Below are 115,343 nucleotides of genomic sequence, written 5' to 3'. Positions count from 1 at the left end.
TACAAATTGTTTAAACATGGCGCTTAGTTATTAGCGGTTTTAGTTACTTTAATATCAGTACCCAGGCGTTGCAGATAGGCTATCAGGGCCACTATCTCGCGGTCGCTTTGTACCTTGATCTTGTCTTTGGCCAGGTTATCGGCAATGCCTTTGGCCTGTTTATCCAGCTCGGTATTGGCCAGCTTGTCATAACCGGCGGCGTACGGCACACCCAGGGTGCGCATGGCGTTTATTTTTGATGCCGTGGTGGTGGTATCCAGCTTTTGGTTGATGAGCCAGTCGTAATTCGGCATGATACTGCCCGGCGACATCAGCCTTGGATCGAGTAGGTGGTTATAGTGCCAGGCGTTGCTGTACTTGCCCCCTTCGCGTTGCAGATCGGGTCCGGTACGTTTTGATCCCCACAGGAAAGGGTGATCGTACACAAACTCACCGGCCTTGCTGTACTCGCCGTAACGCTCCGTTTCAGACCGGAAAGGCCTTACCGTTTGTGAGTGGCAGTTAACGCAACCCTCGCGGATGTATATATCACGCCCCTGCAACTCCAGCGGGGTATAAGGTTTTACGCTGGCAATGGTAGGTACGTTTGAAGAGATGGTCATGGTTGGGATCAGCTCAATGATACTGCCTATCAGTATCACCAGTAATGAAAGTACCATGAGTTGTATCGGCTTACGCTCCAGCACCCGGTGCCAGAAGTTGTCGCCCTCGTTATGGGCTACAAAAACTTTTTCCAACGGCATCGCCTCGGCAGGCTCCTGCGCTACCAGCTTGCCTATGGCCATGGTGTGTGCCAGGTTATAAGCCATTACAATTACACCAACCAAATACAGCCCCCCGCCAACAGCACGCATAACATGCATCGGGATGATGCGCAGCGTGGTTTCTAAAAAGGTCGGGTATTTCAGGATGCCTTCGGGAGTAAACTCTTTAAGCATCAGCCCTTGTGTAAAACCGGCCCAATACATCGGCACGGCATAGAACAAAATACCCAGCGTACCTATCCAAAAGTGGAACGAGGCCAGTTTGGTTGAGTAAAGCTGTGTGCGGTAAATTCTCGGTATCAGCCAGTACAGTATGGCAAAGGTTAAAAAGCCGTTCCATCCTAAAGCACCAACGTGTACATGGGCTACTATCCAATCGGTAAAGTGGCCAATGGCGTTTACCTGCTTTAATGAAAGCAGCGGGCCTTCAAAAGTAGCCATACCATACGCAGTTAAACCAACCACCATAAATTTAAGTACCACATCATCGCGCACCTTATCCCACGCGCCACGCAGGGTAAGCAACCCGTTGATCATGCCGCCCCAGCTTGGCGCTATCAGCATAATAGAAAATACGATGCCCAGTGATTGTGCCCAGCCTGGTAGGGTAGTATACAACAGGTGGTGCGGCCCCGCCCATATATAAATAAATATCAGCGCCCAAAAGTGCAGGATACTCAGCTTGTATGAATACACCGGGCGGTTGGCCATCTTAGGCAAAAAGTAATACATCATGCCCAGGTATGGTGTGGTTAAAAAGAAAGCCACCGCGTTATGCCCGTACCACCATTGCACCAGCGCATCCTGCACGCCGGCATACAGGTAGTAACTTTTTAAACCTGATATAGGCAGCTCGAAAGAGTTAACGATATGCAGCACCGCTATGGTTACAAAGGTGGCAATGTAAAACCATATGGCTACATACAGGTGGCGCTCGCGGCGTTTAATGATAGTACCGAACATGTTGATGCCAAATACCACCCAGATCAGCGTAATGGCGATGTCAATAGGCCATTCCAGTTCAGCATACTCGTGCGAGGTGGTGAAACCCAGCGGTAGCGTAATAACTGCTGATACGATGATGAGCTGCCATCCCCAAAAATGGATCTTGCTAAGGGCATCGCTAAACATACGGGCCTTTAACAGGCGTTGCAGCGAGTAGTAAACGCCCATAAAAATGGCGTTGCCCACAAACGCGAAGATAACCGCGTTGGTGTGCAGCGGGCGTATGCGGCCAAAGGTGGTGTACTGGTTGCCCATATTCATGCCGGGTTTAAACAACTGCATGGCTACCAGTAGCCCTACCGTCATCCCTATAATTCCCCAAGCAATGGTGGCAATTCCAAAATTTCGTACAATCTTGTTATCGTAGTAAAATTTTTCGGGTTGCATAATATTGCGGTTAGTTCAAATAAATTAATGGTCTAAAATTACCTGGACTGCCCTGTCCGGCACGTGATGCCCGTTAGCCAAAAACATGATACAGATCATTTTTCGGCTTCGCCGGAGGTGTCATCATCCAGCAGGATGCGTACGGATGGGGTGTAAAGATCATCGTGCTGACCTTTGCGCTGCGCCCAAAAAAAGGCACATAAAAAGCCCAGGGCCAGCAGTATGCTGCACCCTATCAAAAAATAAATTATGCTCATAACAACTGGCGCTTTTTGGCTGCCACATGGGTGGCAATACTGGTGAATGATATGATGGTGGCCGTGCTCAGCGGCATCAGGATGGCCGCGGTTAGCGGTGATAGTTTGCCCGTTACCGCGAAACTTAAACCAATGAGGTTATAGGTAAGCGATATAAAAAAGGATATATGGATCACCTTCACGGTATCCTTAGCGAATTTTAAAAACCGCGGAAAACTTTTTAATGACCGACCATCCAGAATGGCATCGCTGCCCGGCGAAAAGTTATTCACGTTATCGGTAATGGCAATGCCCAGGTCGCTTTGCTTTAACGCCCCGGCATCATTAAGCCCATCGCCCAGCATACTTACTTTTTTGCCCCGGCTTTGCAGTTCTTTTACAAAATCCAGCTTTTGCTGCGGCGATTGCCTAAACAGCATGTCGGTATTATTAAAGTAAGGCAGCAACTCCCGGCGCTCGTGATCCTGGTCGCCGGATAAAAGGTAGAGATTGTAATCAGGCGATAAGGCGGCCACATCCCGCAAACCATCTCGGTATTGATGGTTAAAGCTGTAATAACCCTGGTATATCTCATCAATAACTACATGTACCATGGTGGTGTTGCCTAACTCATAACCGCCGCTTACTACAAATTCGCTGCTGCCAATGGCCACCAGACGATCGCCTATTACGGCACGGATACCCTTGCCCGGCACTTCGTTATAACCCGATACCGGCGAAACTGCACCCGCACCTAAATAAGCGCAGATCTGCCTGCTGAGGGGATGCCCCGAGTTGATACACACGCTTTGCACCAACTGCCTTTGCGCGGCCGAAAGCGTGGTATGGTCGGTAAGTATTTTATTATTGTTGCTGGTGATGGTTCCGGTTTTATCAAACACCAGGGTATTGATGCGGGCTAACTGCTCAACCACTGCGGTATTTTTGAGGTAAAAAAAGTTACGGTCGAACACGCTCAGCGCGGCCGACATGGTGAACGGCGTGCTCAGCGCCAAAGCGCAGGGGCAGGCCACGATCAGCACGGCGGTAAATGCCGATAGACCCCGCTGCCAATCAAACGGCAACCAAAACAACAGCGAACCAAAAGCGATAACCAGCAGCACGATGGTAAAATGCTTGCTCACCCGCTCGTTAAAGGTTTGCATGCGGTTATCCTGCCGGCGGGTAAAGGCCTCGTTGTTCCATAGCTGGGTAAGGTAACTTTGTGATACGGGTTTTACGATCTCCATTTCCAAAGCCTCGCCCATTTGGCGGCCTCCGGCATAAATAATTTCGCCCAAAGTTTTATTTACCGGTGCCGATTCGCCTGTTACAAAGCTAAAATCGATCATGGCGTTGCCTTTTAATAAGATAGCATCGGCAGGAATGATCTCGTTGTTACGAATACGGATTCGCTGACCCACTTTCAGATCGCTCAATGGAAGGGGCTTCTCCCCTTCATCAGCTATTACCTGCACCGCCACCGGGAAGAATGAACGGTAATCGCGCTCAAAAGAGATATGATAGTAAGTTTTACGCTGAACAAATTTGCCTACCAGCAGAAAGAACACCAACCCGCAAAGCGTATCTGCAAAGCCAGGTCCAGTATGGGTGAGTATCTCGGCAACGGTGCGTATAAATAGTACGGCAATACCCAGCGCCAGCGGGAAATCAATATTCAGCACCTTATTTTTAAGATTGTGATAAGCCGAGATAAAGTATTCGGTGCCGCTGTAAAACACTACCGGCAGCGATAACACAATATTAAGCCAGCCAAAAAACCGGCGGAAACTTTCTTCTTGTCCCGAAAGGCCTAAATATTCCGGGAAGCTCAACAGCATTACGTTGCCAAAGCAAAAACCGGCAACGGCTATCTTACGCACCAGGTTATCTTTTTGTCCGGCAGATTGTTTTTTGACCACATCCTGCAGGTTAATAAGCGGTTCGTAGCCAATATCAAACAGCAGTTCAACCACCTGGCGCAGGGTTATCTTACTATTATCAAAACGGATGTTCACCTGTTTTTTCAGGAAATCAATACGGCTGTAATAAACAGCGGGGTTAAGCCGGTGCAACTGCTCCAGCAACCAGATGCACGAGCTGCAATGGATGTAAGGAATATAAAAAGTAACGATGGTAATGCCGCCATCCGTAAAATCAACCAGGTCGCTGATGATCCTGGGTTCATCCAGGTATTCAAAGCGTTTATCGGTACGGGCACGGTTAGCGCCGGGGTGCTCGTTGTAATTATAATAATTACACAACCCGCTTTGCGATAGCACCTGGTACACCCCCCGGCAGCCTACGCAGCAAAACTCCTTTTCGTCAAACTGGTAGGTGGTTTCCTCACAATCCTGCCCGCAGTGGTAACATGTTGATTTTGCAGTGGTATTAACTAACATAATGCTCGCTTTAGTTAATACAAAAATGTGATAATCACCCCACCTGTTAAATGATGCAAAGAGGCCTTAAAAGTGACGTGCGTCACATTTTAAGTAGCTTGGTGTTGATACATCTGACCTAAATTAAATTAGGAAATTTTAATGTAATTGGATTGTGATGAGGAGCAGGTTTAAGGGAGTATTTTCGGACTCCATAATTAATAAGATTTTGTATATTCATAGTAATCCGTTTTATTATAATTGAGTCGATGAAAAAATCTGTAATAATCTGTATTTTATCACTATTGCCTATCTTTTTAGCTTTAGAGGGATTCTCGCAGAATGGAATCAGAAATGAAGAAATTACTGAATTTAAAAACCAAGGCGAACAAGAAGATTATTGGGCTAAAAAATTCTTTCAAAGAGAATACAAGGAATTTAAGTATGAAACCTTTGCAGGTAAAATCACCAACTCCAATAACGTATTCATTTTTGAAAAAGATACTATAACTGTATCTAATTCTGACGATGAAATGTGGTTAATATTTGCAAAGGGGCTGCTATATCCTGAAATAATAGGCGGTAACCTTGAAGTAATATCGAGCAGATCAGCTTCATAACGACCTCTCCACAAAAAAGAATATTCAGGTTTTTACTTTATACAAAGGGGCTTGTTAATCCTACAATATGTTTTTTTGAGTTAACCAGTGCCAAGGCAAATGAAAAGACTGAAATAAATAAATTTATTCAACATTCCACTTTAACATTTTTTAAACGAGGCTGGATAATGATTTGAGTTTGTCATGCTGAGCCTGTCGAAGCACTAACCAACGTTTTAATCCCCTATGCACGCACCCTTCGACAAGCTCAGGGTGACAGGCCCCACTCTTATTTGCGTGCTTTGTCATGCTGAGCCTGTCGAAGCACTAACCATCGTTTCAATACATCGCACGTACTCTACGACATGCTCAATACAACAAGCTAAATCCTTTATTCTCCATTTTACACCCATTCTTCTATATTTGGCTTCATGCTATCTAACCAATTAAATGCTAAACCCCATTATCCTATTTTAGACGGCCTGCGCGGTGTGGCGGCCATTATTGTGGTAACCTTTCACCTGGCCGAGCCTTTGGGCACCGGGCATCTGGATATTATTGTTAACCACGGTTACCTCGCGGTCGATTTTTTCTTTTTGCTATCCGGTTTCGTTATCGGCTACGCGTATGATGACCGCTGGCCTAAAATGACCGTCGGTAATTTTTTTAAGCGCCGTATTGAACGCCTGCAACCCATGGTTGTTTTGGGCATGACGCTCGGCGCTATCGGCTTTTATTATACCGATTCAACACTATGGCCGCTTATCCATAACGTTCCGCTATGGAAGATGCTGCTGGTGCTGCTAATCGGCTATACCGTACTGCCCATCCCCCTTTCAATGGATATACGCGGCTGGGAGGAAATGCACCCGCTGAACAGCGTAGGCTGGTCGCTATTTTTTGAATACATTGCCAACATACTTTACGCTGTATGGATCAGGAAGTTCTCAAACACCGCATTAAGCATCCTGGTAATAATTGCTGCTGTTGCATTGGCTCACCTGGCCATTACCAACGGCGATGTTAGCGGCGGCTGGACACTGAACACGGAGCAGGTACGCGTGGGTATAACCCGTACCATCTACCCATTCTTTGCCGGTTTGCTGCTATCGCGCATAGCAAAGCCAACCCAAATTAAAAACGCTTTTTTGTGGTGCAGTCTTTTGGTTGCCGCCGTATTGTATATGCCCCGTATTGGTGGTGCCGAACATTTGTGGATGAACGGCCTTTACGAATCGGTTTGCATTATCGTTGTTTTCCCGCTGATAGTTTACCTGGGTGCCAGCGGCGTATTGCAAACCCAACGTGAGAACAGGATATGTAAGTTCCTGGGCGATATATCGTACCCGCTTTACCTGGTGCATTACCCGATAGTGTATTTCTACGTGGCCTGGATAAGCAATAACAAAGGCGTAACCATTGTACAGGCCTGGCCTTACGCCTTGCTGATATTGATAGGTGCTATAGTTTTGGCTTATGCCGCCTTAAAACTATACGATGAGCCGGTGCGGAGGTGGTTGCGAAGAAAGCTGGCTTAGGCATTTGTCATGCTGAGTTTGTCGAAGCATTAAAAAGCTGTTTTGGCCTCCCCACGCACCCTTCGACAGGCTCAGGGTGACAGCCCTTTTTGTTCGCGCATCACGCTGTCATGCTGAGCTTGTCGAAGCATTAACTATTATCCAACTCATTATTATAATTTTGGCTCCATGCAATCTAACCCATTACAAGCTAAACCCCATTACCAGATACTCGACGGACTGCGCGGTGTAGCAGCACTAATGGTGGTCATCTTTCATATTTGCGAGGCACATGCTACCAGTAAGTTTGATATGATGATCAATCACGGTTACTTGGCGGTTGATTTCTTTTTCCTGCTTTCCGGCTATGTTATCGGTTACGCGTATGACGACCGCTGGGGTACGCTCACCATAGGCGGCTTTTTCAGGCGGAGGCTGGCACGCCTGCATCCCATGGTTATTATGGGTATGGTGGTAGGTGCCATCTGCTTTTATTATTCCGATTCGCCCATGTGGCCCGAAATTCATAACGTACCGGTTTGGAAATTGCTGATAGTGATGCTTGTAGGTTTTACGCTGATACCCATACCTGCATCCTGGGATATTCGCGGCTGGCAGGAGATGCACCCGTTAGACGGGCCGGGCTGGTCGCTGTACTTTGAATACATCGCTAATATTTTATATGCCCTTGGTTTACGTAAGCTGCCTAAATGGGCATTATGGGTTTTGGTGATAGCCTCGGCGGCGGCGCTGATGCATTACCTGGTAACAGGCCCTAACGGAGATGTTATCGGCGGGTGGACCCCCAACCTTGAACATACACGCATTGGCTTTACCCGTATGATGTTCCCCTTCTTTGGTGGCTTGCTGCTATCGCGTATTACTAAGCCTACCTTTATTAACAATGCTTTTTTATGGTGCAGCCTGCTGCTTATCATCGCGCTGGCCATCCCGCGTATTGGCGGCCTTGCAAATGTATGGACAAACGGATTGTACGAATCGTTCATCATCATCCTGGTATTTCCGCTTATTGTATACATGGGTGCCAGCGGGCAGATCAATAATGATACAGGCAAGCGCGTCAGCAAGTTTTTGGGCGATCTGTCGTACCCTTTATACATTACCCACTACCCTTTTATCTACATCTATACCGGCTGGGTTGCCCGCGATAAGGGGATGAGCTTTGGCCATGCCATACCGTATGCACTGCTCACATTTTTCGGATCGGTAACGCTGGCATATCTGGCATTAAAGTGGTATGATGAACCGGTAAGAGCCTGGTTAAAGCGACGGGCGCAAAAAATTTAGCGCAATTAATTTTTTAGCTGACTAACAGAGTCCGTTTCGTTAACAATGGTACGGATCATGCTGTCCAACTCCTTAACCGATTCCTGCAGGTAATGCCATTCGGTTGTTTGAGGCCTGTTTTTGTCTGCATTAATTAGCTCCATTAAACCCAATATGGATGCCACCGGCCTGCGAAACTCGTGCGATTGTATGTAAGCGATGTTTTGCAGCGATTGCTTTTGCACCTTTACCATTTCCTCGTTTTTGATGCGCCGGGTTACATCCACAATATTTACTGATACTCCAATTATCTCGCCATCCGTATCAAAAGCCGGTTCAAACTTAACTAAAAACCAGGCATCCTCGCCATTGCTTTTTAGCTTGCGCTCATCAAAAACGGCGGTACCACGCAGGGCAGTGTTATAATCGCGGTAAAATTGGGCTAAATGGTCGGGGTGAATGTAGTCGGTCATTTTTTTACCGCGTTCCAAACTCCGGCCATAGGCTGATTGTACATGGCTGTTCCATGCTTTATTAAAAGCCAGTATTTCAAAATTAGTGTTTAAAAGCAAATGCTGTTCAATCGAGCTCTCAAAAAACGAACGGAGTTCAATTTCCACCCGGCGCGCTTCGGCAGTTTGCGCGTTGAGCAATATCACACTGGCCTCAAACTCCAGCAGTTTAATTACCTGTGCTGCCAGTATATTCAGCATTTCGGCCTGGCCGGGCAATAATTCGCCGGGTTGCTGGCCTATTACGCAAAGGCTACCCAGGTCATACCCGTCATGCGTGGTAAGCGGGGCACCGGCATAAAACCTGATATAAGGGTCGCCCAAAACCAGCGGATTATCAGCAAACCTTTCATCAATCATGGCATCGTCTATCACCAAAACCCCTTTTTTGCCTATAACGTGATCGCAAAAGGCATCACACCTGCGGGTTTCGTTATATTTAAAATTGTGTTTTACCTTGATGTGCTGAATATCCTCATCAATAAAAGTTATTAAGGCGGTAGGCTGCCCGCATAAGTGCGCGGCAAGGCGGGTAATTTCCTGCAACTGCTGCTCATAATCCATTGGCAGTTGCAAAAAACGCCTTACTGTTTGCAAACGTTCAAATTCTCTTCTTGGCATAACATTTTGTTTGAAACGTTAAACCAGTAGTTGAACAAACTGCCTTTTCGCCTCAATTATAAATATTTTTAATACGAGATATGGCCACTTTCGGTTATAAAAATCTTAATACTTTTTACGAATAGAATAAATAATACAGATGCCTGTCAAAAGCTAAAATTCAGGAAGCCGGTTTAAAATAATTTGTTTTGTTTTGCGCATTACTAAATACACTTCAACATGGAGATCAACCTATTTGAAAAGCAGGTTTATACTAACCGCCGGGAGATTTTAAAGGAACGTTTTGGCGCTGATGGCATTTTGCTGTTTATGGGTAATGAGGAAAGCAGCATGAACTATAAGGACAATACGTACCTTTTTCGTCAGGATAGCAGCTTTCTGTATTACTTCGGGCTTGATGTGCCCTCGCTGGTTGCTACCATTGATACCGAAAGCGGCGAAGAGATCATTTACGGTAATGAGCTTACCATTGATGATATTGTATGGACCGGCACCTTGCCTACCGTTAGCGAAATGGCCGCAATGGTAAGCATCAGCAACACCAGGCCTTACCATAACGTTGCCGATTATATACAAAACGCCATCAGCAAAGGGCGCAAGGTGCATATACTACCGCCTTACCGGCCGGAGAATGTAATTAGGCTGGCCTCATGGTTTGGTATGAATACGGCAGAAGTAAAAAGCCTCGTATCTGATAAACTGATCCGCACGGTGGTTGGGCAGCGGGTTATAAAATCGCCGCTGGAGGTTACAGAGTTGGAGAAAGCCGTAAACATCAGCATTGATATGGAGCTGGCGGTTATAAAAAACGCACAGCCGGGCGTAAAATGCTATGAGCTGGTTTCACATGCGCACCAGGTGGCTATCGCCAATAATTCAAGACTGGGCTACCCCGCGATCATTACCACGCAAGGGCAAACCCTGCATACCCACTATTATGGCCATGAGCTAAAAGAAGGCGATATGGTATTGAGTGATATTGGTGCCGAAAACGCCATGCACTACGGCGGTGACCTTACCCGTACCTTCCCGGCCGGTAAGAAGTTCACAACAAAACAGGCCGAGCTATATAATACCGTAATAAATTCCATGGATCATGCCATCAGCATGCTTAAACCGGGGGTTAAGTACCTTGATATTCACCTTGCGGCCTGCCAAAAACTGGTTGAAGGCCTGGCAAGCGTTGGTATTATGAAAGGCGATCCTGCCGAGGCTGTAGCCGCGGGGGCACATACTATGTTCTTTCAGTGCGGTTTAGGGCACATGCTGGGTATGGATACCCACGATATGGAAGACCTTGGCGAACAATACGTGGGTTATACCGATGAGCTTAAAAAGGAAACCAGCATTTTCGGTTTAAAATCATTACGCCTGGGGCGCGAACTGCAAGCCGGCTTTGTGCTTACCGTTGAGCCGGGCATCTACATTATACCTGAACTGATTGACCGCTGGCAGGCCGAGAAAAAATACACCAACTTTATTAATTATGATGTGCTGAACACTTACCGCGATTTTGGCGGCATACGTGTTGAAGACAATTTTTTAATAACCGATACCGGGCACCAGCTATTAGGTAAATACCTGCCCAAAACCCTGCACGAAATTGAGGGGTTAAAATAGACCTGTACGATTTAAGGCTGCTTAATTAATAGGCAGCCTTAATATACGCTCTAACTCCGGTGCTACTTTGTTGTTATAATATACACTTGCTGATGCCGTATGGCTTAACTGCGACGTAGCCTTATTTTCGGCATAATTACAGGCCGACTGGTAGAGGTATTTGAATGAGATGAACCTGATATGCACATTACTGTTTTGCAGTGAGCCCTGCTCAAAATGATCATAGATGGGGTTGAGCAGGTTTATTAGTTCAACCCTGAATTCCTGCGCCTGAAATATAGAGGGCGAACGCAGGTAACGGCATATTACACTGGCCTTATCAGCATTGTGGGTATTAAAAGCCACCAGCAAATTCCAAAAATCTTCGGTTTTATGTTCACGGTAATCGTTACGGTAGGCACGCAGCGAGAAAAACAGCGCCAGGCTATCCAGGCTTGATTGCAGGCAAACCTGCATCAAATTATTCAGGCTACCGTATTTAGCCACTATGGCATAACGTTTGGCGTTGGCGGCTACCCCAACCTGATCGAGCGTTAGTTGCTCAAACCCATATTTGCTGATGAGCCTGATTGCGCTGTCAACTATCTGCTCCTTACTTTTTGAGGTTTGCCTTTGTGCGGTTCTTGCTATCATGATGGTTGATTATAATTGTGAAGGAGGATTGTTACTATTAAAGTCAATGATTATTGTTCACATGTACATATAGCGTATTTGTGTCGAAAAAATATCAAAAAATTTTACGTTAGCCCCTTATGTAAGATCTGCGCTAACCAGTTTATTTTTTCTTCAAAATTCTGCAGCCTGTTATAAAATATTATTTCCTGCTCAAAACTTTTAAAGGCTGTAACAAATATTTCTGAAAGGAATACACTATCATCACTACTTAACTGGGCCAACTCTTTATTTGCCTGCCCCCATTGTATAATGTTGTTAAGTATCGCTATCTCATGGATTTGTAAATGATGTGTTTTTGAGGCCAGTAGCGATGGGTCCTGCTTAAAGTCTTCAGTAACCAGTGAATAGGATGACACCAGTTTTTTCAAGTTACGAAGCTTTACAGTGTAGTAGCACTCAATATTTTCAACAAACGTAGCATCCGGACTAATTACCTTTTGGCATTCTTTTAACAACTGGCTAAAAAGCCGGTGCGATACGGCATCAAACACTTCCATCTTATTACGGAAGTAATAATACAGCGTACTTCTACCCTTTCCGCTCGCTTTTGAAATATCCTGCATGCTTACCCGCAGGTAACCATACTTTTTAAATACCTCATCCGCCGCGGTAACTATCTCCTCACGTACACTATCTATGGCTTCCGCTTTTATCATTAGACAATTATACGAAATATGTCGAACTGTACAAATAGTTTTTTTTATTTTTTTTAGAATTACCTAATTGGCATGAACGTATAACTTGACGTTAATTGCTCAAATACTTGTTAATAAAATCAAGCATGTACGCTTTTATCATTTCGCGTACGGTTTTAAACTGCTGCATAATCTCCTCCTCCGTACCTATCGCTTTAGCAGGGTCAGGAAAATTGTGGTGCAAGCGCTGCACATTACCTGCAAAAAAGGGACATACTTCATTGGCATTATCGCACACGGTTATTACATAATCAAAATTCACGTCCTTATATTCATCCACATGATTTGAGGTATGGCCTGCTATATCAACACCATCATCGGCCATTATTTTAACAGCCCTTGGGTTAACGCCGTGGGTTTCAATACCGGCACTGTATATATTAGCTTTATCATCAGCAAAAAATGCCAGATAACCATGCGCGATCTGGCTGCGGCAACTGTTGCCCGTACACAGCACTAATACATTCTTCATAAATAAATTCGTTAACAGCAGCCCGAGCCCGGTGCACATACCGAGGTGCTAACCAGATTTTGTAAGCTCACCTTTTGTTTACTTTCATCAGTAGCCGGGGTACCGCAATTGCCACCCCGCTCTATAGCCTTGCATTGTACCGTGTCGGGTTTAAGGTCAACTATTAAATTATCATCGGCAATAATAAAGCCCTTGGGTATTAGCTGCCGGGTATCAAACTGCTGGTTACCAAACTCTATTTTCACTATGCCGGCCGGGTGTAACGGCATCGCCTTTTCAACCATATTAATTATCGAGAGCGCTTTATCTACCTTCATAGCTTCGCGGCTATCTTCGCTTACAGGTTCCCACAATTGTATAATAACTTCCGTCCATGTGTTCATCACGCCGCCGCAATCAACCGAGGTTACCGGAGCCTGTTTTATTTCGGTTATATGATAAGCGGCATCAACCCATTGCCCTTCGGCGTATTGAAATTGAAGTGTTAAATGTGGGTTGGCCATTAGCTGCTCTTTAAAAGCTTGCCATTTTAGTGTTTCCATACTTATTATTTATTGTAATATTACGATGATTAAATCCAAATTTTTTAACAACAGGTTTTAAGGTCTTGGTATGAGGCAAAGAAGCTGCTTAGCTCACTTTGCAGCATTTTCCAGGCCGATGGTTCAATACAATAACAAACGCTGGCACCTTCAATGCTGCCCTGTATCAGCCCAGCATTTTTCAACTCCTTTAAATGCTGGGATATGGTTGCCTGGGCTAACCCTAACTCGTCCACCAGGTCGCCACATATACAGGCGTTGGCTTTAATAAGGTGTTGCAATATGGCAATGCGCGCCGGATGTGCAATAGCCTTTAAAAGCACAGCCAGTTTGTTCTGCTCTACGGTAAAAATTTCTGTTTTAGTAATTCCCATACAAATCGCAATATTACGATTAATATTTATAAAAGCAAATTATACAAAAAAAGGCCCGTAACAAATACGGGCCTCTTGATATATATGGAGTTGAGATTTTTAAAAATCGAACTTCACAAAAAATCTTAATCCGTTTTTGGCAATGCCCGGATGATCGAGGTAGGAGAAACGTTTAACGTAATCGATCCTCAAAACCTTAAATATGTTGGATATACCAACACTACCCTCCATGTAAGGGCCATTGTTTAATGAGTATGTTATCGGCGCGCCTGTTTCGGTACTTACCGGAAAGTTCAATAATTCCGGGTGTAATGATGGGTTGTTCTCATTACGGATACCGCCCCAAAGGCTCTTGAAGTCAATCACCTCACGCCATTTTAATTTTTGCAGCAGCGGGATCTTGTTAAAAAAGAAGCCGTTAAAGCTATGGTCAATATTAATAGCGGCGTAATGGTCACTCACAAACTCCAAAAAGTTCATCAGGTTGTATGATTGAAACTGGAACGCGTACGACTGGTTGGCCCTGTGGATATCCAGCAACGGAAATGGGGCCTGCCCAAACAGGTTATTAGCCTCGGTAGATATATCGGTATAACCAAACTGCGACCAGTAAAAGCGCTTGGTAATATTGGCCGTAATGCTTTGGTAGTTGTAATCGCCGCCAAACAGGTCTCTCACACCCTGGTTATATTGCAGGGTAAATATCGGGTACTTATCAGGTATCGGGGTGCGGTAAAGCTTGCCCTGGTAAAATTTTTCGTAAGGGGCATAACGCAACTGTAATGATAGTTCGGTTGTGTTTAGCTTGCGCACATTGTTTACCTGCCCGTCAAGCGTATTTTGGAAATACAATGATCCGGCCGGGCTTTGCGACCATGTTTTAAAACCTAAATTGTACGAGAAGTGGTTACGAAACTCATGCACATAATCTAACCTGAATATATCGTTATACAACCACATATCATTGTTACCGCGCTTAAATGATAGCAGGAAGCTACTCTCCTGCACAAACTGCAGCTCCTGACCCGGGATTTTGGTATCGTGCTGAAAGCTCGCCCTTACATAGTTTTGCGGAAACCGGTATATCGACTTATCGTTAAGCGAATAAGTAGCACTTAAAAAGTACTTGAACTTTTCGTCTTTAAAACCATAAGCACCGTAAGTTTCAAAGTAATAACGCTCGCTTAGCGCAGTGGTGGTACGGCCGCCTAAGCGCAGCCTGAAACCTTCAACCGGGTTAAAGCTGTAAAAGGTATTAACCGGCCCTACCTCAAATGGCCCAAAGTTTTTATAACCCGCTATAAACAGGGTTATTAGATCCATGGTGCGTTTAAAGGAAGGTATGGTTTGCAGGCTATCAATATTTTTATAAATATCGCGCTGCTGTACTGAAAGCGTATCCAGCCGGTTCAATTGCCAAAAGTCGTCGTTCTTATCCTCCGAATCTTTGGCTATTACCACTGCCGGGCCATCATAAGTTTCCTTAGGTTTTGGCTGGCCGATGGTGAAATTTTGTATAGTTACCGTGCGCTGGCCAAATATACCCCCGCCTTTATTTTTGTTTAAACCGAAGTCCATCTTCAGGTCGCTGCCACTCAGGTGGTAACGGCCATCAGGGTTCTTCTCAAAAGTAAGCGTGGCCATCATCTGGCGCACAAAGTTAAGGTTGATATTTTTGTTTACCGTAAGCACCGCGTTCTCAACCGCGTAGTTACCATCAAGGGTAATATACAGGCGGCCCTCAAACAGCATGTCGGTAGTGTTACGCGGTGTAAAGCTTAACTCTACCAACTGCGGGCTTTGATCCTTAAGGGTATCGGTAATAAAGAATTTATAGAACGCGGGCGCTGAGCCTGCTATCGGACTCAGAATTTGATTACTCAGCAACGAGATATTGTTATCATAGATCTCAATATCCTGGTACATGCGGTTAAAGTACTGCTGCAAGCCCTCGTTATCAATAAAGTTCTCATCAAACTTAACCTGCTTGTGAGCGGTGATGATCTGCTTTTTCTTTTCAGGATCTTTACGGTAAAAATTATCCGACAGCTTTTCTTCCATATACATAGGCAGCAGGTTTTTGCCCCCTATAGCGGTCGAATCCTGCTCCTGGAAAAGGAACTGGTAGTTACGGAACATTTTACGGTTCTTAAACTTGTCGGACAGGTTACTTAATGAAAAGAACATCTTTTCGTATTGCCTGTACTGCGTATAATCGTAAGCCTCTGAGCGGTTTTTGTCCTTATTGGCAATAACCTTACGGATCAGCTCAACCGCCGGGTTGTTCTTGTTGGTATACTTTTTCTTTTTACCTGATTTTACCACTACTTCGGTAAGTAACTTGGCATCGTTTCCAAGTAATACGTCAACCGTTTGCTCGCGGCCGGGCAATATGTTTTTCACAACTGTTTTGTATCCTACGTATGATACTTGTAATTGGGTGTAGGTACCATTTACAGTGATTTTGTAGTGGCCGTTCATATCGGTATTAGCCCCTTGCGATGTACCCACCACCGCTACCGAAACATAAGGCAGTGTTTCTTTGGTTTTGGCATCGCGTATGGTACCCTGCACAATGGTGTTTTGTGCAAAAGCCATCACTGTCAGCAACATAGCTATTGCCAACAAACTTAATTTCCTATTGATATTTCTTGTGATATTCATTTTATTTCCACTCAATTTACCTCCCGGCAAAATGGTGCCCAAAGATAATTACAATACCGCATGGTTATTTACCACACGGTATTGCAGACGAACATGGCTTTGCAATATTTTAAACGAATGTTAAATATTGTTGTCATTTTGACAATGCCATGTTTTTATTTCCAGCCACCACCTAACGAGCGGTAGAGGTTAACAATAGCCTGTAATTGCTGCAACTTATCGCTCACGCTGCTTAGTTGTGCTGATAGCAAACTTTGTTCTGATGTTAATACATCAGTATAATTTGTTGCCGAGCTATAGCGCAGCAACTCCTTCGTAAAATCAACTGATTTTTGCAGGGCCTCTAACTGTTTGCCGCGTGAGGTTTGCTTTTCAACCGCGGTTTGATAAGCATACAAGGCGTTTGATACCTCTGAGCCTGCCGTTAACAGCGATTGCTGAAAGGCATAGTAAGCCTGTCCCTGGTTGGCTTTAGCGGTACGTAACCTTGCACGGTTTTCTCCCTGAGAAAATATGGGTTGAGTTAAACCGCCAATAATGTTGTAAAATATGGAGTTATCAAACAGGTTTTTGATTTTTAATGATGACACACCGCCCTGCGCTGTAATGGTTAAAGCCGGGTAAAAGTAAGTGCGTGCCACATTGGTATTCTCAAACGCGCTGCGGAATGCAAACTCGGCCTGCTGTACATCCGGCCTGTTTTTCAACAGTTGCGATGGCACACCCACCTGCATATCGGTATAAGGCTTTTGGTCATCAAGCGAGGTGCGTTTAATAGCACCCGGCGCACGGGCAAGCAATATGCTTAAAGCATTCTCGGTTTCGCGGATGCTTCGCTTCAGATCGGGTATGGTAACCTCTGCGGCATAACGGTTAGCCTCGCTTTGCACAACGGCTGCCCCGGTAACTATAGCGCTTTCTTTCAGGGCTTTCATAGTTTCCACATCACTTATGCGGACTTTAAGCGTTTGCTCGGTAATGGCTAACTGCTTATCCAATGCCAGTAAGCTATAGTAGTTGTTGGCAATATCAGCTATCAACTGGGTTTGCACGGCACGCTTAGCAGCATCAGTAGCGAAAAAGTTGGCCAGTGCCGAGCGTTTTGAACTGCTCAGTTTACCCCATACATCCGCCTCCCAACTGGTACTTAAACCTAACTGGTGCGATGTTGTGGTAAGCACAAATGAGTTAGCAATTTCGGGCGGAAAGTTTAGTCCGGCTGCGGATTGCTTGGTACGTGTTATTTGTGCATTGCCTGATAAACTCGGGAAAAAAGCTGCCTTGGTTTGCTGCACGGTAGCATAAGCCGAATTGATACGCTGCACGGCGGTTTTAAGGTCGAGGTTGTTTTGGATGCCCTCTTTTAAAAGCCCCTGCAAAACCGTATCGGCAAATAGCTGCTCAACAGGCACACTGGCAATGGTGGTGGTATCGGTAACCGTAGTATCACGATATAGCTTGTCCGTTTGCGCGTTAAGTTTTGGCTGCTGGTACTTTTTGGTAACACACGATGATACGATCATCGTTGCGGCAAGTGCCGCCAGTACCGGCCATTTATATCTCTTGATCATTGTTGTGATAATTATCTTTAATACATTAATTACAATACCGGTTGTTTAACCTCGTCGGTATCATCATCTTCATCGTCCGTTTCGGCTGTTGGTTTGCCGCTTATGCGTTCCTGTAAAGTCTGGAAGATTACGAACAGCGCCGGTATAACAAATACACCGAACACCGTACCTATAAGCATACCACCTACCGCGCCGGTACCGATTGAACGGTTACCCTCGGCACCCGCGCCTGATGCCAGCATCAGCGGAACCAGGCCCAGGATGAACGCGAATGAGGTCATCAAGATCGGACGTAAACGTGCTACGGCACCGTCAATAGCAGCCTCTACAATACTCAAGCCTGCACGGCGGCGCATTACCGCAAACTCTACGATCAGGATGGCGTTTTTAGCCAACAAACCGATGAGCATGATGAGTGTGATTTGTAGGTAGATGTTGTTTTGAACACCGAATATTTTGGCGAACAAGAAAGCACCTGCCAAACCCACCGGCAGCGAGAACAATACCGCGAAAGGCAATATATAACTCTCGTACTGCGCACTTAGCAGGAAGTACACGAACACCAAACACAGCGCGAAAATAAACACCGTTTGGCTACCACTTGAGATCTCCTCACGGCTCAGGCCGGAGAATTCGTAGCCGTAACCAGTAGGTAGGGTTTGCGCGGCTACTTCCTGCACCGCCTTAATGGCATCACCTGTACTAAAACCAGGCTTAGGCGCACCGGTGATTGATATAGAGGTAAATAGGTTGAAACGGCTGATAGATTCCGGCCCGTATACTTTTTTCAGGGTTACAAACTCTGATATGGGTGCCATCACATTATCATTGGTACGCACAAATATTTTGGTCATACTCTCCGGGCTGGCACGGAAACCGGCATCAGCCTGAATCATTACCCGGTATTGCTTACCAAACTCGTTAAAGTTTGAGGCGTATAAACCACCAAAGTAGCCTTGTAATGTACCCAATACGGCATCAACACCAATATTGGCATCTTTACATTTAGCTACATTTACATCAACCTCATATTGCGGGAAGTTGGTATTAAAGAAGGTAGCACCGTACTGAATTTCGGGACGCTGATTTAAGGCACCCAGGAATTTACCGTTCACCGCCATAAAGTCAGCTATACTGCCGCCCGTACGATCCTGCAATTGCAGCTCAAAACCACTGCTGTTACCAAAACCTTGTAACGATGGTGGGGCGAAGAAGATGATCTTGGCGGCTTTAATACCCGCCGTCATACCAAACATCTTACCGGTAACTGCTTTTACGCTGTGCTCGGCACCTTCACGTTTCGACCAGTCTTTCAGCTTGATGAACAAGATACTGTATGAACCACCCGCGCCGCTTAATAAACCGGTACCCGCAACACGCGTAACCGATTCAACCTCGGGCAGTGATTGCACCATTTTACCTACCTGGTTTGATACCTCGATGCTGCGCTCCAGCGATGCTGCCGGTGGCAAGCTGATATCAGCCATAATAAAGCTTTGATCCTCATCAGGCACAAAACCGCTTGGCGTAGTTTTTAGCAGGAACCAGAATAATACCGCGAATACCGCGATACCTGCCACCGCTATCCATTTTTTAACAGACAGGAAGCCTACCGAACGTTTATACTTATCGGTAACAGCATCAAAGCCGGCGTTAAATGCGGCATAAAAGCGGTTAAGTAAACCTGTTTTATGATGCTCACCTTCCGGATGCGGTTTCAATAATAAAGCGCACAAGGCAGGGCTCAGCGTTAACGCGTTAACCGCCGATATAATGATGGCTATAGCCAGTGTTAAACCAAATTGCTTATAAAATACACCCGATGAACCCGTGATGAAGGTTACCGGTATAAATACCGCCGCCATTACCAGGGTGATGGAGATTACGGCCCCGCTGATCTCGTTCATGGCGGTAATGGTGGCCTTTTTGGCTGATTTAGCGCCGTTATCCAGCTTGGCGTGCACCGCCTCAACTACTACGATGGCATCATCCACCACAATACCGATAGCAAGTACCAACGCGAACAAGGTTAACAAGTTGATGGTAAAGCCAAAGAGTTGCAGAAAGAAGAAGGTACCCACAATAGCTACCGGCACGGCAATAGCCGGGATAAGGGTAGAACGGAAATCCTGCAGGAAAACAAATACTACGATGAACACGAGGATAAATGCCTCGATAAGCGTATGGATCACCTTTTCGATAGATACATCCAGAAAGTCGTTAGCACTGAAGATATGTGTTACCGTTACGCCTTGCGGGAATGTTTTTGCGGCCTGCGCCAATGTTTCATCAATCTGCTGAATCATCTCGTGCGCGTTTGATCCGGCGGCCTGGTACACAGCCAGGGCTATGGATGGCTCGCCATTGGTTTCGGTAGTAACGCTGTAGCTTAAGGCGCCCAGTTCAACACGGGCGATATCTTTCAGGCGTAAAAACTGACCGTTACCGGCTGAGCGGATCACGATATTTTCAAACTCGGCCGGCTTTTTTAAGCGGCCTTTGTATTTTAGTACATACTCGAATGATTGGTTGCTGTTTTCACCAACCTTACCCGGCGCGGCTTCAATATTCTGCTCGGCAAGGGCGGCGTTAACATCGGCAGGTATCAGGCCATAAGTAGCCATTACATCCGGCTTCAGCCAAATACGCATCGAATAATCCTGCGAACCGAAAGAGATAGCATCACCCACACCATTGATACGCTTTACCTGCGGCAACACGTTAATAGCGGCATAATTTTGCAAAAATGTCTGGTCGAATGATTTATTAGAGCTTTGCAGCGCGAACACCATCACCATACTGCTTTGCTGCTTGCTGGTGGTAACACCGGCCTTGGTAACCTCGGCAGGTAATAACGGGGTAGCTTTTGATACCCTGTTCTGCACGTTAACCGCGGCCAGATCCGGGTCGGTACCCAGTTTAAAATAAACGGTTATGGTTGCTGTACCATCATTACTGGCCTTGGAGGTCATGTAGGTCATGTTCTCCACACCGTTGATCTGCTCTTCAAGCGGTACAATAACACTGTTCATCACCACCTCGGCATTCGCGCCGGTGTATGATGCCGATACCTGCACCGTTGGCGGCGCGATATCGGGGTATTGAGATATTGGCAGCGTGGTTAGCCCCAATATACCCAGTATAACTATGATGACCGATATAACGGTAGAGAGTACCGGCCTTTCAATAAATTTGCGTAACATAATTGTTTGTGCTGAGGTTGCAAGGGCACGTTATGCCCTTTAAAAATTCGTTATTACTTTACGTCCTTATAAGCGGCTTCGCCACCTTTGGTATCAGGCTGAATGGTCATGCCCTCCTGCAGGCTGGCAACACCATCAAACACTACGGTTTCGCCATCCTTTAACCCTTCGGTAACTACAAAGTACTGGCCTGCCGGAGCCTCAACAGTGGTGATCTCGGTGCTTTTTACCTTGCCTGCTTTATCAACCACATATACAAAGCGTTTGCCCTGCAACTCAAAAGTTGATTTTTGCGGAACCAGCACACCATTGGTTATAGTTTGCGGTATGCTGATGGTTGCACTGCCGCCACTGCGTATCAACCCAACCGGGTTAGGGAAGGTAGCCCTGAGTTGTGACGAACCTGTTGAGGTATTGATCAAACCGTTAGCGGTTTCCACCTTACCTTTTTCAGGGTATTCGGTGCCGTCAGCCAGGGTTAAGGTTACAGGCGGCAATTGCTTTAATTTATCATCAAGCGTTTTGCCTTTGTTGTGGCGGGCTAAATCAAGCAGTTGTTTTTCATTCAATGAAAAATAGGCGTATACCTTGCCAATATTTGATACCGTGGTTAACGGCTCGGCTGTGGTGCTGGTTATCAGGCTTCCTAACTTGTAAGGAATAGCGCCTACCACCCCATTCACCGGGCTGGTAACCGTAGTATAACCTAAGTTGGTACGCGCGTTTGAAAGACTGGCTTTCGCCTGCTTTAACGCGGCCTGGCGAGATTGCAGGGTAAGCTCGGCTGTCTCCAGTTCAAATTTACTGATGATGCCTTTTTCAACCAGCGGACGGGTTTTATTAACCTGTAGCTTAGCTGCGTTAACATCAGCTTCGGCACTTGCAATAGCGGCCGCGGCAGTATTTACCTCCTGGGCGTATTGCGGCGCGTTAATGCGAAAAAGCAACTGGCCTTTTTTAACCACGCTGCCTTCGTCAATATAGATCTGCTCAATGTAACCATCGATTTTTGGACGTATCTCAATATTTTGCTGCCCTTCAAGGGTAGCGGGGTAAGTGGCATTGATCACCGTATTTTGCGGGGTGACTTTAAATACCGGGAAACTTTGCGGCGGTTGAGCTGCACCGGCTGCTGCCTGCCCCTGCTCCTGGCCACCTCCACATGCTGTTAATAACAGCGCTGCCGAACTTAAACCGGCAACTATAAACGCTTTGGCCCTCATGGTAATGTTTGAAAATTGATATATGTGCATGATATTTAGTGACTTTATTATTTGATTAGTTTGGTTGATTTTTTTAGTATTACATTTTAAAGAGCATGTTACAGGTAATCTCTTTTCGCTCAAGCATCAGTTTGTTAAACTGGTCTTCATCAAGGTTATAAAACTGTTTGTACATGGGTTTCATAATCAGCGGATAGATCAGCATCGAAAACATATTAATAGCAAAATGTACCGGGTTCATCGGTTCAAGCCTGCCTGCATCCATCTCTGCCTGTATCTGCCTCGAAAAATTCTCCACCTTTTCGCTCATGTTATCTTTATGATAAAGGTTGCCATGGGTAATCATCTCCGTAATCAAAAAAGTTTCCTGGTAAGGATACTCCATCGAGTCGGCCATAAATACATCTATAAATTCTTCCACCTTTTCTTTAAAGGGTTTATCCGTTTCCATAACCTGCATTAGCCTTGCGCTCAGGTCATTCATCCCTTCTTCATATACCTGCTTTATCAAAGCATCTTTTGAGCGGAAATAATAATTTACCAGTGTACGGTTTACACCTGCTGCATCGGCTATATCCTGCGTAGTGGCATGTAAGCGGCCTTCGGCAAAAAACACACGCTTGGCGGTGTCCTTTATAAGTTGTTCTGTTCCTGTATCTCGTGCTGCCATAAATGTTTAACAAAAGTGTTAAACATTTTTATCAAACAGAAATTATAGATAGAAATAACAAGATTCTTGACAAGTTAATGATATTTGACACCCCTGTTAACGTAATAATTACAAGAAGGTTAGCTATACTTGCCAGCTATACAACATATATTGATATGCCTGTTACCACTGAAGAAAAACGCATAGCCGAAAACTACGAAGGGAAAACCAACTGGCTCAAATGGGGGCCCTATCTGTCTGAAAGGCAGTGGGGAACCGTGCGTGAAGATTACAGCGCGAATGGAGATGCATGGAATTACGTTACCCACGATATGGCCCGCAGCAAAGCCTACCGTTGGGGTGAGGAAGGTATAGCCGGAATAAGCGACGATAAACAGCATATATGCCTTAGCCTGGCGCTTTGGAACGGAAAGGATGCAATAATAAAGGAGCGTTTATTTGGATTGACCAATCATGAAGGCAATCATGGAGAGGATGTAAAGGAATTATACTACTATCTGGATAATACGCCCGCGCATACTTACATGAAAATGCTGTATAAGTACCCGCAGCAGGCATACCCCTATGATCTGCTGGTACAAAAAAACGCGGCGGCAGGCAAGGATAAGCCCGAATATGAACTGATTGATACCGGTATTTTTGACGATAACGTTTACTTTGACGTTTTTACAGAATATGCTAAAGCCGATACCGACGACATACTGGTACAATACACCATTTACAATCGCGGCGCCCAAAAAAGTGATATTGATGTGTTGCCACAGGTATGGTTTCGTAAAATATGGCTGGGCGGCGAAGAGAAACCGGTTATCAGGCAGAGCGGGAAAAACGCTTTCGAACTAACATCATCCAAAACAGGCACCTATTATCTCTACTTTGAACAACCTGCCGATACACTTTTCACCAACAACGAAACCAACCGCAAGCGTTTATACAAAACTGATAATGAAACGGCTTATGTTAAAGATGGCTTTAACGACTATATTGTAAAAGGCAACACTAACGCGGTAAACCCTGATAAAACCGGAACTAAAGCCGCCGTTTGGCATCATGTAGAGATAGATGGCGGCGGCAAGGCCATTGTGCGTTTAAGGTTGAGCCGGGTGGCTACCAATACTCCCTTTACCACCTTTAATGAAACCATGGCCCAACGCCTGGCCGAAGCTGATGAGTTTTACGCAGCCAAACAAGCCGGCGTTAAAACCCCCGACGAGCGGTTGGTGCAGCGCCAAGCCTGGGCCGGGCTCCTCTGGAGCAAGCAGTATTATAAATTTAACGTAAAACGCTGGCTTGATGGCGATGCCGGCAAACCGGTGCCGCCTGCCAGCAGGCGCAAAGGCCGCAACGCCAACTGGAAACATTTTGTAGCCGAGGATATTTTGCTGATGCCCGATAAATGGGAATACCCCTGGTTTGCCGCCTGGGACCACGCCTTTCATTGTATTGCCGTTGCCCCGATTGATACCGGGTTGGCCAAGGCCCAGCTACAGATACTGATCGGTGTTAACCACATGCACCCGAACGGACAAATACCGGCCTATGAGTGGGATTTTAATGACACTAACCCGCCTGTACAGGCCGTTGCCACCCTGCAGGTTTATGAAATGGATAAGGCGGCAACAGGCAAAGGCGATCAGCTTTTCCTGGAAACCGTTTTTCAAAAACTGCTGCTCAACTTTACCTGGTGGGTTAACCGTAAGGATAGCGAGGGCAATAACATTTTTGAGGGCGGTTTTTTGGGGCTGGATAACATCGGCATATTTAACCGGAGCGCGCCGGTACCGGGCGGCGGCTTTTTAGAGCAGGCCGACGGCACCAGTTGGATGGCCATGTACGCCCTCAACATGATGCGCATGGCTATGGAACTGGCCCTAAACAACAAGGCTTACGAGAGCATGGCCATTAAATTCGCCGAACACTTTATGTACATAGCGGGCTCCATTGCCAATATGGGCGAGGAAACTGAAGGGTTGTGGGATGATGAGGATGGCTTTTATTATGACCTGCTCAAAAAACCTAATTGCAGTTGGGAGCGGTTAAAGCTACGGTCAATCGTCGGGTTGATACCGCTGTTTGCCGTGAGTGTATTTAAGGAGAACCAGTGGCAGCAACTGCCCGAACTGATCCACAGGTTAGAATGGTTTAAGGAGCAGCGCCCCGACCTGGTAGCCCTGGTGAGCCGCTGGCGCGATGTGAATGGCGATCAGCATTTATTTTCATTACTTCGGGGCCACCGCATGAAACTGCTGCTGAAACGAATGCTTGACCCGGAGGAGTTTTTATCAGATTACGGCATCCGGTCACTATCAAAAAAATACGATCAACAGCCTTATAAATACATGCTTAACGGTGCCGATTATTCGGTAAAATACATTCCGGGCGAAAGTGACTCGAACATGTTTGGCGGTAACAGCAACTGGCGCGGGCCGGTATGGTTCCCGTTAAACTACCTGATCATTTGCTCATTAAGAAGTTTCCACGAATACTATACGGATGATTTTAAGGTAGAATATCCAACAGGATCTGGCGATTACTTTACGCTCTCGCAAATAGCGGATGAGTTGAGCAAGCGCTTGCAGAATTTATTCCTGATAAATGGAAAGGGAGAGCGCCCGGCAAACGGCGGCCGTGATAAGTTTAACGCCGACGAACACTTTAAATCTTATATTCCGTTTTATGAATATTTTAACCCGGAAACGGGCGAAGGTTTAGGTGCCAGCCATCAAACAGGATGGACTGCCCTGGTAGCCTTACTTTTTTGAACCAGCGAGCTTGCGCCTAAAATAGCGGCATCCGCTTCTTTTAAATCACTTAAAAGGAACTTAACCCGCCCCCTGAAAGCAGGGAGCAGGTTAAGTTCCATATACTTTTTAGCAGGTTTCAATAAATAATCGCCCGCCTTTATAACGCCGCCAAACAGCACAATGGCCTGCGGCGATGAAAACATTACAAAGTTGGCCAGAGCCTCACCCAATATGCGTCCGGTGATCTGGTATACCTTTTGGGCTAGCTTATCGCCTTGCAGGGCACACTCGTTTATTACTTTGGCAGTAATATCATCAACCTTTACCTGGCGTAATTTACTGTCAGGATAGGCTTTCTTGTGCAACTGCTCCTTAGCAGTGATCACGATACCTGTTGCAGAGCAATAGGCTTCAACCGAACCACGGGAGCCGGTTGACCAGTGTTTACGCCCGCCCGGCCTGATAATGGTATGCCCTAGCTCACCGGCGATACCGTTGCAGCCATAAAGTAAACTGCCATTAACCACAATACCACTGCCTACACCTGTACCAAGCGTAATCTCGATAAAGTGCTGCATGCCTTTGGCTATGCCATACTGCATTTCTCCCGCGGCGGCGGCATTGGCATCGTTGGTCAATATACAGGGCAGATCAAATTTATCCGTCATCAGCTTGGCCAGCGGCACTTCATCCTTGCCCCAGGGCAGGTTTGGCGCATGGTCAATACAGCCGGTGTAAAAGTTAGCGTTGGGCGCACCCATACCAATACCTTTTACGGTTTTACCTGTATGTTTTTTTATCAGCGGACTTATATTTTCATACAATGCGTCAACAAACAATTCAACTGTAGTGTAATCGGTAGTTTTTATCCGGCCTTCGTCAAGTATATTACCTGAGCTATCAACCAAACCAAATTTTGTGTTTGTACCGCCAACATCTATCCCTATAACTATCTCGTTGCTGCTTGCTGCCATTTGTATAAATTACCGTTTTTATTTGGATGCCTTTGCTTCGTCAGTAAGTTTTGAGGCCGCGCCTTCGTCAACCATCCACATCAGTTTACCACTTGCCGGGGCAAGCAGTTGCGATGGATATTGCTTAAAATTATGCTCGCCTTCTAAAACCTCATGCAACGCCGATGCCTTGTTGGCACCAAATACCAATACCGCTACCTTTTGCGCCTTATTAATAAACGGCTCGGTAAGGGTTATACGGTACATTTGCTGCGGCTCCAGGTAATAGGCATCCACCCATTTGGTACGCTCGTGCAGCACCTCGGTATGCGGAAATAATGATGCGGTGTGCCCATCCTCGCCCATGCCTAATATCAGCAGGTCAAAGTTGGCTTCATCTTCACCGAAAAAGCCCTTTAATATTTGCTCATAATCGGCAGCGTAAGCCTTGGCATCCTTATCATCGCTCCACATCGGGAAGATGTTTTGCTTTGGGATAGGCACATGGTTAAGTAGCGTTTCAAAAGCCATTTTAGCGTTGCTCTTTTCGTCTGTTAACGGCACCCAGCGCTCATCGCCCCAAAATACAAATACCTTGCTCCAGTCAAGCTGTTCCTGGTATTCGGGCTGAGCCAGTATTTTGTGCAGCGTTACGGGTGATGAACCACCGGTAAGCGCCACGGTAAAACGGCCGTTTTTAGCGATTGCCGATGTACCGGTGCTGATAAACAGATCGGCAAGGGCGGTGCAAAGCTCTACGTTATCTTTAAATATACTTATCATGTTAGCAGTCTTTTTTACGGTCGTTACCATGTATGTTAAACGCCCAGATATGGCCTTCTCGGGCAATAAGCGCCTCTGAGGTTTCAGGGCCCCATGATCCGGCAGCATAGTTCGCGAAATCCAGGGATTCCCTTGATTCCCATACTTCCAATATCGGTGTAATTACGTCCCACGCTTCCTCTACCTGGTCAGATCGCATAAACAGAGTAGCATCTCCCCTCATGGCATCAAGCAACAAGGTTTCGTATGCTTCAGGCGTTTGGGTTGAGCAGGTATCGTAATCAAAGATCATATCGGCAGGGTTCAGCTCCATTTCAAGACCGGTTTTTTTGGCCATAAAACGTAGGCGGATATCCATCTGCGGCTGAATATTGATAGTTAAACGGTTAGCCATCAGGTTGTCCGACTGGCGCTCGTGGAAGGTTGAGTGCGGCACCGGTTTAAACTGTATGGTGATGGATGAGGTTTTCTCCTGCATACGTTTGCCGGTACGCAGATAAAACGGCACATCCTGCCAGCGCCAGTTATCAATAAAGAATTTGATAGCGGCAAAAGTTTCGGTATTTGAATGCGGGTCAACACCTTGCTCCTGGCGGTAGCCCGGTACTTTTTTGCCTTGTAGCCAACCTTCGCCATACTGGCCGCGTACGGCATATTTATTCACCTCATCATGCTTCATGCGGCGAACGGCGCGCATCACATCAACCTTACGGTTACGTACTTCCTCTGCCTTGAAAGATGCCGGTGGTTCCATTGCCACCATACACAGTATCTGCAACAGGTGGTTCTGGATCATATCGCGCAAAGCGCCCGAACCTTCGTAGTAACCACCACGATCTTCAACACCTACCTGCTCCGCCACGGTTATCTGCACGTAATCAATATAATTACGGTTCCAAAGTGGTTCAAACAGGGTATTGGCAAAGCGGAAAGCAAGAATATTCTGTACCGTTTCTTTACCCAGATAATGATCGATACGGTAAATCTGCTCCTCGTTAAAGGTGCGGGTAAGCAGCTTGTTCAGTTCGATAGCGGTTTCCTTGTTATGGCCGAAAGGTTTTTCAATCACCATGCGGTCGCGCTCAATATCAGCGGCTAAACCTGCTTTTTTAATATTCACGGTAACCGCCTCAATAAATTGCGGCGCTACTGACAGGTAGAACAACCTATTGGCACGTACGCCCCAGGCATTGCTCTGTTCTTCCATCTTGGTATTCAAATCAATATATGATTGTTCATCATTGATATTGGATTGAAAATATGAGATGGATTCCTTAAAAACATTCCACTTTTCCGGGTCAGGGGCTCCGCTGCGCGAAAACTCACCTAAACCCTCGTGCAGACGCTCCCTGAACTGGTCGTCCGTTAGTTCGGTACGGCCCAGGCCAATGATGGCAAAATTATCTGGCAGCCAGTTTTCGAGGTATAAATTATATAATGCCGGTATCAGCTTACGTTTGGCAAGGTCACCTGTACCGCCAAATATCACCATAATTACCGGATGGTCATTTTTAACCGTTTTCATTTTTTGCGATTGTTTGGTATGAATTTGTTATCGTACTATTTCCACTCGGTGTGGAATACACCTTCGCGGTCTGTACGTTCGTACTGGTGCGCGCCAAAATAATCGCGCTGTGCCTGTACCAAATTAGTTGGCAGGGTTGCACTGCGGTAACCATCAAAATAGCTTAATGAGGCCATAAATGCCGGTAGTGGAATACCCTTATCAACAGCTATCTTAATAATATCACGGGTGTCGCCCTGTTTTGCCAGCAAGGTAGCGCCAATCTCTTCATCCAACAGGATGTTTGGCAGATCAGGCTGCTTTTGGAATGCCTTGCGGAAATCCTCCAAACATAACGCGCGGATAATACAGCCACCACGCCAGATCTTAGCTACTTCCTCAAGTTTAAGCTCGTAGTTATATTCCTTTGAAGCTACGAATAATTGAGCCAAACCTTGCGCATAAGTATTGATCATGGCAAAGTAGTAAGCATTTTTTAGCTGTGCTACAAATTTTTGCTTATCAACAGCGCCAGTTTCGGTTGGGGCTACTTTTAACAGTTCGGCGGCTTTTACGCGTTCGGTTTTGTAGGCCGATAAGTCGCGCATGGTAACGGCGGCATCAATAACCGGAACCGGAACCTGCAGGTTCATGGCATCCTGCGATGTCCATTTACCGGTACCTTTTGAACGGGCGCGGTCAGATACAAAGTTTACCAGAAGCTCATCACTACCTTCATCTTTTTTCTTCAGGATATCTGAGGTGATCTCGATCAGGAATGATTTAAGTTCCGTATTATTCCACTCCTCAAAAATGGGCTGCAATTCAGCATCCTCAAAACCCAGACCGCGTTTTAGCAGGTCATAGCTTTCAGATATCAGTTGCATCAGCGCGTACTCGATACCGTTGTGCGCCATTTTTACATAGTTACCGGCCGAGCCGTTACCCAGGTAAGCCACACATGGCTCGCCATCAACTTTTGCGGCAATGGCTTCAAACACAGGGCGCAGGCGCTCGTAAGCGTTTTTATCGCCACCCGGCATCATACTTGGGCCAAAACGGGCACCTTTTTCACCACCTGATATACCCATGCCGAAAAAGTGGATGCCTTTTTCTTCCAATTCAGCCACGCGGCGATCGGTATCAGGGAAATAGCTGTTACCACCATCAATTACGATATCGCCTTTTTCAAGAAAGGGTAACAGGGTTTGTATAGCGGCATCAACCGGTTTGCCGGCAGGCACCAGCAGCATTATCGCTCTTGGCGTTTTTATTGAACCAGCAAATTCCTCGGCAGATGTGGTACCTTTAACCTGCTGACCTTCTTTAGCAGCCTTTTCAAAAGCGCTTGCTTTTTCAGCGTCAACGTCCAAGCCTGCGGCGGCAAAGCCATGGTCGGCAACGTTAAGCAGCAAATTTCTGCCCATTACGCCTAAACCAACAATGCCAAAATCATATTGAGCCATAGTTTTTTGTTTTATTATATTGTGTTTCAGATTATAGTGTTTCAGTTAAGCCAAAGCCGGCAAGCGCCTGCCTGGTAGCATCAACATTTACATGATGAATGCCTTTGATACCCTGTGCCGCGGCAGCTTCCGTAAAAACCTTGCGGTCGTCAATGTATACTACCTCTTCCGCTTTTACCTGCGACAGATCAATCGCGGAAAGATAAATATCTTTATCCGGTTTGCGGGTATGCACAAAGCACGACGAAGCAAAAATATCGATCCAATCCGTAAGACCAAATTTATGTATGCGGTATTCGTTCAATTCTCGCCCTTCATTGTTGACGGCCACCGTTCTGAGGTTATATTTTTTCTTTATACGACAAACCAAGTCGATCATTTCCTGATACGGGGCTGACTCGTTGTACATAAAGTTGGTAAAATCATCCGGGGTAAAGCTACGCTCCTGGTGAAAAACCAGCAGGTTAACATACTCGGCAAGCGTCATTTTACCTGCCTCGTACGCATCAAAAATAATCCGGTGGCGCTCGTTCATATCGGCAAAATCGAGGTTAAAAACCTCGGCGGCTTTTTGTCTGGAATTGCGGTCCCAACCATTGGTCAGGAACACGCCGCCGAGGTCAAGAAAGAGTGCCTTTACAACGGGCTGGCTCATGCAGAAACCTCCCCCTTTTTATCGGCTATGGTTTTCATCAGGCTATCAAAAGGCTTAATGAATTTTTGGATGCCCTCATCCTCTAATTTCTGGGTAACTTCAGGCAGGCTGATCTCTACCACATCTTCCAGTTGGTAAAGCACATAACGCGCTTCCTCGTAAGTACCATCCAGGCGAGATGCCGGGTCGCCATGATCGCGGTAAGCGTTCAGGGTATCAACAGGCACCGTATTTACAGTTTCAGGCCCGATCAATGATTCCACATAAATAATATCGCTGAATGCCGGGTTTTTAGCGCTGGTACTTGCCCACAATAAACGCTGCGGTTTGGCACCTTTTGCCTCAAGTGCTTTAAAGCGGTCACTTTTAAATATGTCCTTATAAATTTGATAAGCAGCCTGCGCGCTTGAAATGGCCACCTTGCCTAATACCTTGCGTGCCGGGCCCGCTTTATCCGGGTTATCCTTGATAATGGCTTCCAGCATCGGGTCAACCAGGCTATCGATACGGCTTAAAAAGAAACTGGCCACTGAGGCTACCTTATCAACCGGCTCGCCATTGGCTAAACGCTTTTCGATACCGGCTACATAAGCCTCGGCCACCTCGCGGTAACGGTCCAGACTGAACAGCAGGGTAACGTTAACGTTGATGCCTTCGCTAATTAATTGCTCAATAACCGGTAAACCCTCTTTAGTTCCCGGTACTTTGATCATCACATTCTTGCGATCAAGCAATTCCCATGACGAACGCGCTTCAGTAATGGTACCTTCGGTATTCAGCGCAAGGCTTGGTGATACTTCCAGGCTTACATAACCGTCAAGGCCATTGGTTTCCTGGTAAACACCCTGAAACAAATCCGCAGCAGCGCGGACATCTTCAACCGCTATTGATAAAAATATTTCTTCGGGCGTTTTGCCTTGTTTGGTTAACTCGGAGATCGACTCGTTATAGTCATCGCTTTTGGCAATGGCTTCTTCAAAAATAGCCGGATTTGAGGTTAAGCCTTTCAGCTCGCCATCGTCAATTAATTTTTTCAGTTCGCCTGATTGTACAAACTTTCTTCTGATATAGTCAAGCCAGATGCTCTGGCCGTAATCTGATACTCTTTGCAGTGGATTTTTCATAATCTTCAATTTTTTTCTAATGCGAGAACTTTATCTAAACGGCGCTGAAAACGCTCGCCACCATCATACTTCGCGTTAATAAACGCGTGCGCCAGTTCAGTTATAAGGGATGCGCCTAATACACGGCCGCCAATGCACATCAGGTTCATATCGTCGTGCTCAACGCCCTGGTGTGCCGAATAGCTTTCGGTAATTAATGCCGCACGAATGCCCTTTATTTTATTGGCCGCTACCGATACGCCTACACCGCTGCCACATACTGCAATGCCCTTTTTTACCTCACCATTTACAATGGCTTTGGCCAGGGGTACCACAATATCCGGATAATCATCAACAGCGTCATACTCGTGAGCGCCATAGTCAACTATTTCATAGCCTTCGCTTTGCAGTTGTTTTACCAGCGATTGCTTTTGATCAAAACCGGCGTGATCGGCCGCTATTCCAATTTTCATAGTTATTATTTATTAAGGAGTGCTTTTGCCCTGTTGTATACATTATCAATGGTAAAGCCAAAGTGTGCCAGTACTTCCTCACCCGGGCCCGATTCGCCAAAGCGGTCTAAACCGATCACATCGCCCTCGGCGGTAATGTATTTGTACCAGCCTAAAGTTACACCAGCCTCAACGGCTAAACGCGCATGTACCGATGGCGGCAATACGCTATCGCGATAAGCCTGATCCTGTTTATCAAACAACTCCCATGATGGCATACTTACCACACGTGCGTTGACACCCTCGGCAACCAGTTTCTCGTAAGCGCCGACAACCAACTGTACCTCTGAGCCGGTAGCCATCAGGATAACCTCCGGCGTATCTGATGTGCTGGCCAGTACATAAGCACCATTTTCCACATTGCTGGCAGGGGCGTATTTGGCGGTATCAATAACCGGCAGTTTTTGCCTTGACAGGATTAATGCTACCGGGCCATGCAGCCTTTGTATGGCTATGCGCCACGCGGCCACGGTTTCGTTAGCATCAGCCGGACGGATAACCGTTAAGTTTGGCGTGGTACGCAATGAGGTTACCTGCTCAACCGATTGGTGGGTAGGGCCATCCTCGCCTAAGGCGACGCTATCGTGGGTGAAAATATAGGTTACCGGCGCTTCAGTAAGCGCTGCCAGGCGGATAGAACCTAGCATGTAATCACTAAAAGTTAAGAAGGTAGCGCCATAAGTACGGATACCACCGTATGATGCCAGTCCGTTTAAGGCTGAACCCATACCGTGCTCACGTACACCGAACCAGATGTTGGCATCCTGGTAACGGCCCGGCTGGAAACTTAACGCGCCATCTTTTGGCGTTTCGTTAGAGCTGGCCAAATCGGCAGAACCACCTATTAACCATGGAATGCTGCTGCGCAAAGCATCAAGCGCCTTGCCGGATGCCTGTCGGGTAGCTAAGGCTTCGCCTGCCTTAAATTTAGGCAGTTCTTTATTCCAGCCTTCGGGTAGTTCACCTTTAACGGCTAATTTTAATTGCTTGGTTTCTTCCGGATAGGCCTCACCATATTTACTGAACAGGCCTTCCCACTCCTTATGCAGCTCGGCTCCTTTTTTACCTGCTTCGGCTAAATGAGCTTTTACCTCTTCGGGGATCACGAAAGTTTGTTCAGGATCCCAGCCAAAAAACTCTTTGGTTTTCTTCAGGTTATCAGCACCCAGCGGGTTACCATGTACTTTGTTAGTACCCTGTTGCGGGCTACCATAACCTATTATTGTTTTTACTGATATCAGCGATGGCTTATCAGTAACCGCCTGCGCGGCTAAAATAGCTTCTTCGATCGCTTTCAGGTCGTTACCATCCTCAACAGTGATGGTATGCCAGCCGTAAGCATCAAAACGAGCGGGTACATTTTCGGTAAACGCCAGTTCGGTTGATCCGTCTAACGAGATCTTGTTATCATCATACAAATAAATGAGCTTACCTAATTGCAGGTGACCGGCCAATGATGCCGCCTCTGATGCTACACCTTCCATCAAATCGCCATCGCTTACAATAGCGTAGGTGTAATGATCGGTTAGTTTATGATCGGGTTTGTTATAGGTGGCACCAATAAAGGACTCAGCAATAGCTATACCTACTCCATTACCAAAACCCTGACCCAGCGGCCCGGTGGTTACCTCGATACCCGGTGTTAATACTGACTCTGGGTGACCAGGGGTTTTTGAACCCAACTGCCTGAATTTTTTCAGTTCATCCAGCGGCAGATCATACCCATATAAATGCAGCAAACTATATAATAATGCCGATCCATGCCCTGCTGACAGCACGAACCTGTCGCGGTTTGGCCATTTTGGGTCGGCGGGGTTAAATCTTAAAAACTTGCTCCAAAGTACATAGGCCATAGGCGCGGCGCCTAACGGCAAACCAGGGTGGCCAGAGTTAGCTTTCTCAACCATATCGGTTGAAAGGAAACGGATAGTGTTTACACTTAATTGTTCAATTGTGTTGTCTTTCATAGTAGTTACTTTCAGATAAATATAAAGTTACAACTTGTAATGTAAGGTGGATGTTAAATTCAACGCTTTACATCTAACTTATTCTTTAAATACCTCATCGTTATAAAAAAGGTTTTATAAACGTTAAGTACGTGACGGTGATATGATAAAGCACTTCTGATTTTAATCTTTTTTTAATATTTATCCTTTTAAATCACATAAGTTATTAATACATGTATTTTATCCGGCCCAGATCAATCAAGCGGATATAATTCAAGGAGTCTGAGCAATACGCCATTTGTCCAGCCGAAGCCATCCTGTAACGGGTATTCGCCGCCGCCTGCCTTGGCGGCATCGCCTTTAAGTTCAATATTATACTTTTCGAGCAGTTTGCCGGTTTGTTTAAAAGCGGTGATGTTTTGATGGATCCAGCCCATTGCAATCCTATTCGCCAATAATGCCTGCTTATAATTACGCAGACCCATTATGGTAATATATTGAAGCGGTGCCCAGCCGTTTGGCCTGTCCCACTGCTGGCCGGTGTTTTTTAAGGTGGTTGATACACCACCCGTATGCACAAAGCTGGTTTTTATTTTGGCTGATACCTTCCTGGCCTGGGCGTTAGTAGCTATATTAAAGAACAATGGAAACGCCGCCGCTATAGTTAATTCAGTTGATCGTTTTTTGGTTTTCCAGTTATAATCTACATAAAATCCTTGTTTTGCATCCCAGCAATATTTTGTAATGGCCCGGCGGCGTTTTTGCGCTTTGGCGGAGTAAACCTCTGCTTGCTCAGTGCTGCCACCCTCGAGATAGCTGCTGGCAATCACCATTTCGAGGTTGTATAATAAGCTATTCAGGTCAACCGGAACCAGGTTGGTAGTTTGTATGCTATGCAGGTTTTTACCATCAGCAAACCAGCGGCTGCTAAAATCCCAGCCCGACTCGGCAGCCGCGCGGATGTTACGGTAAAACTGAGCCTTCGGCTGTTTACTCTTTGCGGCTTCCAGTACATCTTCGCGGTATGATTCTTCGCGAGGCTGGTCACTGTCGTCCCAGTAACGGTTAAGTACCGTACCGTTGGCCAGCTTAACTACGCGCCGATGTGCCTGCCCGGGCTTTAAGCCGTTTGCACCCTCCATCCAAAAAGCATATTCTTTTAATAATTGCGGACGGTATTTTATAAATACATCCTTACCTTTTACTTCGGCCAGTAGCTTTACCATCATGGCGAAGAATGGTGGTTGCGAGCGGGTAAGATAATAACTACGGTTGCCGTTGGGGATATGCCCGTAATTATCAATCAGCCAGGCAAAATTATCCACCATATTCTCAATCACGTTAACCTTGCCAGCCTGCTGTAAGCCCAGCATGGTGAAGTATGAATCCCAGTAATACACTTCCCTGAACCTGCCGCCGGGTACAATATACGGCTTAGGTAACGCTAATAATGATGTACCCTTTACCGTATCGGGATGGCGTTGCAATACCGTCCACAACGTATCAATATGCTTTATAATGCCTTTTGAAGGTTCGCTTTTAAACACATCAGTATTAGCAACCGGTTCCTGAAAATATTTGGCAACAAATGTTTTCAGATCAAATCCCGCAACACCCTTTTGTGCGGCGTACGCTTTGTTGATTACATCAGCGCCTGCCAGCGGTACCGCATCCGGAAAGGTTTTGCCATCGGCGTAAACACGTTCCATTTGTACCCTTTTAAATAATTCAGGGTAAAGCTGTGCCGGAGTTTTTATCTGCGCCCCCGCGGCAAACGCGTATAGGCTTAACCATAACAGTAAAAGCTTCTTCATACAACTATAACGGCTAAACGCCAAAATTGTAAGCCAAAAAATTAAAACAGGCTATTATGGTGATAAAACCGACCTTAAACAAATAACGCCGGGCGATGCCGGCGTTTAATTACATTGCTATTTCGTGCCCCGGCCTGGGGTCTTCGGGTAAAATTTCCATTTGCGGATATTCAATATAATCCGCATACCATTGTATGGCACTTACCACATCAAGGGCATCCTCTGAGGTAATGTTGATGGTTTCAAAAGCGTAAAGTTTGCTATGGGCATAACCATACAGTTGTATTTCGTTTCGGTTTGGGCGAAATGAATCACTGCTCAGGCAAAAAACACGTACCTTCAAGCCGGTATCCCGCGAGTGGATGATATCCCGGCAAGGGTCGTTAGGGTCGGTAGCTAACAGATATATATTGTGATCCATAATATTCTGTTAACAAAGCAAATCGGGGATAGTTTCGGGAATTTTAAAGGCTATTATTTATTCAATTCAAGTTCAAGCGCCTCAACCGAAAGGGATATACCTTCAATAATATGCTGCGCCTGCAGGTAAAAACCCTCGCGCTCGGCCAGTTTGCCGGTTATAAATTCAATCAGTTCATCACCTTTTTTGCCTTGCAGTACCGGGCGTACGGTTTTACTTTTCTCCAGCCTGTCGGCCAGCGTTTTGGGAGATAGCTTTACATACAGGGTTTTGCCGTGAGCGTTCATCCAGTCCATATTATCAAAAAAACAGGGCAGGCCGCCACCGGTTGATACGATCACCTTTTGGGGATATTCGGTTTCTTTCAGCATAGCTGATTCCAGCTTACGAAAGGCATCCTCACCAAATGATGAAAAGTATTCGGCAATGCGCATACCCACCTTTTCTTCAAGGGCGTGGTCAAGATCGATGAAATCATAGCCCAGGTGCGCGGCAAGCTTGCGCCCCCAGGTGGTTTTACCACAGCCCATAAAGCCCGTAAAAAATATGCGGTGCGGATTGTATGCTGTATTATCAGTTGCAGATTGGCTCATCTATAAAAAACAAAAAATTGATCAGGCGATGGTTACACGCGGATCTATCCAAACATATATAATATCTACCAAAATATTAATTACCACAAAAATAAAGGCGATAAATAATATGGAACCCATGATGACGGGGAAGTCCGACATTTCGAGCGCGTCCACCGTTACCTTGCCCAAGCCATTGTAGCCAAACACGTATTCAACAAAGAATGATCCGGCCAGCAGCGAGGCAAACCAATTGGCGATGGCTGTAATTACCGGGTTAAGCGCGTTTTTTAAGGCATGGCGATAAACGACAGCGTTATGGCCAAGGCCTTTGGCACGGGCGGTGCGTATGTAATCCTGACCCAAAACATCGAGCATGGCATTGCGGGTAAGCTGTACAATAATGGCCAGCGGGCGCAAACCCAGCGTAAGCGCGGGCAACAGGAGATTTTTAAGGGTGATCACTTCTCCCCTGAAGGGGTCATAACTATACAAACTGCCTGACATGTTGAGGCCGGTATATTTATTCAGTACAAAGCCAAATAGCCAGGCGATAATAATACCCGCGAAAAACGAAGGCGCTGAGATACCCAGCGTGGAAAGGCTTATGAGCGTACGGTCGACCCAGGAATTTTGATGCAGCGCGCACAACACCCCTAAAAACACGCCAAGCACAATGGCGAATAGCATAGCTACCGCCGCCAGCAGCAGGGTATTGGGCAGCACATCCATCAAAAGTGCCGAAACATCCTTATGGGTTTGGTAAGACCGGCGCAGATAAGGCCATTTTAACGCCAGCACTTTTTTGCCCCAAACTGGAACCAGCTTAACATAGCCATAGCGCTGCTGCTCGGCATGGCTGTTTGCATGTACGCCCAAAGGCGAAAGATCATTCAGGTAATAAACAAACTGCATGGGCACCGGCTTGTCTAACCCGAACTCCTTGCGCACGGCCTCCAGCGATTGCACATCGGCACGCTGCCCCTGCGTCATGCGGGCAGGATCGACCGGTAAAATATTAAACAGAAAAAATACCACCACCACAATACCCAGCATTACAGCCAGGGCGTAACCTGTTTTGCGGATGAGGTAGTTGATCATTATGAATTATTCCTGGAAGTATGTTTTTACCAATTCATCATACGTTGGCATGGTGTGGTAATGCCATTTATTAATTACGGTACCGTTTTTCAACAACAACACACCCGGATTAGCGCGTACCATGCTTTTTAGCGGCACGCCATCAGCAAAGAAAACCTCGGTGTATAGCTTATACCTTTTCTCGAGCGCCAACACATCCTGTGCAGAGTTTGAGGTTAGCAACACGCTGCGCACGTTATAGTTTTCGGTAAGGTTAAGCGCGATGGTATTGAGCTTTCGCAGGGCTTCGTCATTGGTATGGTTCAGATCGTACGTTACAATAATGAGGTTATAAAACGGGTTGCTGATAACCTCCTGCGTATAATCATTACCCTGCATATCGGTAATGTTCAGGTCGACAATTTTAGGGGTAAAGCCTTTTTTAACCAGGCGACTTTCGGGGTTGCCCGCTACTTCCCAGTTACTATCTTTCCAGATGCCGGTTTTCATGTACTCCTTATCCGTCATGATTTTGGGTTCACCGGTAGCCTTATTTTTCAGGTTGTAGGTCAACTCGTACTCATCGGGCTTGGCACCGGGCGGCACCTTCATTTCATCGGGCAGGTTAGCACCTATTTTATACGGCAGAAAATCGATCACCGGTAAAAAGTTATAAGTATAAAAGCCAACGCCTAACGCCACCACAGTAGCAATTGCTAAAGCTACATCGCCGGGCTTGCGGCTAAATAAAGGTTTTATTTTATCCTGATTAAAAAACAATACCAGCGTTAACAACAATAACACCAGGTCCTTACCGAATGATTCCCACGGGGTAAGCGGAATGGCATCGCCAAAGCAGCCGCAGGTTTGTACCACCTTAAAAAACGCCGAGTAAAAGGTAAGGAACGCAAAGAAGAAGATCAATAATAACAAACCCCAAACAGTAGTACGGGCACGTGCGCCTATCAGCAGGGCAAAACCCATGATCATTTCGAGTGCGCAAAGTATAATGGCGATACCTACGGCCAGGCTATCCAGAAAAGTGATGTGGAATACCTCGAAGTATTCGACCAGCTTATACGAAAATCCCAGCGGGTCATTCGCCTTGATCAGTCCTGAAAATATAAACAACAAGCCAACCAGTATGCGGCAGATCCAAACTAACGCGTTCTTCATTTTACTCCCAGTTTTATCAGCGCGAATACCGAATAGTTCAACATATCCTGGTAATTGGCCTTCACCCCTTCGGACGCCAGTGTTTCGCCCTGGTTATCTTCTATCTGTTTTACACGCAGCAGCTTCATCAAAATCAGGTCAGTTAGCGAGCTGATGCGCATATCGCGCCAGGCCTCTCCGTAATCATGGTTCTTGGCGAACATCAGGTTTTTGGTTTCGTTTACATGCTCGTCAAACAAAACGCTCACTTGTTCGGCTGGCAGTTCAAGCGGCGTATCATCGGTACAATCCAGTTGCATCATGGCGATAACACAGTAATTTACGATGCCGATGTATTCGCCGGTGATATCATCACCCACCTTTGATACTTTTTTTTCTTCGAGCGTGCGGATACGCTGCGCCTTGATAAATATCTGATCGGTAATGGATGAGATACGCAAAATGCGCCAGGCAGTACCGTAGTCGCGTGTTTTTTTAATAAAAAGATCCCGGCAAAGGGTGATAACTGCGTCGTATTCTGCTGCGGTGTTAGCCAAGGTGATGTAATGGTGCATTGTTGATACTGATAGATTGCAGAGCGCACCGTTCTCACATTGCACTTATATAGTTGCACCATATAAGCTGTCTATCAATTAACGGATAAATACTATTTGCAAAGATATAAAGGTAACTTTACATCCTCTAATGTTTGACCTACTCGCCAAAAATAATGTTAAAAGATACGTTTTTTAATAAAAAGGAAAGCCTCAACGCGGGCGGAAGACTTATTGACCTGAACACGCCAAAGGTGATGGGTATTATTAACCTTACGCCCGACTCATTTTTTGAGAACAGCCGCAAACCCGCCGTTGCCGATGCCTTGCAACAGGCCGAAAAGATGCTGGCCGATGGCGCTACTTTTCTGGACCTTGGCGCTTACTCCTCACGCCCCGGCGCTGTTGATATTAGCGTACAGGAAGAAACCGACCGCCTGATACCGGTTGTTGAAGCCATTGCTTCCGCGCTACCGCAAGCTGTTTTATCTGTTGATACCTTCCGGGCGCAGGTTGCCGAGGCGGCCGTAAAAGCAGGAGCGCATATTATTAATGATATATCGGGCGGGCAATTGGATGCGGATATGTTTGCCACCGTTGCCCGTTTGCAGGTGCCTTATATTTTAATGCACATGCGCGGCAATCCGCAAAACATGACTACCCTTACCGGGTATGAGGACGTGTTTGGCGAAATATTCGATTACTTTGTCAGCAAATACCATGAGCTGAAACAACTGGGTGTTAAAGATGTGATTTTAGACCCCGGCTTTGGCTTCGCCAAAAAAGCCGAACAAAGCTATGCCATGCTTAACCGAATGCATGAATTCGCCCCCCTTGAATTGCCCGTATTGGCAGGCGTATCGCGCAAGCGCATGATCTACGGCCTGCTGGGCAATACCGCCGCCGAGGCGTTAAACGGTACTACCGTATTAAATACCATCGCTTTACAAAAAGGCACTTCCATATTGCGCGTGCACGATGTTAAGGAAGCAGTGGAAGTGGTGAAGTTGTGGCAGGTGGTGTACCCCTCCTAAATCCTCCCCAAAGGGGAGGACTTTATATTTCAATTGATATAATATAAACTACTGTTTTATTCAAGTCCTCCCCTTTGGGGAGGATTTAGGAGGGGTATCACGCCGGTTCCAGCATCCGCAGGATAGCATCAACATACTCACGATCATTAGCCAAACGCGGCACTTTGTTTTGGCCGCCAAGCTTACCGCGTTCTTTTAGCCAATTAAAAAAGGTTCCTTCGGCTACGCGGCGCACTATCGGGCGGCGCAGGGCCATGTCCTTAAAACGCTTGGCATCATAGTCGGAGTTGATCTGGCGCAGGGTTTCATCCAGTATATCTACAAAGCGTTCAAACTCGGCGGGGGCTTTAACAAACTCAATCAGCCACTCGTGCGCGCCGCTTTGCTTGCCGTCAAAATAGACAGGGGCAGCAGTATAATCGCGTATAACGGCACCGGTACTTTTACAGGCTTCTTCAAGCGCGCGCTCGGCATTATCAATTATCACTTCCTCACCAAAAGTATTGATGTAATGCTTGGTACGCCCTGATATTTGTATGCGGTAAGGCGACAGGCTGGTGAATTTTATGGTATCGCCGATCATGTAGCGCCAAAGCCCGGCATTGGTGGTTATGATCAAGGCGTAATTTTTACCGATCTCCACCTCATCAAGCGTAAGCGTTTGGGGGTTATCATCGTGCATGTGCTCTACAGGTAAAAACTCGTAGAAAATACCGTAATCCAGCATCAGCAGCATATCATCATGCTCTACCCTGTCCTGTATGCCAAAGTAACCTTCAGAAGCATTGTAGTTTTCCAGATAATACATTTTATCCGTCGGGATCAGTTTTTTAAACTGTTCGCGGTATGGCGTAAAACTTACCCCGCCATGAAAGCAGAACTCAAGATTAGGCCATATTTCGAGCATGTTATCCTTACCGGTGATCTCGAGGATGCGGTTAAAAAGCACAATATTCCAGGTAGGTACGCCACCGATACCGGTAACGTTTACATCAAGCGTGGTTTTGGCTATCTTCTCTATCTTTTCCTCAAAATTATCCAGCAGGGCAATATCCAGGTTTGGCGTGCGGCCAAACTCCGCCCAAAATGGCAGGTTTTTCATGATAACCGCCGAAAGGTCACCAAATGAGGTTTCAGGGCTAAACTGGCTTACCTGCTGGCTGCCACCAATGGTGAGCGATTTACCGCTGAACAGTTTAGCATCAGGCCGATTATTATAATAAATGGTCAACGCATCCTTACCACCTTTAAAGTGGCATTCTTCCAGCGCTTCTTCACTTACAGGGATAAACTTGCTCCTGTCGCTGGTAGTGCCTGATGATTTGGCAAACCAGCGCACTTCCGATTGCCACAATACATTCTGCTCGCCTTTGAGCATGCGCTCGATAAAAGGCTTCAGGCTATTGTACGTTTGGATAGGTACGCGCTCGCGGTAATCGTTAAGATTTTCAATGGATTTATAATGATGCTTTTTACCCCATTCGGTATTTTCAGCGCCCATTATCAGGTTTTCAAACCACTCTTCCTGTACTTCATTGGGATATTTCATAAAAAGCTCTATCTGGTGGATACGCTTTTTCATGAACCAGGATATAACAGAATTAAAAATGGACATGGGTGTCTATCTTAGGTTAAATGGCAAAACTCTTGCGTTTAAGCACAAAGTTCGCACCAAGATACACTTTTCTTACCATTTCATTTTCAGCCAATACTTCGGGTACGCCCGACTCTAATATTTTTCCCTCAAACAACAAATAAGCCCTGTCAGTAATTGACAACGTCTCCTGCACATTGTGGTCGGTGATCAGGATGCCGATGTTACGGTGTTTCAGTTTATACACCATGGCCTGTATCTCCTCAACCGCTATGGGATCGACACCGGCAAAGGGTTCATCAAGCAAAATAAAGTTAGGTTCGGCGGCCAGGGCACGGGCAATTTCGGTACGGCGGCGTTCACCGCCGGATAGCAGGTCGCCACGGTTTTTGCGTACCTTATGCAAGCTGAATTCATCAATCAGTTCCTCCAGCTTATCGCGCTGCTGCTCCTTGCTCATTTTGCCCATCTCCAGCACGGCCTTGATGTTATCCTCCACAGAAAGCTTACGGAAAACCGATGCCTCCTGCGCCAGGTAACCAATACCTTTTTGCGCCCGGCGATACATCGGGTCGCCGGTTATTTCCTGGTCATCAAGTATTATACGGCCTTCGTTAGGTTTTATCAACCCCACTATCATATAGAAAGACGTAGTTTTCCCCGCGCCATTTGGCCCCAGCAATCCCACAATTTCACCCTGCGACACGTTGAACGATACATCATTAACAACGGTACGCTGCTTATATTTCTTAATTAAATTTTCTGCCTGCAGGATCATGGTAATGGATAAATGCTAAAAATCGAAATTCTAAATGCTAATACCTAACTCTAAACAAGGTTAATTTATTGCAGTTTGAATTTAATGATGATCTTATTTAAAGCCCTCCCCTCCGGGGAGGGTTGGGAGGGGTTACGCCGTAAACGCCTCTAAAGCCTTCTCTATCCTCACTACAGTTTCATCCCGGCCAAGCATCTCAGCTATATCAAAAACATGCGGGCCAAACTTACCGCCTACCAGCATAATGCGGAAAGGCAGCATTACATCACCTATCTTAAAGCCTTTTTCAGTAGTAAACTCTTTAAATTCAGTTTCCAGATCTGCTGCCTGCCAGGCATCAGCCGTGGTATATTTAGTTTTTAATTCGTTAAAGAAATCGGTTTTGGCATCCGTCCATTTTGGTTTAACCGCGTTCAGGTCATACTCTTTGGGTTGTTCAAAAAAGTAAGCGCCCTGGGCGTAAAAATCCGTCAGCAATACGCAACGGTCTTTAACCATTTCAATCACTTTCAACAATTTGGCATCATCATTAATAACTATGCCTTTATCTTTGAATATTTCTTCAACTTTCTGCTTTAAGCTTTCAGCACTCCGCTTTTTGATCCACTCCGCGTTATACCACTTCGCTTTTTCAAAATCGAATTTAGCGCCTGCTTTGCTCACCCGTTCCATGCTGAACTTTTCAACCAGTTCATCCAGCGAAAATACTTCCTGTCCGCTACCGTCGTTCCAGCCCAGCATAGCCAGCAGGTTTAAAAAAGCTTCGGGCAAAAAGCCCAGCTCACGGAAACCCTCGGTAAGCTCACCTGTTTTTTGATCTTGCCAGTTCATGGCATAAACCGGGAAACCTAAACGTGCGCCATCGCGCTTGCTTAGTTTGCCGTGGCCGTCAGGTTTTAATATCAATGGCAAATGCGCCCATTGCGGCATGCTGTCTTTCCAGCCCAGGTACTCCCACAATAAAAGATGTACCGGTGCCGATGGCAGCCACTCCTCGCCGCGCAGGGCATGGGTTATCTTCATCAAGTAATCATCAACTACTACAGCCAGGTGGTAGGTTGGCATGCCATCAGCCTTTAGCAATACTTTATCATCTACCTGGTTAGTTTCAAAACTAACGTAGCCGCGGATCATATCCTTAAAGCTGATGCTGTCATCCTCGGGCATTTTTATGCGGATAACATGCGGGGTGCCATCATGCAGTAACTTCTCTACCTCGTGTAAAGGTAAAGTGAGTGAATTACGCATATCATACCGGTGGCCATGCCCGTATTGAAAGTTGGGCACATCCTCGCGCTTTTTGGTAAGGTCTTCAGGAGTATCAAAGGCATAGTAAGCATGGCCTTCGGCTACCAGCTTTTCGGCATACTCACGGTATAGCGGCTTGCGCTCGCTTTGGCGGTATGGCGCATACGACCCGCCTACTACCGGGCTTTCATCAGGCGTAAGGCCGCACCATTGCAGGCAATCCAGTATATATTGCTCCGCGCCGGCAACATAGCGGCTTTGGTCGGTATCCTCAATACGTAAAATAAAATCGCCGCCATGTTTTTTGGCAAACAAATAATTAAACAATACGGTACGTACACCGCCTAAATGCAAACCGCCCGTTGGGCTGGGCGCAAATCTTACTCTTACTTTCTGGTCAGCCATGATGCCGCAAAGATAATTTTAATGCGCGATTTAGTGAACAGTTGATGAACAGCCGTGTTATTATGGCTGTAGGCTGACCCGCTGCAAGCCGTTTTATACCAAAAATAACTGCTTTACGTTTCAGCCCAATTGTGTACTTTGTGCACCTTATATATGAATCCGTATCAACAAAAACGCCGCTGGAAATACCTTTTACTTGCCTTTGCCGTGGTTATAGCCAGCGGATCGTTACTGTACACCAAATACCTGGTAAAAAACATTGCCCAAAGCGAGCGAACCCGCGCACAGGTATGGGCACTGAGCATGCGCCAGATATTTTTGAGCGATGATAACGACTTTTTAAATTACGTGTTCGCCGTACGCGACAGCCTTACCGTACCCGCCCTGGTGGTTGATGATAAAGGCGAGTTTAAATACAAAAAAGGACTGGATACCACCAAGACATTCATCAAACTCGAAGCGGAAGAAAACAAGAACATTCAGTATGATACCAGCTACTTCAGGCAGGAACTGAACTACATGAAGGAGCAGCATGAGCCGATTAGGCTTGAGGTTTTTGGTTCTCAATGGTTGGTTTATTATAAGGATTCGGCTCTGCTTACGCAGCTTAAATATTTCCCCTACATACAACTATCCGTTATCGCTATATTCCTGCTGATGGCGTATACGGCGTTCAGCTCATCGCGAAAATCGGAACAGAACCAGGTTTGGGTAGGTTTGGCGAAGGAAACAGCTCACCAGTTAGGCACGCCAATATCCTCGCTCATGGCCTGGATCGAACTGATGAAAGACAAGTTCAATGCCGAAGACGACCCGCTGATCGCTGAAATGGAGAACGACGTTAAGCGACTGGAAATCGTGGCCGACAGGTTCTCAAAAATAGGCTCGCGCCCCATACTGGAAGAGCACGTAGTGTATGATGTGGTTAAGGATTTTACAGACTATTTCAGGGTACGGGTAAGCAACCGCATTACGTTTAACATGACCGGCAATACCGAAGTAAGGGCAGGACTCAACATTCCGCTGTTTGACTGGGTATTGGAAAACCTCCTCAAAAACGCCGTGAACGCCATTACCGATAAAGGCACCATCAGCATCGAGATCAGCGAGAGCAAAAAGCAGGTATTTATTGATGTTACCGATACGGGCAAAGGCATACCCCGCTCCAAGTTCGATACCGTTTTTCAACCGGGTTATACCACCCGTAAACGCGGCTGGGGCCTGGGCTTATCCTTAACCAAGCGTATGGTAGAAAATTACCATAACGGGCATATCTACGTAAAGGATTCGGAAGTGGGCAAGGGTACCACCTTCCGAATAGTTTTAAAGGCGATAAAAAATGATCAGTAAACCACATCCTAATGAATACGCCCCGCAACCGGGCGGCTATATTAACCTTATCAGGGATGATGAAGATGTGCTGGAGGTATTACAGGGGCAAACCGCTATCTTAAAAAGCTTATTCTACAACCTTAGTGAAGATCAGGCTATGTACGCCTATGCCGAAGGCAAGTGGACACTAAAGCAAGTGCTTGGCCATTTAACCGATACGGAGCGTGTGTTTGGTTTCCGGGCGTTTTGCTTTGCCCGCGTGCAGGCAGAGTTGCCGGGGTTTGATCAGGATGTGTATGTGGATAATGCCGGTTTTAATACGCGCGGCATACAGCAGCTTGCCGATGAATTTTCAGCCGTACGTGAGGCGAACCTGCACTTTTTCCGCTCGGCTACGGATGAACAGCTAAAGCGCCACGGCATAGCCAGCGGCTACCTTATAACGGTACGTGCCCTGGCTTATGCAGCAGCAGGGCACGTACGCTATCATTTAAATTTGCTGAGTGAGCGGTATAATTTAGGCTGATAACTTATTCCTTATCCAATACTTCCTTTTTCTCGATGCGGTAGGATTGGAATAAACCTAAACCACCGAAAAGGAATATCAAGCCAAAGTATATAGCCACGTTCTCGTCCTCGTCACCGGCAAAAGCTGTGCGTTCCAATATTCGCGTTAATACATTGGCTAAAAACAGGCCTAAACCCGCGCCAATAAATAACAAGCCCCATTTAAGGTTTTGATAAGGCGCTGATTGTGGTTTAATATGGGGGTTCATACCGCGTTCAATCATTGCCATACGTTCGCGGTTGCGGAAATAGTAAATACCAAAAATTAAAGCGAATAATCCCAGTGTTATTAATATCGGGATAAAGATTTTTCCGTCCATGACTAATTTTTTATAAAGTTGATAAATATTTTGTTTTAACTACACCATTACCGTGTATTTGCAAGCTATGACCACACCACTTTAAAACAGGTTACACCTGATTTAAAAAAAATTCTAATTGCGCTATATTTAAATACTAAACTCTAAATCCTAATATCTAAAACGCTAATTAAGCGCTATACTTAAATTCTAAATCCTAATTTCTAAACTCTGAATACTATATGTTCAATAAGCTGTCTGGTCTGGTAAACTCATAATACTGTAGGCTAAATAACTTCTGCTTGTTAATGCAGAACATCAATAGTATTTTGTTACTATAATTAACGAAATTTAAAAAATGCTGTAACCTGATCTGCTCAGCACGCGTCAGAGTAGTTGTTATACATGCAACACAAGCCAACAGATATTGAACTTATTGAGCAAAGCCTTGCCGGAAATCAATTCGCCTATACTGAACTGATTAAACGGAACCAGCGTTTTGTATTTACGCTTGCGCTGCGTTTCGCTAAAAACCGCGAGGATGCCGAGGAGATAGCACAGGATTGCTTTGTAAAAGCTTACCGCAACTTGCAGGCATTCCAGGGGCAATCAAAATTCAGTACCTGGCTGTATAGCATTGTATATACTACAGCCATGACGCATCTGCGTAAAAAAAGGATAGCGACAGATTCGATTGATGATGAAGGTACTTTTATACAGATAGAGAACAAACCATCCGGCCATGACATGAACAATGCCGAAAACAGGTCGCGGTCTCACTACCTTAACCTGGCCATAGGGCAGCTAATGCCTGATGATGCCGCCATCATAACCTTGTTTTATAAAGGAGAGCAATCGTTAGAAGAGATTGCCCTAGCACTGAACATGGAGGCGAATACGGTTAAGGTTAAACTATTTAGGGCACGGCAGCGTTTAAAAGAAAAGCTGGAGCGCCTGTTAAAACACGAAGCAAAGGAGTTGATATGAACAACATAGAAGAAGAACTTTGGAACTATATTGACGGCACCGGCACACCTGCCGAACGGGCTGCCATTGCGCTGCTTATTGAACAGGATAAACTGTACCGCCATAAGTATGAAGAGCTATCAGCACTGAACGCCGAATTTGCCAGTATGGAATTTGAAGAACCCTCAATGGGTTTTACCTACAACGTAATGGAGCAGATACGTACCGAGCAAGCTTTAAAACCATTAAAAGCTACTATCGATTCGCGGATCATTAAAGGCATTGCCTCCTTTTTTATACTAACGATCATGGCATTGTTGATTTATTCACTGTTTTTAGTGAACTGGTCTGCCGGGGGTATTGAATGGAAAGTGCCGCAGGTTAATATGCCTCATATATCATCCATGTTCAGCAGCACTGTTGTTAAAGGGTTTTTATTTTTTGATGCCGTACTGGGCTTATACCTGTTTGATTATTTGCTGCGCCGTAATAAAACCGCTAAAGCGGCATAATTTATACCCATAGTGTACAAAAATGCTTACACAGTGTGCAAATCATTAAACAGTCAATAAAACTCAATTGCCAAAAATCAGTGTTTAACAATATTTTTCGGCAAATTATATTTTGGTATAGTAATTGTAATACATACACCGAACTGGTAAACTTACCGGTTTAATTGTGATAAGGTTTAGGTTGAAAGTCCCCCGGAGCAAGTCTGGGGGGCTTTTTATTTTTGTATAGGATTCATTCCGGTTAAACCTTCATACACTTTTCATCTCTAATACATACCTTAGCTGGCAACTTTGCGTTAATCACAATATTATTTATTAACTCACCACCATGAAATTTATATCAGCTTGTATAGCTACACTTGCATTAATTACATGTTTCAACATTAGTATACACGCTCAGCAACAAATACCACGTATACCCGAAGCCAGTTCAACCCAAACCATTATTCAGGATTTCGGCCTGGGCAAAATTACCCTTACCTACTCGCGCCCTAATGTTAAGGACCGCAAAATATTTGGCGGCATACAACCCTATGGCGAGGTTTGGCGTACGGGTGCCAACTGGGCCACCACCATCAACTTCAGTGAAGAAGTAATTGTGGAAGGCAACAAAGTACCCGCCGGAACCTACTCACTGTTTACCATCCCCGGCGAAAAGGAATGGACCGTGATCCTGAACAAAACGGTTAAACAATGGGGCGCTTATGATTATAACCAGGAAGATGACCTGCTGCGCTTTAAAGTAGCGGCCATAGACCTGAAAGAAAAGCGCGAAACCTTTACCGTAGCCTTTGCTAACGTATCAACCAAAAATGCCGACCTCTATTTGCTTTGGGATTATACAGCCATCGCCATTAAAATGCAAACCAATGATAACGCGCAGATACTGGTTAATATAGATAAGCTGATGAAAGGGCCTAAAAAGCCTTACTTTAACGCCATACAGTATTATTACGAGAACGACCAGGATCTAAATAAAGCCCTGAAATGGGTATACGAAGCGCAAAAAGCCGAGCCAAAGGCACCCTGGTTTAAACTATGGGAAGCCCGTGTACTGTTAAAACAAGGCAAAAAAGCCGAAGCCATCAAAGCTGCCAAGCAAGGTATAGCACTGGCAAAAAGCTCTAATGATGATGAGTATGTGCGCCTTAATGAAAACGTACTGATACAGGCGGACAAGCAATAATACGCCTCTATAATTTAAGTTACAAATATAGATTTTATCTATAAGCCATCAATTAATCGTATTTTGATGCTGTGTGCATTTAAGGTAGCTTCGCACAAAATAAAAAACATCAAATATGATAACTATAGGACAAAAATTCCCTGCATTTTCTAAGCAAGCGGTGGCTAGCCTTGAAAAAGGTAAAGAGTTTGAAACATTAACTTCTGACTATCTTGTTAATGATGATAACGTATGGACCGTAATATTCTGGTGGCCGAAAGACTTTACTTTTGTCTGCCCTACTGAGATCGCTGAGTTTAACAAAAGCTACGGCGAATTCCGCGACCGCGAAACCCGTTTGATCGGTGCTTCAACTGACTCTGAGTTTGTTCACCTGGCATGGAGAAACAACCACGATGACCTGCGCGACCTTAAATTCCCGATGCTGGCCGATACTTCAAAATCATTAGCTGAAGATTTGGGTATATTAGAGCCAAACGAAAAGATCGCTTACCGCGCTACTTTTATTATTGACCCTACCGGCATTGTACGTTGGGTATGTGTTAACGACCTTAACGTAGGCCGTAACGTGAAAGAAGTATTGCGTGTGCTTGACGGCTTGCAAACTGACGAGCTTTGCCCATGTAACTGGGAAAAAGGCCAGGAAACCCTGAACGCATAATACTGACATTTTTAATATTTCCCCGCACTATCATTAGGAGTAATGCGGGGATTTTTTTGACCTTATAATTTATAATACGATGAGCGAAAGCACTGATTTAATAAACGAATTATTGCAAATAGTTGGTTTAGAAACCGATTACCGTACTGAAAGCCTTACCCTGCTTGAAAAAGGCGAATCACGCTACCTGCGCGATTTTAAGCTTAATTTTACCAGCACCCTTACCAGCGAACATTTAAGCACCAAGGAGTGTGGTTTGATAGGGCTGAGCATTTCAGCCAATAACAACAATATACCACTGATAAAATACTATACCCAATATAGCGAAGCCCAGGGCGCTACTGCCGCTGAGGTTGCCGAAGCTGTAGGTTGCGCGTCTCTGCTGGCATCAAACAACGTATTTTACCGTTTCAGACACTTTACCCAAAAGGAAAAGTACACCCAGATACCTGCGCGCATACGCATGCAGTTAATGATGAAACCTGTAACCGGTAAAGAGTTTTTTGAGCTACTGAGCCTGGCCGTTTCGGCGGTTAACGGTTGTGAGATGTGTGTTAACGCCCACGAAGATTCGCTGATAAAATTAGGCACGACCGAAGAGCGTATTTTTGATGCTGTACGCATAGCATCATTGGTTACCGCTACCGGTAAAATAATTTTCTAAATAGCGAGCGACTCAACTGTTTGCATATAGTAAAATGCCCCGGCTTTTTTTAAGCCGGGGCATTTTTATGAGTAGTTTTGTAACAAAAATAAAATTTGCGTTACTGGCAAAAAAAGCTAATTTTAGGGCAAGATTAAGCAGCCCTGGTTTCATAATATATTACTTGCAAAGTGCAGCCAAGGTGAATTTACTTTTTTTAATTGTTAATTTTTTGGGGAAGCCGTTCCGTATTTAGCGCCGGAACGGCTTTTATTTTCAACAACCTTTTGCTAATCAACTTCATTAGTGTGCATCCGCAACTGCTTTCAGCTTTTTAAATGGCTGTAAATACAACAAAGGTATCGAGAACAGCATAATTAAACCGGAGATCCAATAAGCATCATCATAGGTTAACAACATGGTTTGCCTGATCACTGTACCTTCAATTGCCCGATAGGCCATCTCGGTAGCATCAAGTACTGATTTACCTTTGGCTACAAAGCCTTGGGTAAGCATCTGCAAACGCTCGTTAAACTGCGGGTTATACTGATTAACATTTTCGAGCAATGTACTACGGTGGTATCCCTGCCTGATGTGTATAATAGTAGTTAATGCCGCAATACCAAATGAGCCTCCCAACTGGCGCATCATGTTGTTCAAGCCTGATCCCTGGCCAATTTCCGGACCTTTTAAATCGGCCATGGCCAGCGTGGTTAACGGCACAAATAATAAGGCCATACCCACACCACGAATCAGTAATGGTATCATTACATCCTTTTCACCTGTGGCAAGGGTAGAGTTGCTCAGCATCCAGGTAAATACAAAAAACAGGAACATACCCGCGGTAGCCATAAATTGGGCAGGTATGCCTTTGTTAAGCATCTTACCTATAAAAGGCATCATCACAATGGTACATAAACCACCGGGGAACAGCAATTCACCCGTTTGCTGCGCGTTAAAGCCCAGCAAATTCTGGCAAAATACCGGGAACACGAATACCGAACCGTATAACCCGAAACCCAGTATAAATGAGGTGAACATACCTACGGCGAAACTTCGATGCCGCATAATGTTGAAATTCACCACCGGGTGGTCGGTACTGAGCTCGCGCCATACAAATAGTATGGCACCTAATACAGCGGTTACGGTAAGTACAGTGATGTAACTTGTAGCAAACCAATCCTCGCTCTCACCCTTCTCCAAAATAGTTTGCAAACTCCCTACTGATATAGCCAGGAGCAATATTCCCCACCAGTCCACCGGCCGGCCGACGACCTTGGGCGTTTCCCTAATATAAGTTATCGTCAGGAAGGCAGCCAATGCACCCACCGGAATATTCACATAAAATATCCAGGGCCATGAGTAATTTTCGGTGATCCAGCCGCCTATGGTAGGGCCAACGGTTGGGCCTACTACCGCGCCTAAACCAAACAGAGCGGTTGCAGTACCTATTTGTTCACGTGGCCACGTTTCTATCAAAATAGCTTGTGCAGTTGATATCAAACCACCACCTGCTATACCCTGCAGTATACGGAAAGCGATCAGCTCGTTCAGCGTAGTTGCGTTACCGCATAAAAACGATGCGATGGTAAACACGATGATCGATGTAAGAAAATAGTTTTTACGGCCAAACGTATCGCCCAGCCAGCCCGACATGGGCAGTACAATTACGTTGGCCACCGCATAGCCGGTTACAACCCAGGCTATGTCCTCAAGCGTGGCACCCAGGTTACCCTGTATGTGCGGGATAGCCACGTTCACAATCGTGGTATCTATCAGCTCGAGCAGTGAGGCCATAATTACCGTAATGGTAATTATCCATTTTTTAAAGCCTGTTTCAGCCATTGTGTATTATTTTATATTAACCGAAGCGTTCACGCTCATGCCGGGGCGCAGTTTGGCTAATTGTTCAGGAGTTCCGTTTATTTTAATTTTAACAGGAATACGTTGTACTACCTTAACAAAGTTACCGGTAGCATTATCCGGGGGCAATAAGGAGAATTTAGCACCTGTAGCCGGCGAAAAATTATACACCGTACCTTCCAGTTCCATATCCGGGTAAGCATCAACCTCAATATTTACTTTCTGCCCATTACGGATATCATTCAACTGGGTTTCTTTAAAGTTAGCGGTAACATATAAGCTGTTATCATTAACTATAGCGAACAGGGTTTGCCCCGGCTGCACCAACTGGCCAACCTGTACATTCTTTTTGGCAGCAGTACCACTTGCAGGTGATTTAACCTGCGCGTAGCTTAGTTGCAGGTTAGCGTAATCAATATCAACCTTACGCTGATCAACACCGGTATTAGTAACCTTTAACTGGTTGCGGGTAGTACCTACCTGTTGCGATGCGGCTTTGTATTGCTCCTGCGCGGCACGGTAGGCGGCGCGGGCAACAGCCAGGTCAGATTTTGCCTGGTCAAATTGTTGTTGTGTAACTGATCCGTCTTTCACCAGGTTGGCATAACGCTGATAATCCTTCTGCACTTTCTCTAATCTCGCGGCGGCTGATGTTACTTCGGCCTTGGCGCTGGCTGAGTTTGCAGCAGTTGAGTAAATTTGCGATTCGCTTACGCCGATGCCTGCGCTTGCGCCTTTTTGAGCCGCCTGTGCCTGCTCTAAACGTACCTTAAGGTCACGGTCGTCTATTTTAACCAATAATTGGCCTTTGTTAACGTGAGTATTCTCTTCAAATAAAATACTGTCAACATATCCGCCTACGCGGGCCACAACCGGGCTGATGTCGGCATCTATTTGCGCGTCATCAGTATCCTCATGCGCGCTAAAGTAAATGTATTCTTTTATACCGAAAATGATACCGCCAAGCAATACAATGCCTAATATAATGGGTACTACTTTCGATTTCTTTTTTGGTTCCTGTACTTCTGTATTCTGTTCCATTGTTTGGTGATGTTATAATATTATTTGTTTAGTGTTCCGGTTGATTTTAATAGGGTGTAGTAAGCAAGCCCTGCATCGGCTTTAGCCAGTTCCAGGTTAATTTGCGCTTGGTAAAGCAACGTTTGCGCATCGGCACGGTCAACGGCTGAAGAAATGTTGCTGCGATATTTTGATTGCAATATTTTATTGTTTTCACCTGCTTGCGCTATAGATGTTTGCAGCAGTTTTATTTTTGAAAGCGCCGCCAGATATCCTTGATAACTTTGGTTAACCTCGTTCTTAATACGGTCAACCTCAATAGCTTTATTAATATCAACCTGTGTGCGTTGAATTTTTGCTTCGGCTACCTTGTGTTTGTTGGTCCACAATGCACCAAAGTTCCATGAGGCGGTAAGGCCTACTGATATCGGGGTAATATAATTGCCCGAACGTGGTAATGGGTTAGCTGCCGCATCAACATAATAGGCACTCGCGGCGGCATTAAGGTTTGGCAATAGGTTACCTTTTACAGAACCAATATTTTTATCAGCTACCTGCGCTTGCAGATCGGCCTGTTTTAATTCGGGGCGGTTAGTGATGGCGGTATCAATATAACTGGCCAGCACATTTACCGCACGTTGAGTGGTATCAATCTGCTCTATTTTGATCTCGGTAGTTTCAGGTAATCCAAGCAATATGTCGAGGTTATAGTTAACTATCTTACGGTTATTCTCCAGGTCGATACCATTCAGCTCGATGTTTGAGCGCTGCAATTGAAATTGCAATACATCATTCTTGGTAACCAGGCCCTGCTCAAAAAAGCGTTGCGACTGTTTAATTTGCTGATCAACCGTTACCAGGTTTTGCTCCACTACTTTTTTGCTTTGTAATACTTTGTACAGGTTATAGTACGAGTTAATGATGTTGTAAACGATCTGATCTTTATCATTTACCTCATCCAAACGGGCTATCTGGCTCAATAACTCAGTCGACTCGCGGGCATATTTTAATTTATTGCCAGAGAAGATGGTTTGATTAAGCGATGCGATACCCAGCCAGGCATCAGCATGCTTAGGCAAATTCAGGCTTTCTTCGCCAAATTGCAGCCTGTTAGCCGGTATTTGCGCGCGGTTGTAACCAAAACTCACGTTACCGGTAGGTAATGATCGATCTTTAGCCTGGTTGTATTGCTCTACAGCCTGATCTATTTTTGATTTTGATAATTTTAATTGTTTACTGTTGGCTATACCAAGGTTTATGGCTTCGTCAAGGGTTAAAACCTTGTCCTGCGCGCTGGCCGTTGTTGAAATAAGCAAGGCCAGCAACGCACCGAAGATAGCATAAACCAAAAGCTGCCGGTGTAAAAAGTGCGGGTTGGTGGTGTTGTTATGAGTTATCATTTTACAAGTAAGTAGGTGTTAAGTAATTGTTTAAGGTATTTTTTTATGCGGGGTTTTAATTCCTGTTCCATATATACGGCATCGTTCACATCCCGCTTAAGCAATTTTGATGCTAAATGTGTGCTGTTGGTAATATAATTTTTAGTGCCAAAAATGGTAGCGATAGCCATCTCCACATCAGTATCCTTGTGGAACAGGCCGGTACTGATGCCTTCCTCAAAAATGCGTTTGAATTCATTTACGTTGCCCATAATGATGTCGCTCAGTTTATCGGTCAGTTCGCTGCGGCGGCCCAGCCATATTTCGCGGTTCATCAGGCGCGAAAAGCAACTGTTTACTACCACCTTATCAATAAAGCTATCGATACATTTCTCCAGCTTATCCCAGGCGTTCATGCTTTCATCGTTGCCAATATTATTGATCACCGTGCGGAATACCTCAATTTTACGTTCAAACACAGCCAGCAATAACCCTTCCTTTGATCCGAAGTAATAATTAAGCATGGCCATGTTTACCCCTGCTTCGCCGGATATCAGCCGGGTTGAGGCAGCATCATATCCTACGTCAGAGAATACCCTCTCGGCAACGTCGAGTATATGATCCTTTTTATCGGTTTTTTCCTTTTCCATCTTTTTGATGGCACAAAATTAATCAAGCGATTGATTAATTAGTGTAATCAAATTGTAAACTAAACATAAACAACTGATATTCAATTAATAAAATTTAATCAATCGATTAATTAACTGAAAATTTATATCAATTTTAACATGATTGTTATACCGATAAATAGAAAAGCTGTACACATTTATATATTTTTACCGCCATGAAGAGAATTCTTTTATCTGCCTCACTACTATTACTATCTCTATATAGCTATTCACAATCGGCTCCGGCGGCTGATGTTGCCACAATTGAACAAAATTTGCAGGGCCTCACTACTTTGGGCAGCGTTTTGTACGTAGCCGCCCACCCGGATGATGAGAATACAAGGCTGCTGGCCTGGCTGGCACGCGAAAAACACTACCGTACCGGCTACCTCTCGCTCACCCGTGGCGATGGCGGCCAAAACCTGATCGGTACCGAACAAAGTGAACTGTTAGGATTGGTGCGTACGCAGGAATTGCTGGCCGCCCGCCGTTATGATGGTGCCGAACAATTTTTTACCCGCGCCAATGATTTCGGTTTTTCAAAAACACCCGAAGAAACACTGAAGATATGGGACAAGGAAAAAGTGCTGAGTGATGTGGTTTGGGTGATCCGCAAATTCAGGCCGGATGTAATGATCTGCCGTTTCCCTACTACCGGCGAGGGCGGTCACGGGCACCATACCACTTCGGCTATACTGGCGCAGGAGGCATTCGCCGCCGCTGCCGACCCGAAACGCTTTCCGGAACAATTGAAATATGTGCAGGTATGGCAAGCCAAACGCCTGCTGTGGAATACTTTTAATTTTGGTAATACTAACACTACAAACCCTAACCAATTTAAGATTGATGTAGGCGGTTACAACATTTTTATGGGCAAAAGCTATGGCGAAATAGCCGCTCAAAGCCGCTCAAACCATAAATCGCAGGGGTTTGGCGCGGCGGCCCAACGCGGCGAGTGGTTTGAATACTTTAAAACCATTGCCGGAGAAGCGCCGAAAAAGACATTGCTTGATGGCGTTGATACCACCTGGGCACGCATAAAAGCCCCGGCCGAGATTGTTACCGCGATCAGTAACGTACAAAAGGGCTTCAACCCTTTGCATCCCGAACTTTCGGTAAACGCGCTGGTTGACCTGCTGGGCAAAATAGAAGGCACAGGAGATAGCTACTGGCGTGTACAAAAGGTAAAACAGGTTAAGGATTTAATAGCCGCCTGCGCCGGTTTATGGTTTGAAAGCTATGCCACCGAGCCCACCTACGCCGTTGGCGACAGTATGGGTGTAATGAACCAGTTTATTATACGCAACCCGACACAGGTAACATCAATAGCTATTGATAATGGCCGCATGCGCAGTGTTGTAACCGGCATACGTACACCTAATGTGCCTACCAACGAGTTTCGTACCGTGGCTTTTGACGCGGTAAAGAACCGTATTCCTTTTAAAAATATCTCGCAACCCTACTGGCTGGGCAGCGAACATGGCATAGGCTTGTATACCCTGCCGGCGGATACGCTTGCCGGTTATCCTGAAAACCCGAACACACCGAAAGTAAGCTTTGAGTTTACCATCAACAATAAAAAAATAAGGTACGATGCCCCGGTATTATATAAATATACCGACCCGGTGCGCGGCGAGGTATACCAGCCGGTTGAGGTAGTACCGCCGGTTACCGCTAATGTTGAAAACCCGGTTTACCTGTTCAGCGGGCAACAGCCGCAGCAGGTACGCATCAAGCTAAAAAACTTTACGCCTCATGGCGAGGGTACTGTTAGCATAAAGCCGGTTACAGGCTGGACAATCAGCCCCGAAAAATTTGACTTTGTAGATAAAAAGGTGAACGATGAATGGACAGTGACCTTTACCATTACCCCTACCGGTGCTGACCCATTGGTGAGCAAACTACAGGCGGTTGTAAATACCGGTGGTAAGGATTGGTCGTTAGGTTTGCACCGTATAAAGTATGAGCATATCCCTAACATTACGCTGTTCCCGCCCGCGGAGGCCCGTTTGGTTAACCTCGACATAAAAACAGCCGGAAAAAATCTGGCCTACCTGCCCGGTGCAGGCGATAAGATACCCGAAGCATTAAGGCAGTTGGGCTATAACGTGCATATTTTAACAGAGGATGAGGTGATGAACGCTGACCTGGCTGTGTATGATGCCATTATAACCGGCGTACGCTCCTTCAACGTAAACCCACGCCTGGTATTTGAGCAGCCCCGCCTGCTTGATTATGTAAAAAACGGCGGTAACCTGGTGGTACAATATAATACGGCAGGCCGAATGGTTACGGATAGCATTGGCCCCTACCCTTTTGAAGTGGTTAACCAGCGTGTAACCGAAGAGGATGCCAAAGTAACGTTTGCAGATCCGGCAAGTCCGTTGCTTAATTATCCCAACAAGATAACTACTGCGGATTTTGATGGCTGGATACAGGAACGCGGCCTTTATTTCGCCGCCGGTATTGATAAGCGCTACAGCGCACCGTTACTGATGAACGATACCAAAATGTCGCCCAACAAAGGTTCGCTTATTACGGCTGATTATGGTAAGGGCAGGTTTGTATATACTTCGCTATCATTCTTTCGGGAATTACCTGCCGGGGTGCCGGGCGCGTACAGGTTGTTCATCAACCTGTTAAGCAAGCCCCAACCACCGACGCAACAACCTTAACAGCTGTATCAAAACCGAACGATTATTGTATCGTATGCGAACAAATGAGCAGCGATAATACATATTTAAAAACCTCATTATCATATAGATAAACAAAAGGCACAGCGTATGCAGTTTTAAAATAGCTCAACAACACAATCATCCTTAACATGATAAAAAGCTATTTTAAAACCGCATGGCGTAACCTCTGGAAAAGTAAGTTCTTTTCGGCCATAAACATTATTGGCTTATCAATTGGCATGGCAGCGTGCATTGTTATCATGCTTTTTGTTTTTTATGAAAAGAGCTTTGATAGCTTTCATACCAAAAACATATACCGGTTAAGCGAAGTGCAAAACTTTCCGGGAATGGCGGCATCGCAAAAGGTGGCGCTTTCTATGGCTCCTATGGGGCAAAATCTTAAAAATGATTATCCTGAAATAAAAAACTATACCCGTGTAAGGTGGACCAATAAATACCAGCTTACCAGCCAGTCAAAAAAACTGTTTATTCAGCAAGGCGTACTGGTTGATTCAACCTTTCTGGAGATATTTAATTTTCCGCTGGTTAAGGGCGACAAACGCACGGCTCTTGAAAAACCGAACAGCGTATTGCTTACCCGGCAAACGGCCAAAAAATTGTTTGGCGATGCCGACCCGATAGGTAAAACCATAACCCACTACGGATCGGACACGGTGAGCTACGCGGTTACCGGTATACTGGCCGACGTTCCGCAAAATTCGCAGTTGCAGTTTGAATGTGTATTTAGCCTGAGTAGCATGTACAAACAATGGCTGGGCCGGATGAATAGCTGGGGTGGTAACTGGCTTAACACTTATGTGGAGCTTGCACCCGGTACTGATGTTGCCCGCTTACAAAGTAAAATGCCTGCCTTTCTTAAAAAATATATGGGCGATGGCGAAGGCTGGAAACATTATGAGCTGTTTTACACGCCGCTAAAGGATGTGCATGCCTCAACTACTGACGTTGGGCTGGATTACCTGAATTACCAAAAATTTGATGGCAAATCAACCAACCTGTTTGGCCTGATCGCTATTGTGGTACTGGTTATCGCCTGCATCAATTTCATGAACTTAACTACCGCCCGTTCTGCCGAGCGGTCAAAGGAGGTTGGTATCCGCAAATCCATCGGCGCGCAGCGCAACCAGTTGGCCACTCAGTTTTTGGGTGAAACCGTGCTGCTGGCCTTGTTTGCATTGGTGCTCGCTATTGTTATGGTAAACCTGTGCCTGCCTTTTGTAAATCAGTTAAGCCAGCGCAGTCTGGAGCTTTCGCTATTCAGCAACCCGGTTATTTTATTGGCTATTACCGGCCTAGCTGTGGTGGTAGGCTTGCTATCGGGCTTGTACCCCGCGCTGTTCCTGTCGTCCTTTCAGCCGGTTAAGGTACTTAAAGGGGCGTTAACTTCATCAGGCCAAAGCAAGGTGGGTTTACGCAACGCGTTAGTAGTGGGCCAGTTTAGCAGCGCAGTATTTTTGATGATAGCTACCGTTTTTGTGGTGAAACAACTCCGCTATATGCAGCAACGCGATCCCGGTTTTAACCGCGAACAGATTGTGACCATCCCGCTTGATAATATTACCAGCCAAAAATATGACCTGCTTAAACAGGAACTATCAGGCAATACCGCTATTGCCGATATTACCGGCGCGCAGGATGTGCTGGGCAGCCATATGGATCAATCAGGCGTGGAGTACAAACCCGCCAATGGTGCCATGCGCCAACTGGCCACTACCAGGCTTATTGTCGACAATAACTTCCTCAACCTTTACAATATTAAACTGGTAGCCGGAAAAAACTTTTCACCCGATAAATCAGGTTACGGCAGGGAATATATTGTGAACGAGGCTTTAGCCAAAGAACTTTTAAAAGATGAACCTAAAGCGAAACTAAGTTCGTTATTAGGCCGCCAGTTCGGGTTTGATTCGCTGGGTGTGATTACCGGCATCGCTAAAGATTTCAATTTTAACTCGATGCACCATAAAATTGAAACCATGTTTATGTTCAACGTAAAAGATTGGGGTTTCAGCCAGATGTCGGTCAAGATCAATCCCGGTAAAACCGCCGAAGCGCTTACGCTGATGAAAACCAAATGGGCAGGCATCTTCCCCGATTATCCTTTTGAGTACCAGTTTGTAGATGACCATTTTAAAGAGGTTTACCAAGCCGATAACCAGGTAAGCCAGGCAGTAAGCATACTTACCGGGCTGGCCATCTTTATATCATGCCTTGGCCTGCTGGGCCTCGCCTCCTACTCTGCCGAAAAGCGTATCAAAGAAATAGGCGTACGCAAGGTGTTAGGCGCATCCGTAAATAATATCGTACTGCTGCTATCGGGCCATTTTTTAAAGCTGGTGCTGTTGGCCAATATTATTGCCTGGCCGCTGGCTTGGTACGCCATGCACAACTGGCTTGATAATTTTGCTTTTCGCATCAATATTGAGTGGTATGTATTTGCCATAGTGGCATTGTTGTCGGTTATTATCGCGTTGTTTACCATCAGCTTCCAGTCGATAAAAGCGGCTATTGCCAACCCTATAAAAAGCCTGCGAACTGAATAGATTTAAAACATTGCAACCTGTTGCGGGTTAAACGCATAGTAAAGGTTAATTAATGTTGCCAATGAAAATATAATCGATATTTTTGCGGGTAAACAAACAGAAATAAAATATTATGTCACATCATCACCACTCACATAAAAGAGAAGAAGAAGCAAAAAAGAACGACTACATCTATTTTGTTGTAGCACTGATCAGCGGCATGTTTGTTGGCGCTATTGTTGACAGGGGCCTGATCTACATTCCGTTAGGTGGTGTATTTGGTTTATTAACCGCCGCGCTGTTTATAAAATTCCTGGTAAGGGGCCGTGAAAACGTCTGATAATAACGGGCTACCCTCCTTTATACGTAACTGGAACCAGTTTTACATCTTGGTAGGTGTTTGGCTGGTTCTTCTTATTTGTGTATTTTGGCTCACCACCAAAATATTTGAATGAGCCTTACCGACTGGATAGTACTTGCCGTTACCCTCCTCGCCATTATAGGTTATGGCCTGTGGAAAAGCGGCAGTAACAAAAATGTCGACCAGTTTTTAGTAGGCAACCGCTCCTTGCCGTGGTATGCCGTTGGGCTTTCGGTTATGGCTACGCAGGCCAGCGCTATCACCTTTCTATCAGCACCTGGGCAGGCTTATAGCGATGGGATGCGCTTTGTGCAATTCTACTTCGGGCTACCACTGGCCATGATCGTGCTGTGCATCACCTTTGTACCCATATTTCACCGCCTAAAGGTTTATACCGCTTACGAGTACCTGGAGCAACGGTTTGATTTGAAAACACGGGTGCTTACCTCGTTCCTGTTCCTTATTCAGCGCGGTCTTTCAACGGGTATTACTATTTATGCGCCGTCCATCATCCTGTCAACCATTTTACATATCGATACCACCTACACCACCCTGGCCATAGGCGGACTGGTTATTTTTTATACCGTTTATGGTGGCACCAAGGCGGTATCGTACACCCAGATGCTGCAAATGAGCATCATATTCTTGGGGATGTTTTTTGCCGGGGTGATGGTGGTAAAACTACTGCCTGACCATGTTGGCTTTGTTGACGCGCTGCAACTAACCGGCAAACTGGGCCGCATGAACGTGATCGACTGGAAGTTTGATCCGGATAACAGCTATAACATCTGGAGCGGACTGATCGGCGGTTTTTTCCTCCAGCTCTCTTACTTTGGTACCGACCAGAGCCAGGTAGGCCGGTATTTAACCGGCAGTTCGGTAGCGCAAAGCCGCATGGGATTGATTATGAACGGACTGATCAAAATACCTATGCAGTTTTTGATATTGCTTATCGGCGTGCTGGTATTCGCTTTTTATCAGTTTAATAAACCACCGGTATTTTTTAACAGTTACGAGGTTGACCGTATAAAAAGCAGCAGCTATGCCCCGCAGTATACCGCTATTGAGCAGCAACACGCCCAAGTGTTTGAAAAGCGCAAAGCCGCTGCGCAAAACCTGGTAGCGGCGTTTGATGCTGATGATGCCGGTAAGCTGGCCGCCGCGAAAACCGAATTAATAAAAGCGGATGCAGATGCCGGTAAGCTACGTAAACAAGCCGTGTCGTTGATGAAAAAGAACAATGCCACCGCCGATGTTAACGACACCAACTATGTTTTTTTGAGCTTTGTTACACGCTACCTGCCGCATGGATTGATCGGCTTGCTGATCGCCATTGTGTTTTTAGCTTCGATGGGCTCAACGGCCAGCGCGCTAAACTCGCTGGCATCAACCAGCGTGGTTGATATTTATAAGCGGGTGATTAACCCCACGGCAAGCGACAGGAATTACCTGAACGCTTCGCGATTGGCAACGGTGATATGGGGTTTGGCCAGCATTGGTATGGCGCTGTATGCCAGCAAGCTTGGCAACCTGCTGGAGGCGGTGAACCAATTAGGCTCATACATATACGGCACCATATTAGGCGTTTTTGTGGTAGCGTTTTATCTTAAACCTATTAAAGGTAACGCCGTGTTTTTTGCTGCCATTATTACCGAAGCTATGATATGCCTGATGGGTTATTACCAGGTGGTGGCTTATTTATGGCTGAACGCGATCGGGTGTATCGCGGTGGTGATAATAGCGGCTATATTTAAATTATTTGCTAATAAAACCTATTCATCCAGCAATTGATGATATGTTTTGAATGAGCTACTATTTTCAATAAAGTTTTTTATTTGCAAGATGTTCAGCGGCAATTCAACAAGCTCTTCCCCTATCAAACCGCAACCATTAAGTAAACAAAAATCTACCACCTGGTAAAGCAAACGTTCATAGTGTTTACTGAAATCTATTCTGAAACTGCAACTACTTACAATTTGTTTTTCGTTGCGAATAATCTCAAAACAATCTGAGTTATACTCGCCGTAAATTAAAATATCCTCACTCCACGATTTGCCTTTGGGTAATATCTCCTGGACACCATCAAACCTCGATACATGCCAATTTTGGTTTTTCCATAAAATATCATCGTTTATTCCGTCTTCTTCCGCTATCAAATTATTGGCTACAGCTTGATTTGCTATCGGATATATGAAAAATTGATATTGCCAAATTGCCATTTTATTTATATCAGGGCAACTAAGTTAATATTCCTAAATTAACTACAACTATCCTCGGTAATTATATCCGGATTATGAATAAGCCGGTAAACCAGGTTATCCAGCAGGTGAATGTACAGCTCAATACCCTCCCGTATTTCGTCAACATAAATATACTCATCAGCCATATGTGAGCGGGCTGAATCGCCGGGGCCCATTTTCATGGAGGGTACGCTTAGCCAGCCCTGATCTGAACTGGTTGGCGATACATAGGCTTTACGCCCCAGGTCAAGGCCCGACAATACCAGCGGATGTATGTGGCTGATAGCCGATGGCTGCATTACGCCCGGCCTTACGGTTATATCGCAACCGGTATAGCTTTTTATAGTATCCAATACCTCGTCGGCCGTGTAACAACTGTTTAGCCGTACATCCACCGTAAAGCGGCACTCATGCGGAATAATGTTATGCTGTATACCGGCATTGATCTGCGTAACGCTCATTTTTATCGGCCACATAAAGGCAGGCTGTTTAGGGAACTGGTAAGTACTGAACCATTGTATGGCTTTAAGCGCCTTGTATACGGCATTATCACCTTCGTTGCGCGCGGCGTGGCCGGGTTTGCCGTAGCATACGCAGTCCAGCACCATGTTGCCCATTTCAGCAGTGGCCATGTGCATTTGGGTTGGCTCACCAACTATGGCAAAGGCTATATCGCCAAGCTCAGGCAAAACGGCGTTCAGTCCGTTATACCCTGAATTTTCTTCCTCGCCCGTTGCAGCTATGCACAGGTTGAACGGTAAATGCGCATCCTCATAAAAATGCACAAATACTGACAGCAGAGACACCAGGCATCCGCCCGCATCATTACTGCCCAGGCCATACAGGCGGTCATTAACCATAACAGGCTCAAATGGATCAACTGTGTAACCGGCGTTGGGCTTTACTGTATCGTGGTGCGAGTTGAGCAGGATGGTAGGTTTGGCCGGATCATAATATTTATTAAATGCCCAAATGTTGTTATAGTTGCGATGAGCAGGGATATGGTGCCCATATAAAAAATCAGTAATCAGCGCGGCTGTCCCCTGCTCCTCTCCGCTAAATGATGGTGTGGCTATCATCTGTTTAAGCAATTGCAAGGCATCGGCAGCCAGGGTATTTATTTTTTCAGTGTCATCCAATGTCGGATGAATTAATACTTGTTCCATAAATAAGGCTATTAATTTTTTGAGGGATTGAACAACATGGCGGTGCACAGGCAGTTGCCGCGGCATTTACCTTCGAGCACGTTATGATTAACGCAGCTTTTGCAGCCTTCCCAAAAATGTTCGTCGGTAGTAATTTCAGCGTAGGTTACCGGCTCAAAGCCCAGGCGGGTATTGAGTTTCATGATGGCCAGGCCTGAGGTGATGGAGAATATCTGCGCGTCAGGATATCTTTCGCGTGATAAACGGAATATTTCTTCCTTAATGGCCGCGGCTATGCCCAGTTGCCTGTATTCGGGCGATACAATGAGGCCGCTGTTTGATACGAATTTGCCGCTCTCCCATTCCTCTATGTACGAGAAACCGGCCCATTGCCCGTTGCCGCTTATGGCTACTACGGCCTTACCAGCGTGTATCTTTTCAATAATACTATTAACGGGGCGTTTAGCTATACCTGAGCCGCGGGCTATAGCCGAGCGTTCGGTTTCTTCAGAGATCTGTTGCGCGTAAATATCATCATCAGGTGTTGCCAGCCTTACAATGAAGGAGTCGTTTTCCATGGTTACTTTTATTAGTTGTCGGCTGTATTAACATCAGCCAACAATTATCAATAAACCAAATGCCAATCACCCCTACAGCTTAACCATGCCAATAAAAGCGCTCACTATCAATATATTAAACAATACAGCACGCCCTGTAGCAATTAACCAACCCTTCCGTTTTGGAAAGGTTATTTATCATAACGATATAAAAAAGCGCCTGCATTATTCATGCAGGCGCTCATATAAATAAAAATTAAATTTTACTACCAGAAAATACTGTACAAAGCTACCAGTATACCACCTATCAGTACCGCACCGGCAGTGAATGCCCTTGAGGTACGGAACATGGATGATTCAATTTCCAACCCATTGGTTTTAATGCCTTTAGCACCATCAATTTTGGAGATGATATACATACCGATGATACAGATCAGGAACACAAAACCCATACGGTCAAGGAAAGGGATCTCGTAAACGCCGGTACCGTTATCCTTTGCGAAGCCGTAAGGTGCCATGAATGACAAATCAGTCCAACGCGGTAAGAACTTGAATATTACTGAAAAGATAAAGCCGCCGATAGTGGAGAATAACGCCGCGTTCGATGTCGCTTTTTTCCAGAAGAAACCAAGGATGAACATAGCGAAGATACCCGGAGATACAAAGCCGGTATACTCCTGAATGTACTGGAAGCCCTGCTTGCCTTCGCCCATCAGCGCATCGCCGATCAGGAGTGATAAGATCACACCCAATATCATGGATACGACTACAGACCATTTACCTAACGATACCAGTTGTTTATCCGTAGCGTCGGGCTTAATGGCTTTTTTGTAGATATCCAGCGTAAAAATGGTAGCGATACTATTTGCTTTTCCCGCTAATGAAGCCACAATAGCCGCCGTTAACGCCGCAAATGACAGGCCTTTTAAGCCAGAAGGCAATAAATTCAACAATGATGGGTAAGCCTTATTTACGTCGAGCACGCCTTTAGCGCTCAGCATTTCCTGCTGGAACATGCCTTTTTGGTACAGGTAGTACGCCGCGATACCCGGCAATACCACAATAACCGGCATTAACAGTTTAAGGAATGCCGCGAATAGCAAACCGCCACGTGCTGTATTAAGGTTAGCCCCTAACGCACGCTGCGTGATATACTGGTTACAACCCCAATAATTAAGGTTCACGATCCACATACCGCCGATCAGTACAGAAAGGCCCGGCAGATCCATATAGTTTGAATTTTCCTTATCGAATATCATGTGGAAGTGATCATTCACCTCGGTATGCAATACGCTTAAACCACCCATTATGCCGGTAGTGCCTGATATATTGTTGATTTGGCCGATAGCCAGGTATGTAGCTACCACACCACCTAATATCAACACAAAAACCTGTATAACATCGGTATAACCAATTACCTTCATACCACCCAGGGTGATGATGATGGAGAATACCGCTAATAAACCAATACACAATTCCAGGTTTAAGCCCGATATACCGCTTACCGCCAACGCGCCCAGGTAAAGGATAGACATCAGGTTAACCACAATATACAGCAACAGCCAGAACACAGCCATGATCATGGCTACCGTACCGTTATACCGCTGGTGCAAAAACTGCGGCATGGTAAATATTTTATTACGCAGGTAAACCGGTATAAAAAATATGGCCACAATAACCAGTGTAGCGGCTGCCATCCACTCGTAAGTGGAGATAGCCAAACCCATTTTAAAGCCCGAACCACTCATACCGATGAACTGCTCGGCCGAAATATTGGAGGCGATCAATGAAGCGCCAATTGCCCACCACGTAAGTGATCCTTCGGCCAAAAAGTAGTCTTTTGAAGTTGCATCTGCATTGTGTTTGCGTTTGTACACCCAAAATCCGTACAGCGACACGATGATCAGGTACACAAAAAACACGGTGTAGTCACCGGTAGAAAGTGTTTTCATTATTTATTTTTAGGTTTAATATGTCTGTTTGACAATTATAGTTTATAATTATTGGTTTGGCAATAGCATAAACAATTTGTTGTTCAAATTTTTCAAGTTCATAAATATAAGCGTGCAATGTTAACAAATACACCAATCATAAATTTATTACAAAAAAAAGCCCCCGTGTTTACGGAGGCTTTGCAAAGCTTATGTACCGGCGTTACAGGATGAACTTGGTACTTAAAAAATTAGAGTCGTTATCGTGTACAATTTCGTTGATGATCTGCTTGTTGGTATCGTTCAGCTTGGTAGCTACCAGCGAGCGTATGGAAAACGAACGTAAGGCATCATGAACAGATAATGTACCCTCGGCGCTATCCTTACGGCCAGTGAAAGGAAATACGTCCGGCCCGCGCTGGCATTGGGCGTTGATGTTTACACGGCTCACCAGGTTTACAAAGGGATCTATTAATGATGAGATCTCCTTGGCATCGTTACTAAAAATACTTACCTGCATACCATGCGGCGAATCAATCTGGTACTGTATTGGTTCTTCTATTGATTCATACGGAACTACCGGGATCACCGGACCAAACTGTTCCTCGCGGTACAACTTCATCTTCTCATTAACCGGATAAACTACCGCGGGAAAAACGAATGATTCGGATGTTACGCCACCGTTCTCATTCATTACCCTGGCACCGTTGGCGGCTGCATCATCAATGCATTCCTTCAGGTAATCAGGCTTATGCGGCTCGGGCAATGGGGTTATTTTTACATCCTTTTCCCAGGGCAGGCCTATTTTCAGGTTGGATACGCTCTCGCTAAGCAAACGCAAAAACTCGTCGGCTACGTCTTTGTGTACAAATATCATTTTAATAGCAGTACAGCGTTGCCCGTTAAATGACAGGGAGCCCAATATACACTCGCTTACAGCCAGCTTCAGGTCGGCGTGTTTGGTAACAATGGCGGCATTTTTGGCATCCAGACTTAAAACAGCACGCAGCCGGTTAATTTTAGGGTGGCTTTTTTTAAGTCCGTTAGCTACCTTGCTTGAGCCTATAAAGGCCAGCACGTCTATTTTTCCGGTTTGCATCAGCCCCGGGGTAACATCAGCACCACGGCCGTAGATGGTATTCACCACCCCTTTCGGAAAGGCCTCCTGGAAAGCCCTTAACAGCGGGTAGTGCAACAGCGTACCATGTTTAGGCGGTTTAAACAGCAGGGTATTGCCCATTATCAGGGCGGGTATCAGCGTGGTAAAGGTTTCGTTAAGCGGATAGTTGAACGGCCCCATGCAAAGCACCACACCTATAGGCGAGCGGCGCACCTGGGCAATAATACCCTCGGCCATTTCAAAACGTGATGACTGGCGGTCAATATCCTTCAACCCGTCAATAGTGGCATTAATGTACTCCACCGTGCGGTCAAACTCCTTGGCCGAGTCGGCGTATGATTTACCGATCTCCCACATCAGCAGTTTTACAACCACTGTACGCTGCTCAATCATTTTATACACAAATTTCTCCATGCATTTAATGCGCTGGTCAAGGCTCATGGTAGGCCATTCGCCCCGGCCATTATTGTAGGCGGCAATAGCGGCATCAAGTGCTTCCTGCGCTTCTTTTTCGGTACAAACCGGGTAGGTACCAATTAATTTGCGTTTAAGCCCTTCGGGGGTTGGGATGCATACCGGCGAGTAAACTTCGGTTACCGGGCCATCCCAGGGTTTCATTTCGCCGTTGCTGAGGTATTCACGCTGATGTACTTCTTCAATCCTGTATTCATCAGATATCTGATCTTCATCAACAAACAATGAACGGAGCTGGTCTTGAAAACTCATGGTGTGTTGTTTAGTTGTTTTATCATTAGATGCTCAACCGCACATAATCGCTTTCACTTATCGCAAGTTAAAAATTAATAGCCTTACATTTATGCGCCCCTGTATAAATTATATTGTAATGATAAAAGCCATAATTTTTGACTTAGGCGGTGTTTTGATAGACTGGAACCCGCGACTTTTATACCGAAAAATATTCAGCAATGAAGACCAGATAACCCAATTTCTAGATAACGTTTGCACGCCCGACTGGAACGAGGAACAGGATGCCGGCCGCAGCCTGGCCGATGGTACCGAACTGCTGGTAAAACAACACCCGGAGCACGAAGCCAACATACGCGCCTTTTACAGCCGGTGGACTGAGATGCTTGGCGGCGAGATAGCCGGAACCGTTGAGCTGTTTAATCAGTTAAGAAATGATGAGCGTTATAAGCTATACGCCCTCACCAACTGGAGCGCCGAAACTTTTGTAATTGCCGAGCAGGAATACCCTTTTTTAAAACAGTTTGATGGTGTGGTGGTGTCAGGCGTTGAGAAAACGCGCAAGCCTCGCGCTGAGTTTTATAAGATATTGCTTGACCGGTATGATGTTAAGCCTGAAGAAACCATTTTTATTGATGATAACCTGCGCAATGTTGAAGCTGCCATTGAGTTGGGGATTGACAGTATACGCTTTACCTCACCAAATGAGTTAAAGATAGAATTAGAGAAAAGGGCCATACTGTAAGCATGGCCCCTTTTTAAATTATTGAAAATGGTACCTGAACGTACCGCCGAACATGGATGATGATATACTAAACATACTGTAGGTTGTAAAAGCAGCCTGCCCTGCATAACCGGCAGCTATTTCAAAACGGTTGTTTATGAGTGTACCCACCTGTAACGGAAAAGTTGCCCAGTATTGCTCCAGTTTATATGGCCCGGATATATATGCGGGTTTGCCGCCCTCGGCAAAAAAGCGGTTATTTTTGTAAAACGACAGATTTAAGCCCAAACCTATTGAAGCGTATAACCGGAGCGCTTGGGTACTGTAAAAATTGTACAGCACCTGCGGCGTAATGGTAACATTATATTGCTCAAAAGCATAATACTGACGTTCGGCTAAACCGGTGTATAGTGGGTCCTGCCCTGCAAAGGAGGGCTTATTATAGGCAAAGGATACCTCGCCCCTTAAAACCAGCCTGCGTGTTATACTATTGGTATAAACATCAAACCCCGCGCTTACTTTGGGCGAAAACCTGTTCACGGTACCGGCTTTTGTAAACTGATTATCGCCGCTGAACTGATTACCCGATACTACACCACCCAAACCCACAAAAAAACTATGGCCGCCGGCACTCTTTTTCACCACAGTACCGCCGCCATTTATTTTTTGTATCACCTTGAGCAAGTCGTCGCGTTTGTAGCCTAAATGGTCAAAATCGGTTAACTTAACATTGCCGTCCAGGTATTTACGCTGCAATTCAAATATTTGCGAGATGTAAACAGGTAACGTACGGATGGTATTGCCATCTTCGTAGTAATTATAGTAGATCAGTTCAACAGGTGCCTGATCGCCTTCTTTGTAAAAGAAACTACGTTTGTTATCCTTAAACTTTTCATATAACGACACCTTTGCGCCGCTGATCAGCTCATGCAAAAACACCGTGTCTATACGTGTTGTAGTATCACGATAAGAGTCCAGATCAGGGAAAACATTCTTGTTATTACCAATACGGCCAACATAGGCCAGATAGGCATAATCGCCTGCTGAGAAACTCTTAATGGTAAGCGGTGTATACTTCGTGTCTGCTCTATCTGCCTGATTTTTTTTAAAGCTGACCGATTGCGGATTGGTTTCCCATTCCTTTATGTTGATGTAGCCCTTAACGGTATCGCCGGTATTTTGGATAATATGACCTTCGCGGTAGTTGGATTGCGCAAGCAAAGTTAAAGGCATTAACATGCCGAGTAATAAGGTGTAGATTTTCATGTAATTGTGTAAGGTTCAGTTCAAATAGTAAAATTATATCGATTTAAAAAATAGCTTCGGCAATGCGTTTTGTTGGGCCAGGGTTACCCATAGTATAAAAATGCAGTACCAGCGCACCGAAATTAACTAATTCCTTGCATTGATTGATCATCCATTCAATACCAACATCTTTTACATCCTTTTCGTCTTTACAACCTTGTATGGCATCCACCAGATCTTCGGGCATATCGATAAAAAATGTTTTTGAAAGGCTCACCAGTTGCTTTGACGCGGTTATAGGCTTCAGCCCTGGTATGATGGGTACATTGATACCATGTTCGCGGCATTTGTTAACAAACTCAAAATACTTTTTATTATCGAAGAACATTTGCGTTACAATGAACTCTGCCCCCATATCTACCTTTTGTTTCAGGTACTGAAAATCGGCTTTCAGGTTGGGTGCCTCAAAGTGTTTTTCGGGATAACCTGCCACACCGATGCAAAAGTCGGTACGTGCCATGTCGCCATAATCTTCGTGCAGGTATTTGCCGTTGTTCATGTTAACCACCTGTTGCAGCAACTCGGTAGCGTAACAATGGCCGTTGGGCGTAGGTACAAACGCGGCATCGCCACGGCGGGCATCGCCACGCAGCACCAGTACGTTATCAATGCCTAAAAATTGCAGGTCAACCAACGCGTTTTCGGTTTCATCCTTAGTAAAACCACCGCAAAGCATGTGCGGTACGGTATCAACCTTATACTTGTTCATGATAGCAGCGCAAATAGCAATGGTACCGGGGCGCTTACGGTAGCTCAGCTTTTCCAGCAGGCCGTTGTTATGCTGTTTGTAAATGTAATCCTCGCGCAGCGATGTAACATCTATAAACGGTGGGTTAAACTCCATCAACGGATCGATAGCGTTATAGATACCCTGTATGCTTTGCCCCTTTAAAGGCGGTATCAACTCAAATGAAAAAAGTGTTTTGCCGTTGGCGTTTTTAATATGTTCGGTGATCTTCATGTGTGGAGGCTAAAGTAGCAGTTGCGGTAGCAGTTGCAGTTTAGTTTTTAGGAGTAAATTTTTCGGGATTAAGAGCCATCGTATTAAGCATGCGCCCAATTTGTTCATACTTTGCAAATAAGGCGGCATGTGTTACTTCATCAATATATTCACAATCTAAAGCAAAGTCAAGCCATATAGATGTTTCAGTAGCTTCACCATCAGCATCAACCATTTTGGCGGTGAAACTTTTAGGGTATATACGTTTACGATAAACCTCGCCAATATTAGGACAAACCGACCGTGATGATCGCCTGATCTGATCAGTCAAGGAATATGTTTCTTCTTTAGGAAAGTTTTTTGTAAGCCTGAATATTTCTTTGGCGCACTCAAAACTCAACTGATATACTTTTAAATCCCTAAAACTACCTGTCATTACTTTTTATACTATGCTAATTAACAAAAAATTACTGCTACCGCCACCGCAACTGCTACCCTCACTTAATAATTAAGATTCGGCCCCAGCCATCTTTCAGCGTCCTCAATGGTCATACCTTTGCGGCGGGCGTAATCAGTAACCTGATCCTTGCTTATTTTACCCAGGCCAAAGTACCTTGCCTGCGGATGCGCGAAGTAAAACCCGCTTACCGACGCGGCCGGCATCATGGCCAAGCTTTCGGTAAGGTGCATGTGCGCGTTGTCTTCGGCCTTTAGTAATTCAAACAAGGTTGTTTTTTCCGTATGATCCGGACAGGCCGGGTAACCCGGTGCCGGGCGGATGCCCTGGTATTGTTCCTTGATCAAATCGAGATTGTTTAATTCCTCATCCTTAGCATAACCCCAGTAATCCTTACGTACCAGTTCGTGCATTTTTTCGGCAAAGGCCTCTGCAAGGCGGTCAGCAAGTGCCTTGGCCATAATGCTGTTATAATCGTCGTGATCCTTTTCAAATTCGGCCACCAGTTCGTCGCAGCCAATACCGGCAGTTACGGCAAAGCCACCCCAATAGTCGATGATGCCGCTATCCTTTGGCACGATAAAATCGGCAAGGGCGTAATATGGCTCGTCCTTGGCTTTTTCGGCCTGCTGGCGCAGGGTGTGTATTTTGGTTATGACGTGCTGGCGTGTTTCATCAGTATAAAGTTCAATATCGTCGCCCACGCTGTTGGCCGGCCAAAAACCGATCACCCCGTTGGCATGAAGCAGCTTTTCGTCAACAATACGCTTGAGCAGTACCTGCGCGTCATCAAACAGTTTTTTCGCTTCCTGCCCTACAAATTTATCGTCAAATATTTTGGGGTAACTGCCACGCAGCTCCCAGGTATGAAAAAACGGTGTCCAGTCGATATAAGGCAGCAGTTCCTCCAATGGATACGATTCAATAACCTTTGTACCCGTAAATGTTGGTTTATTGGGGATGGAACCATTCAGGTTGATGTTGCACTTCATGCGGCGGGCATCATTAATGCTTACAAACCGTTTATCGTTACGCTTGTTTAAATGCGCCTCGCGGGCTTTGGCGTATTCATCCTTTATACCCTGAATATAATCGTCCTTTACATTGGCGTTCATCAGGTTGCTGCACACCGTTACGCTGCGCGATGCATCCAGCACATGTATGGCGGCTCCCGAGTAATTGGGCGCTACCTTTACCGCGGCATGTATACGTGAGGTAGTTGCCCCGCCAATAATAAGCGGAATGGTAAAGCCTTCGCGCTCCATCTCCTTGGCAAAATGCACCATCTCATCAAGCGATGGTGTGATTAATCCGCTCAGGCCAATAATATCTACCTGGTGTTTTTTAGCTTCTTCAATAATACGCTGTGCCGGCACCATCACTCCCAGGTCAATCACCTCGAAGTTGTTACAGGCCAGTACTACGCCTACTATATTTTTACCGATATCGTGCACATCGCCTTTTACGGTGGCCATCAACACCTTACCGGCATTGCTGCGTTGGGAGGCATTGGCATTTTTTGCCTTTTCGGCTTCAATAAAGGGCAGCAGGTAGGCTACGGCCTTTTTCATTACCCGGGCTGATTTTACTACCTGCGGTAAAAACATCTTACCGGCACCAAACAGGTCGCCTACGATGTTCATACCATCCATCAGCGGCCCCTCAATCACCTCCAGCGGGCGGGCGTATTGCTGGCGCGCCTCTTCCACGTCGGCATCCAGGTACTCAATAATACCCTTCACCAGCGCGTGCGACAGGCGTTTCTCAACCGGCTCCTTGCGCCATTCCTCATCACGGATGATCTCTTTGCCTTTGCTTTTTATGGTATCGGCAAACTCGACCAAACGTTCGGTAGCATCAGGGCGACGGTTAAGCAGCACATCTTCTACCAGTACCAGCAGGTCTTTGGGTATCTCCTCATAAACCTCCAGCATACCGGCGTTCACAATGCCCATATCCAACCCGGCGCTAATGGCATGGTACAAAAATGCCGAGTGCATAGCCTCACGCACCACGTTATTACCGCGGAAAGAGAAGGATATATTACTTACCCCACCGCTCACCTTGGCGTACGGCAGGTTTTGCTTTATCCAGCGGGTGGCTTCAATAAAGTCAACCGCATAGTTGTTGTGCTCCTCTAAACCGGTAGCCACGGTTAATATATTCGGATCGAAGATGATATCCTGCGGAGGGAAACCAACTTCGTTAACCAGTATGTTGTATGAGCGCTGACATATTTCGATACGGCGTTCCAGTGAGTCGGCCTGGCCGGTTTCATCAAACGCCATTACTACTACGGCAGCGCCATAGCTTTGCACCTTGCGAGCGTATTCTTTAAATTTTTCTTCACCCTCTTTAAGCGAGATGGAGTTTACGATGCCTTTACCCTGCAAACATTTCAGGCCAGCTTCGATCACCGTCCATTTGGATGAATCCACCATGATGGGCAGCTTGGAAATATCAGGTTCGGAAGCTACCAGGTTCAGGAATTTAACCATCACGGCTTCCGAGTCGATCATGCCCTCGTCCATGTTAATGTCGATGACCTGGGCACCGCCCTCTACCTGCTGACGGGCAACGGTTAAGGCAGCTTCATAATCCTCAGCTAAAATCAGCTTCGAGAATCTTGGCGACCCGGTGATATTGGTACGCTCACCTACGTTTACAAAATTGGTTTCGGGCGTAAGTGTTACCGCCTCCAAACCACTCAGGCGCAGGTATGGTTCAATCTGCGGTAACTGGCGCGGTGCAAATTTCTCAGCTCGCTCGGCAATACAACTGATGTGATCTGGCGTGGTTCCGCAGCAGCCGCCGACTATATTCACCAGTCCGGCTTTTATGAAATCATCAACCTGGTGCGCGGTTTCGTGCGGGGTTTCATCATACGCGCCAAACTCGTTAGGCAAGCCCGCGTTAGGATAGGCTGAAATATATACATCGGCCTTGTTTGAAAGTTCCTCCAGGTATGGCCGCATCTCTTTGGCACCCAAAGCACAGTTCAACCCTACCGACAGCAAATTGGCATGGCGAATGGAGTTCCAGAACGCCTCAACCGTTTGCCCCGAAAGGGTACGGCCCGAAGCATCGGTTATGGTACCCGATATCATGATCGGCAGATGCTTACCGCTTTCTTCCGCATAGCGCTGGATGGCAAACAGGGCCGCCTTGGCGTTCAGGGTATCAAATATAGTTTCAACCAGTAACAAGTCCGAGCCGCCATCAACCAAACCGCGTACCTGATCATAATAAGCCCCGGCCAGATCGTCAAAACTCACGGCACGGTAACCGGGATCATTCACGTCCGGCGATATGGATGCGGTACGGTTAGTAGGCCCAACGGCACCGGCTACAAAACGTGGTTTCTCGGGTGTTTTTTTATTATACTCGTCGGCTACCTCACGGGCAATACGGGCACCCTCATAACTCATTTCGTAAGCCAATTCCTCCATGTGGTAGTCGGCCAGCGATATGTGCTGCGTGCTGAAGGTGTTGGTTTCGATTATATCTGCACCTGCATCCAGGTATTCGGCATGTATGGCCTTAATAATATCGGGCCGCGTAAGGTTAAGCAGGTCGTTATTACCTTTTAAGTCCGACGGATGCGCGGCAAAACGTTCGCCACGAAAATCGGCTTCAGTAAGCTGGTACCGCTGTATCATGGTACCCATTGCCCCGTCAATAACCAGTATGCGTTTTTTAAGTTCTTCTCTAATGTCCATTTGTTCAGATATGAGATAGGAGATTTGAGATGTGAGAGCAACCTCCATACATCTAAAATCGCATATCAAAAATTCGAGGTATCATAAATTTATGGGATCGAATAACGTTGAAGTTATCTCAAATCTCATGTCTAATAGCTCAAATCTAAATACAGCTTATCTCGAAAAGTCGGGTGTTGTAATCTGACTTTCGCTTATCTTTCCTAACCACTTAGTTGCGGTTAAGTAGAATGTAGCACCTTGTAAGCACAGGTTGCTAAGACATCGCAGGGTCTAATCCCTCCGTCTTTCTCCATAAGCGTTGCAAAATTGCACAATAAGTTTATAATGTGCAACTGTTTTTAGCGGATAGCTGTCAGCGCTTTGTTAAATGCGCTGTCGTTATTATTTACAGCCTGAAAGTACGCGCTATCGCCCCATTTAAAGCGGGCGGCATAGGCTTTTAGCAGTGTTTTTATAGCAGGTGCGTTGGCTGCCACATCAGCCTTGCTCACCGGCTTCATCAATCCCGAAGCATAGTGCATAAAGCTATCCAGTTCGGCATCGGTTACCGTGTAGGTATTAACAAAGTTATCCGCCACGTTATAGGAGCGTAGCGTGGGCTGCATTTTATCAAGCACGAATGAAGTAAATGCCTGCGCGTCGGTCAGCGCAATGATAAGCGGGGTACTTTGCGCGGTATCGGCGGGTACAAAAACATCCGGCATAATGCCGCCGCCGCTAAACACCCGCTTGCCGCTGCTGGTACGGTATGGCGATCTTTTATTCAGCGCGCTATCATTCAAACTCATCTCGGCCGAAAACAACTCGCCTTTACGCATACGTTCGGCCAGCTCATTACGATAGCTGGTGATGCCACGGCTGTAAGATTTCTGTATTGATCTGCCCGAAGGTGTATAATACCTCGCCACAGTAAGGTTTATTGCCGATCCATCATCAAACGGAAACTGCTGCTGTACCAAACCCTTGCCGAATGAACGGCGGCCCACAATTACGGCACGGTCCAGATCCTGCAAAGCGCCGGATAATATCTCGCTGGCCGAAGCCGAATATTCGTCGATCAGCACCGCCATATTACCTTGCTGAAAAGCGCCGGAATCGGTGGCGAAGTAATCGGTACGTGGTTCATGCACGCCTTTGGTGTATACAATAAGCTTGCCTTTGGGTAAAAATTCATCGGCCATTTCAGTAGCCGCGGTAAGGTAACCGCCGCCATTGCCGCGCAGGTCAAGCACCAGCTTTTTAACCCCTTCGGCTTTTAGCCGGGTTATGGCCCTTTTAAAGTCAGCATTGGTAGTGGCGGCGAACTTACTGATCTTGATATAGCCTACATCGTTACCGGCAACATAAGCCGCGTCAAGGCTGCTTAATGGTACACGCCCGGGCTTTATGGTGAATGTTTTTTTAACTGTATTATCATCAGGCAATAAAGCGCTGACGGTAATGGCATTGGCTTGTTTGCCCTTTTGCAGCAGCATTTTAGTTACGGCGCTATCGGTAATTCCGGTACCTGCAAACGGCTTACCGTTAACGGCTAATACCCTGGTACCGCCCGGTATGCCCGCCTTAGCTGCCGGTCCGCCGGGATAGACCTGTGTGATCACCAGCGTATCGCGAAGCAAACTGTATTCGATACCTAAACCGGTAAAACCGCCCTCTAAACGCTCGTTAACAGCGGTTGCCTGCCTCGGCGGCAGGTATAACGAATGCGGGTCGAGCTTTTGCAGCAGCTCATTAACTGTGGCACCCTCAATACTATCCACATTAACCGAATCAACGTAGTTGTACTGCACCAGTTGCAATACTTTCGACATTTTATCGTTTCGATTTAACGACAGGCTGAAAGGCTGGCCGTCCATATCGCCGCGACCCAGATAGATACCCAAAATCACCCCCGTTAAAATAAGAAAGGCTGACCTGAATATTATGGAAGCGGTTTTTTTCATGCTTACTATATTAACACAAAGATAATTAAATTAAGTTCTGCGTATAATTTACACATTACTGTATTTGATGAATTTTACCGAATTTTGTTAATCTAAAATCTGCAATAAATGGAAGCTACTACCGAGCAAAGCTCGCACTACAACAATCTGGAAAAGATGAGCGTGGGCGACTTGCTGCAAAATATAAATAACGAAGACAAAACCGTACCCTTAGCCGTTGAAAAGGCTTTACCGCAAATTGAGGCGCTTGTTACCGGCGTTACCGAACGTATGCGCAATGGCGGCCGCCTGTTTTACATTGGCGCGGGCACCAGCGGCAGGTTGGGTGTGGTTGACGCGTCGGAATGCCCGCCTACTTATGGTGTGCCCTTTGATATGGTGATCGGTATTATTGCCGGTGGCGATGGCGCCATACGCAAGGCCGTTGAGTTTGCCGAGGACGATGCCGAACAAGCCTGGCAGGATATGCTGGCCTATAACATTACCGCTAAGGATGTGGTGGTAGGCATTGCCGCATCGGGCAAAACGCCTTACGTTATTGGTGGCTTAAACACCGCCAATGCCAACGGCTGCCTTACGGGCTGTGTGGTTTGCAATAGCGGCAGCCCGGTTGCTGCCGAGGTGCAATACCCGGTGGAAGTAGTTACCGGCCCCGAGTTTGTAACCGGCTCAACCCGCATGAAGGCAGGCACCGCGCAAAAATTAGTTTTAAATATGCTTACTACCAGTGTTATGATACAATTAGGCCACATTAAGGGTAATAAGATGGTGGATATGCAGTTATCAAACAATAAGCTGATAGACCGCGGCACCCGGATGGTGATGAGTGAAACCGGGCTTGACGAAGCCACGGCCGCCAGCCTGCTGAAACAGCATGGCAGCGTACGCAAAGCTGTTGAGGCGGCTGGGCTAATACAATAATTAATTACATAGAAGGCAAAATGCACGAAATAGAACCATACTATAAATGGCGCGATGATTATGTGGCCGCGGAGGATCAATACTCGCCATATTATGCTACTGAATACAGCGAATTTGAATTTGATAAGCAGATATACAATTACCTGCTGCACCCGCAATGGGATACCTTTGGCTCAAACACCCTGTACCTCAAAGTGATCTATGTGGATTACGACCGCCATTTTAGTATTATTGAATTTATTGGCGAATGGAATGATGCTATAAATAATGATATTATGCTGTTGAAGCGTGAGCTTATTGAGCTGATGATGGATGAAGGCGTTAACAAGTTTATCCTGATCGGTGAAAATGTGCTCAATTTTCACTCGTCCGACGATTGTTACTATGAGGAATGGTTCCAGGAGGTAGAGGATGGCTGGATAGCAGGCATCAATTTCAGGGAACATGTGATAGAAGAATTTAAACGCAACAACATTGACTATTACATTAACTTTGGCGGCGAGCTTGACGAACTTACCTGGCGCGGATTAAAGCCGGTGCAGGTTTTTAAAAAGGTAGAGGAGCAGTTAACCAAAAGGTTAAACTAAAAAAACGAAAACATAAAAAAGCGAAAGGCGGCAATGTACATTGCCGCCTTTCGCTTTTTATCAAAATCCGGGGTGCTATAATCAGACCGCTTTTTTCTTGTGGACTTCTGTATATATCGCGCCACCTAATATCAGTACTAACAATACCGAACCGGCAAGGGATATATTTTCACCGGCGTAGTATGAGGTAGGATGGAAAATAAATTCTATTTTATGGTTACCTACCGGTATCTGCGCGGCACGCAGCAGGTAATCAACACGGAAATATGGTTTTTCTTCGCCATCTATCAGCATCTTCCAGCCTTTGTCGTAATATATTTCAGAGAATACGGCAATCTGCGAGGCGGTTGAACCACTCTCGTACACCAGGTGTTCAGGGGCATAGCTTACCAGTTTAATGGTCGCATTCGGATCAACGCCTATATTTTTTTCATCAATAAGCGATTTATATTGCTTATCAACTATAGCCTCTTCCTTAGGGTTAAAGCTGGTGATCGCCTGCATTTCCTGATCGGCATTTTCAGCGTATTTTATGCTTTTTACAAACCAAGCATTACCACAAGCGCCTTCATTACGCTGCATGTTGGTTTGGCCGGTTTTAGGGTCGGCCGTGATAATGTATTTGGCATTCAGCATATCCAAAACATCGGAGTTGATGCTTTTAGAAAGCTGATTTTCCATCAATTCGTCAAAACGGCGCAAACGGGCCGAGTGGAAACCACCTACTGTTTTGTGGAAGTATGAAGTATATGAATCACGGAACGGATCGCCAAGGCTCAGATCCATAACGCGGTAATACGTAGTATCGCGAGAGATGATATTATCCACCTCACGGGGTTTATAAATATTTTGATAGTCTGATTTCTCAACAAAATTCTTGTCATTCAGATAGCGCCTGTCAACCGTCCACATGTCAGCAATTATAACGGCTACAAACACAAAGGCAAGCACGGTGGTATTGAGTTTACCTTTAATGTATGCCCATAGCAAACCAAAGGTAACCAGTACAAATATCAGGGAGCGGACAGCGTCGGCTTTTGCAAGCGATATTCTGTCCTGCACCAGGGCCGAGGCTACTGTATTAGCCATACCATTATCGCCGCCAAAAGCCTGCGCCAGTCTGCTGATCAGTGTTTCGTGGTTCTCACCTTTAAAGTTGTAGAAAATATCAGGCGCTAAAGCCATAATCAGCAGGATGCCGCCGGTAATGTATAATGATATTTTAAGCTTGTTGAACAACGGTTTTTTATCCTGAGCAGTAACCACCTCGTTAATGGCCAGGAATGCCAGTATCGGGAAGCAAAGGCTGGCAATAACCAATATGGATTCTACCGCGCGGAACTTGTTGTATAGTGGGAAGTAGTCAAAGAAAATATCAGAAAAAACAATAAAGTTTTTACCGAATGACAACAGGATGCTGAGCAGCGTAGCGCCAACTATCCACCATTTAATGCGGTTTTTAACCACCATCAAACCAAAAATGTATAAAAAGCAAATTATGGCTCCAAAATACCATGGGCCTGAGGTGCCCGGCTTATCGCCCCAATAAACCGGCAGTTGCTGCGCCAGCCCTTGTGCCTGCGAAGCTTCAACGCCTTTTTCGGTAAGCGCTTTTACTACTTTTGAATCATCGCCCAGCGGAGTGTGGTCGCCGCCGCCATAGGCGTTTGGTACCAGGAAGGTGATGATCTCGCCTACACCTTCGCTCCAGTTATAAGCATATCCCTTATCAAGCCCCTGCCCGGCTTCGCTGCCATCGGCTTTGGCCGTTAGGTTAGCCTTGCCGCGTATGGTGTATTGGCTGTACTCGTAAGTAGTCCATAGCGTACCGGCATTTATCAATATGGCGAGCACAAATGATGCGGCCAAAACACCTATCGACTTTAAAAAAGGCCCAGTTTGTTTTGCTTTAATAGCATGATAAGCCTCAATAGCCACCAGGATAACCAGCGACAACATGAGGTAATACGTCATTTGTACGTGGTTTGAGCGTACTTCCATCGCCATAAAAAAGGCGGTGATCACCCCTCCCCACAAATAATTGCCCCGCAGCGTAAGCAGTATACCTGCCAGCAACGGCGCAAAAAACGCTATGGCATAGGCCTGGTTAGCGTGCCCCGCCATTATATAAATAAAGTTGTATGATGAAAACGCGAAAGCAATAGCACCCGCGGCAGCCATTATGGGCTTAAAGCGCAATACGCTAAACAGCAAATAACCACCTACCAGGTACAGCAACACGGTATCAACCGGGTTAGGGAACACGGTTTTTAGTACATTGATAACATGTGTAGTGATGTTTGACGCGTAAGGTGCCCAAATTTGATACGATGGCATACCGCCAAACATCTGGTTGGTCCATAAAGGGGCATGGCCGGTTTTTTCTTTTACGGCCATTATCTCCCGCTGCATGGCCTGCGCTTGCGATACATCGCCCTGGTAAAGCATTTTGCCTTGCACCAGCGGACTAAAGAAATAGGCAAATGAAATTACCAAGAAAGCGGCTATTACAGCCAAATGCACGCCATTGCGCTTAAACCAGTTGTTCATCAATATAGTTTAAATGAGTATGAATGCTCAAAAATATAAATTTGACCCGGATTGTAAATTAAAGTTAAAACGAATGTTTAACAAGGGGTTGCCCTGCTGCGGAATAAGAAAAACAAAGCCACCATGCCCAGCAGGCTAATAACATAGGCTATGATCTGTATGCGACTATACTCCTCACGGTTGCGCCGAACTATATAAAAGTTATAAAGAACCAGGAAGCCAAGCACTATCCAAAAAAAGGTATTGATTTTGGTGCACATAGCAAATAACTGTGTTGATATGGAGAATACCACGTAGTTAACGATGATAAGCATAACCGTTTCGGGCGTGTTGTTATGCTGGGGACGGCGCTTAAAAACCTGCTCAGGTACCATAAAATTATTTTACCTCTTCGTAACTAACGTACTCGCCTTCACTATCGGGCACTGATGAACGCTTTTCGTGCGGTACATAATCTACGCGGATGCTGCCTTCGGGCTTGCGGGGCGGTTGTTGTTGCTGGTATTGGCTGTTAGCCTGTTGCTGTGCTTTATTAACAATACTTTTAAAAAACATAGGCAACAGCAAGCGTGCTATTAAACGAACAGCATATAGTACAGCTATGGCTATGAATAAGAAACGTAATAATCCCATGCGAATTAATATTGTGCCTGCAAATATAAGTTAATAACGCTAAAAATGTTTGGTTATGATTGAAGGCAGTATTTTGCTGCCCGGTCATTTGGCATTAATCATTAGTCATTGCAGTTCTTTTCTATAAACTGACTGACAAATTACTAATGACCAATACCCACTGCTTATTTCCCCCCAAACCTTTCTTCCATCATTTTCTCCAGGGCGAACATTTCGTCGCGCAGTTTGGCGGCTAATAAAAAGTCCATGTTTTTGGCGGCGGCAACCATGTCCTTGCGGGTATTTTCAATTGATTTTTTAAGATCGGGTTTGCTCATGTATTGCACTATCGGGTCGGCAGCCAGGCTAACGGAATCCTGCTCCACATAAGCTTTTTGTACGCCACCCTTAAAGTCAACTACCGAGGTTTGCTCAATAATGGCTTCCCTTGATTTACCTACCGTACGTGGCGTAATGCCATGCTCGGTATTATAGGCTATCTGTAGTTCGCGGCGGCGGTTGGTTTCGTCAATTGTGATCTGCATGGAGTCGGTAATGGTATCAGCATACATAATTACCCGGCCACGGTCATTACGCGCGGCACGGCCAATAGTTTGGATCAGCGAACGCTCCGACCGCAGGAAACCTTCCTTATCCGCATCCAGAATAGCCACCAATGATACTTCAGGCAAATCCAAACCTTCACGCAATAAGTTGATACCGATCAGCACATCAAACTCGCCCAGGCGCAAGCCACGCAGTATTTCTACGCGTTCCAGCGTTTTTACTTCAGAGTGTATATAACGGCATTTAATGCCCAGCTTATCCATGTATTTGGCCAGTTCCTCGGCCATACGTTTGGTTAGGGTGGTAACCAGTATACGGTCGCCTTTTTTTATGGTTTGATCCACTTCATCCAGCAAATCATCCACCTGGTTAATGATCGGGCGGATCTCGATCACCGGGTCAAGCAGTCCGGTTGGGCGTATCACCTGCTCCACCACCACGCCTTCTGATTTTTCGAGCTCATAATCGCCGGGCGTGGCACTTACATATACCGTTTGTGGGGCAAGCCGCTCAAACTCCTGGAAGTTTAACGGACGGTTATCCATAGCGGCAGGCAGGCGGAATCCATACTCCACCAATGATATTTTGCGCGAGCGGTCGCCGCCATACATGGCACGGATTTGCGGTACGGTAACGTGGCTTTCGTCAATCACCATCAGGTAATCATCCGGGAAATAATCCAGCAAACAGAATGGCCTTGCACCGGGCTGGCGGCCATCAAAAAAGCGGGAATAGTTCTCGATGCCCGAGCAATAACCCAGTTCGCGGATCATCTCCAGATCGTAGTTTACCCTTTCTTCGAGGCGCTTGGCTTCTAAAAAGCGACCATCATCTATAAACTGTTTCTTCCGACTTTCCAGTTCCTCCTGTATGGCCCATACTGATTGTTGAAAACGTTCACGCGGGGCAACGTACAGGTTGGCCGGATACAGCACCATGTGCGTCATCTTTTCGATGGTTTTACCGCTGGTGATATCAAAAGTGCTCAACTCCTCAATATCATCCCCAAAAAAGGATATGCGGTAGGCATGATCCATATAGGCCGGGAAGATATCCACAATATCGCCCTTTACCCTAAAGGTACCACGCTTAAAATCGGCTGTGGTGCGGGCATAAAGTATCTCTACCAAACGATGCAAAAACGCGTTGCGGCTAATGCGAGTGCCTACCGCGAACTTAAATACCGAATTGGCAAAATCCTCCGGGTTACCCATACCATAAATACACGATATGGACGACACCACGATCACATCCCGCCTGCCCGACATCAGGGCCGAAGTAGTGCGCAGGCGCAGCTTCTCGATCTCGTCATTGATCTGCAGATCCTTTTCTATGTAAGTATTTGTGGTGGGGATAAATGCTTCGGGCTGGTAGTAATCGTAATAGGATACAAAGTAGTTCACCGCGTTTTCGGGGAAGAACTGTTTGAACTCGCCGTACAATTGTGCAGCAAGGGTTTTATTATGGCTCAATATCAGCGTAGGGCGTTGCGTTTGGGCTATCAGGTTGGCTACAGTAAAGGTTTTGCCCGAGCCGGTAACACCCAGCAGGGTTTGGTACTGATCGCCATTATTAACGCCCTCAACCAATTGCTTGATAGCTGTAGGTTGATCGCCGGTAGGTTGATATTCAGAGGTAAGTTTAAAATCCATCTATAACAAAAATACGAATAAGTTTAACAGCAAAAAGGCGGGGATATTGTGATAAGATATCATAATTGAAAAGCTGACATGATTATCACATTTTCTCCATACAACTTATATTGATCAAGCCTCCAAATAAAAACCCAAACTTTTGAAACACAACGTTTAAATACACCGTTTAACCAACAACCAATTTTATTAACTATACCTATATTTTATGAAAAACTTTTCACGATCAATGCTCATGCTATGGGCTGTTGTAATGCTTTTATTGGCGGCTTGCAAAAAGCAGGAAGCGCCGTCAACTAATGCAACCGGTACCGACACACCAAAAAAAGAATACGCTGCATCGCCCATTTTTACCAACGCGCTGCCATCTATTGATAATGGCAGTTATTACGACCCTTGGGTTATCCACGTTGGAGCTTATTATTATTACTGCGGATCAGACGGCGGGCGGCTGTATATCACCAAATCGGCCACATTGCAAAACCTGCTGCAACAAACTAAAACCTACATTTTTACCCCGCCTGGAGGCACCGGGTATTCCTCAAACCTGTGGGCACCCGAGCTGCATTACCGTAATGGCCGCTGGTACGTTTACTTTGCTGCCGATAATGGCAATAACGATAATCACCGTATGTATGTGCTTGAGGGCGGCACCAACTCCGGCGATCCGCTTGCGGGTAGTTACGCCTATAAAGCCAAACTTACCCCTGCTACCGACCGCTGGGCCATTGACGGCCACCCGTTTGACTTTAACGGTGAGCAGTACTTTGTATGGTCGGGTTGGGAAGGCACTACCAACGTTTCGCAATACCTGTACATCGCTAAAATGAGCAACCCTTACACCATAAGCGGCGAGCGGGTTGAAATATCGCGCCCTGATTATGCCTGGGAAAAAGTGGGCACGCCAACCGTTAACGAAGGACCAACCTCACTCATCAGCGGCAGTACCGTAAACATTATTTACTCAGCCAGCGGCAGTTGGACCAACGACTACTGCCTGGGCCGCATTACCTGCACCAACGGCAACCTGATGGCCAAATCATCCTGGGTAAAACAATCAACCGCTGCTTTCTCCCGCTTTGGCAACGTTTACGGGCCGGGCCATGCCTCGTTCGTCAAATCGCCGGATAATATTCAGTGGTGGATCGTTTACCACTCCGCCAATTCAGATGGATCCGGCTGGGACAGGCGCGTTATGGCGCAGCAATTCTCGTGGGATGGTGATGTCCCCTATTTCGGCATACCGATAGAAAAGGGTATACCTATCCCTTCGCCGTCTGTAGGCTCATCTTATGCCATGCCAATAGCCAATGGCACCTATCGTATTAAGTCAAAGGTAACCTCGCAATGTGTTGATGTACCCAGCGGCAGCAATACAGCGGGGTTACAAATTCAACAATACACGGATAACGGTAACATCGCGCAAAAATGGGTTTTCACCAGTTTAGGTAATGGTTATTATAAAATTACCTCGGCGGCATCAAACCTGTGCCTGGATAATGCAGGCGGATCATTATCGGCAGGGAATATATTAATACAATGGACGGATAATAACAATATAGCCCAGCAATGGCGCGTGCAGGATATGGGTAACGGCTACTTTAAACTCATCAATCGCCGCAGCCTGTTCGCATTAAACGTACCTCAAAGCAACCAAACACCCGGCACCAAGCTGGAACAGTGGTATGAAAACCAGTACGATGCCGAACTTTGGCAGATAGTGCCCTAAGTAAGGTGACCTAAAATATTAAAAGCCTCTCATTGTTATAATGAAGAGGCTTTTGTTATTACAGGGGTATTTGATATAAATTCACTTAATGCAGCACCTGCCCGGTAGTTGAATGGAGCAGGCCTTTAAGGTGTAGGTAATTTTTGAGCAGATCAGCAAACGTATTTTCGTTCATCACCAGTTTAACCTCTGCCGACAGGCCAAGTATATTACACACTATTTCGTCGATCCGCATACCGCCACGCTCGTCGATCATTTTAAGGCTGTGGCCAAAATTTTCAAAAGCACGCTCCTCGTTCAATAATTCATCGGGTATATAATCAGGCAAGTTATACTCATCCTTTTTGCTGCTCCACTGTACTCGCATAGTTTAATTATAATTCTAAAACTATATATTCCAAAACCGAGCCAAATAAACTATTAAGCAAAAACAAGCGCTATTTAAGTTCAATAATTTCACCCATGCACAAATAGGGAAGCAAATTCCCCATAACTGTGTATTAAAATTTTCCTGATCGTATAAATTCCCCATTTAATTAAGTATACCTGCTTAAAATAGGTTTGGTACAGCAGTTGCATTTCTTTTAACAAATAATGCAGGTGGCCATGGTAGCTTTAATTTCAGTATTGGTAGTTGTTAATCTGGTGATGTTTATTTCGAGGAACAACACACCCACAAAAGAATTTTAGTAGTTGGATAAGTGTGGTTGGCAGCAGGTAGGCGAGAGCTTACCTGCTTTTTTGTGAAGAAAATCAATTAACATAAAAAAGCCTCAAATCTTTCGACTTGAGGCTTCAATCAAGGTAGCGGGAACAGGACTCGAACCATTCTATGGCTGATCTGCAAAGTTTCGCTACCAACTGTTAACAGTTCTATCTTGCGCTCCAGGCTAGTTGGTAAATATAGCGGGGAGCAGGATAGACTGCAATCTTAGGATTATAAACATGAAAATCATCCGTAATTAGAAAATTACGAATTACTTTTTCTATTAGATGTACTGAAAGTGCATATAAACTTGAATTGAATGAGAATTTGTCGTATTGACATTTGTAAAAGTATATGTAGTAGCAGTACCGTTATTGTATTGCTCAAAGTAAAATATATCGGGTTGTGATAAATTTATTCCTATCTGTCTCCAACCTGTATTGCCACTTGTAATCGGCCCTATGGTGTTAAATTCAAATGTATAAATGCCTGGCACTATTGACTGACCGGCAAGTAATTGCGTTTCAGAAAAATCATAAATTACATTTCCTGCACTATTTTTAATTTTTAATCGGGTGATCTTAGATCCAGGTTTTGCGCCATTGGTATATCGTATGTAAGACATATTTCCATAAATACAACTGCCGTTTGCATTTGCGTTAACTTGTCCGTTTGTATTGAAGTAAGCTTGTGCTTGTGCATCTGCATCCGCTTGTGAGATTGTGGAAGTGAACTGTCCTGTAGGAATGCTATAAGGAACTGATGTACCACCCGCGTAATAAGGTTCTGTACAATTATTTTTTGTAAAACTTCCTGATATTGCGGCACTGCTGTATACGATAGCACAACCGCCTAATTGATTGGCTTTTGATTGGCCGTTGGTATTGACATCTTGCTGAGCTTTGTTATTAGCATCTGTTTGAGATATTGTTGAACTGTAAGTACCAGCGGCTACTGTGTATACATAAGGCTGTGCTTGTGTTCCAGTTGCACAATTCTGGTTATAAAATGTCTGTGATTTTACTTGATTATAAAATATCACAGGCGCAGGATTAACAGTAATTGTAAATGTGTAATCAAAGGGAGGGAGGCTTTTGTTCTCCCACATATCACGGCTATCGACACGGATTTTGTAATTAACAGTTACAGGAACTGAGCTTGTATTTTTAGGTGTTAAAAATACTTTGGTAGGTTGCCGTGGGTTAGTGTTTGAATTACGGTAATAAGTAATCGCTGTGGTGGATATACTCTGATTAGTAAAGTAGGTAGACGGGTTGGCACTTTCCACTGAAGCATTGCTGATACTGGAAATGTATTTGCTGCCCATGGCTATAGCATCATTTTCACCCGAGGAGGTTATTACCACCTCTTGTCCGGATGTTACGGTTGCGGCTGAAAGGTTGAATGTGATTTGACCTGATGCAGATAAGCCGCACAAGAATAGGAATGCGCTGCATAGAAATAAAATTTTTCTCATGATGTGATAAAGTTTAATATTAAAGCGCTAAAGTAATGTTTAAAGCGCTATTTAATGTTATTAAATTTAAAATTTAACCCTAAAATAAAATAGCGATTAATATTGGAGTTACGTACCGTTTGGGCATAATATGCACCTAAAATGTTATTAGCTGCTCTGTATGAATTAAATACATCATAACCTTGCAGCCACAATATTCCGTAATTATTGAGTATTTTTCTTTTTATACCCGCATTTAATGAAAACGAAAAAATTTTAACAAGGCCGTTGTTATAAATAGTTTGCGGATATATTTCCAATTCAAATTTCAACAATGAAATTGCTATTTTATCCGTATAACTTAAATTATATACACTAACTGCAGATGAGTTATAAAAAGATTTAGAATAATTTCCGCCAAAAGTTGGAGAAATTGATAGAAAGTTTTTGATGATTTCTTTTGTGGTTGATACTGATTGATTGAATGCTATGCTGCTGTTATTCTTTTTTTCAAAATTTATAACAGTCGGTTGTTCAAAATAAGAAATATTAGTATAAATATTTATTGGCAGATGCAGAATTGGGATAGAAATATTGTTATTAACGCTTGCTGTAATGGCATTGTCCATATTATCAATCGATACTCGCTGAATGGCGTTCGGTTGTGCGTTTACGTTAAACCCAAATTTTTTTAAATAATAAGATATATCAGCAACAACATTTATACTTTTATTATCTGTAATTGCATTATAAAAACTTATGTTCAAGTTGTTCTTCAACTGTGGAGCCAAATTGAGGTTACTCGTTTTTTGTGCAACTAAGTCAAATGAATTATTTACATTGATCAAATAATATGGTTCAGGGTATTCAGTTACTGCCTGTAATGAAAATTTGAGTTGCTTTTTTCCCTTAAATCTATAGGAGGTTTGTAATTCACCATTTAAATTAAAAAAGTTTTTTATTGTGTGTTCTCCATTTACTATAGCCGATCTCGAATTAAATAAACCTTTAACACTTATCATTAAAAATGCCTTATCATATGTTCGATGATACTTTAAACCAGACTGAAAAAAATTATTACTAAGTTTCGCCGATGAAACATCAGTAATCAGGCTATCGCTGGAAACATTTGGGCTATAATTTATGGCTGAACTACTGTATGAGCCAATGAAATTTAAATAACCAGAATAATTTTGTACAGGCTCGGTTATATCTGTCTTAAAACTATATTTTTGCTGTGTTAAACTTTGTTCTCCTAAAACACTATAAAACTTTGAGCTGGTGTCATTTCGATTAAAAGCCTCGTTTTTTTCATTATTCCTGTCTCCTACTTTAGTACTGTTGAAAATTATGCTGACTAATCGCCCTTTTTTATTCGAAGAAAAATGCTTGTACAAAATATCTGTACTCCAAAAGTCATTGACTTTTTCACCAGTTTTGTAAACGTTTGATGAAAGATGGTTTTTTTGGTATTGAATATCATAGTCAAGAGAATCCTTCAAGTTAGTTTTATAATAGTTCCCTGACTGGGCAAAGCTAATTTCATTGAGCGAATCTGGGCGAAAAATTAAATATAAGTTTAAATCAGAAATGCCTCGAGATGTTGTTATCGAGGTGTTTTTCGTAGCAGACTTTTGATTTAGAATATCATCCTGCCGTATTGATAGAGTTTGTATATTCTTTTTCTCTTGCTTTCCTTTAAATGAAAAGTCTAATTGTATTTTCGATGAGTATAAATTGTGATAATTGAACGATAGATCCTTTGTATCAACTGCCCCACCAGGACCATAAAAAAAAACTATCGGATCAATAGGGGGGGGACTTCCCATATTAACGTTGTTGGCATTCACATTTACGGTTATTTGTTCACTGTTTTTATAAGAATATATGTTTCCTGCAGCCAAATGCCTTTTTGATGTTCCATAAGCTAAAGTATTATAACCAAATTTGCCCCTATTATACTTATCTTTCAGTTTTAAATTTACTTTTACCCTTGGCTGTAATGTTGTTGTATTGGTCAGGCTATCAATGTTAGTTTCCGTTATTTCTATTCCGCTCAGCACAAGTGCCGGTAATAGTGAAAAAATTTCATTACTTCCATTATTGAAAAAAGGCTTTCCGTTAACCACTAAATCAGATACTGGCCTGCCTTTATAATACAACGTACCATACTTATCTTTTGAAAATCCATATTCATTAAATAAGTTATTAACCATCACCTCTTCTTTAAACTCATTTTCTGAAAAATTTAACCTTGTTGTGTCTCTGTAACGCTTTTTTGCATTAATTTTAACCTCCTTTAACTGAATAGTTATTGTCTTCATTTTGAAAGAACCCAAATATTGCCTTCCATTAATGTTTTTTATAGTATTAATTATGATGATGTAAGGTTGATAGCCCACGCTTAACAGTTTTATACTATCAATTTTGTCAATAATATTCCGGGGGATATTAAAAGTGCCTGAAGCGTTGCTTTGTGTTTGATATATAGTGTCTTTTAAGCTAAAGCAAAAAATGTTTATATTATTTATTGGCGAATTACTTACACTATCGATTACATGCCCCGTCAAGAAGGTTTCCTTTTGAGCAAGAGCAAAAGAAAAGCAGAAAAAGAGCAGACTTAGCAAAGTGAATTTCTTAGTCACCTTGCGAGAATTAAATGTTTATTAAGGTTGAGTTGAAAAGCCGCTTTTCCGGAGTGCATATCGGTTTAAGGTTTCAGCAAAGTTATTAAATTTAAAATAAAGAAATCTGGAACAGAATTATTATCACCCTTGTGCATAATGAATTTACGATATAACGTTTAATTATATGCTTAAGCAAAGGGTAGTAGTTCAATAACTAGCTTGGCAAAACGCTATTTAAAACAAAAAACCAGTCACGAAATTCGTGACTGGTTAATTAAAGGTAGCGGGAACAGGACTCGAACCTATGACCTTCGGGTTATGAGCCCGACGAGCTACCAACTGCTCCATCCCGCACTGTTTTGTATCATTCATAACGGGCATAACTCCGTAATGTTTTTCTTCCTTATAAAAAAAGAAGATTTTTCCAGGCCTAAACCTGTTGTTTGAAAGCAAAGGCCTCAAGTTTATTAACTAAAGGTCTTTTACTTAGGTAGCGGGAACAGGACTCGAACCTATGACCTTCGGGTTATGAGGCCTATTTTCAATGACTTAATTAGTTTTTAAATGGCATAATATGAAGCTAAAAAGCAATTTTTTAGACCATATCAATACATCGAATATCATATCAAGCCAGCCAGTGTATGAACATTGTATGACCAAAACCAAGTAGCTTTATTGAGAGATAAAGACAGGTTTTTTAAACAATTTTCAACATGGCAACCGTAAGGGTTTACATCAGGAAACGATCTGCCAAAGATGGCAAATTTCCAATTTCAATCTGTATCACAATTAACCGGAAACAGGAATATATCCTGACCGGGCAGAAACTGGACAGTTTAGATCAATGGGACACGAAGAACCAAAGAGTAAAGAAATCACATCCAAACGCCACACGCCTAAATAATTTTCTTTTGGCTGAATTAGCTAAGGCAAACGACAAAGCTTTAGAAATGGAAACGAAAGGCCAGGTCTCGGCAAAGGCGGTCAAAGAGAACCTTAAACCTGTCGAGGAAGGGCCCGTTTATTTTATCGATGTGGCGAACCAGTATTTAAAAGAACAGATGCTGTGCGGTAACTACGAAGTATATAAAACGGATGCTGGCCGACTAAAGCGTTTTTACGAGTACGCTAACGGTGGAAAAATTACCTTTCCGGAAATCACTGTTGGTTTGCTGCATGGGTTTTCAATTTTTTTAAAGCAATCGAAAAAGCGTAACTTTAAAGATGATGCGCCACAAAAGCCTTTAAGCGAACGAACAATTATTAACCACATGATTATTATTCGCACGATTTATAATCGGGCGGTTACTGCAAAAATTGTAAGTAAGGATAATTACCCGTTCGGGTCGAATGGTAAAATCTCAATCAGTTTACCGGCTTCTAAAAAGATTGGCCTGGAACAATCGGAAGTGGAAAAGATTGAACAATTAGACCTTTCAGGACATCCCTCATTTCTAAACGATGCCCGTAACATTTGGCTGATGGAATTTTACTTTGCCGGAATGCGGGTGACGGACTGCCTGTTGCTAAAATGGACAGATTTTCAAAATGAACGTCTTTACTATACCATGTCAAAGAACGGCGAACCAGGATCTGTCAAAGTTCCAGAAAAAGCAAAAGCGATAATTGCGCAATATGAGAGCAGCAAAACGCATCCAAATAATAGACACGGGTTAGTATTTTATCTCTTACAAGATGTAGGCAGTTTAGATAACCGCTACGAGGTAAGGCGCAAAGTAGCCTTTGCAGTAAATCGGCTTAACAAAGCAATGCAAAAAATCATGGCAATGATTGGCAGCACTAAAAATGCCTCGCAACATAAGGCGCGGCATACCTTCGCTCAAAGGGCAGAAGATAAAAACGTTCATCCAAAAGTGTTACAGAAAATGTATCGTCACGAAAGCATTTTAACGACGATGAATTACCAGTCCAATTTTTCACATCAAAAAGCAGACGAGGCTTTGGATGCGGTAGTAGGGTTTTGACGCTTAAAAAGGTGGTTTTTAATTATATTTATGTAATATATTTGAGGCTGTGTTAACTATTAAGTATAAACTTCGCTTTAGCTTAAAACTTTATTATTGATGGTATGAAAATGACCTTATCTAAAATTCAAAGCCTCAGTTCCTTTGCGTGGTCAATTGCTGAGATTTTACGTGGAGACTTCAAACAGTCCGAGTATGGAAAAGTTGTTCTTCCATTTGTTGTATTACGCCGTCTTGATTGCCTACTCGAATCAACAAAGGGTGCTGTGCTCAAAGCTTATGAAACCCTGCCGGATGGCATTGACGATCATACAAAAGATATGATGCTATTTGGAGCCGTGGGCGGCGGGTTAAAGCTGTACAACTACAGCCAACTAACGTTCAGTAAGATTCACGGACAAGACCCTGCTGACGTGCATAAAAACCTGCTGGATTATATTACAAAGTTTAATGTAAGTGTTAGAGATATCTTTCTTGAAAAATTTTTGTTCACCGATCAATTGAAGCGCTTGAAAGATGGCGGTATTTTGTGGCAGGTTTTTGACCGTTTCTCCCAGATCGATTTGCACCCAGACCGAGTGTCAAATATCGAAATGGGTTATTTGTTTGAAGATCTCATCCGCAAATTTTCAGAAATTTCAAATGAAACGGCTGGGGAACACTTCACCCCACGCGAAGTTATCCGTCTTATTGTCGAGTTGCTTTTGATCAACGATGCCGATGCTTTAGCAGGTTCCGGTATCATCCGTACTGTCTATGACCCTGCTTGCGGTACGGGCGGTATGCTGGCTTTGATGGAAGAAGCCATGAAACGCTTTAATCCAAAAATCCGCGTTGAACTGTATGGCCAAGAATTAAACCCCGAATCTTTCGGTGTTTGTAAATCAGATATGCTAATTACTGGCCACAATCCTGATCAAATTGTATTCGGCAATACGCTTACTGAAGACGCACACAAAGATAAGAAATTCCATTATATGCTCTCTAATCCACCTTATGGTGTAGATTGGAAGAAGTATCAAGATCCGATTGTCGAGGAATACAAAACCTCAGGCAAGAATGGCCGCTTCGGTGCGGGCTTGCCTCGTGTATCGGATGGTCAGTTGCTATTTCTTCAACATATGATCAGCAAAATGCGTGATGATGCGGCTGGGTCGCGCATTGGTATCGTTATGAACGGATCACCACTCTTTACTGGTGGCGCAGGCTCTGGTGAAAGCGAAATCCGCCGATGGATGTTTGAAAATGATTGGGTGGAAGCAATTATCGCCCTTCCAACTGATCTTTTCTACAATACAGGCATTCAAACCTACGTTTGGATGTTGACAAATAAAAAAGACGGAAAACGCCGTGGTAAAGTTCAATTGATTGATGCCAGCAGCGGACGTTTCTGGCAGTCCATGAGAAAAAGTTTAGGGAGTAAACGCCGTGAAATCCCAGAAAATGCCCGTAAAGAAGTTGTCAAAGTCTACAATGAAATGTTAAATGGTGAAGCAGGCTGGGGTGAATACTCGAAAATATTTGATAATGAGGACTTTGGGTATCGTGAAATTCGCATTGAACGCCCACTTAGGCTTAATTTTCAATTTTCTCCCGAACGGCTTGAGATTCTGAAGCGAGATAAGAATTTTCTAAAACTTGATCCTACCGAACAAGAGGAGTTAATTAAGACAATATCAACAAGCGCACCTAAAGATCTTTTCAAAAACCGCGATGCGTTTGAAAAAGCTCTTAGCCAAATACTGAAGTTTTTAGATATTAAAATTTCAGCACCTCTCAGAAAATCCATTTCGTCTGCACTGTCAGATAAAGATGAAACTGCAGAGGCTTGCACAGATGCAAAGGGTAATATTGAAGCGGATAGTGATTTACGTGATCACGAGAATGTACCGCTTAAAGAGACGTGGAAGAACTATGTGGCGCGTGAGGTAAAGCCATTTGTGCCAGATTCTTGGGTTGATGAAAATTATAGAGATGTAGTTGACGGCCAAACTGGCCGTATTGGTTATGAGATTAACTTCAACCGTTACTTTTACAAATATGTTACCCCGCGTCCAGTTGCAGAAATCAATGAGGAACTAAAAACACTTGAAGCCGAAATTGCCAGCCTACTTAAGGGGGTTGCGGTATGAAAGATATAGCTAAATCGGGATTAAAGACGCCTCTTCACAAAAATAGTTGGAGAACCGAGCGGTTTAAATACTTATACAAAAAGATTAGCCGTCCTATATCTGAGGGAGATGGTGTAGTAACTGCCTTTCGTGATGGCGTGGTTACCTTAAGGAGTAATCGCAGAGAAGATGGTTTCACCTTTGCAGATAAAGAGATTGGTTATCAGGGCGTAGAACCTAATGACCTTGTTGTGCACGCAATGGATGGTTTTGCTGGAGCTATCGGCGTTTCAGATTCTCGAGGAAAATGCTCACCGGTTTACTCCATAGCTATCCCAGCGGATACTAAGCGGGTTTTCACAAAGTATTGGGCTTATTATCTAAGAAATTTGGCCACGTCAAAATTTATTGAGAGCCTATCAAAAGGAATTAGAGAAAGGAGCACCGACTTTAGGTGGAAAGATGTTGGCAATCTTCTTGTCAACTTCCCTGATTATGATACACAAAAAGAAATTGCTGATTTTCTTGACCAAGAAACATCAAATATTGATCATCTGATTAGAAAAAAGGAAAAGCTTATTGGACTTCTTTCTCAGAAGAAAAATGCTGAGATCATTAACGCATGCATAGGGCTCTCTACAAGCTCTGAAATTGAACCAAGTAAAAAAATTTTGCAAGAATTAGTGTATAGTAAAGGTCTGCCAAAAACGTGGAAAACAAAAAAACTTCACAGTGTATTTACCATCAGAAAAAATAACAAAAACACTGGATTGATAGAAGAAAATCTATTATCTCTCAGCTATGGAAAAATTGTAAGGAAAGATAAGAGTAGCAATGAGGGACTAATTCCCGAAAGCTTTGAAACGTATCAAATTGTACAACCTGGAGATATAGTTCTTCGCTTAACTGATCTACAGAATGACAAACGCAGTATTCGTCAAGGCTTGGTATTAGAAAGAGGAATTGTGACTTCCGCTTACGATGCAGTGTATGTAAGTAAAGAGCAAGATGCATCTTTTTGGGCTTATACTCTTCTCTCTCTTGACCTTGCAAAGTACTATTACTCCCTAGGTGGTGGAGTAAGACAATCTATAAAATTTAAAGATATCCCTAACATGTTAGTCAAATTTCCTGACTTGAATGAGCAACGAAAAATTTCTGCGTCTATCCAGGAAAAGGTGCTTAAAACGGAACAAGTAATTAAAAAAACACAATTATCTATTTCTTACCTTAAAGAGCTGAAATCATCTTTGATAACACAAATTGTGACAGGACAGTTGGATTCTCGAGAATGGAAAAGACACAGTACGGCGAATAGACAATCAGCCAATTTTGAAGTCAATGTGTAAAAAAACAAAGAGGTAATCCGTGATGGAAAAGAATAACCGAACATATTCATCCGATAAAGTTCACCGGGAAAATGTTGTACAATATCATCTTATTGATAACTTGATTCAAAGCCAAGGTTATCGCCTGCGCAGCACCAACGACTATGACCGTGCTTCTGCGCTCGATAAAGCCTTAGTAATGGAATTTATCAGAGCTACTCAGGCTGAAGAATGGAAGCGTTTAGAAGAGCATTATACAGCTGCAGCTGAAACCGAGTTCTTTAAACAGCTAGATAAAGCCCTTATCCAGCGCGGCACATTAGATGTATTACGGCAAGGCCTCAAGCTTATCCCTGGAATTAAATTTTCTCTTTGTTACTTTAAGCCTGCTTCAGGCCTTAACAATGACCTTCTTCATTTGTTTAATTCAAATATATTAGGTGTAATTGATGAACTTGAATATGGCGCCAAAAACGACAACCGTATCGATATAGGTTTATTTGTTAATGGTATTCCAGTAGCTACGTTAGAATGTAAGAATCAATCAACAGGAACTACCTTTAAACACGCTGAAAATCAGTATCGCAAAGATCGTGCTCCTGCTGGTGAGCCTCTTTTGTCCTTTAAGCGAGGTGCACTTGTTCACTTTGCTTTGGATGAAGATAACGTCTCTATGACCACAAGATTAAATAATGGTAAAACACGATTCCTGCCGTTTAATCGCGGTCATGATGGCGGTGCAGGAAATCCAGATATAGAAGGTGACTTTAGAATAGCATATTTGTATAAAAGCTTACCGGAATGCCGAGCTATTTTTTCGAGAGAAGTATTGCTTGATATCATAGGCCGTTTCATCCATCTTGATAAAGAGGCAGGGAAAGAAGCTTTGATTTTTCCTCGTTTTCACCAATTAGACGCTGTATTGAAGCTAATGCAACATGCTAAGCAATTTGGTGCGGGCAATAGTTATTTAATACAACATTCCGCTGGCTCAGGAAAATCAAACACAATTGGTTGGACGGCCCATCGGATGATTACGCTACATGACGATCAAGATCAGGCTATTTTTAACACGGCTATTATCGTGACAGATAGGGTTGTCCTAGATAGACAACTTCAGAATACGGTTTCACAATTTGAACAAACCAAGGGTGTTGTTAAAAAGATTGATGGGACGTCTCGCCAGCTGAAAGAGGCTATACAGCAAGGCGCAAGAATAATAGTTACTACTATTCACAAATTTTCTACGGATCATTTAAAAGAGATTTCTGGACAGGGCAGGCGCCGATTTGCAATTTTGATCGATGAGGCGCATGGATCGCAATCGGGCAGCCATGCTGATAACCTTGCAAAAGCGCTTACTCGCGACAAGGATAGTGCTCCTTCGGGGATAGAAGAGATTATTGCTGACTATCAAAAACAGCGCGGCCCACAAGAGAATATAAGCTACTTTGCTTTCACAGCTACGCCAAGAAATGTAACGCTAGAACGCTTCGGTACAAAGGGTACTGATAGTTTGCCCCATCCATTTCATTTGTATTCAATGCGTCAAGCCATTGAAGAAGGCTTTATTCTGGATGTTTTGCAGAACTATATGACCTATAAGGCATATTACCAGCTGGAAAAAGCCATTGATGATGATCCGGAACTTGCGGAACGCAAGGCACTGCGCAAAGTCGCAAGATTTGCATCTTTGCATCCTACCGCCATTGCTCAAAAAGTAGAGGTTATCGTTGAGCACTTTGTTCGCCATGTCGCAACAGAATTACATGGCCAAGCTAAAGCCATGGTAGTAACCCAAAGCCGCTTACATGCTTTCAATTACTTCCAAGCAATAAAAAGTTATATTGAAAAGAAAAAATATTCTGGGATTAAACCTTTAGTTGCCTTTTCCGGTGAATTAGATGTTGATGGCTTAATTTATACAGAGGCTGAGTTGAACGGTTTTTCTGAAACTGAGTTACCTAAGCAGTTTGACGGTGTTGAGTACCAATTATTAATTGTTGCGGAGAAGTATCAGACAGGTTTTGATCAGCCCAAATTATGCGCCATGTACATCGACCGCAAGCTGGATGGACTACAGGCTGTTCAAACGTTATCACGGTTAAACAGGACTTATCAAGAAAAAGAAAGAACCTATATTCTAGATTTCCAAAATACCTCGGAAGAGATACAGGCGGCTTTCAAGCCATTTTTTGAAATTACGGCACTTGAAGCAATAACTGACCCTAATCAAATTTACGAATTAGAAGGGCGAATTAAGTCATTTTCATTTATTGATGATAATGAAGTAAACGAGTTTTCCGAAACTTATTATAAGGATGCCTTATCCTCAATTGATAGGATCTATCTTGAACGTTTGGTCAAAAATGCTGTTCAGCGTTTCGATTTTGAAGAAGACGAAGGAAAGCAAGAAGAGTTCCGTCAATTGCTGAAAAGCTATATAAGATTCTATGCTTTCATAGCTCAGGTTATGCGTTTAGGTGATACAGGATTAGAAAAGTTATTCGCTTACGTGTCTTGGTTAACTAGACTATTGCCAAACCGGGAAATCCCACCGGATATACAAATCACCGATGACATGTTACGGTTGAAGGCGTTTCGTATCGAAAAGAAGGAGCATGGCAGTGCTTCCCTAAAAGCTGGAGACACAGTGCGATTATCGCCTATTAGCGATTTTGGTGCTAGACCCTACACTGAGGAAGAAGATCTGTCGCTTTCCGAAGTGGTAGATAACTTCAATCAAAAGCATGGTACCCAATTTTCCAAAGAGGACTTCTTTAGATTCGAACAAGTAAACAAAGAAATCTTAGATAACGAAGATCTCAAGGATATGCTGGTCAATAATCCTCCAGATGTAGTTTACAGCGCTTTCTCTCAAGCATTTTTTGAAGGTGCTATTCGTTTATTTCAGCGTGATAGTCAGCTTCAAAACATTGTTATGACTGATAGCAAAGCAAGGGAACAAGCTATAAGACATTTTTTTAGTAGAGCAATTAATGAAGCAAGGCTATAGGTAACTTGGTTTTATAGCAATGCGCTGGTGAAGAAAAGAGCGTTTATATAAAGAATACTTTCCAAAACTTATAATAGGATATTTTCCGGCTAGACAAGTGGATTTACATTAATCTTGGCGGAAAAGAATGGCTGAACGCTCTGCCTGCCGGTACTTTAAGTAATCAATATATAGTTAGGTACAACTGTAACCTGAATTTTTTAATAAAATTTGTTCATAAGTAAACCATCGTTAACTGACGAACAAAATTCCTGATTTTCCACCAATCCCTTCCCTGCAAGACGATCTATTTAAAGCATTCCTTTCCCAGACTACGATTTTTTAACCCTTATTCTGTTCAAATATAAACGATGGTTTACTGATGAACAGCAAGAGGAAAGAATTATGAAGCAGGCAATAGCGTATTACCGGGTGTCGACGACCAGGCAAGGCAAAAGCGGCTTAGGCTTAGAGGCGCAGCAAAGCGCCGTTGAGCAATACTGTCAGCTAAATCACTTTGATTTACTCACAAAAGTTATCGAAGTCCAGTCGACTAGGAAGCATCGTGACGGACTAATTCAGGCACTTGAGCTTTGCAGGCAGCATAAAGCCGCCCTTATAGTCGCCAAGTTAGATCGTCTAGGCCGGGATGTGGAGCTGATCGCCAGCATCTTTACTGATCGATCAAAGGTGGAAGTAAAAGTGGTAGATAATCCGCATGCAAACAGGTTCACGATCCACATCCTTGCAGCGGTTGCAGAAGAGCAGCGGCAACGCATAAGCGAAACGACGAAAGAAGCACTTGGTGCAGCCAAGCGCAGAGGTGTCATGCTGGGCAGGCACGGGCAGGTTTTGGCCCTTGTAAACAGAGAAGCGGCCCAGCAATTTGCTGAAAAGTTACTACCAACGTTGATCAGATTGAATAACCGAGGGATTGTTTCGGTTCGGGCCGTCACCCAAGCTTTGAACCGACGACACGTACCCACATTTCGCGGGCATGGGAAGTGGTATCCTAGTACAGTTCATGCGCTGATGCACCGAGTAAAGCCCATTTGGAACAAAAATTTAAAATAAAACGATGAAACGGAACAAATTCACTTTAGCAGCGCTGGCCTTGTTAGCGTTGCTGACCTTTGCCTGCAAAAAGAAAGACGAAAACCCTGATATGAAGTCGGGCGGCTGTTCCGGTATATCGGGTGGCATCAATGGCACGATCATTAAAAATGTTACCTTTTACATCACAAAGGATTTTGGCTGCGGCAATTTAAAAATCGCCGGGATCGTTAACAAGTCCAACAACAATGACAACTACACGACGCTCAACAACAAACGGGAAATTGATCGCGTCTATACCAGTGGTAAACCAGCCTGCCAGGGCGAGGGAACGGTAACTGTGGCGATTGATAAGGGTTACACATACGAATACCGATTTACCTGCGGTAGCCAGACATTTAAAGGCGAATTCTTCACCGATTGCGAAGGCGACTGCATGGCAGTTGAAGTGAAATAATCCCAATCACCATAAAGATGAAAAGACTATTGATAATGGCGGCTGCTGTGACGCTGCTTATGGCTGCCTGTACAAAACAGGGCAATGAATTTATCGGTAAATGGAAGCCGATTAACACCGGTATGCTGTCACCGGATTTTGTTTTAACGATAGAAGAAACGGACGGCCAGTTTACCATGACTAATTCTGAACGGCCTGAATTACCTGTCGTGCTTACCTACGTCAAAAAGGACGACATCCTATCAGGAATAGTGGATGGCACGGCCATGACCCTATTCTATAGCGACAGTTCCAAACATATCCTATTTAAGCCTCATACTAACGCGGATGCAATTGAATTTGAACAACTGCCATAACTATGAAACAGACAATACTTTTAAAATGCTGCATTTTTGCGCTTGTTTTGTTAAGCGGATGCGGTAGCAAAAAAACAGACGAGCCAAAGCCGGAGCCGCCGCCAGTCGTTGTTAAACCTGTTATAACCAGCTTTGCGCCATTGAGTGCAGAAGCAGGTACAGAAATTACCATTACCGGGGAACAATTTGGCAAGGATGCCGATTTGATTGATATTAGATTTGGTAGTTCTGCGGTAATACACCCAAAGACCGTTACTGCTACCCAATTGACAGTGAATGTGCCTGGTGATGCCACAACAGGCAAGATAACGCTGACCGTTGGGGGCAAAAAAGCTGTTAGCGCACAGGAATTTACTGTAAAGCCACCAGTAACAAACACCTTATCGATTACAGACTTTACGCCAAAATCAGCGCGTCCAGGGTCAACGGTAACGATTACTGGCACAGGCTTCGGAAATGATGCGTCAGCGGTGGGGGTTGCTTTTGGACTTCCGCCTTATGACGATCCGGTTTCAGTAACACCAACCACCATTATTATCAAAACTGACCTGGGGACACTAAGTGGCAAAATCACGGTACGCGTCAATGGAAAGGAAGCTGTTAGTAAAGACGATTTTACGGCTCTCCCTGAAGAACTAAAAGTTGTCAGTTATTATTATTCGCATCGGCAACTTGGACACCAAATGTATGTTTATGCGCAAGGTTTTGGCAATGATGTGAATAAGATATTCTTTTCATTTGGCGGAACTAAGCCCGTTAAGGCCAATTATCTTTACGGATCGTCCATAGGGGCGATTATCCCAAGATACGCCTTGCCGGGTAAGATAACGGTAACCGTAGATGGTAATACCGCTACCGGAGAAGAAAATTTGAAACTGGACATGTCCATGAGAGAATTTACCCCGAAGTCGGCAAAAGTTGGCGACACGATAAAAATCACAGGGGTGGAGTTTACCGATAAGGATGATATGTCGATTTATTTCAATTCAAAATATCAATACATGGCCAGACCGATAAAGGTTACGCCAACAGAGATGTGGGTTGTTGTACCCCCATATGCGATCACTGGTCAGCTTGAAATACGGGCTAATCTGGCGACAATCATAGACATCAGTGACGATAAACTTACGATCCTGAAATGATATACTTAAAGCTGGCTTCAGACATACAGCACTTATCAAAGCCACAAAAAAAAGGAAATCAATTGCGCATGCGGCAGCAAGCGAAGCGATATGCAGCGCGTGTCACGCAATTTATTCATGAAAACATTTTTGTTTTTCCTGCCCATTAAGCGGTACAGATGCCAGCGCTGCGGTCGCCATCACTGGACTACAGAATAGCCAGTTTTGATCGCTATGGTTTATTTTATCGTTCAGCATACTTTGCTGCATCTATTCCTTATCTTCCAAAAAAAATTAAAACGATGGCTGATATTTTATTTTCTTTTTTAGTGATTGGCAGCGAAATGAGTTCTGTGGACGAGGATATTTCGATTACGGACGAATTTTCAAGGGACGCAGGAATTATCGAATGTAGAGAAAAACTACTTTCGGTGGGTTACACACCTTACGGCAACGAGCAATTGAAGTTTGTACACAAGGATGGTGGCGTGTTCATCGAAGGCATGGCATATAAACAAGACGAGATTTCTACGCCAAACCTTACATTTATAATATAGGGGCATGATGATAATAAAGCCCCGAAACCTGACAATTGGTTCTTGTCGATTAGCGCTTTAGCTGGATTTTTTTCATCCATTTATAACTATGATCGAGAGATGCACCAGCACCATACTTCGTTCGACCCGTAAATGCATGACCCATCAAATCTGTCTGAATACGGTCCGGACAATCTAGGTTAGTAAGTCGATCTTGAAAACTATGGCGTAATGAGTAAAGGCTGTGCCTGTTTGTCGGCAATAGCTTATTCTTCCTAAGGTATTTGCCAATAAGGGTGTTGGTCTTATCAGGGTCATCAACCATACTCGCAAATCCATCTGGATAAGCTTTAAAAGCGTCAAGAGCAAAGCCGACAAGCGGAATGGTACGTTCTCGATGCACCGTTTTGAGTTTATCCTTCTCATGTGACATGATAACCACGTAAGGGATTTTTTCACCAAGAAAGATATTTTCGGGGCGAATACCAATTTGTTCGTCAATGTTAATCCCTGTGTCCGCAAACACGCCGATCATCTTACGCAAATGGTCGGGCAGCCCTGCCATCTTGCTATCATTAAGCAGGACATCAATTATGTGATTTGTTGTGAACGGCAGTCGGGATCGGATTTCTTTTTTAAATAGCAGTTTTTTAAACATTTTGTCGCATATCCCGATGTTCTGGTTATCGCAGACCGTTTCAATGACATGTTTCACGTAGATAAAATGCTTATTTGCCGTCCCCGTCGTAACTTCTTCGGCTTTGACCCGGTCAATGAACCATTGCTTAAAATCCAGCATATCTTGCCGTATAAGATCTTGCACCGGCTTATCACCCACCACTTTAATAAAATTTTCCATCGCAAGTAATCGCGGATTCTGCCATTTTTTGTATTGGCGTTCTGACTTTTCAAGTTTTATTTCGGCTGTGAGTTCCCAGAATTTAGGAAGTAGTGCGGATAGTAAAAGGCAAGGTTGTTCGATCATTCCAAGCACTGCCTCCGCCTGTTTTTCATTGAACTTTTGCTCAACTACGTAAAGCAGTCTCTTCACAAGTTCCTCTAAGTTTCCAAGAGCAAGATCCTCTTTAGGAACGTATGGAAATCCCAGCCTTGTGGACAATTCGACGGCACGCGCATAGGTGTCATGACTGTGCTTACGTCCTGTCGAGACGAGCCCCTCCCAATATTCCTGTAAACGTATGTTTTCAAGCGCGCTTAACCTTATGGCTTCTTTTCGTGAAGATGTTTTGAGAGAAATGCGAACATAATCCCGGGAGTCGTAATCGCGATATGGGTTTGGAACACGGCGATTAAAGTACCAGGTATTCCCCCGGCTTAAGATGTGAAGCATGGCTTTTTGTCCCACTTTTTGTGACAAGTTTTTGCGACTTGTGTGGGAGCTTATGCTCTAAATGCTGTAATCCCGGCTTTTTATATTGTTATCAACGATAACATCAGCCTTTTTGGTCTTTGCCAACGTCAAACGTGGCGGAGACAGGGACAGCAGATACACAAGGTACAAAAACTTATCCTATTGATTTTACTTGCGATACATTTCGCAATATATCCTTCGTTTGTGACAGTCTTTGTGACACTCATATTCGATATTACCAACGATTTAAAGAATGTCAACTATCTCAATTGATCTTGGCGATCCGAAGCATCGTCAAGCAAAACTATTCTGCGCAACACATTTAAATCGAAGCAATTGGCTAAGTCTTTATATATTTGAATTTGGATCACACTAGCTACTTTACAATGGATGCAAAGGATAAACTTTTTAAGATACAGAGTATCAAGAACGAAACGGAAATTCATGAACTTTTGGCAGAGTTGCTTCCAAAGATGGGGTATAGCGATGTTACTGTTACTCACGAAAGGGGCAATGTTCCGGAGTTAGGAAAGGATGTAGTCGCCTCTCGAATTGATGATGTGGATGACAAAAAAGAGTGGACTGCATTTGTTGTAAAAAAAGGTGATATCAAAGGCACGTCAGCGGGAACTTCTGAAATTAAGGCGCAAGTAAGTGAATGTTTCACATTCGCTTGGAACTCTATTACCAAAGGAAAGAATATTTCTATGAACAAGGTAAAGGTAGTTACTAATGGCAAATTTAATAGCGGTGCTGAGAGCAAAATCTTACAAGATCAATTTTACGAAAATCCCAACATTTCTTTATGGGACGGTTTACGTTTAGTTTCACTTATTGACAAGCACTATCCGCGATATTGGCTCAAAGGCGACAAAACTTACAATCATTACGTTGAGTTGTTCCAAAAGAAAAATAAAGACGATGATTTCACCAAGGCTTTAGGTATAAAAAATAATAAGATAAAAAAAATTATTGATTTCGCTATTAGTCCGAAGTTGATTGAAACAAAAGTCGCCGAAAATGGAGAGCTAAAACGCCGTCTTTTTAATACACATGAAGTTGGTAAACTCGAAACATGTACTCTCGTTGTTGGAGCATCTGGGGCGGGTAAGTCCACTTTTTTCAAACAACTGGCCAACGACATTATTTATGAAAACAAACTAAGAAATAATTACGAACTGTACCCATTCATTTTGCAATTTACCCACATGCCAGCATGTAACTTTGATATTAAAAGGTTACTACAAGAGCATCTTAATACGGAGGATTTTTCCGAGATACAAATTGATCTTGATGAACTTTTTGTAAAAGGAAACTTCGTACTTTTTATCGATTCTCTAGATGAGCTCGCTGCGCCTGACGCAAAGGAAAAGGCTTTATGCGCGATCCAAGAGTTCCATCGGGATTACCCTAGTGTGAAAATTTATTTCTCGTCGCGTCCCGCAGATTCACTATTAGCAAGCTGTCAAAAGCTCCAATTCCGATATTTGGAAATACTGAATGTTTCCATGAAGCAAGCAGAGCAATTCCTAGGTCGATACTTTGATGACGAACAAGTTAAGTGCAAAAGACTTCTTAAATCTCTAAGGGACTCTCGTATTCTCGACAAATTGCCAAAGACGCCAATCACACTTGCTCTAATTGCTGCCATTTTTGATGAAAACGAAGTAGAAATTCCTGCGACTATCTCTGATTTATATAAATACTTTGCCGATCTCCTACTCAATAAATCCTTTAAAGACAGCACTTTGGATTTGCTTAAGGTAGGGGTGCATAGAAGCACCCTGTCTTATCTCGCGCTACATCTTCACAACACACACGTTAATGTAATAACCAAAGATGACGCAATCAAAATAATATCTGAATTTGCTTCCCAAAGGGGACACACCTATGATGTTGAACAATTAGTTGACGAACTCATTAACAACATTGGATTACTAATTTTAACGGATCGAAATGAGGTTGAGTTTAAACATCTTTCTTTTCAGGAATATTTTACAGCCTATCAAATTTACAATCACGAACCAAATAAAAAGTCGTTGTTCATCGAAGGTTTCAATGATCTTTGGTGGCAAAACGTGGCTATTTTTTATGCCGGAATGACGAAGGATTCACCGGAACTTTTAACTGAAATTCTCGCCGCTGCAAGGCCTAAAACGTTTCAAGAATACGCTATCAATATCAGCGGATTAGGGTATCTCATGCAGGCGCTTTATAATACGCCTATTTCAATTCGTATTGAAGGGTTAGAACGCAACTTAGAGAACGCTTCAAAAGCTGTGGATTTTATTCTAAATACAACACACCCCGAGTACAATCTTGTAAAATCCTTCTTCAACACAAAATATGGAGCTTACAAAATTATCTCTATGTGGTACGAATTTCATCATACCTCAATTACCTTAAAAGATCCACTCGAGCAATTGTTTGCGACCATGATTGCTTTGCTAAAGGACTCAACCGGCGTTTTGTCATCAAGTCGATCAGAATATGAATATTCAGCATATCTATTGGCTTCGACCTTGAGCGAAGTAAATGATGAAAAGGTTAAGTATTTACAAGAGCTGATTACTGTAGTAGATCCGAAAAATTTTTATGTTGTTGGACTGATTGACTCAAACTTTAGTCAACACGCAAAAAATTTCGATAAGACCGAAAAAGTTAGGAATGATGTGAAAAAACTAAGGAAGCGTCTAGACTTAATAGATCGGGAAAAAATGGTACAAAACGTCAATATAAGTTTAACTGACAACAAGCTTGTCGATTCTAGAAAAAGGCGTTCTTAGTTTGTCAAAATGCTGCGAGACGAAAATTTGTTGTTATCATGCTGCAAATCTTAATCGATCAAGCCGGAGGGTAATGAAGAAATTGTTGCAACAGTTCAGGCATTAATATTATATTGTACATATGTGTACAAAAGCTGTGACAGTTAATGTGCGAGCGATATCAGACAAGCTGAAAGTGCCATTCGTTTCGCCTAAAGCCAAGCCGAGCGTTGATAAGCAGGCTGGCGGTATCGATACATTACCGACCGATTACATGCCAATTATTACGCTGAGCCGCCCGCGTGAAATCCAGTATATGCGGTGGGGGCTTGTTCCGGCATTCGCGCAAGATCCCTCAACCGCCGGTACAATGTTCAATGCCCGCGCAGAAACTTTGCTTCAGAAGGCGTCATTCCGCGACCTGGTTCTTACATCTCGTTGTTTAATTTTGGACGAGGGCTTTTATGAACGCGAAACGCAAGGCGATGAAAAAGTTGAATGGCTAATCGCTCCTGCACAAGAGGATTTCTTTTATAAAGCGGGACTATGGACGACCTGGAAGGATCGTGCCAACGGCGAAGTGTTGGAAAGCTTTACAATGATTACCTGTGACCCAGATGAAGGTAGATTTAGTGAAATTCACGACCGCATCCCAATTATTCTGAATAAGGAGCAACGTCGCTTGTGGATGAACCCAAATGCTACAAAAGAGCAGCTTATGGCACTGCTTCGACCATGCTCATCGGACATGTACGTGATTTCGGAACATAGCCGAAAGCCTATAAAAACAAAAAATTCAAGCAAAACAGGCGGCGGCGACTTGGGATTATTTAGTTAAGGTTTGTATCGTTATATTTAGCAAACTAAACTTAAACCAAGTGGCAAAGCGTCAAATCTTAAAGAAGTCTGCATTCCAGGATTGGCCGCCGTATTGTAACCGATACGTGGCCGTTTTCGATGTTACCAGCTTAATCAACTATCGGGGGCCGATGGCTCCAACAACGTTGGATGTTTTTAAAAGGTTGCTTAAGTTAGGTGAAGCGGCAGAGAATATTGAACACATGCGTGGTAGTAATTCCAGCGTCGTTCACGAAGATCATGCTAGCGGCCATTTAAAATTCTTTCAGCTATTTGACAAGGTTACATTGGTAACACTTGATAATTCGAAAGAGTCTCAATTTTTGATTGAATTGGCAACTATCGCGCTTTTTGTCAACGCATTTTGCCTTGGCTTACCTGTGCGTGGATCAATAGCTGTAGGCGAGGCGATAGTCGATCTTGATCAAAATATTTGCATCGGCCGGGCTTTTAATAACGCTGTTAAGACATTGTCCGAGCAGGAATGGTTAGGTGTATTATATCATGAAAGTATGAAAGACGATCAGAGCGATAGTGAATTCGTGCGCGAAGCCACAGATAATGATATTCCCCTTTCGATATATACAGATGTGCCGGTAAAAGAAGAAGCAAACGCAATCAAAAAGGAGGTTCAGGTGCTAAATTGGCCAGCGTTTTTAGAAACAGCATCAAATGCGTTAGATTATCTTAATGATGTTAAAAATTCACTTGGTCTGGAATCCACGTCAATCTACTACAATACGGCGAAATTCATTAGGAAGCAACTGAGCTAGTTCGTTTGGCATCAACGATACTCAGCAAGCGTCTAACGGAAATTCCTTGCTTTTGGAATAACCTCTTCAGCCGCATTCTCCCTAATTTGCGTTCGCTTATTTTCAGTATGAAATGGCATTTTGTGTCTTTCGATACTTTCACTCAATAGCTGCGTTAAGTCATGGCAGCTTTTTACGATAACGTGCAGAACCTGTCCCTCACGTTGTACCCAACCCTTAACCATCAGCAATTTTGCCCCTAATATTTCCTTGCGGTATTCGTCGAAAAGTTTTTCAAAAACCACGAGATTAACAGTACCGGTTTCGTCTTCAATCGTCATAAAACATACGCCACCGGCTGTGCCTGGCCGTTGCCGCGATAGTACTAGGCCGGAGACTTTAACATGCCGCCCTGCCAGGGTTTTTTGTACCTGTTCTGTTGAAAATACCCCAAGGCGTTGCAGTTGCGGTCGGGCAAACCACACAGGATGAGCCTTAAGCGAAAGGGATGTGGAAGCATAATCCTGTATTACATGTTCTGCCTCGCTCATAAACGGCAACTGAATTTGCTTTTCTTTTGCGCTTTCCGACGACTGACCTTTAAACAATCCTGTCGGCGTATCAGCTAAGGCGGTTACCTGCCAAAGCGCCTGCCTGCGATCCAGTCCCAATGATCTAAACGCGTCCGCATCGGCAAGCGTTTTCAAGGAAGCTTGAGAGACGCCTGCATTATAAATTTCCTCAATTGTTTTATACGGCTTACTGCGGCCAGCGATCAGCATCAGCATATCCTGTTCTCTTATTCCGCTAATCTGCCGAAAGCCAAGGCGAAGCGGTGCAAGATAACCTGTCCGCGTTTCCAACGTATTATCCCATTGCGAATAGTTAACATCTATCGGCCTGATCTCAACTTTGTGGTTTTTTGCATCGGTTACAATTTGTGCCGGAGCATAAAACCCCATTGGCTGACTATTCAGTAACGCCGCTGCAAATACGTCGGGGTAATAGCATTTAAGCCATAACGACACGTAGACCAGCAATGCGAAACTGGCCGCATGGCTTTCCGGGAAGCCATAAGAGCCAAATCCCTCAAGCTGTTTAAAGATACGCTCGGCGAATTCCTGTGTGTACCCGCGTGCTGTCATGCCGGTAATTAGTTTTTCCTGGTAAGCATTGACAAGACCCTTAAACTTGAACGTCGCCATGCTGCGCCTTAAGCCATCTGCTTCTGTGGGGGAAAAACCGGCCGCTACCATTGCAATTTTCATCGCCTGTTCCTGAAATAAAGGTACGCCCAGTGTTCGGCCTAAAATTTCTTCCAGTTCTTTTGATGGATAAGTTACCGCTTCTTCACCATTACGCCGCCTAAGATAAGGGTGCACCATGTCTCCCTGGATAGGGCCAGGCCGCACGATAGCAACCTCAATTACCAGATCATAAAAGCATTTTGGACGGAGGCGGGGCAGCATGGATTGTTGCGCCCGGCTTTCAATCTGAAATACGCCGATCGTATCTGCGCGGCTTGCCATTTCATAAACACCGGGATCATCCTGCGGAATATTGGCAAGCGTCAGCTCCAGGCCGTAATGCTCTCTGCAAAGGTCAAACGCTTTACGAATACAGGTGAGCATCCCCAAGGCGAGCACGTCGACTTTTAAAAAACCCAGCGCATCAATATCGTCTTTGTTCCATTCGATATTCGTGCGATCTGCCATCCGTGCGTTAATAATCGGACAGAGGTCGGTCAGCTTGCCCTGGGTTACGACAAAGCCGCCGGTATGCTGCCCCAGCTGGCGGGGAAAACCCAGCATCTGCCCCGTAAGCTTTAATACCTTCATCAAATGCGGGTCTTCGGGATTTAAGCCTTGTTCAATAATGCGCTTAGGTTCAAACCATTCGTCGGTAAATTCCCAGATAGCAGATGAAAGCCGGTCAATGGTATCCTGTGAAAGCCCCATCACCTTGCCAACATCCCGGATTGCGCCTTTTTGCCGTTGCTGAGTAACGGTTGCGACAATCGCCGCCCGGTCGCGTCCGTATTTATTGTAGATATACTGTATAATCTCTTCGCGGCGTTCGTGCTCAAAATCGACGTCGATGTCAGGCGGCTCATTCCGTGCACTGGAAATAAAGCGCTCAAACAGAAGATCAAACTTCGTCGGGTCAACAGATGTGATACCTAAGACGTAGCAAACAGCAGAATTAGCCGCAGAGCCACGCCCCTGGCATAAAATACCGCGCTGCCTTGCCTCGCGCACAATGTCATGAACGAACAGGAAATAGTTCGCATAGTCCATTTCCTCAACAAATTTCAGCTCATGATTAATCGTATCGACCAGCTTTTGCGGCGGCTTGTTCTCAAAACGTTCCGCAACGCCTGCCAAAGTTAATTGCTTTAATTCTTCGAGCGGGGTACGTCCGTTTTGATTGATTTCTTCGGGGTAAACGTAATTCAGCTCATCCAGGGAAAACCGGCATTTATCAGCAATCACCTGCGTAATGTCAATTGCATCGGGATAAGCACTAAATATCCGCTGCATTTCGGCAGGTTCCTTTAAATAACGCTCGGCATTGGCATGTAATAAATAGCCCGCATTTTGTATTGTGCATTTCTCGCGGACGCAGGTTAATACGTCCTGTAATTCGCGGCGGCTGGTATCGTGGTAATGTACATCGTTGGTTGCGACCATGCGCAGCTTATGCCGTTTGGCAAGCTGCTGAATACGGAACAACCGCTTCTGATCGGAACTTAAGTAAGTCCGGCTTGCCGCGATATACAACTCTGGAATAGACTTGGCGTATTCAGCAACTTCAGCTTTGAAGCTGTCCTCAAATTCAAAAAACTCGTTAAGGGAAGGGGGCGGCAGCAGAATGAAAATAATGCCGTCCGTACAGTCAAATATATCTTTCTTGTACAAAAAGCATTTGCCTTTTTCCGCCCGTTGGTTGCCGATGGTAAGCAAAGCCGATAACCGCCCATAAGCTTCAATGTCTTTGGGATAGGCCAGCAGACTCGGCCCATCGAGCAGATCAAGGCGGCAGCCGGGGATAATACGAATGCCTTTTTGCTTTGCTGCAACATGCGACCTGACGAGACCTGCAAATGAATTGCGATCCGTAATACCGATTTCCTGATAGCCTAATTCAGCGGCATAATGAACCAATTCGTCGGGGTGTGACCCGCCGCGCAAAAAGCTGAAATTGGTGGTTACCTGCAATTCAACGTAGGCCATAACAGTTACGCAAAAAATCCATGTAAAAACCACTCCGTCCGTTCCGCACCATAGTGCCCTGAACGAAATACCCAATAACGATTGCCAGTCTGATCTTCGACCTGGTAATAATCGCGGTGCTCACCTTCATCCAGCCACCACTCGCGCTCTACCCGTTCAGGGCCGTCCGCGCGTTTGATATAATGGGTTTTATTTTTGTACCGAAACAGCATTGGGGGATGATCGGGTATCGGTGCCGTTACAAGAATAGCTTCAGGCCGACGTAATAACTGCATTGGACGCTGCGCATCCTTGCGCCAGCTTGTTTGTGGTTGTTCTTTCGGATTTGCCGTCGGTTTTAACGACCGTTCCGGCCAGTAACGTTCCTGCGGCAGGTAGCGATGGATGGCTTGTGGCCCGATCTTTCCGGCAACCCGGTCAAGAAACTCCAGAATACCATTGGCCTGTAAGCCAGGCTTTGCCGCCCACAATGCATTCTGTGTAACATCAATATCTTCAACTCGTAATGCTTCCAGTACAAACAGTTCAATGCCTAAGGCCGGTTCAATGGTGCCGATTTTTTCTTCAAACAGTTTCATCAAGTGTTCGACGTTGCAATTGGCCTGATTAGTTCCAATCTCTATTTTCTGAACTTTGCCGTCGACACGATAGGTTGCAAGAACAGCAGTACGAATTCCTTTGCCCTCGCTGATTAGCCGCTGTCCCAAGTTTTCCAAAAGCTGACGCAGGGCAATTTCAATACCCGGCCTTGTGCGTATGGGTTCGAGGCTTGGAAGCCGTTCCTGGTAAGCTTCGGGAACAATGATGGGTTTAATATATTCCTCGACTTCGCCAAAAGCCTGCATCATTCGTAATAACAGCATATCGCCAAACCTTCGCCGTAAACTGCTAAAGGGAATTGAGGCAAAACTTTCAATACGCCGAAAGCCCAATTTATGCAGCTTATCCAGTATCACGCTATCCAGTCGCAGGGCGACCGGCGGCAACTGCATAAGGGAAGATTTATGTTGACCCGAAGGGATAACAGTATTGCGCTGGCCATAGCGTGCTATTGCCCACGCTGCGCCGACAGTATCAGCAATTGCCGCCCGGACAGTATATCCCTTTGCTTTAAAACGGCTGACAACATCTTCAAGATATTCCTGTTCACCGCCCCAGAGATGGGTACAGCCCGTGCAGTTAAATAACAGGCCATCAGGCAGGTCAAGGGCGACAATTGGCGTATAGCGAATGCACCATTTACCAATTGCGCTTAACAACTTTGCTTCTCTGCCAGGGCTATCGTCCAATACTTTGACATTGCGAATAATCGCTTTGGCATCGGCCACGCGCATTCCAACATTTAAACCCTCAGCTTCGGCTATATGGTTAAGTGCCGTAATGATGATACGGTTTTGCTCTGATATGGCGAATACGACCGGAACATTCGCAAGCTCCGGCCTACGCAACATAAGCCAATCGGTTTTTAACCGGCAAAACCATAAAGCCATAAAGCGCCGTTCCATGTGCTCATCCTGCCTTTCTAATTTGATGAGGGACCGGAACACTGACCGCCGACTGGCTGTTCAGTGATATGAATTTATTGCCGTGCCATTCGAGTTGCCATGTACCAGGGTTGCCGTTTTTGACTTTCAGTAATTCGACCTTCCATCGTGGAAAGCCAACCCCAGGCAAGCCTTCTTCCGGCTCGGTCGGCAATGCGGTGATACGCCAGCGCGCAGCGCAGGCGGTGGGATTAAGTTTTTCAGGATCAGTTCGTAACAAAAAGCCGGTTACATGGCTTTCTTCAACGGCCAGCTGCAAGCGCCTTGACTGAGTAAAGCTTAACTCGCTTAATTCAGCGATAACTGCCGTAAAGCCGCAGCACTTCAAAGCTTCTTCAACGATCCACAGCACTTCTTTTTCACGGGCAGCATCAATAAAGATAATCTGATCGGGTTCAATTCCGAAGGTTTTAAGGGCGGGCGGAAACAACATGCGCTTTGTGCTTACCCAGACGCAAACGCCGCCATTGTTTGCCAGGGAAGCCAACAGGCCGGTAATAAAGCCCCCACTAACCGCAGATTGCTCACCTGGTTCACAAAGGAATTCATGCAGCATTCCTGTCGGTAAAATTCCGGTTGGAAACGCAGCTTCAATATGTTCAAGTCCCGGAATATGCGCAGCATCAGTAGCCGCAGGCTTGAAGCCCTGCTTTAGCAGAATATCATTCCG

At 44.7% G+C, this 115,343-nt stretch carries 91 protein-coding genes, 1 tRNA gene and 1 riboswitch (2 of these 93 cut by a window edge); of the genes, 33 read left to right on the top strand and 59 right to left on the bottom strand.

Features of this window, described 5'->3' with window-relative positions; translation table 11 throughout:
- From AC3WJC_RS01505 to AC3WJC_RS01490, 4 genes are all read right to left on the bottom strand, one after another.
- Positions 1-18, bottom strand: partial view of a hypothetical protein gene (locus tag AC3WJC_RS01505; protein WP_492397300.1) — the start only. The gene continues 174 nt to the left of window position 1, outside the view; the window shows 18 of its 192 coding nt (coding positions 1-18); it begins with the start codon at positions 16-18; the stop codon falls past the left edge of the window.
- A 5-nt stretch (positions 19-23) separates the two neighbouring features.
- Positions 24-2,156, bottom strand: a complete 2,133-nt coding sequence (ccoN, locus tag AC3WJC_RS01500) for a cytochrome-c oxidase, cbb3-type subunit I (protein WP_492397299.1) — start codon at positions 2,154-2,156, stop codon at positions 24-26.
- A gap of 95 nt (positions 2,157-2,251) precedes the next feature.
- Positions 2,252-2,413, bottom strand: coding sequence for a cbb3-type cytochrome oxidase assembly protein CcoS (gene ccoS, locus AC3WJC_RS01495; RefSeq protein WP_345332073.1), 162 nt, complete (start codon positions 2,411-2,413; stop codon positions 2,252-2,254).
- The gene (locus AC3WJC_RS01490; protein ID WP_492397298.1) at positions 2,410-4,794 is read right to left on the bottom strand and encodes a heavy metal translocating P-type ATPase; all 2,385 of its coding nucleotides are present in this window, start codon (positions 4,792-4,794) and stop codon (positions 2,410-2,412) included. The genes ccoS and AC3WJC_RS01490 overlap by 4 nt, the downstream gene beginning before the upstream one ends.
- A gap of 248 nt (positions 4,795-5,042) precedes the next feature.
- On the opposite strand from AC3WJC_RS01490, the gene AC3WJC_RS01485 reads away from it, so the two are divergent.
- From AC3WJC_RS01485 to AC3WJC_RS01475, 3 genes are all read left to right on the top strand, one after another.
- Complete coding sequence (locus tag AC3WJC_RS01485) at positions 5,043-5,393, top strand: hypothetical protein (RefSeq protein ID WP_492397297.1); 351 nt, start codon at positions 5,043-5,045, stop codon at positions 5,391-5,393.
- Between the two features lie 410 nt (positions 5,394-5,803).
- Positions 5,804-6,910 carry an acyltransferase family protein gene (locus AC3WJC_RS01480; RefSeq protein WP_492397296.1) on the top strand — a complete coding sequence of 369 codons (1,107 nt, stop codon included), beginning with the start codon at positions 5,804-5,806 and terminating at the stop codon, positions 6,908-6,910.
- Between the two features lie 168 nt (positions 6,911-7,078).
- Positions 7,079-8,197 carry an acyltransferase family protein gene (locus AC3WJC_RS01475; RefSeq protein ID WP_492397295.1) on the top strand — a complete coding sequence of 373 codons (1,119 nt, stop codon included), beginning with the start codon at positions 7,079-7,081 and terminating at the stop codon, positions 8,195-8,197.
- A gap of 5 nt (positions 8,198-8,202) precedes the next feature.
- Here AC3WJC_RS01475 and AC3WJC_RS01470 read toward each other — a convergent pair whose 3' ends face one another.
- A complete protein-coding gene (locus tag AC3WJC_RS01470; protein ID WP_492397294.1) occupies positions 8,203-9,309 on the bottom strand; it encodes a GAF domain-containing protein in 1,107 nt (368 codons plus the stop codon).
- Positions 9,310-9,528: 219 nt separating this feature from the next.
- On the opposite strand from AC3WJC_RS01470, the gene AC3WJC_RS01465 reads away from it, so the two are divergent.
- Positions 9,529-10,929: an aminopeptidase P family protein gene (locus AC3WJC_RS01465; protein WP_492397293.1), complete on the top strand. Its 1,401-nt coding sequence runs from the start codon at positions 9,529-9,531 to the stop codon at positions 10,927-10,929.
- Between the two features lie 21 nt (positions 10,930-10,950).
- Here the strand turns inward: AC3WJC_RS01465 and AC3WJC_RS01460 are convergent, their stop codons facing one another.
- The 10 genes from AC3WJC_RS01460 to AC3WJC_RS01415 all read right to left on the bottom strand — a co-directional run bounded on the left by AC3WJC_RS01460 (position 10,951) and on the right by AC3WJC_RS01415 (position 23,018).
- On the bottom strand, positions 10,951-11,562 hold the full coding sequence (locus AC3WJC_RS01460) for a TetR/AcrR family transcriptional regulator (protein WP_492397292.1): 612 nt from the start codon (positions 11,560-11,562) through the stop codon (positions 10,951-10,953).
- Positions 11,563-11,666: 104 nt separating this feature from the next.
- Positions 11,667-12,260, bottom strand: coding sequence for a TetR/AcrR family transcriptional regulator (locus AC3WJC_RS01455; RefSeq protein WP_492397291.1), 594 nt, complete (start codon positions 12,258-12,260; stop codon positions 11,667-11,669).
- 91 nt (positions 12,261-12,351) lie between these two features.
- Positions 12,352-12,771 (bottom strand): arsenate reductase ArsC, encoded by a 420-nt coding sequence (locus AC3WJC_RS01450; protein ID WP_492397290.1) that lies wholly within the window; start codon positions 12,769-12,771, stop codon positions 12,352-12,354.
- Between the two features lie 11 nt (positions 12,772-12,782).
- Entirely contained in the window at positions 12,783-13,313 is a 531-nt protein-coding gene (locus AC3WJC_RS01445) for a DUF6428 family protein (protein WP_492397289.1), read from the bottom strand.
- Positions 13,314-13,357: 44 nt separating this feature from the next.
- Positions 13,358-13,687, bottom strand: a complete 330-nt coding sequence (locus AC3WJC_RS01440) for an ArsR/SmtB family transcription factor (RefSeq protein ID WP_492397288.1) — start codon at positions 13,685-13,687, stop codon at positions 13,358-13,360.
- 99 nt (positions 13,688-13,786) lie between these two features.
- Complete coding sequence (locus tag AC3WJC_RS01435; RefSeq protein WP_492397287.1) at positions 13,787-16,300, bottom strand: DUF5686 and carboxypeptidase-like regulatory domain-containing protein; 2,514 nt, start codon at positions 16,298-16,300, stop codon at positions 13,787-13,789.
- Between the two features lie 206 nt (positions 16,301-16,506).
- Entirely contained in the window at positions 16,507-17,922 is a 1,416-nt protein-coding gene (locus AC3WJC_RS01430) for an efflux transporter outer membrane subunit (RefSeq protein ID WP_492397286.1), read from the bottom strand.
- Between the two features lie 29 nt (positions 17,923-17,951).
- Positions 17,952-21,125 (bottom strand): efflux RND transporter permease subunit, encoded by a 3,174-nt coding sequence (locus AC3WJC_RS01425; RefSeq protein ID WP_492397285.1) that lies wholly within the window; start codon positions 21,123-21,125, stop codon positions 17,952-17,954.
- A gap of 53 nt (positions 21,126-21,178) precedes the next feature.
- Positions 21,179-22,378, bottom strand: a complete 1,200-nt coding sequence (locus AC3WJC_RS01420; RefSeq protein ID WP_492397284.1) for an efflux RND transporter periplasmic adaptor subunit — start codon at positions 22,376-22,378, stop codon at positions 21,179-21,181.
- Between the two features lie 49 nt (positions 22,379-22,427).
- Positions 22,428-23,018: a TetR/AcrR family transcriptional regulator gene (locus AC3WJC_RS01415; RefSeq protein WP_492397283.1), complete on the bottom strand. Its 591-nt coding sequence runs from the start codon at positions 23,016-23,018 to the stop codon at positions 22,428-22,430.
- Between the two features lie 155 nt (positions 23,019-23,173).
- On the opposite strand from AC3WJC_RS01415, the gene AC3WJC_RS01410 reads away from it, so the two are divergent.
- Positions 23,174-25,780, top strand: a complete 2,607-nt coding sequence (locus AC3WJC_RS01410; protein WP_492397282.1) for an MGH1-like glycoside hydrolase domain-containing protein — start codon at positions 23,174-23,176, stop codon at positions 25,778-25,780.
- On the opposite strand, the gene AC3WJC_RS01405 is transcribed toward AC3WJC_RS01410, so the two are convergent.
- The 14 genes from AC3WJC_RS01405 to AC3WJC_RS01340 all read right to left on the bottom strand — a co-directional run bounded on the left by AC3WJC_RS01405 (position 25,741) and on the right by AC3WJC_RS01340 (position 40,301).
- Positions 25,741-26,736, bottom strand: a complete 996-nt coding sequence (locus AC3WJC_RS01405; RefSeq protein ID WP_492397281.1) for an ROK family protein — start codon at positions 26,734-26,736, stop codon at positions 25,741-25,743. The two genes, AC3WJC_RS01410 and AC3WJC_RS01405, sit on opposite strands and share 40 nt — an antisense overlap.
- Positions 26,737-26,754: 18 nt before the next feature.
- The gene (gene pgl, locus AC3WJC_RS01400) at positions 26,755-27,498 is read right to left on the bottom strand and encodes a 6-phosphogluconolactonase (RefSeq protein WP_492397280.1); all 744 of its coding nucleotides are present in this window, start codon (positions 27,496-27,498) and stop codon (positions 26,755-26,757) included.
- A 1-nt stretch (position 27,499) separates the two neighbouring features.
- Positions 27,500-29,023 carry a glucose-6-phosphate dehydrogenase gene (zwf, locus tag AC3WJC_RS01395; protein ID WP_492397279.1) on the bottom strand — a complete coding sequence of 508 codons (1,524 nt, stop codon included), beginning with the start codon at positions 29,021-29,023 and terminating at the stop codon, positions 27,500-27,502.
- A gap of 35 nt (positions 29,024-29,058) precedes the next feature.
- Complete coding sequence (gene gnd / locus AC3WJC_RS01390) at positions 29,059-30,468, bottom strand: NADP-dependent phosphogluconate dehydrogenase (RefSeq protein ID WP_492397278.1); 1,410 nt, start codon at positions 30,466-30,468, stop codon at positions 29,059-29,061.
- A gap of 31 nt (positions 30,469-30,499) precedes the next feature.
- On the bottom strand, positions 30,500-31,123 hold the full coding sequence (locus tag AC3WJC_RS01385) for an HAD family hydrolase (RefSeq protein WP_492397277.1): 624 nt from the start codon (positions 31,121-31,123) through the stop codon (positions 30,500-30,502).
- Entirely contained in the window at positions 31,120-32,247 is a 1,128-nt protein-coding gene (gene tal / locus AC3WJC_RS01380; RefSeq protein ID WP_492397276.1) for a transaldolase, read from the bottom strand. Before tal ends, AC3WJC_RS01385 begins: the two co-directional genes overlap by 4 nt.
- Positions 32,248-32,252: 5 nt before the next feature.
- Complete coding sequence (locus AC3WJC_RS01375) at positions 32,253-32,699, bottom strand: RpiB/LacA/LacB family sugar-phosphate isomerase (RefSeq protein WP_492397275.1); 447 nt, start codon at positions 32,697-32,699, stop codon at positions 32,253-32,255.
- A gap of 5 nt (positions 32,700-32,704) precedes the next feature.
- Positions 32,705-34,705 (bottom strand): transketolase, encoded by a 2,001-nt coding sequence (gene tkt / locus AC3WJC_RS01370; RefSeq protein ID WP_492397274.1) that lies wholly within the window; start codon positions 34,703-34,705, stop codon positions 32,705-32,707.
- 233 nt (positions 34,706-34,938) lie between these two features.
- Positions 34,939-36,498, bottom strand: coding sequence for an alpha,alpha-trehalase TreF (gene treF, locus AC3WJC_RS01365; protein ID WP_492397273.1), 1,560 nt, complete (start codon positions 36,496-36,498; stop codon positions 34,939-34,941).
- A 109-nt stretch (positions 36,499-36,607) separates the two neighbouring features.
- Positions 36,608-36,919, bottom strand: coding sequence for a hypothetical protein (locus AC3WJC_RS01360; RefSeq protein WP_492397272.1), 312 nt, complete (start codon positions 36,917-36,919; stop codon positions 36,608-36,610).
- Positions 36,920-36,972: 53 nt separating this feature from the next.
- Positions 36,973-37,512 carry a shikimate kinase gene (locus AC3WJC_RS01355; protein ID WP_492397271.1) on the bottom strand — a complete coding sequence of 180 codons (540 nt, stop codon included), beginning with the start codon at positions 37,510-37,512 and terminating at the stop codon, positions 36,973-36,975.
- Between the two features lie 21 nt (positions 37,513-37,533).
- Positions 37,534-38,592 (bottom strand): ABC transporter permease, encoded by a 1,059-nt coding sequence (locus tag AC3WJC_RS01350; protein ID WP_492397270.1) that lies wholly within the window; start codon positions 38,590-38,592, stop codon positions 37,534-37,536.
- 6 nt (positions 38,593-38,598) lie between these two features.
- Complete coding sequence (locus AC3WJC_RS01345) at positions 38,599-39,747, bottom strand: BT_3928 family protein (RefSeq protein ID WP_492397269.1); 1,149 nt, start codon at positions 39,745-39,747, stop codon at positions 38,599-38,601.
- Entirely contained in the window at positions 39,744-40,301 is a 558-nt protein-coding gene (locus tag AC3WJC_RS01340) for a DUF1599 domain-containing protein (protein ID WP_345332139.1), read from the bottom strand. Before AC3WJC_RS01340 ends, AC3WJC_RS01345 begins: the two co-directional genes overlap by 4 nt.
- A gap of 155 nt (positions 40,302-40,456) precedes the next feature.
- On the opposite strand from AC3WJC_RS01340, the gene folP reads away from it, so the two are divergent.
- Complete coding sequence (gene folP, locus AC3WJC_RS01335) at positions 40,457-41,314, top strand: dihydropteroate synthase (RefSeq protein WP_492397268.1); 858 nt, start codon at positions 40,457-40,459, stop codon at positions 41,312-41,314.
- A 97-nt stretch (positions 41,315-41,411) separates the two neighbouring features.
- On the opposite strand, the gene AC3WJC_RS01330 is transcribed toward folP, so the two are convergent.
- The 3 genes from AC3WJC_RS01330 to gltX all read right to left on the bottom strand — a co-directional run bounded on the left by AC3WJC_RS01330 (position 41,412) and on the right by gltX (position 45,339).
- Positions 41,412-42,929, bottom strand: coding sequence for a GH3 auxin-responsive promoter family protein (locus AC3WJC_RS01330; RefSeq protein ID WP_492397267.1), 1,518 nt, complete (start codon positions 42,927-42,929; stop codon positions 41,412-41,414).
- Between the two features lie 16 nt (positions 42,930-42,945).
- A complete protein-coding gene (lptB, locus tag AC3WJC_RS01325) occupies positions 42,946-43,686 on the bottom strand; it encodes an LPS export ABC transporter ATP-binding protein (RefSeq protein WP_492397266.1) in 741 nt (246 codons plus the stop codon).
- Between the two features lie 132 nt (positions 43,687-43,818).
- Positions 43,819-45,339: a glutamate--tRNA ligase gene (gene gltX, locus AC3WJC_RS01320; RefSeq protein WP_492397265.1), complete on the bottom strand. Its 1,521-nt coding sequence runs from the start codon at positions 45,337-45,339 to the stop codon at positions 43,819-43,821.
- 153 nt (positions 45,340-45,492) lie between these two features.
- On the opposite strand from gltX, the gene AC3WJC_RS01315 reads away from it, so the two are divergent.
- Together AC3WJC_RS01315 and AC3WJC_RS01310 are read left to right on the top strand one after the other, a co-directional pair.
- A complete protein-coding gene (locus tag AC3WJC_RS01315; RefSeq protein ID WP_492397264.1) occupies positions 45,493-46,689 on the top strand; it encodes a sensor histidine kinase in 1,197 nt (398 codons plus the stop codon).
- The gene (locus tag AC3WJC_RS01310; RefSeq protein ID WP_492397263.1) at positions 46,679-47,197 is read left to right on the top strand and encodes a DinB family protein; all 519 of its coding nucleotides are present in this window, start codon (positions 46,679-46,681) and stop codon (positions 47,195-47,197) included. The genes AC3WJC_RS01315 and AC3WJC_RS01310 overlap by 11 nt, the downstream gene beginning before the upstream one ends.
- A 4-nt stretch (positions 47,198-47,201) precedes the next feature.
- Here AC3WJC_RS01310 and AC3WJC_RS01305 read toward each other — a convergent pair whose 3' ends face one another.
- Complete coding sequence (locus tag AC3WJC_RS01305) at positions 47,202-47,558, bottom strand: DUF6249 domain-containing protein (protein ID WP_492397262.1); 357 nt, start codon at positions 47,556-47,558, stop codon at positions 47,202-47,204.
- A gap of 384 nt (positions 47,559-47,942) precedes the next feature.
- On the opposite strand from AC3WJC_RS01305, the gene AC3WJC_RS01300 reads away from it, so the two are divergent.
- The 5 genes from AC3WJC_RS01300 (at position 47,943) to AC3WJC_RS01280 (ending at position 51,526) form a co-directional block, all read left to right on the top strand.
- Positions 47,943-48,524: an RNA polymerase sigma factor gene (locus tag AC3WJC_RS01300; RefSeq protein WP_492397261.1), complete on the top strand. Its 582-nt coding sequence runs from the start codon at positions 47,943-47,945 to the stop codon at positions 48,522-48,524.
- Positions 48,521-49,015 carry an anti-sigma factor gene (locus tag AC3WJC_RS01295; protein WP_492397260.1) on the top strand — a complete coding sequence of 165 codons (495 nt, stop codon included), beginning with the start codon at positions 48,521-48,523 and terminating at the stop codon, positions 49,013-49,015. The genes AC3WJC_RS01300 and AC3WJC_RS01295 overlap by 4 nt, the downstream gene beginning before the upstream one ends.
- A gap of 328 nt (positions 49,016-49,343) precedes the next feature.
- Complete coding sequence (locus tag AC3WJC_RS01290; RefSeq protein WP_492397259.1) at positions 49,344-50,201, top strand: DUF2911 domain-containing protein; 858 nt, start codon at positions 49,344-49,346, stop codon at positions 50,199-50,201.
- Between the two features lie 115 nt (positions 50,202-50,316).
- Positions 50,317-50,862, top strand: a complete 546-nt coding sequence (locus tag AC3WJC_RS01285) for a peroxiredoxin (protein WP_492397258.1) — start codon at positions 50,317-50,319, stop codon at positions 50,860-50,862.
- A 79-nt stretch (positions 50,863-50,941) separates the two neighbouring features.
- The gene (locus tag AC3WJC_RS01280; protein ID WP_492397257.1) at positions 50,942-51,526 is read left to right on the top strand and encodes a carboxymuconolactone decarboxylase family protein; all 585 of its coding nucleotides are present in this window, start codon (positions 50,942-50,944) and stop codon (positions 51,524-51,526) included.
- Positions 51,527-51,808: 282 nt separating this feature from the next.
- On the opposite strand, the gene AC3WJC_RS01275 is transcribed toward AC3WJC_RS01280, so the two are convergent.
- The 4 genes from AC3WJC_RS01275 to AC3WJC_RS01260 are packed head-to-tail and all read right to left on the bottom strand — an operon-like array spanning position 51,809 to position 56,417.
- Positions 51,809-53,350, bottom strand: a complete 1,542-nt coding sequence (locus tag AC3WJC_RS01275; RefSeq protein ID WP_492397256.1) for a DHA2 family efflux MFS transporter permease subunit — start codon at positions 53,348-53,350, stop codon at positions 51,809-51,811.
- Positions 53,351-53,356: 6 nt separating this feature from the next.
- Positions 53,357-54,409 carry an HlyD family secretion protein gene (locus AC3WJC_RS01270; RefSeq protein WP_492397255.1) on the bottom strand — a complete coding sequence of 351 codons (1,053 nt, stop codon included), beginning with the start codon at positions 54,407-54,409 and terminating at the stop codon, positions 53,357-53,359.
- Positions 54,410-54,429: 20 nt separating this feature from the next.
- The gene (locus AC3WJC_RS01265; RefSeq protein WP_492397254.1) at positions 54,430-55,788 is read right to left on the bottom strand and encodes a TolC family protein; all 1,359 of its coding nucleotides are present in this window, start codon (positions 55,786-55,788) and stop codon (positions 54,430-54,432) included.
- Complete coding sequence (locus AC3WJC_RS01260) at positions 55,785-56,417, bottom strand: TetR/AcrR family transcriptional regulator (protein WP_492397253.1); 633 nt, start codon at positions 56,415-56,417, stop codon at positions 55,785-55,787. Before AC3WJC_RS01260 ends, AC3WJC_RS01265 begins: the two co-directional genes overlap by 4 nt.
- A gap of 194 nt (positions 56,418-56,611) precedes the next feature.
- Between AC3WJC_RS01260 and AC3WJC_RS01255 the strand changes: the two genes are divergently transcribed.
- The 4 genes from AC3WJC_RS01255 (at position 56,612) to AC3WJC_RS01240 (ending at position 63,802) form a co-directional block, all read left to right on the top strand.
- Positions 56,612-59,110 carry a PIG-L family deacetylase gene (locus AC3WJC_RS01255; RefSeq protein WP_492397252.1) on the top strand — a complete coding sequence of 833 codons (2,499 nt, stop codon included), beginning with the start codon at positions 56,612-56,614 and terminating at the stop codon, positions 59,108-59,110.
- A 149-nt stretch (positions 59,111-59,259) separates the two neighbouring features.
- A complete protein-coding gene (locus tag AC3WJC_RS01250; protein WP_492397251.1) occupies positions 59,260-61,671 on the top strand; it encodes an ABC transporter permease in 2,412 nt (803 codons plus the stop codon).
- Positions 61,672-61,783: 112 nt separating this feature from the next.
- The gene (locus AC3WJC_RS01245; protein WP_492397250.1) at positions 61,784-61,990 is read left to right on the top strand and encodes a hypothetical protein; all 207 of its coding nucleotides are present in this window, start codon (positions 61,784-61,786) and stop codon (positions 61,988-61,990) included.
- 111 nt (positions 61,991-62,101) lie between these two features.
- Positions 62,102-63,802 (top strand): sodium:solute symporter family protein, encoded by a 1,701-nt coding sequence (locus AC3WJC_RS01240; RefSeq protein ID WP_492397249.1) that lies wholly within the window; start codon positions 62,102-62,104, stop codon positions 63,800-63,802.
- Here the strand turns inward: AC3WJC_RS01240 and AC3WJC_RS01235 are convergent.
- From AC3WJC_RS01235 to AC3WJC_RS01215, 5 genes are all read right to left on the bottom strand, one after another.
- Positions 63,784-64,230, bottom strand: a complete 447-nt coding sequence (locus tag AC3WJC_RS01235; RefSeq protein ID WP_492397248.1) for a hypothetical protein — start codon at positions 64,228-64,230, stop codon at positions 63,784-63,786. The genes AC3WJC_RS01240 and AC3WJC_RS01235 overlap by 19 nt on opposite strands.
- Before the next feature lie 38 nt (positions 64,231-64,268).
- Entirely contained in the window at positions 64,269-65,417 is a 1,149-nt protein-coding gene (locus AC3WJC_RS01230) for a M20/M25/M40 family metallo-hydrolase (protein WP_492397247.1), read from the bottom strand.
- Between the two features lie 11 nt (positions 65,418-65,428).
- Positions 65,429-65,974 (bottom strand): GNAT family N-acetyltransferase, encoded by a 546-nt coding sequence (locus AC3WJC_RS01225; protein WP_492397246.1) that lies wholly within the window; start codon positions 65,972-65,974, stop codon positions 65,429-65,431.
- A 245-nt stretch (positions 65,975-66,219) separates the two neighbouring features.
- Positions 66,220-67,905 carry a sodium:solute symporter family transporter gene (locus AC3WJC_RS01220; RefSeq protein WP_492397245.1) on the bottom strand — a complete coding sequence of 562 codons (1,686 nt, stop codon included), beginning with the start codon at positions 67,903-67,905 and terminating at the stop codon, positions 66,220-66,222.
- A 202-nt stretch (positions 67,906-68,107) separates the two neighbouring features.
- Entirely contained in the window at positions 68,108-69,730 is a 1,623-nt protein-coding gene (locus AC3WJC_RS01215; protein ID WP_492397244.1) for an NADP-dependent glyceraldehyde-3-phosphate dehydrogenase, read from the bottom strand.
- 118 nt (positions 69,731-69,848) lie between these two features.
- On the opposite strand from AC3WJC_RS01215, the gene AC3WJC_RS01210 reads away from it, so the two are divergent.
- Positions 69,849-70,454 carry an HAD family hydrolase gene (locus AC3WJC_RS01210; RefSeq protein ID WP_492397243.1) on the top strand — a complete coding sequence of 202 codons (606 nt, stop codon included), beginning with the start codon at positions 69,849-69,851 and terminating at the stop codon, positions 70,452-70,454.
- Between the two features lie 18 nt (positions 70,455-70,472).
- On the opposite strand, the gene AC3WJC_RS01205 is transcribed toward AC3WJC_RS01210, so the two are convergent.
- The 5 genes from AC3WJC_RS01205 to AC3WJC_RS01185 form a co-directional block, all read right to left on the bottom strand.
- Entirely contained in the window at positions 70,473-71,699 is a 1,227-nt protein-coding gene (locus AC3WJC_RS01205; protein ID WP_492397242.1) for a hypothetical protein, read from the bottom strand.
- Between the two features lie 43 nt (positions 71,700-71,742).
- Positions 71,743-72,699, bottom strand: coding sequence for a methylenetetrahydrofolate reductase [NAD(P)H] (metF, locus tag AC3WJC_RS01200; RefSeq protein ID WP_492397241.1), 957 nt, complete (start codon positions 72,697-72,699; stop codon positions 71,743-71,745).
- Between the two features lie 40 nt (positions 72,700-72,739).
- Positions 72,740-73,114, bottom strand: coding sequence for a four helix bundle protein (locus AC3WJC_RS01195; RefSeq protein ID WP_492397240.1), 375 nt, complete (start codon positions 73,112-73,114; stop codon positions 72,740-72,742).
- A gap of 65 nt (positions 73,115-73,179) precedes the next feature.
- The gene (metH, locus tag AC3WJC_RS01190) at positions 73,180-76,854 is read right to left on the bottom strand and encodes a methionine synthase (protein ID WP_492397239.1); all 3,675 of its coding nucleotides are present in this window, start codon (positions 76,852-76,854) and stop codon (positions 73,180-73,182) included.
- A 191-nt stretch (positions 76,855-77,045) separates the two neighbouring features.
- A riboswitch (SAM riboswitch) is annotated at positions 77,046-77,155 on the bottom strand.
- Positions 77,156-77,195: 40 nt separating this feature from the next.
- Complete coding sequence (locus tag AC3WJC_RS01185; RefSeq protein WP_492397238.1) at positions 77,196-78,800, bottom strand: S41 family peptidase; 1,605 nt, start codon at positions 78,798-78,800, stop codon at positions 77,196-77,198.
- A 108-nt stretch (positions 78,801-78,908) separates the two neighbouring features.
- Here AC3WJC_RS01185 and murQ point away from each other — a divergent pair, with 108 nt between their 5' ends.
- Together murQ and AC3WJC_RS01175 are read left to right on the top strand one after the other, a co-directional pair.
- On the top strand, positions 78,909-79,721 hold the full coding sequence (gene murQ / locus AC3WJC_RS01180) for an N-acetylmuramic acid 6-phosphate etherase (RefSeq protein ID WP_492397237.1): 813 nt from the start codon (positions 78,909-78,911) through the stop codon (positions 79,719-79,721).
- A 20-nt stretch (positions 79,722-79,741) separates the two neighbouring features.
- Positions 79,742-80,308, top strand: a complete 567-nt coding sequence (locus AC3WJC_RS01175; protein ID WP_492397236.1) for a hypothetical protein — start codon at positions 79,742-79,744, stop codon at positions 80,306-80,308.
- Positions 80,309-80,389: 81 nt separating this feature from the next.
- Here the strand turns inward: AC3WJC_RS01175 and AC3WJC_RS01170 are convergent, their stop codons facing one another.
- The 4 genes from AC3WJC_RS01170 to uvrB form a co-directional block, all read right to left on the bottom strand.
- Complete coding sequence (locus AC3WJC_RS01170; protein ID WP_492397235.1) at positions 80,390-82,858, bottom strand: hypothetical protein; 2,469 nt, start codon at positions 82,856-82,858, stop codon at positions 80,390-80,392.
- Between the two features lie 77 nt (positions 82,859-82,935).
- Positions 82,936-83,232 carry a hypothetical protein gene (locus AC3WJC_RS01165; RefSeq protein ID WP_492397234.1) on the bottom strand — a complete coding sequence of 99 codons (297 nt, stop codon included), beginning with the start codon at positions 83,230-83,232 and terminating at the stop codon, positions 82,936-82,938.
- 4 nt (positions 83,233-83,236) lie between these two features.
- Positions 83,237-83,491 carry a DUF4834 family protein gene (locus AC3WJC_RS01160; protein WP_492397233.1) on the bottom strand — a complete coding sequence of 85 codons (255 nt, stop codon included), beginning with the start codon at positions 83,489-83,491 and terminating at the stop codon, positions 83,237-83,239.
- A 164-nt stretch (positions 83,492-83,655) separates the two neighbouring features.
- Entirely contained in the window at positions 83,656-85,689 is a 2,034-nt protein-coding gene (gene uvrB, locus AC3WJC_RS01155) for an excinuclease ABC subunit UvrB (RefSeq protein WP_492397232.1), read from the bottom strand.
- Positions 85,690-85,897: 208 nt separating this feature from the next.
- Here uvrB and AC3WJC_RS01150 point away from each other — a divergent pair, with 208 nt between their 5' ends.
- Positions 85,898-87,418, top strand: coding sequence for an RICIN domain-containing protein (locus AC3WJC_RS01150; RefSeq protein ID WP_492397231.1), 1,521 nt, complete (start codon positions 85,898-85,900; stop codon positions 87,416-87,418).
- 85 nt (positions 87,419-87,503) lie between these two features.
- Here the strand turns inward: AC3WJC_RS01150 and AC3WJC_RS01145 are convergent, their stop codons facing one another.
- From AC3WJC_RS01145 to AC3WJC_RS01130, 4 genes are all read right to left on the bottom strand, one after another.
- Positions 87,504-87,785 carry a hypothetical protein gene (locus AC3WJC_RS01145; protein ID WP_492397230.1) on the bottom strand — a complete coding sequence of 94 codons (282 nt, stop codon included), beginning with the start codon at positions 87,783-87,785 and terminating at the stop codon, positions 87,504-87,506.
- A 622-nt stretch (positions 87,786-88,407) separates the two neighbouring features.
- Positions 88,408-89,601, bottom strand: coding sequence for a DUF5977 domain-containing protein (locus AC3WJC_RS01140; protein WP_492397229.1), 1,194 nt, complete (start codon positions 89,599-89,601; stop codon positions 88,408-88,410).
- 47 nt (positions 89,602-89,648) lie between these two features.
- Entirely contained in the window at positions 89,649-92,225 is a 2,577-nt protein-coding gene (locus AC3WJC_RS01135; protein WP_492397228.1) for a peptidase associated domain and porin domain-containing protein, read from the bottom strand.
- Positions 92,226-92,488: 263 nt separating this feature from the next.
- Positions 92,489-92,561 (bottom strand) — tRNA-Met (locus AC3WJC_RS01130).
- Between the two features lie 359 nt (positions 92,562-92,920).
- On the opposite strand from AC3WJC_RS01130, the gene AC3WJC_RS01125 reads away from it, so the two are divergent.
- From AC3WJC_RS01125 to AC3WJC_RS01085, 9 genes are all read left to right on the top strand, one after another.
- Positions 92,921-94,192, top strand: a complete 1,272-nt coding sequence (locus AC3WJC_RS01125) for a tyrosine-type recombinase/integrase (protein ID WP_492397227.1) — start codon at positions 92,921-92,923, stop codon at positions 94,190-94,192.
- 104 nt (positions 94,193-94,296) lie between these two features.
- Positions 94,297-96,324, top strand: a complete 2,028-nt coding sequence (locus AC3WJC_RS01120; RefSeq protein WP_492397226.1) for a type I restriction-modification system subunit M — start codon at positions 94,297-94,299, stop codon at positions 96,322-96,324.
- A complete protein-coding gene (locus AC3WJC_RS01115; RefSeq protein ID WP_492397225.1) occupies positions 96,321-97,652 on the top strand; it encodes a restriction endonuclease subunit S in 1,332 nt (443 codons plus the stop codon). Before AC3WJC_RS01120 ends, AC3WJC_RS01115 begins: the two co-directional genes overlap by 4 nt.
- Positions 97,653-97,674: 22 nt before the next feature.
- Positions 97,675-100,647 carry a type I restriction endonuclease subunit R gene (locus AC3WJC_RS01110; RefSeq protein WP_492397224.1) on the top strand — a complete coding sequence of 991 codons (2,973 nt, stop codon included), beginning with the start codon at positions 97,675-97,677 and terminating at the stop codon, positions 100,645-100,647.
- A 384-nt stretch (positions 100,648-101,031) separates the two neighbouring features.
- Complete coding sequence (locus AC3WJC_RS01105) at positions 101,032-101,700, top strand: recombinase family protein (RefSeq protein ID WP_492397223.1); 669 nt, start codon at positions 101,032-101,034, stop codon at positions 101,698-101,700.
- Positions 101,701-101,704: 4 nt separating this feature from the next.
- The gene (locus AC3WJC_RS01100) at positions 101,705-102,136 is read left to right on the top strand and encodes a hypothetical protein (protein ID WP_492397222.1); all 432 of its coding nucleotides are present in this window, start codon (positions 101,705-101,707) and stop codon (positions 102,134-102,136) included.
- A gap of 17 nt (positions 102,137-102,153) precedes the next feature.
- Positions 102,154-102,492 (top strand): hypothetical protein, encoded by a 339-nt coding sequence (locus AC3WJC_RS01095; RefSeq protein ID WP_492397221.1) that lies wholly within the window; start codon positions 102,154-102,156, stop codon positions 102,490-102,492.
- A gap of 2 nt (positions 102,493-102,494) precedes the next feature.
- Positions 102,495-103,634 (top strand): IPT/TIG domain-containing protein, encoded by a 1,140-nt coding sequence (locus AC3WJC_RS01090; protein WP_492397220.1) that lies wholly within the window; start codon positions 102,495-102,497, stop codon positions 103,632-103,634.
- Between the two features lie 158 nt (positions 103,635-103,792).
- A complete protein-coding gene (locus tag AC3WJC_RS01085) occupies positions 103,793-104,170 on the top strand; it encodes a hypothetical protein (protein WP_492397219.1) in 378 nt (125 codons plus the stop codon).
- Between the two features lie 49 nt (positions 104,171-104,219).
- Here AC3WJC_RS01085 and AC3WJC_RS01080 read toward each other — a convergent pair whose 3' ends face one another.
- On the bottom strand, positions 104,220-105,527 hold the full coding sequence (locus tag AC3WJC_RS01080) for a site-specific integrase (RefSeq protein ID WP_492397218.1): 1,308 nt from the start codon (positions 105,525-105,527) through the stop codon (positions 104,220-104,222).
- A gap of 380 nt (positions 105,528-105,907) precedes the next feature.
- On the opposite strand from AC3WJC_RS01080, the gene AC3WJC_RS01075 reads away from it, so the two are divergent.
- The 3 genes from AC3WJC_RS01075 (at position 105,908) to AC3WJC_RS01065 (ending at position 109,917) form a co-directional block, all read left to right on the top strand.
- Complete coding sequence (locus tag AC3WJC_RS01075) at positions 105,908-108,307, top strand: NACHT domain-containing protein (protein WP_492397217.1); 2,400 nt, start codon at positions 105,908-105,910, stop codon at positions 108,305-108,307.
- 121 nt (positions 108,308-108,428) lie between these two features.
- Complete coding sequence (locus AC3WJC_RS01070) at positions 108,429-109,124, top strand: SOS response-associated peptidase (protein ID WP_492397216.1); 696 nt, start codon at positions 108,429-108,431, stop codon at positions 109,122-109,124.
- A 40-nt stretch (positions 109,125-109,164) separates the two neighbouring features.
- The gene (locus AC3WJC_RS01065; protein ID WP_492397215.1) at positions 109,165-109,917 is read left to right on the top strand and encodes a hypothetical protein; all 753 of its coding nucleotides are present in this window, start codon (positions 109,165-109,167) and stop codon (positions 109,915-109,917) included.
- Between the two features lie 32 nt (positions 109,918-109,949).
- On the opposite strand, the gene AC3WJC_RS01060 is transcribed toward AC3WJC_RS01065, so the two are convergent.
- The 3 genes in view from AC3WJC_RS01060 to AC3WJC_RS01050 are tightly spaced (at most 5 nt apart) and all read right to left on the bottom strand, a layout consistent with a single transcriptional unit that may run on beyond the window.
- Positions 109,950-113,129, bottom strand: a complete 3,180-nt coding sequence (locus tag AC3WJC_RS01060; protein ID WP_492397214.1) for an error-prone DNA polymerase — start codon at positions 113,127-113,129, stop codon at positions 109,950-109,952.
- Between the two features lie 5 nt (positions 113,130-113,134).
- Positions 113,135-114,634, bottom strand: a complete 1,500-nt coding sequence (locus tag AC3WJC_RS01055; RefSeq protein ID WP_492397213.1) for a Y-family DNA polymerase — start codon at positions 114,632-114,634, stop codon at positions 113,135-113,137.
- A gap of 4 nt (positions 114,635-114,638) precedes the next feature.
- On the bottom strand, positions 114,639-115,343 hold the 3' portion of the coding sequence (locus tag AC3WJC_RS01050) for an ImuA family protein (protein ID WP_492397212.1). 36 nt of this gene lie beyond the right edge of the window; only the last 705 of its 741 coding nucleotides appear in the window; the start codon falls outside the window, past its right edge — the gene reads right to left on this strand; its stop codon occupies positions 114,639-114,641.

The organism is Mucilaginibacter sp. FW306-07-L (genome assembly GCF_058782065.1).
This window is presented reverse-complemented; position numbering and strand designations above follow the sequence as displayed.

Bases quoted from the DNA above. Each gene is read 5' to 3' on its own strand.
- ccoN (WP_492397299.1), bottom strand. From the start codon at position 2,156: ATGCAACCCGAAAAATTTTACTACGATAACAAGATTGTACGAAATTTT.
- ccoS (WP_345332073.1), bottom strand. From the start codon at position 2,413: ATGAGCATAATTTATTTTTTGATAGGGTGCAGCATACTGCTGGCCCTG.
- AC3WJC_RS01490 (WP_492397298.1), bottom strand. From the start codon at position 4,794: ATGTTAGTTAATACCACTGCAAAATCAACATGTTACCACTGCGGGCAG.
- AC3WJC_RS01485 (WP_492397297.1), top strand. From the start codon at position 5,043: ATGAAAAAATCTGTAATAATCTGTATTTTATCACTATTGCCTATCTTT.
- AC3WJC_RS01480 (WP_492397296.1), top strand. From the start codon at position 5,804: ATGCTATCTAACCAATTAAATGCTAAACCCCATTATCCTATTTTAGAC.
- AC3WJC_RS01475 (WP_492397295.1), top strand. From the start codon at position 7,079: ATGCAATCTAACCCATTACAAGCTAAACCCCATTACCAGATACTCGAC.
- AC3WJC_RS01470 (WP_492397294.1), bottom strand. From the start codon at position 9,309: ATGCCAAGAAGAGAATTTGAACGTTTGCAAACAGTAAGGCGTTTTTTG.
- AC3WJC_RS01465 (WP_492397293.1), top strand. From the start codon at position 9,529: ATGGAGATCAACCTATTTGAAAAGCAGGTTTATACTAACCGCCGGGAG.
- AC3WJC_RS01460 (WP_492397292.1), bottom strand. From the start codon at position 11,562: ATGATAGCAAGAACCGCACAAAGGCAAACCTCAAAAAGTAAGGAGCAG.
- AC3WJC_RS01455 (WP_492397291.1), bottom strand. From the start codon at position 12,260: ATGATAAAAGCGGAAGCCATAGATAGTGTACGTGAGGAGATAGTTACC.
- AC3WJC_RS01450 (WP_492397290.1), bottom strand. From the start codon at position 12,771: ATGAAGAATGTATTAGTGCTGTGTACGGGCAACAGTTGCCGCAGCCAG.
- AC3WJC_RS01445 (WP_492397289.1), bottom strand. From the start codon at position 13,313: ATGGAAACACTAAAATGGCAAGCTTTTAAAGAGCAGCTAATGGCCAAC.
- AC3WJC_RS01440 (WP_492397288.1), bottom strand. From the start codon at position 13,687: ATGGGAATTACTAAAACAGAAATTTTTACCGTAGAGCAGAACAAACTG.
- AC3WJC_RS01435 (WP_492397287.1), bottom strand. From the start codon at position 16,300: ATGTTGCTGACAGTGATGGCTTTTGCACAAAACACCATTGTGCAGGGT.
- AC3WJC_RS01430 (WP_492397286.1), bottom strand. From the start codon at position 17,922: ATGATCAAGAGATATAAATGGCCGGTACTGGCGGCACTTGCCGCAACG.
- AC3WJC_RS01425 (WP_492397285.1), bottom strand. From the start codon at position 21,125: ATGTTACGCAAATTTATTGAAAGGCCGGTACTCTCTACCGTTATATCG.
- AC3WJC_RS01420 (WP_492397284.1), bottom strand. From the start codon at position 22,378: ATGCACATATATCAATTTTCAAACATTACCATGAGGGCCAAAGCGTTT.
- AC3WJC_RS01415 (WP_492397283.1), bottom strand. From the start codon at position 23,018: ATGGCAGCACGAGATACAGGAACAGAACAACTTATAAAGGACACCGCC.
- AC3WJC_RS01410 (WP_492397282.1), top strand. From the start codon at position 23,174: ATGCCTGTTACCACTGAAGAAAAACGCATAGCCGAAAACTACGAAGGG.
- AC3WJC_RS01405 (WP_492397281.1), bottom strand. From the start codon at position 26,736: ATGGCAGCAAGCAGCAACGAGATAGTTATAGGGATAGATGTTGGCGGT.
- pgl (WP_492397280.1), bottom strand. From the start codon at position 27,498: ATGATAAGTATATTTAAAGATAACGTAGAGCTTTGCACCGCCCTTGCC.
- zwf (WP_492397279.1), bottom strand. From the start codon at position 29,023: ATGAAAACGGTTAAAAATGACCATCCGGTAATTATGGTGATATTTGGC.
- gnd (WP_492397278.1), bottom strand. From the start codon at position 30,468: ATGGCTCAATATGATTTTGGCATTGTTGGTTTAGGCGTAATGGGCAGA.
- AC3WJC_RS01385 (WP_492397277.1), bottom strand. From the start codon at position 31,123: ATGAGCCAGCCCGTTGTAAAGGCACTCTTTCTTGACCTCGGCGGCGTG.
- tal (WP_492397276.1), bottom strand. From the start codon at position 32,247: ATGAAAAATCCACTGCAAAGAGTATCAGATTACGGCCAGAGCATCTGG.
- AC3WJC_RS01375 (WP_492397275.1), bottom strand. From the start codon at position 32,699: ATGAAAATTGGAATAGCGGCCGATCACGCCGGTTTTGATCAAAAGCAA.
- tkt (WP_492397274.1), bottom strand. From the start codon at position 34,705: ATGAAAGACAACACAATTGAACAATTAAGTGTAAACACTATCCGTTTC.
- treF (WP_492397273.1), bottom strand. From the start codon at position 36,498: ATGAAGAAGCTTTTACTGTTATGGTTAAGCCTATACGCGTTTGCCGCG.
- AC3WJC_RS01360 (WP_492397272.1), bottom strand. From the start codon at position 36,919: ATGGATCACAATATATATCTGTTAGCTACCGACCCTAACGACCCTTGC.
- AC3WJC_RS01355 (WP_492397271.1), bottom strand. From the start codon at position 37,512: ATGAGCCAATCTGCAACTGATAATACAGCATACAATCCGCACCGCATA.
- AC3WJC_RS01350 (WP_492397270.1), bottom strand. From the start codon at position 38,592: ATGATCAACTACCTCATCCGCAAAACAGGTTACGCCCTGGCTGTAATG.
- AC3WJC_RS01345 (WP_492397269.1), bottom strand. From the start codon at position 39,747: ATGAAGAACGCGTTAGTTTGGATCTGCCGCATACTGGTTGGCTTGTTG.
- AC3WJC_RS01340 (WP_345332139.1), bottom strand. From the start codon at position 40,301: ATGCACCATTACATCACCTTGGCTAACACCGCAGCAGAATACGACGCA.
- folP (WP_492397268.1), top strand. From the start codon at position 40,457: ATGTTAAAAGATACGTTTTTTAATAAAAAGGAAAGCCTCAACGCGGGC.
- AC3WJC_RS01330 (WP_492397267.1), bottom strand. From the start codon at position 42,929: ATGTCCATTTTTAATTCTGTTATATCCTGGTTCATGAAAAAGCGTATC.
- lptB (WP_492397266.1), bottom strand. From the start codon at position 43,686: ATGATCCTGCAGGCAGAAAATTTAATTAAGAAATATAAGCAGCGTACC.
- gltX (WP_492397265.1), bottom strand. From the start codon at position 45,339: ATGGCTGACCAGAAAGTAAGAGTAAGATTTGCGCCCAGCCCAACGGGC.
- AC3WJC_RS01315 (WP_492397264.1), top strand. From the start codon at position 45,493: ATGAATCCGTATCAACAAAAACGCCGCTGGAAATACCTTTTACTTGCC.
- AC3WJC_RS01310 (WP_492397263.1), top strand. From the start codon at position 46,679: ATGATCAGTAAACCACATCCTAATGAATACGCCCCGCAACCGGGCGGC.
- AC3WJC_RS01305 (WP_492397262.1), bottom strand. From the start codon at position 47,558: ATGGACGGAAAAATCTTTATCCCGATATTAATAACACTGGGATTATTC.
- AC3WJC_RS01300 (WP_492397261.1), top strand. From the start codon at position 47,943: ATGCAACACAAGCCAACAGATATTGAACTTATTGAGCAAAGCCTTGCC.
- AC3WJC_RS01295 (WP_492397260.1), top strand. From the start codon at position 48,521: ATGAACAACATAGAAGAAGAACTTTGGAACTATATTGACGGCACCGGC.
- AC3WJC_RS01290 (WP_492397259.1), top strand. From the start codon at position 49,344: ATGAAATTTATATCAGCTTGTATAGCTACACTTGCATTAATTACATGT.
- AC3WJC_RS01285 (WP_492397258.1), top strand. From the start codon at position 50,317: ATGATAACTATAGGACAAAAATTCCCTGCATTTTCTAAGCAAGCGGTG.
- AC3WJC_RS01280 (WP_492397257.1), top strand. From the start codon at position 50,942: ATGAGCGAAAGCACTGATTTAATAAACGAATTATTGCAAATAGTTGGT.
- AC3WJC_RS01275 (WP_492397256.1), bottom strand. From the start codon at position 53,350: ATGGCTGAAACAGGCTTTAAAAAATGGATAATTACCATTACGGTAATT.
- AC3WJC_RS01270 (WP_492397255.1), bottom strand. From the start codon at position 54,409: ATGGAACAGAATACAGAAGTACAGGAACCAAAAAAGAAATCGAAAGTA.
- AC3WJC_RS01265 (WP_492397254.1), bottom strand. From the start codon at position 55,788: ATGATAACTCATAACAACACCACCAACCCGCACTTTTTACACCGGCAG.
- AC3WJC_RS01260 (WP_492397253.1), bottom strand. From the start codon at position 56,417: ATGGAAAAGGAAAAAACCGATAAAAAGGATCATATACTCGACGTTGCC.
- AC3WJC_RS01255 (WP_492397252.1), top strand. From the start codon at position 56,612: ATGAAGAGAATTCTTTTATCTGCCTCACTACTATTACTATCTCTATAT.
- AC3WJC_RS01250 (WP_492397251.1), top strand. From the start codon at position 59,260: ATGATAAAAAGCTATTTTAAAACCGCATGGCGTAACCTCTGGAAAAGT.
- AC3WJC_RS01245 (WP_492397250.1), top strand. From the start codon at position 61,784: ATGTCACATCATCACCACTCACATAAAAGAGAAGAAGAAGCAAAAAAG.
- AC3WJC_RS01240 (WP_492397249.1), top strand. From the start codon at position 62,102: ATGAGCCTTACCGACTGGATAGTACTTGCCGTTACCCTCCTCGCCATT.
- AC3WJC_RS01235 (WP_492397248.1), bottom strand. From the start codon at position 64,230: ATGGCAATTTGGCAATATCAATTTTTCATATATCCGATAGCAAATCAA.
- AC3WJC_RS01230 (WP_492397247.1), bottom strand. From the start codon at position 65,417: ATGGAACAAGTATTAATTCATCCGACATTGGATGACACTGAAAAAATA.
- AC3WJC_RS01225 (WP_492397246.1), bottom strand. From the start codon at position 65,974: ATGGAAAACGACTCCTTCATTGTAAGGCTGGCAACACCTGATGATGAT.
- AC3WJC_RS01220 (WP_492397245.1), bottom strand. From the start codon at position 67,905: ATGAAAACACTTTCTACCGGTGACTACACCGTGTTTTTTGTGTACCTG.
- AC3WJC_RS01215 (WP_492397244.1), bottom strand. From the start codon at position 69,730: ATGAGTTTTCAAGACCAGCTCCGTTCATTGTTTGTTGATGAAGATCAG.
- AC3WJC_RS01210 (WP_492397243.1), top strand. From the start codon at position 69,849: ATGATAAAAGCCATAATTTTTGACTTAGGCGGTGTTTTGATAGACTGG.
- AC3WJC_RS01205 (WP_492397242.1), bottom strand. From the start codon at position 71,699: ATGAAAATCTACACCTTATTACTCGGCATGTTAATGCCTTTAACTTTG.
- metF (WP_492397241.1), bottom strand. From the start codon at position 72,699: ATGAAGATCACCGAACATATTAAAAACGCCAACGGCAAAACACTTTTT.
- AC3WJC_RS01195 (WP_492397240.1), bottom strand. From the start codon at position 73,114: ATGACAGGTAGTTTTAGGGATTTAAAAGTATATCAGTTGAGTTTTGAG.
- metH (WP_492397239.1), bottom strand. From the start codon at position 76,854: ATGGACATTAGAGAAGAACTTAAAAAACGCATACTGGTTATTGACGGG.
- AC3WJC_RS01185 (WP_492397238.1), bottom strand. From the start codon at position 78,800: ATGAAAAAAACCGCTTCCATAATATTCAGGTCAGCCTTTCTTATTTTA.
- murQ (WP_492397237.1), top strand. From the start codon at position 78,909: ATGGAAGCTACTACCGAGCAAAGCTCGCACTACAACAATCTGGAAAAG.
- AC3WJC_RS01175 (WP_492397236.1), top strand. From the start codon at position 79,742: ATGCACGAAATAGAACCATACTATAAATGGCGCGATGATTATGTGGCC.
- AC3WJC_RS01170 (WP_492397235.1), bottom strand. From the start codon at position 82,858: ATGAACAACTGGTTTAAGCGCAATGGCGTGCATTTGGCTGTAATAGCC.
- AC3WJC_RS01165 (WP_492397234.1), bottom strand. From the start codon at position 83,232: ATGGTACCTGAGCAGGTTTTTAAGCGCCGTCCCCAGCATAACAACACG.
- AC3WJC_RS01160 (WP_492397233.1), bottom strand. From the start codon at position 83,491: ATGGGATTATTACGTTTCTTATTCATAGCCATAGCTGTACTATATGCT.
- uvrB (WP_492397232.1), bottom strand. From the start codon at position 85,689: ATGGATTTTAAACTTACCTCTGAATATCAACCTACCGGCGATCAACCT.
- AC3WJC_RS01150 (WP_492397231.1), top strand. From the start codon at position 85,898: ATGAAAAACTTTTCACGATCAATGCTCATGCTATGGGCTGTTGTAATG.
- AC3WJC_RS01145 (WP_492397230.1), bottom strand. From the start codon at position 87,785: ATGCGAGTACAGTGGAGCAGCAAAAAGGATGAGTATAACTTGCCTGAT.
- AC3WJC_RS01140 (WP_492397229.1), bottom strand. From the start codon at position 89,601: ATGAGAAAAATTTTATTTCTATGCAGCGCATTCCTATTCTTGTGCGGC.
- AC3WJC_RS01125 (WP_492397227.1), top strand. From the start codon at position 92,921: ATGGCAACCGTAAGGGTTTACATCAGGAAACGATCTGCCAAAGATGGC.
- AC3WJC_RS01120 (WP_492397226.1), top strand. From the start codon at position 94,297: ATGAAAATGACCTTATCTAAAATTCAAAGCCTCAGTTCCTTTGCGTGG.
- AC3WJC_RS01115 (WP_492397225.1), top strand. From the start codon at position 96,321: ATGAAAGATATAGCTAAATCGGGATTAAAGACGCCTCTTCACAAAAAT.
- AC3WJC_RS01110 (WP_492397224.1), top strand. From the start codon at position 97,675: ATGGAAAAGAATAACCGAACATATTCATCCGATAAAGTTCACCGGGAA.
- AC3WJC_RS01105 (WP_492397223.1), top strand. From the start codon at position 101,032: ATGAAGCAGGCAATAGCGTATTACCGGGTGTCGACGACCAGGCAAGGC.
- AC3WJC_RS01100 (WP_492397222.1), top strand. From the start codon at position 101,705: ATGAAACGGAACAAATTCACTTTAGCAGCGCTGGCCTTGTTAGCGTTG.
- AC3WJC_RS01095 (WP_492397221.1), top strand. From the start codon at position 102,154: ATGAAAAGACTATTGATAATGGCGGCTGCTGTGACGCTGCTTATGGCT.
- AC3WJC_RS01090 (WP_492397220.1), top strand. From the start codon at position 102,495: ATGAAACAGACAATACTTTTAAAATGCTGCATTTTTGCGCTTGTTTTG.
- AC3WJC_RS01085 (WP_492397219.1), top strand. From the start codon at position 103,793: ATGCCAGCGCTGCGGTCGCCATCACTGGACTACAGAATAGCCAGTTTT.
- AC3WJC_RS01075 (WP_492397217.1), top strand. From the start codon at position 105,908: ATGGATGCAAAGGATAAACTTTTTAAGATACAGAGTATCAAGAACGAA.
- AC3WJC_RS01070 (WP_492397216.1), top strand. From the start codon at position 108,429: ATGTGTACAAAAGCTGTGACAGTTAATGTGCGAGCGATATCAGACAAG.
- AC3WJC_RS01060 (WP_492397214.1), bottom strand. From the start codon at position 113,129: ATGGCCTACGTTGAATTGCAGGTAACCACCAATTTCAGCTTTTTGCGC.
- AC3WJC_RS01055 (WP_492397213.1), bottom strand. From the start codon at position 114,634: ATGGAACGGCGCTTTATGGCTTTATGGTTTTGCCGGTTAAAAACCGAT.